This is a genomic window from Variovorax boronicumulans, from assembly GCF_009811375.1.
Taxonomy (GTDB): domain Bacteria; phylum Pseudomonadota; class Gammaproteobacteria; order Burkholderiales; family Burkholderiaceae_C; genus Variovorax; species Variovorax boronicumulans.
In genome coordinates this window covers 53,933-165,167 of sequence record NZ_BKDH01000006.1, presented here as the reverse complement: position 1 = coordinate 165,167, position 111,235 = coordinate 53,933, and the positions used below count along the sequence as shown (strand labels likewise).

General features: G+C 69.3%; 104 protein-coding genes (2 of these 104 cut by a window edge). 59 read left to right on the top strand and 45 right to left on the bottom strand.

Translation table 11 applies throughout. From position 1 onward, the window contains the following. The 5 genes in view from VHAB30_RS29770 to VHAB30_RS29750 are tightly spaced (at most 8 nt apart) and all read right to left on the bottom strand, a layout consistent with a single transcriptional unit that may run on beyond the window. Positions 1–840, bottom strand: the 5' portion of a protein-coding gene (locus VHAB30_RS29770; protein ID WP_159279593.1) for an AMP-binding protein. Its footprint begins 789 nt before the window's first position; 840 of the gene's 1,629 nt are visible here — the first part of the coding sequence; it begins with the start codon at positions 838–840; its stop codon lies beyond the left edge, outside the window. Between the two features lie 4 nt (positions 841–844). Continuing rightward, the gene (locus VHAB30_RS29765) at positions 845–2,038 is read right to left on the bottom strand and encodes an acyl-CoA dehydrogenase family protein (RefSeq protein WP_139700616.1); all 1,194 of its coding nucleotides are present in this window, start codon (positions 2,036–2,038) and stop codon (positions 845–847) included. Between the two features lie 8 nt (positions 2,039–2,046). Beyond that, positions 2,047–2,901, bottom strand: a complete 855-nt coding sequence (locus VHAB30_RS29760; RefSeq protein WP_159279592.1) for an enoyl-CoA hydratase family protein — start codon at positions 2,899–2,901, stop codon at positions 2,047–2,049. Beyond that, positions 2,898–3,377, bottom strand: coding sequence for a MarR family winged helix-turn-helix transcriptional regulator (locus VHAB30_RS29755; protein ID WP_056576953.1), 480 nt, complete (start codon positions 3,375–3,377; stop codon positions 2,898–2,900). Before VHAB30_RS29755 ends, VHAB30_RS29760 begins: the two co-directional genes overlap by 4 nt. Before the next feature lies 1 nt (position 3,378). Further along, positions 3,379–5,763, bottom strand: a complete 2,385-nt coding sequence (locus VHAB30_RS29750; protein WP_159279591.1) for a bifunctional salicylyl-CoA 5-hydroxylase/oxidoreductase — start codon at positions 5,761–5,763, stop codon at positions 3,379–3,381. Positions 5,764–5,882: 119 nt separating this feature from the next. Between VHAB30_RS29750 and VHAB30_RS29745 the strand changes: the two genes are divergently transcribed. Both VHAB30_RS29745 and VHAB30_RS29740 read left to right on the top strand, forming a co-directional pair. Next, complete coding sequence (locus tag VHAB30_RS29745; protein WP_159279590.1) at positions 5,883–7,151, top strand: class I SAM-dependent methyltransferase; 1,269 nt, start codon at positions 5,883–5,885, stop codon at positions 7,149–7,151. Positions 7,152–7,168: 17 nt separating this feature from the next. After that, positions 7,169–7,498, top strand: coding sequence for a DUF1840 domain-containing protein (locus VHAB30_RS29740; RefSeq protein ID WP_159279589.1), 330 nt, complete (start codon positions 7,169–7,171; stop codon positions 7,496–7,498). 125 nt (positions 7,499–7,623) lie between these two features. Here the strand turns inward: VHAB30_RS29740 and VHAB30_RS29735 are convergent, their stop codons facing one another. Together VHAB30_RS29735 and VHAB30_RS29730 are read right to left on the bottom strand one after the other, a co-directional pair. Next, entirely contained in the window at positions 7,624–8,661 is a 1,038-nt protein-coding gene (locus VHAB30_RS29735; RefSeq protein WP_159279588.1) for a Bug family tripartite tricarboxylate transporter substrate binding protein, read from the bottom strand. Positions 8,662–8,732: 71 nt separating this feature from the next. After that, positions 8,733–9,662 (bottom strand): LysR family transcriptional regulator, encoded by a 930-nt coding sequence (locus VHAB30_RS29730; RefSeq protein WP_159279587.1) that lies wholly within the window; start codon positions 9,660–9,662, stop codon positions 8,733–8,735. 123 nt (positions 9,663–9,785) lie between these two features. Here VHAB30_RS29730 and VHAB30_RS29725 point away from each other — a divergent pair, with 123 nt between their 5' ends. Next, a complete protein-coding gene (locus VHAB30_RS29725; protein WP_159279586.1) occupies positions 9,786–10,553 on the top strand; it encodes an SDR family oxidoreductase in 768 nt (255 codons plus the stop codon). On the opposite strand, the gene VHAB30_RS29720 is transcribed toward VHAB30_RS29725, so the two are convergent. The 3 genes from VHAB30_RS29720 to VHAB30_RS29710 are packed head-to-tail and all read right to left on the bottom strand — an operon-like array spanning position 10,541 to position 12,987. Beyond that, positions 10,541–10,990: a MarR family winged helix-turn-helix transcriptional regulator gene (locus VHAB30_RS29720; RefSeq protein WP_070062984.1), complete on the bottom strand. Its 450-nt coding sequence runs from the start codon at positions 10,988–10,990 to the stop codon at positions 10,541–10,543. The genes VHAB30_RS29725 and VHAB30_RS29720 overlap by 13 nt on opposite strands. A 21-nt stretch (positions 10,991–11,011) precedes the next feature. After that, the gene (locus VHAB30_RS29715; protein WP_159279585.1) at positions 11,012–11,974 is read right to left on the bottom strand and encodes an alpha-ketoacid dehydrogenase subunit beta; all 963 of its coding nucleotides are present in this window, start codon (positions 11,972–11,974) and stop codon (positions 11,012–11,014) included. Further along, complete coding sequence (locus tag VHAB30_RS29710) at positions 11,965–12,987, bottom strand: thiamine pyrophosphate-dependent dehydrogenase E1 component subunit alpha (RefSeq protein ID WP_159279584.1); 1,023 nt, start codon at positions 12,985–12,987, stop codon at positions 11,965–11,967. Before VHAB30_RS29710 ends, VHAB30_RS29715 begins: the two co-directional genes overlap by 10 nt. 481 nt (positions 12,988–13,468) lie before the next feature. On the opposite strand from VHAB30_RS29710, the gene xylF reads away from it, so the two are divergent. The 4 genes from xylF (at position 13,469) to VHAB30_RS29690 (ending at position 17,928) form a co-directional block, all read left to right on the top strand. Beyond that, a complete protein-coding gene (xylF, locus tag VHAB30_RS29705) occupies positions 13,469–14,491 on the top strand; it encodes a D-xylose ABC transporter substrate-binding protein (protein ID WP_390904083.1) in 1,023 nt (340 codons plus the stop codon). 139 nt (positions 14,492–14,630) lie between these two features. Further along, positions 14,631–15,821 (top strand): sugar ABC transporter permease, encoded by a 1,191-nt coding sequence (locus VHAB30_RS29700; protein ID WP_159279582.1) that lies wholly within the window; start codon positions 14,631–14,633, stop codon positions 15,819–15,821. Positions 15,822–15,965: 144 nt separating this feature from the next. Further along, the gene (locus VHAB30_RS29695; protein WP_159279581.1) at positions 15,966–16,772 is read left to right on the top strand and encodes an ATP-binding cassette domain-containing protein; all 807 of its coding nucleotides are present in this window, start codon (positions 15,966–15,968) and stop codon (positions 16,770–16,772) included. A gap of 1 nt (position 16,773) precedes the next feature. Continuing rightward, positions 16,774–17,928 carry an ROK family transcriptional regulator gene (locus VHAB30_RS29690; protein WP_159279580.1) on the top strand — a complete coding sequence of 385 codons (1,155 nt, stop codon included), beginning with the start codon at positions 16,774–16,776 and terminating at the stop codon, positions 17,926–17,928. A 4-nt stretch (positions 17,929–17,932) separates the two neighbouring features. Here the strand turns inward: VHAB30_RS29690 and VHAB30_RS29685 are convergent, their stop codons facing one another. Continuing rightward, positions 17,933–19,186 carry a helix-turn-helix domain-containing protein gene (locus VHAB30_RS29685; RefSeq protein ID WP_159279579.1) on the bottom strand — a complete coding sequence of 418 codons (1,254 nt, stop codon included), beginning with the start codon at positions 19,184–19,186 and terminating at the stop codon, positions 17,933–17,935. Positions 19,187–19,329: 143 nt separating this feature from the next. On the opposite strand from VHAB30_RS29685, the gene VHAB30_RS29680 reads away from it, so the two are divergent. Then, positions 19,330–21,459 (top strand): PQQ-dependent dehydrogenase, methanol/ethanol family, encoded by a 2,130-nt coding sequence (locus VHAB30_RS29680; RefSeq protein WP_159279578.1) that lies wholly within the window; start codon positions 19,330–19,332, stop codon positions 21,457–21,459. A gap of 64 nt (positions 21,460–21,523) precedes the next feature. Here VHAB30_RS29680 and VHAB30_RS29675 read toward each other — a convergent pair whose 3' ends face one another. Continuing rightward, positions 21,524–22,507, bottom strand: coding sequence for a helix-turn-helix transcriptional regulator (locus VHAB30_RS29675; RefSeq protein ID WP_062473909.1), 984 nt, complete (start codon positions 22,505–22,507; stop codon positions 21,524–21,526). Positions 22,508–22,688: 181 nt separating this feature from the next. On the opposite strand from VHAB30_RS29675, the gene VHAB30_RS29670 reads away from it, so the two are divergent. Continuing rightward, a complete protein-coding gene (locus tag VHAB30_RS29670; RefSeq protein WP_159279577.1) occupies positions 22,689–24,812 on the top strand; it encodes a carboxypeptidase regulatory-like domain-containing protein in 2,124 nt (707 codons plus the stop codon). An 80-nt stretch (positions 24,813–24,892) separates the two neighbouring features. Here the strand turns inward: VHAB30_RS29670 and VHAB30_RS29665 are convergent, their stop codons facing one another. Next, positions 24,893–25,867 (bottom strand): tripartite tricarboxylate transporter substrate-binding protein, encoded by a 975-nt coding sequence (locus tag VHAB30_RS29665; RefSeq protein ID WP_070062994.1) that lies wholly within the window; start codon positions 25,865–25,867, stop codon positions 24,893–24,895. A gap of 204 nt (positions 25,868–26,071) precedes the next feature. On the opposite strand from VHAB30_RS29665, the gene VHAB30_RS29660 reads away from it, so the two are divergent. Beyond that, the gene (locus VHAB30_RS29660) at positions 26,072–27,256 is read left to right on the top strand and encodes a M48 family metalloprotease (protein ID WP_159279576.1); all 1,185 of its coding nucleotides are present in this window, start codon (positions 26,072–26,074) and stop codon (positions 27,254–27,256) included. Between the two features lie 16 nt (positions 27,257–27,272). Then, positions 27,273–28,223 carry a hypothetical protein gene (locus VHAB30_RS29655; RefSeq protein ID WP_159279575.1) on the top strand — a complete coding sequence of 317 codons (951 nt, stop codon included), beginning with the start codon at positions 27,273–27,275 and terminating at the stop codon, positions 28,221–28,223. On the opposite strand, the gene VHAB30_RS29650 is transcribed toward VHAB30_RS29655, so the two are convergent. The 7 genes from VHAB30_RS29650 to VHAB30_RS29620 form a co-directional block, all read right to left on the bottom strand. Then, complete coding sequence (locus tag VHAB30_RS29650) at positions 28,214–29,461, bottom strand: phenylacetate--CoA ligase family protein (protein WP_095747134.1); 1,248 nt, start codon at positions 29,459–29,461, stop codon at positions 28,214–28,216. The two genes, VHAB30_RS29655 and VHAB30_RS29650, sit on opposite strands and share 10 nt — an antisense overlap. A gap of 46 nt (positions 29,462–29,507) precedes the next feature. Further along, positions 29,508–30,320, bottom strand: a complete 813-nt coding sequence (locus tag VHAB30_RS29645) for an ABC transporter ATP-binding protein (protein ID WP_062473897.1) — start codon at positions 30,318–30,320, stop codon at positions 29,508–29,510. 85 nt (positions 30,321–30,405) lie between these two features. Next, a complete protein-coding gene (locus VHAB30_RS29640; protein ID WP_062473894.1) occupies positions 30,406–31,737 on the bottom strand; it encodes an ABC transporter substrate-binding protein in 1,332 nt (443 codons plus the stop codon). A gap of 68 nt (positions 31,738–31,805) precedes the next feature. Further along, complete coding sequence (locus VHAB30_RS29635) at positions 31,806–32,870, bottom strand: branched-chain amino acid ABC transporter permease (protein WP_062473892.1); 1,065 nt, start codon at positions 32,868–32,870, stop codon at positions 31,806–31,808. 4 nt (positions 32,871–32,874) lie between these two features. Then, positions 32,875–33,804, bottom strand: coding sequence for a branched-chain amino acid ABC transporter permease (locus VHAB30_RS29630; protein ID WP_070062998.1), 930 nt, complete (start codon positions 33,802–33,804; stop codon positions 32,875–32,877). Between the two features lie 2 nt (positions 33,805–33,806). Continuing rightward, on the bottom strand, positions 33,807–34,592 hold the full coding sequence (locus VHAB30_RS29625; protein ID WP_062473888.1) for an ABC transporter ATP-binding protein: 786 nt from the start codon (positions 34,590–34,592) through the stop codon (positions 33,807–33,809). Then, positions 34,589–36,553: an AMP-dependent synthetase/ligase gene (locus tag VHAB30_RS29620; protein WP_062473886.1), complete on the bottom strand. Its 1,965-nt coding sequence runs from the start codon at positions 36,551–36,553 to the stop codon at positions 34,589–34,591. Before VHAB30_RS29620 ends, VHAB30_RS29625 begins: the two co-directional genes overlap by 4 nt. 84 nt (positions 36,554–36,637) lie before the next feature. Here VHAB30_RS29620 and VHAB30_RS29615 point away from each other — a divergent pair, with 84 nt between their 5' ends. From VHAB30_RS29615 to VHAB30_RS29600, 4 genes are read left to right on the top strand one after another with little or no spacing between them, the layout of a single operon-like run. Continuing rightward, a complete protein-coding gene (locus tag VHAB30_RS29615; protein ID WP_062473884.1) occupies positions 36,638–37,402 on the top strand; it encodes a Crp/Fnr family transcriptional regulator in 765 nt (254 codons plus the stop codon). Positions 37,403–37,413: 11 nt separating this feature from the next. Beyond that, positions 37,414–37,893: a hypothetical protein gene (locus VHAB30_RS29610; RefSeq protein WP_062473882.1), complete on the top strand. Its 480-nt coding sequence runs from the start codon at positions 37,414–37,416 to the stop codon at positions 37,891–37,893. Between the two features lie 58 nt (positions 37,894–37,951). Further along, positions 37,952–38,725 carry an SDR family NAD(P)-dependent oxidoreductase gene (locus tag VHAB30_RS29605; protein WP_159279574.1) on the top strand — a complete coding sequence of 258 codons (774 nt, stop codon included), beginning with the start codon at positions 37,952–37,954 and terminating at the stop codon, positions 38,723–38,725. A 16-nt stretch (positions 38,726–38,741) separates the two neighbouring features. Next, positions 38,742–38,999 carry a hypothetical protein gene (locus VHAB30_RS29600; protein WP_062473877.1) on the top strand — a complete coding sequence of 86 codons (258 nt, stop codon included), beginning with the start codon at positions 38,742–38,744 and terminating at the stop codon, positions 38,997–38,999. A gap of 112 nt (positions 39,000–39,111) precedes the next feature. Here VHAB30_RS29600 and VHAB30_RS29595 read toward each other — a convergent pair whose 3' ends face one another. Further along, positions 39,112–40,101: a Bug family tripartite tricarboxylate transporter substrate binding protein gene (locus VHAB30_RS29595; protein WP_390904080.1), complete on the bottom strand. Its 990-nt coding sequence runs from the start codon at positions 40,099–40,101 to the stop codon at positions 39,112–39,114. 244 nt (positions 40,102–40,345) lie between these two features. Between VHAB30_RS29595 and VHAB30_RS29590 the strand changes: the two genes are divergently transcribed. Together VHAB30_RS29590 and VHAB30_RS29585 are read left to right on the top strand one after the other, a co-directional pair. Then, positions 40,346–40,723 carry a VOC family protein gene (locus VHAB30_RS29590; protein ID WP_070063002.1) on the top strand — a complete coding sequence of 126 codons (378 nt, stop codon included), beginning with the start codon at positions 40,346–40,348 and terminating at the stop codon, positions 40,721–40,723. 1,157 nt (positions 40,724–41,880) lie between these two features. Next, positions 41,881–43,410, top strand: coding sequence for a hypothetical protein (locus VHAB30_RS29585; RefSeq protein WP_159279573.1), 1,530 nt, complete (start codon positions 41,881–41,883; stop codon positions 43,408–43,410). Positions 43,411–43,459: 49 nt separating this feature from the next. Here VHAB30_RS29585 and VHAB30_RS29580 read toward each other — a convergent pair whose 3' ends face one another. From VHAB30_RS29580 to VHAB30_RS29560, 5 genes are read right to left on the bottom strand one after another with little or no spacing between them, the layout of a single operon-like run. After that, complete coding sequence (locus VHAB30_RS29580; protein ID WP_159274807.1) at positions 43,460–44,041, bottom strand: superoxide dismutase; 582 nt, start codon at positions 44,039–44,041, stop codon at positions 43,460–43,462. 56 nt (positions 44,042–44,097) lie between these two features. Continuing rightward, entirely contained in the window at positions 44,098–44,763 is a 666-nt protein-coding gene (locus VHAB30_RS29575) for a helix-turn-helix transcriptional regulator (RefSeq protein ID WP_062473930.1), read from the bottom strand. A gap of 35 nt (positions 44,764–44,798) precedes the next feature. Beyond that, a complete protein-coding gene (locus VHAB30_RS29570) occupies positions 44,799–46,241 on the bottom strand; it encodes an efflux transporter outer membrane subunit (RefSeq protein ID WP_390904079.1) in 1,443 nt (480 codons plus the stop codon). 12 nt (positions 46,242–46,253) lie between these two features. Then, positions 46,254–49,364, bottom strand: coding sequence for a MexW/MexI family multidrug efflux RND transporter permease subunit (locus tag VHAB30_RS29565; protein WP_159279571.1), 3,111 nt, complete (start codon positions 49,362–49,364; stop codon positions 46,254–46,256). Continuing rightward, complete coding sequence (locus tag VHAB30_RS29560) at positions 49,361–50,467, bottom strand: efflux RND transporter periplasmic adaptor subunit (RefSeq protein WP_159279570.1); 1,107 nt, start codon at positions 50,465–50,467, stop codon at positions 49,361–49,363. Before VHAB30_RS29560 ends, VHAB30_RS29565 begins: the two co-directional genes overlap by 4 nt. A gap of 287 nt (positions 50,468–50,754) precedes the next feature. Between VHAB30_RS29560 and VHAB30_RS29555 the strand changes: the two genes are divergently transcribed. Next, positions 50,755–51,081 (top strand): ArsR/SmtB family transcription factor, encoded by a 327-nt coding sequence (locus tag VHAB30_RS29555; protein ID WP_062473861.1) that lies wholly within the window; start codon positions 50,755–50,757, stop codon positions 51,079–51,081. Positions 51,082–51,121: 40 nt separating this feature from the next. Here VHAB30_RS29555 and VHAB30_RS29550 read toward each other — a convergent pair whose 3' ends face one another. Next, positions 51,122–51,535, bottom strand: coding sequence for a DsrE family protein (locus VHAB30_RS29550; protein ID WP_070063008.1), 414 nt, complete (start codon positions 51,533–51,535; stop codon positions 51,122–51,124). Positions 51,536–51,646: 111 nt separating this feature from the next. Here VHAB30_RS29550 and VHAB30_RS29545 point away from each other — a divergent pair, with 111 nt between their 5' ends. The 13 genes from VHAB30_RS29545 to VHAB30_RS29485 all read left to right on the top strand — a co-directional run bounded on the left by VHAB30_RS29545 (position 51,647) and on the right by VHAB30_RS29485 (position 62,764). Further along, complete coding sequence (locus VHAB30_RS29545) at positions 51,647–52,606, top strand: MBL fold metallo-hydrolase (RefSeq protein ID WP_159279569.1); 960 nt, start codon at positions 51,647–51,649, stop codon at positions 52,604–52,606. Then, positions 52,603–53,073: a thioredoxin domain-containing protein gene (locus tag VHAB30_RS29540; protein ID WP_159279568.1), complete on the top strand. Its 471-nt coding sequence runs from the start codon at positions 52,603–52,605 to the stop codon at positions 53,071–53,073. Before VHAB30_RS29545 ends, VHAB30_RS29540 begins: the two co-directional genes overlap by 4 nt. A 144-nt stretch (positions 53,074–53,217) precedes the next feature. Further along, a complete protein-coding gene (locus VHAB30_RS29535) occupies positions 53,218–53,535 on the top strand; it encodes a c-type cytochrome (protein ID WP_062473853.1) in 318 nt (105 codons plus the stop codon). A 19-nt stretch (positions 53,536–53,554) separates the two neighbouring features. Next, positions 53,555–54,919, top strand: coding sequence for a sulfite dehydrogenase (gene soxC, locus VHAB30_RS29530; RefSeq protein ID WP_159274800.1), 1,365 nt, complete (start codon positions 53,555–53,557; stop codon positions 54,917–54,919). Next, entirely contained in the window at positions 54,903–55,952 is a 1,050-nt protein-coding gene (locus VHAB30_RS29525) for a c-type cytochrome (protein ID WP_159279567.1), read from the top strand. The genes soxC and VHAB30_RS29525 overlap by 17 nt, the downstream gene beginning before the upstream one ends. A 19-nt stretch (positions 55,953–55,971) precedes the next feature. Then, positions 55,972–56,430 (top strand): thiosulfate oxidation carrier protein SoxY, encoded by a 459-nt coding sequence (gene soxY, locus VHAB30_RS29520; RefSeq protein WP_056576806.1) that lies wholly within the window; start codon positions 55,972–55,974, stop codon positions 56,428–56,430. Positions 56,431–56,476: 46 nt separating this feature from the next. Beyond that, positions 56,477–56,788 (top strand): thiosulfate oxidation carrier complex protein SoxZ, encoded by a 312-nt coding sequence (gene soxZ, locus VHAB30_RS29515; RefSeq protein ID WP_172438442.1) that lies wholly within the window; start codon positions 56,477–56,479, stop codon positions 56,786–56,788. A gap of 67 nt (positions 56,789–56,855) precedes the next feature. Beyond that, positions 56,856–57,659 carry a sulfur oxidation c-type cytochrome SoxA gene (soxA, locus tag VHAB30_RS29510; protein ID WP_159279566.1) on the top strand — a complete coding sequence of 268 codons (804 nt, stop codon included), beginning with the start codon at positions 56,856–56,858 and terminating at the stop codon, positions 57,657–57,659. Positions 57,660–57,672: 13 nt separating this feature from the next. Continuing rightward, positions 57,673–58,326, top strand: coding sequence for a sulfur oxidation c-type cytochrome SoxX (soxX, locus tag VHAB30_RS29505; protein WP_159279565.1), 654 nt, complete (start codon positions 57,673–57,675; stop codon positions 58,324–58,326). Between the two features lie 19 nt (positions 58,327–58,345). Further along, the gene (gene soxB / locus VHAB30_RS29500; RefSeq protein ID WP_159279564.1) at positions 58,346–60,070 is read left to right on the top strand and encodes a thiosulfohydrolase SoxB; all 1,725 of its coding nucleotides are present in this window, start codon (positions 58,346–58,348) and stop codon (positions 60,068–60,070) included. Between the two features lie 42 nt (positions 60,071–60,112). Then, positions 60,113–61,228, top strand: coding sequence for a YeeE/YedE family protein (locus VHAB30_RS29495; protein WP_159279563.1), 1,116 nt, complete (start codon positions 60,113–60,115; stop codon positions 61,226–61,228). Positions 61,229–61,412: 184 nt separating this feature from the next. Beyond that, positions 61,413–62,408, top strand: coding sequence for a DUF3829 domain-containing protein (locus tag VHAB30_RS29490; protein ID WP_159279562.1), 996 nt, complete (start codon positions 61,413–61,415; stop codon positions 62,406–62,408). Between the two features lie 8 nt (positions 62,409–62,416). Beyond that, positions 62,417–62,764 carry a hypothetical protein gene (locus VHAB30_RS29485; protein ID WP_159279561.1) on the top strand — a complete coding sequence of 116 codons (348 nt, stop codon included), beginning with the start codon at positions 62,417–62,419 and terminating at the stop codon, positions 62,762–62,764. Between the two features lie 18 nt (positions 62,765–62,782). On the opposite strand, the gene VHAB30_RS29480 is transcribed toward VHAB30_RS29485, so the two are convergent. Further along, the gene (locus VHAB30_RS29480; protein ID WP_159279560.1) at positions 62,783–63,991 is read right to left on the bottom strand and encodes a hypothetical protein; all 1,209 of its coding nucleotides are present in this window, start codon (positions 63,989–63,991) and stop codon (positions 62,783–62,785) included. A 238-nt stretch (positions 63,992–64,229) separates the two neighbouring features. Between VHAB30_RS29480 and VHAB30_RS29475 the strand changes: the two genes are divergently transcribed. From VHAB30_RS29475 to kdpE, 10 genes are all read left to right on the top strand, one after another. Then, positions 64,230–64,880, top strand: a complete 651-nt coding sequence (locus VHAB30_RS29475; RefSeq protein ID WP_159279559.1) for a hypothetical protein — start codon at positions 64,230–64,232, stop codon at positions 64,878–64,880. Between the two features lie 214 nt (positions 64,881–65,094). After that, entirely contained in the window at positions 65,095–65,235 is a 141-nt protein-coding gene (locus tag VHAB30_RS31015; protein ID WP_172438440.1) for a hypothetical protein, read from the top strand. Then, positions 65,232–65,330, top strand: a complete 99-nt coding sequence (gene kdpF / locus VHAB30_RS29470; protein ID WP_056576794.1) for a K(+)-transporting ATPase subunit F — start codon at positions 65,232–65,234, stop codon at positions 65,328–65,330. Before VHAB30_RS31015 ends, kdpF begins: the two co-directional genes overlap by 4 nt. 1 nt (position 65,331) lies before the next feature. After that, positions 65,332–67,131, top strand: a complete 1,800-nt coding sequence (gene kdpA / locus VHAB30_RS29465) for a potassium-transporting ATPase subunit KdpA (RefSeq protein WP_159279558.1) — start codon at positions 65,332–65,334, stop codon at positions 67,129–67,131. Positions 67,132–67,144: 13 nt separating this feature from the next. Continuing rightward, positions 67,145–69,253, top strand: coding sequence for a potassium-transporting ATPase subunit KdpB (kdpB, locus tag VHAB30_RS29460; protein ID WP_159279557.1), 2,109 nt, complete (start codon positions 67,145–67,147; stop codon positions 69,251–69,253). 13 nt (positions 69,254–69,266) lie between these two features. Further along, positions 69,267–69,860 (top strand): potassium-transporting ATPase subunit KdpC, encoded by a 594-nt coding sequence (gene kdpC, locus VHAB30_RS29455; protein WP_159274790.1) that lies wholly within the window; start codon positions 69,267–69,269, stop codon positions 69,858–69,860. A 13-nt stretch (positions 69,861–69,873) separates the two neighbouring features. Further along, on the top strand, positions 69,874–70,230 hold the full coding sequence (locus VHAB30_RS29450) for a hypothetical protein (RefSeq protein WP_062473825.1): 357 nt from the start codon (positions 69,874–69,876) through the stop codon (positions 70,228–70,230). Then, positions 70,220–70,351 (top strand): hypothetical protein, encoded by a 132-nt coding sequence (locus VHAB30_RS31285; protein WP_255221096.1) that lies wholly within the window; start codon positions 70,220–70,222, stop codon positions 70,349–70,351. The genes VHAB30_RS29450 and VHAB30_RS31285 overlap by 11 nt, the downstream gene beginning before the upstream one ends. A 13-nt stretch (positions 70,352–70,364) precedes the next feature. Further along, the gene (locus tag VHAB30_RS29445; protein ID WP_159279556.1) at positions 70,365–73,109 is read left to right on the top strand and encodes a DUF4118 domain-containing protein; all 2,745 of its coding nucleotides are present in this window, start codon (positions 70,365–70,367) and stop codon (positions 73,107–73,109) included. 8 nt (positions 73,110–73,117) lie between these two features. Continuing rightward, positions 73,118–73,819 (top strand): two-component system response regulator KdpE, encoded by a 702-nt coding sequence (kdpE, locus tag VHAB30_RS29440; RefSeq protein WP_119553599.1) that lies wholly within the window; start codon positions 73,118–73,120, stop codon positions 73,817–73,819. Here kdpE and VHAB30_RS29435 read toward each other — a convergent pair whose 3' ends face one another. From VHAB30_RS29435 to VHAB30_RS29425, 3 genes are read right to left on the bottom strand one after another with little or no spacing between them, the layout of a single operon-like run. Next, positions 73,820–74,986, bottom strand: a complete 1,167-nt coding sequence (locus VHAB30_RS29435) for an acyl-CoA dehydrogenase family protein (RefSeq protein WP_095950305.1) — start codon at positions 74,984–74,986, stop codon at positions 73,820–73,822. A gap of 45 nt (positions 74,987–75,031) precedes the next feature. Continuing rightward, positions 75,032–75,802, bottom strand: a complete 771-nt coding sequence (locus VHAB30_RS29430) for an enoyl-CoA hydratase/isomerase family protein (protein ID WP_159279555.1) — start codon at positions 75,800–75,802, stop codon at positions 75,032–75,034. Beyond that, positions 75,799–76,794, bottom strand: coding sequence for a Bug family tripartite tricarboxylate transporter substrate binding protein (locus VHAB30_RS29425; protein WP_159279554.1), 996 nt, complete (start codon positions 76,792–76,794; stop codon positions 75,799–75,801). Before VHAB30_RS29425 ends, VHAB30_RS29430 begins: the two co-directional genes overlap by 4 nt. A 100-nt stretch (positions 76,795–76,894) precedes the next feature. On the opposite strand from VHAB30_RS29425, the gene VHAB30_RS29420 reads away from it, so the two are divergent. Both VHAB30_RS29420 and VHAB30_RS29415 read left to right on the top strand, forming a co-directional pair. Continuing rightward, positions 76,895–78,130: a CaiB/BaiF CoA transferase family protein gene (locus VHAB30_RS29420; protein ID WP_159279553.1), complete on the top strand. Its 1,236-nt coding sequence runs from the start codon at positions 76,895–76,897 to the stop codon at positions 78,128–78,130. A gap of 11 nt (positions 78,131–78,141) precedes the next feature. After that, positions 78,142–78,828, top strand: coding sequence for a TetR/AcrR family transcriptional regulator (locus VHAB30_RS29415; protein ID WP_159279552.1), 687 nt, complete (start codon positions 78,142–78,144; stop codon positions 78,826–78,828). A 73-nt stretch (positions 78,829–78,901) separates the two neighbouring features. Here the strand turns inward: VHAB30_RS29415 and VHAB30_RS29410 are convergent, their stop codons facing one another. The 4 genes from VHAB30_RS29410 to VHAB30_RS29395 all read right to left on the bottom strand — a co-directional run bounded on the left by VHAB30_RS29410 (position 78,902) and on the right by VHAB30_RS29395 (position 82,297). Continuing rightward, entirely contained in the window at positions 78,902–80,032 is a 1,131-nt protein-coding gene (locus VHAB30_RS29410) for a zinc-binding dehydrogenase (RefSeq protein ID WP_159279551.1), read from the bottom strand. Positions 80,033–80,121: 89 nt separating this feature from the next. Then, complete coding sequence (locus tag VHAB30_RS29405) at positions 80,122–80,661, bottom strand: dual specificity protein phosphatase family protein (RefSeq protein ID WP_095747102.1); 540 nt, start codon at positions 80,659–80,661, stop codon at positions 80,122–80,124. Beyond that, entirely contained in the window at positions 80,658–81,158 is a 501-nt protein-coding gene (locus tag VHAB30_RS29400; protein ID WP_159279550.1) for a hypothetical protein, read from the bottom strand. The genes VHAB30_RS29405 and VHAB30_RS29400 overlap by 4 nt, the downstream gene beginning before the upstream one ends. After that, entirely contained in the window at positions 81,155–82,297 is a 1,143-nt protein-coding gene (locus tag VHAB30_RS29395; RefSeq protein ID WP_159279549.1) for an MGDG synthase family glycosyltransferase, read from the bottom strand. Before VHAB30_RS29395 ends, VHAB30_RS29400 begins: the two co-directional genes overlap by 4 nt. Positions 82,298–82,461: 164 nt before the next feature. On the opposite strand from VHAB30_RS29395, the gene VHAB30_RS29390 reads away from it, so the two are divergent. The 5 genes from VHAB30_RS29390 (at position 82,462) to VHAB30_RS29370 (ending at position 87,000) form a co-directional block, all read left to right on the top strand. Beyond that, positions 82,462–83,286, top strand: a complete 825-nt coding sequence (locus VHAB30_RS29390) for a pseudouridine synthase (RefSeq protein ID WP_159279548.1) — start codon at positions 82,462–82,464, stop codon at positions 83,284–83,286. 10 nt (positions 83,287–83,296) lie between these two features. Beyond that, entirely contained in the window at positions 83,297–84,406 is a 1,110-nt protein-coding gene (locus tag VHAB30_RS29385) for a winged helix DNA-binding domain-containing protein (protein ID WP_159279547.1), read from the top strand. A 98-nt stretch (positions 84,407–84,504) separates the two neighbouring features. Next, the gene (locus tag VHAB30_RS29380) at positions 84,505–85,161 is read left to right on the top strand and encodes a response regulator (RefSeq protein WP_062480678.1); all 657 of its coding nucleotides are present in this window, start codon (positions 84,505–84,507) and stop codon (positions 85,159–85,161) included. Next, positions 85,158–86,519 carry a sensor histidine kinase gene (locus VHAB30_RS29375; RefSeq protein ID WP_159279546.1) on the top strand — a complete coding sequence of 454 codons (1,362 nt, stop codon included), beginning with the start codon at positions 85,158–85,160 and terminating at the stop codon, positions 86,517–86,519. Before VHAB30_RS29380 ends, VHAB30_RS29375 begins: the two co-directional genes overlap by 4 nt. A gap of 142 nt (positions 86,520–86,661) precedes the next feature. Further along, positions 86,662–87,000, top strand: coding sequence for a hypothetical protein (locus VHAB30_RS29370; protein WP_159279545.1), 339 nt, complete (start codon positions 86,662–86,664; stop codon positions 86,998–87,000). Positions 87,001–87,024: 24 nt separating this feature from the next. Here VHAB30_RS29370 and aqpZ read toward each other — a convergent pair whose 3' ends face one another. Further along, a complete protein-coding gene (gene aqpZ, locus VHAB30_RS29365; RefSeq protein WP_159279544.1) occupies positions 87,025–87,729 on the bottom strand; it encodes an aquaporin Z in 705 nt (234 codons plus the stop codon). A 188-nt stretch (positions 87,730–87,917) separates the two neighbouring features. Beyond that, entirely contained in the window at positions 87,918–88,931 is a 1,014-nt protein-coding gene (locus VHAB30_RS29360) for a zinc-dependent alcohol dehydrogenase family protein (protein ID WP_159279543.1), read from the bottom strand. A 100-nt stretch (positions 88,932–89,031) separates the two neighbouring features. Between VHAB30_RS29360 and VHAB30_RS29355 the strand changes: the two genes are divergently transcribed. The 10 genes from VHAB30_RS29355 (at position 89,032) to VHAB30_RS29310 (ending at position 102,417) form a co-directional block, all read left to right on the top strand. Next, positions 89,032–89,940, top strand: a complete 909-nt coding sequence (locus tag VHAB30_RS29355) for a LysR substrate-binding domain-containing protein (RefSeq protein ID WP_159279542.1) — start codon at positions 89,032–89,034, stop codon at positions 89,938–89,940. A gap of 67 nt (positions 89,941–90,007) precedes the next feature. Then, positions 90,008–91,057, top strand: coding sequence for an ABC transporter substrate-binding protein (locus VHAB30_RS29350; RefSeq protein WP_235926965.1), 1,050 nt, complete (start codon positions 90,008–90,010; stop codon positions 91,055–91,057). 158 nt (positions 91,058–91,215) lie between these two features. Beyond that, complete coding sequence (gene htpG, locus VHAB30_RS29345) at positions 91,216–93,252, top strand: molecular chaperone HtpG (RefSeq protein ID WP_159279541.1); 2,037 nt, start codon at positions 91,216–91,218, stop codon at positions 93,250–93,252. After that, positions 93,249–93,821 (top strand): hypothetical protein, encoded by a 573-nt coding sequence (locus VHAB30_RS29340; protein ID WP_159279540.1) that lies wholly within the window; start codon positions 93,249–93,251, stop codon positions 93,819–93,821. The genes htpG and VHAB30_RS29340 overlap by 4 nt, the downstream gene beginning before the upstream one ends. 58 nt (positions 93,822–93,879) lie before the next feature. Continuing rightward, complete coding sequence (locus VHAB30_RS29335) at positions 93,880–95,226, top strand: SWIM zinc finger family protein (RefSeq protein ID WP_159279539.1); 1,347 nt, start codon at positions 93,880–93,882, stop codon at positions 95,224–95,226. Beyond that, positions 95,223–96,782, top strand: a complete 1,560-nt coding sequence (locus tag VHAB30_RS29330) for a DUF5691 domain-containing protein (RefSeq protein ID WP_159279538.1) — start codon at positions 95,223–95,225, stop codon at positions 96,780–96,782. Before VHAB30_RS29335 ends, VHAB30_RS29330 begins: the two co-directional genes overlap by 4 nt. Further along, entirely contained in the window at positions 96,779–97,858 is a 1,080-nt protein-coding gene (locus VHAB30_RS29325; RefSeq protein ID WP_159279537.1) for an AAA family ATPase, read from the top strand. The genes VHAB30_RS29330 and VHAB30_RS29325 overlap by 4 nt, the downstream gene beginning before the upstream one ends. Positions 97,859–97,871: 13 nt before the next feature. Further along, entirely contained in the window at positions 97,872–100,220 is a 2,349-nt protein-coding gene (locus VHAB30_RS29320; RefSeq protein ID WP_159279536.1) for a DUF5682 family protein, read from the top strand. Continuing rightward, positions 100,217–101,431, top strand: a complete 1,215-nt coding sequence (locus tag VHAB30_RS29315) for a VWA domain-containing protein (RefSeq protein ID WP_062482648.1) — start codon at positions 100,217–100,219, stop codon at positions 101,429–101,431. Before VHAB30_RS29320 ends, VHAB30_RS29315 begins: the two co-directional genes overlap by 4 nt. Continuing rightward, positions 101,428–102,417 (top strand): Bug family tripartite tricarboxylate transporter substrate binding protein, encoded by a 990-nt coding sequence (locus tag VHAB30_RS29310; protein ID WP_235926964.1) that lies wholly within the window; start codon positions 101,428–101,430, stop codon positions 102,415–102,417. The genes VHAB30_RS29315 and VHAB30_RS29310 overlap by 4 nt, the downstream gene beginning before the upstream one ends. 5 nt (positions 102,418–102,422) lie before the next feature. On the opposite strand, the gene VHAB30_RS29305 is transcribed toward VHAB30_RS29310, so the two are convergent. From VHAB30_RS29305 to VHAB30_RS29285, 5 genes are read right to left on the bottom strand one after another with little or no spacing between them, the layout of a single operon-like run. Beyond that, positions 102,423–103,571: a CaiB/BaiF CoA transferase family protein gene (locus VHAB30_RS29305; RefSeq protein ID WP_159279535.1), complete on the bottom strand. Its 1,149-nt coding sequence runs from the start codon at positions 103,569–103,571 to the stop codon at positions 102,423–102,425. Then, positions 103,568–104,014, bottom strand: a complete 447-nt coding sequence (locus VHAB30_RS29300) for a PaaI family thioesterase (protein ID WP_159279534.1) — start codon at positions 104,012–104,014, stop codon at positions 103,568–103,570. The genes VHAB30_RS29305 and VHAB30_RS29300 overlap by 4 nt, the downstream gene beginning before the upstream one ends. 16 nt (positions 104,015–104,030) lie before the next feature. Beyond that, positions 104,031–104,999, bottom strand: coding sequence for a tripartite tricarboxylate transporter substrate binding protein (locus VHAB30_RS29295; RefSeq protein ID WP_159279533.1), 969 nt, complete (start codon positions 104,997–104,999; stop codon positions 104,031–104,033). Between the two features lie 37 nt (positions 105,000–105,036). Then, positions 105,037–106,026: a Bug family tripartite tricarboxylate transporter substrate binding protein gene (locus VHAB30_RS29290; RefSeq protein WP_159279532.1), complete on the bottom strand. Its 990-nt coding sequence runs from the start codon at positions 106,024–106,026 to the stop codon at positions 105,037–105,039. Positions 106,027–106,060: 34 nt separating this feature from the next. After that, a complete protein-coding gene (locus VHAB30_RS29285) occupies positions 106,061–107,770 on the bottom strand; it encodes an acyl-CoA dehydrogenase family protein (RefSeq protein ID WP_159279531.1) in 1,710 nt (569 codons plus the stop codon). Positions 107,771–107,860: 90 nt separating this feature from the next. Here VHAB30_RS29285 and VHAB30_RS29280 point away from each other — a divergent pair, with 90 nt between their 5' ends. Next, a complete protein-coding gene (locus VHAB30_RS29280; protein WP_159279530.1) occupies positions 107,861–108,757 on the top strand; it encodes a LysR family transcriptional regulator in 897 nt (298 codons plus the stop codon). Here the strand turns inward: VHAB30_RS29280 and VHAB30_RS29275 are convergent, their stop codons facing one another. From VHAB30_RS29275 to VHAB30_RS29265, 3 genes are all read right to left on the bottom strand, one after another. After that, positions 108,758–109,801, bottom strand: a complete 1,044-nt coding sequence (locus VHAB30_RS29275; RefSeq protein WP_070063054.1) for a serine/threonine protein kinase — start codon at positions 109,799–109,801, stop codon at positions 108,758–108,760. Positions 109,802–109,834: 33 nt separating this feature from the next. Further along, positions 109,835–110,953 (bottom strand): DUF2855 family protein, encoded by a 1,119-nt coding sequence (locus VHAB30_RS29270; RefSeq protein ID WP_159279529.1) that lies wholly within the window; start codon positions 110,951–110,953, stop codon positions 109,835–109,837. A 190-nt stretch (positions 110,954–111,143) separates the two neighbouring features. Next, on the bottom strand, positions 111,144–111,235 hold the end of the coding sequence (locus VHAB30_RS29265; RefSeq protein WP_062481095.1) for an organic hydroperoxide resistance protein. It continues 334 nt past the right edge of the window; only the last 92 of its 426 coding nucleotides appear in the window; its start codon lies beyond the right edge, outside the window; it ends in the stop codon at positions 111,144–111,146.

Sequence of the window (111,235 nt, the reverse complement as noted above, 5' to 3'; positions counted from 1 at the left end):
GATGAGCTTCACGAGCGCTTCGGGCGAGAAGGCGCCCTCGGGAAAGTACACCGACGCACCGGCCCACATCGGGAAGATCAGCAGCCCACCGAGACCGAAGGTGAAGGCCAGTGGCGGCGTGCCGACCACGATGTCGTCGCTGCGCGCACGCAGCACGTGGCGCGGCCAGGTCTGGCACATGGCGACCACGTCGCGGTGCGTGGTGACGGGCGCCTTGGGCTTGCCCGTGGTGCCCGAGGTGAAGGCCAGCAGCGCGATGTCGTCGGCCGCCGTGGGGCAGGCCTGGAATACGCCGCTCTTGCTCGCTGCGCGGGCCGACAGCGAATCGGGCGCGTCCGGCTGGTTGAAGGCAATCACCGTCGCGAGCACCGGGTGCGCCTGCTGCGCGGCCACCAGTTCCTCGAGCAGGCGGCCTTCGCACAGCGCGGCCACGGGCTGCGATTTCTCGATGATCTCGCCGAGCTCCTTGGCGCGCAGCAGCGGCATCGTCGCCACCGCGATCAGCCCGGCCTTGACCACGGCCAGCCACGACAGCGCCATCCACACCGAGTTGCCGCCGCGCAGCAGCACGCGGTTGCCGGGCACGAGTCCGAGATCCTCGACCAGCACCTGGGCGATGCGGTTCACCTCGACGCCCGCCTGGGCGTAGGTGAGCACGCCGGCGGGCGAGCGCAGCATCGGCTTGTCGCCGAAGCCCTTGGCGACCGCCTTGTCCAGCAGCTCCTCGACCAGGTTCAACTGGTCGGGGAACTGCAGCTCGGGCAGGTCGTAGCGAAAGACCGGCAACTGCGCGGCAGGCGGCAGGCGGTCATGAACGAAGCGATCGACTTGGGCAGACACGGTTTCACCCCCGCAAAACGGATTTGCCGATGATCAGTTGCTGGACTTCCGTCGCGCCTTCGTAAATGCGCAGCGAACGGATGTCCCGGTACAGGCTTTCGATCTTGGTGCCGACCTTCACGCCGAGTCCCCCATGCATCTGCAGCGCCATGTCGATCACGCGGCTCGCGTTCTCGGTGGCGCACATCTTGGCCATGGCGGCTGCGGCCGACACGTCGCCGACTGCCGGCGCGCCGCGGCGCTCCGCGTCGTCGCGCATCCAGGCGGCGCGGTAGGTGAGCAGCGCGGCGCTGTCGATCAGCGCGGCCATCTCGCCGAGCTTGGCCTGCGTGAGCTGGAAGTCGGCCAGCGTCTGGCCGAACATGCGGCGGCCCTTGGCGTGCGCGATGGCTTCGGCGAGCGCGCGGCGCCCCATGCCGAGCGCGGCCGCGGCCACCGAGGCGCGGAAGATGTCCAGCGTGCGCATCGCGAGCTTGAAGCCGCCGTTCAGCGTGCCCAGCTGCGCCGTGCGCGGCACGACGCAGTTGTCGAAGCGCAGGGTGGCCAGCGGGTGCGGCGCCATCACGTCGATGTGGGCCGAGGTGTCGAGCCCCGGCGTCGTCGCGTCGACGATGAACACCGTGATGCCGCGCGTGCCGGCCGTCGGGTCGGTCTTGGCGAACACGCAGTAGAAGTCGGCGATGCCGCCGTTGCTGATCCAGGTCTTCTCGCCGTTCAGGCGCCAGCCGTCGGCGGTGGGCTCGGCGCGCATCGCCATCGCTGCGACGTCGGAGCCGGCTTCGGGTTCGCTGAGCGCGAAGGCCGCGATCTTCTTGCCCTGGCCCACGGCCGTCAGGTACTGCGACTGCTGCTCGGGCGTGCCGTCCAGCGTGATCGCGCCGCTGCCCAGGCCCTGCATCGCGAACGCGAAGTCGGCCAGTGGCGAGTGGTAGCCCAGCGTTTCGCGCAGCAGCACGAGCGCGCGCGAGTCGAGGCGCTCGAGCGCGCCGCCAGCACTGCCGGGCACCGCGTAGCGCAGCCAGCCGGCGTCACCGAGGCGGCGCACCCATTCGCGGCAGGCGGCGCGGTCGTCGCGCTCATCGATCTCCTGGGCGGCGCACCAGGGCAGCAGGTCGTTGGCGAGCGCGCGGTGCGCGTCGTCGAAGAACGGCAGCGCGAGGTGCGCGGTCGACGGTGGGGCGGGGATCTTGGTCATCATGATGCGCGTCAGTCTCCGCCGAACACCGGCTTGCGCTTGGCCGCGAAGGCCTCGTAGGCGCGCTTGAAGTCTTCGGTCTGCATGCAGATCGCCTGCGCCTGCGCTTCGGCCTCGATGGCCTGGTCGATGGTCATCGACCACTCTTGCGCGAGCATCGTCTTGGTCATGCCGTGCGCGAAGCTCGGGCCCTCGGCCAGGTCGCGCGCGACCTTGGTGGCGGCGTCGAGCAGCGAGGCGCTGTCGTGCAGTGCGTTGAAGAAGCCCCAGGCCTGGCCTTCGTCGGCGGTCATGGCGCGACCAGTGAACAGCAGCTCCGAGGCGCGGCCCTGGCCGATCACGCGCGGCAGCAGTGCGCAGGCGCCCATGTCGGCGCCCGCCAGACCCACGCGGGTGAAGAGGAAGGCGGTGCGCGTGGCGGGCGTGCCGTAGCGCAGGTCGCAGGCCAGCGCGATCATCGCGCCGGCGCCGGCGCACACGCCGTCGATTGCGCCGATGATCGGCTGCGGGCAGTTGCGGATGGCCTTCACGAGGTCGCCCGTCATGCGCGTGAACTCGAGCAGCTCGGGCATGCGCATGCCGGTCAGCGGGCCGATGATTTCATGCACGTCGCCGCCCGAGCAGAAGTTGCCGCCGGCGCCGGTGACGACGATCACCTTCACGTCGGTTGCGTAGGTCAGCGCGCGGAACAGGTCGCGCAGCTCGGCGTACGAGTCGAAGGTCAGCGGGTTCTTGCGCTCGGGGCGGTTCAGCGTGATGGTGCCGACGCCGGCCTCATAGCGCCAGGCAAAGTGCTCGGCCTTGTAGTCGGCCTTGGGTTCGAATTGCGTGCGCATGGGATTGCTTGCGCCGATGTAGTGCTTCATGCGGTCTCCGCCAATTGGCTGCTGTGGGAATGTTGCTTGACCTTGCCGAGCAGCTTGTGAAGCTGCGCGATCTCCTTGGGGTTGAGGCTCGAGAAAGCCTCGACGATCCAGTCTTCGTGTTGTTGCGCCATCTCGTTGAAGAGCTTGCGTCCGCGCGGCGTGAGGCGCACGCGCCAGGCACGGCGGTCGCCCTCGACGTTGATGCGCTCCACCAGCCCTTCGGTCACGAGCTGGTCGGTGATGCCGGTGACGTTGCCGCCCGTGACCATCATGCGGCGCGAGAGCTCGTTCATCTTCAGGCCATCGGGCGAGCGCTCGAGCTGCGACATGAGATCGAAGCGCGGCAGCGTGGTGGCGAACTGCGCACGCAGCCCGTTGCGCACCTGCTTTTCCACCAGCTGCGTGCAGGTGAGCAGGCGCAGCCACAGGCGCAGCGCCTCGGGGTGCTCGCTGTGGGCGCGTGCTTCGAGGTCCATGTCAGTGCGTCTCTTCGGCGTCGGCCGCGCGGCCCGCGGCAGCGGTGGCCGCGGCGATCTGCTGCTGCTTGGCGATCTCGCGGTACATCTGGTCGCGGCCGCTCAGGTACTGCTTGGGCCAGTCGACGTCGCGGCTTTGCAGCTTGGCCGCTTCGTGCAGCGTCCAGGCCGGGTCGGCCAGATGCGGGCGCGCCACGGCGCACAGGTCGGCGCGGCCGGCCGCGATGATGCTGTTGGCCTGGTCGGCGTCGGTGATGGCGCCCACCGCGATGGTCGAGATGCCGACCTCGTTGCGGATGCGGTCGGCGAACGGCGTCTGGTACATGCGGCCGTACACGGGCTTGGCGGCGCGCGTGGTCTGGCCCGAGGACACGTCGATGAAGTCGGCGCCGGCCTCCTTGAAGAGGCGCGCGACCACCACGGCGTCGGCGTCGGTGTTGCCGCCGGGCGCCCAGTCGTGCGCCGAGATGCGCACGCTCATCGGCTTGTCGGCCGGCCACACGGCGCGCATCGCGCGGAACACTTCGAGCGGGTAGCGGCAGCGCGCTTCGATGTCGCCGCCGTACTCGTCGGTGCGCAGGTTGGTGAGCGGGCTGATGAAGGCCGACAGCAGGTAGCCGTGCGCGCAGTGCAGCTCGAGCCAGTCGAAGCCGCACTCGACCGCGCGGCGCGTGGAATCGACGAATTGGTCGCGCAGCGTGTCCATCTCGGCGCGCGTGATCGCGGCCGGCAGCTGGTTCTGTTCACCGTAGGGCAGGGCGCTCGCGCCGAGCACGGGCCAGTTGCCGCTTTCGAGCGGCTCGTCGGTGCCTTCCCAGCCCACGCGCGTCGAGCCCTTGGGGCCGCTGTGGCCGAGCTGGATCGCGATCTTCGCGCTCGACTGTGTGTGCACGAAGTCGACGATGCGCTTGAACGCGGCCTGCTGCGTGTCGTTGTACAGACCCGTGCAGGCCGGCGTGATGCGGCCTTCGGGCGTCGGGCTCGTCATCTCGACGCACACCATCGCGGCGCCGCCGAGCGCGCGTGCGCCCAGGTGCACCAGCAGGAAATCTTGCGGCACGCCGTCGACCGCGCTGTAGGTCGCCATCGGCGAGACCACGATGCGGTTCTTGAGCTCGAGGCCGCGCACCTTCAGCGGCATCAGCATCGGCGCCACGGCCTTGCCGCCCGCCAGCCACTGCTCGTAGCCGCCGAGCCATTGCGTGTCGCGCACGCGCAGGTTCTCGTGGCTGATGCGCTGCGAGCGCGTGAGCAGCGAGTAGGCGAACTGCTCGATCTCCATGCCCGTGTAGCGCGGCACGTTCTCGAACCATTCGGTGGAGTTGCGCGCGGCGTTCTGGATCTTCAGCACCTCGACGCTGCGACGCGCTTCATAGCCTTCGAGCACATGGTCGACGGTGCCGCCCTGCGCGAATTCGTTGGCCAGGTCGATCGCGTCTTCGAGCGCGAGCTTGGTGCCCGAGCCGATCGAGAAGTGCGCCGTGTGCGCGGCGTCGCCCATGAGCACAACGGGCACCGAGCGGCCTTCGACGTCGATGCGGTGCGTCCAGCGCTCGCACACCACGCGTGGAAAGCGGATCCAGTTGGCCGAGCCGCGCAGGTGTGTGGCGTTGCTGATGAGCGAATGGCCGCCCAGGTACTTGGCGAACAGCTTCTCGCAGAAGGCGATGGCCTCGGGCTGCTCCATCTGGTCCAGGCCGTGGGCCTTCCACACGGCTTCGGGCGTCTCGACGATGAAAGTCGAGGTCTTGTCGTCGAACTGATAGGCATGCGCCTGGAACCAGCCGTGCTCGGTCTGTTCGAAGGCGAAGGTGAAGGCGTCGAAGGTCTGGTGCGTGCCCAGCCACACGAAGCGGCAGTTGCGCAGGTCGATGTCGGGCTTGAACACGTCGGCGTAGCGCTGGCGGATGCGGCTGTTGAGGCCGTCGCTGGCAATGACCAGGTCGGCCTTGTACTGCGCGGCAATGGCCTGGTCGTCCGTGGCGTCGGTTTCGAACACCAGCTCCACGCCGAGTTCGAGGCAGCGTTCCTGCAGGATGTTCAAGAGGCGCTTGCGGCCGATGCCGCAGAAGCCGTGGCCGCCCGAGCGCACCTGGCGGTCCTTGAAGAAGACCTGGATGTCGTCCCAGTGGTGGAACTCGTTGCCGATGAGCGCGGCCGTGGGGCCGTCGGCCGCGCGCAGGTTGCCCAGCGTCTGGTCGCTGAGCACCACGCCCCAGCCGAAGGTGTCGAAGGGGCGGTTGCGTTCGACCACCGTGATCTGCAGCGCCGGGTTGCGGGCCTTCATCAGCAGGGCGAAATACAGGCCGGCTGGACCCCCACCGATGCACAGGATGCGCTGGAGGTCCGAGGCGGGCGCGAGGCGGGGGGAGGTCAAGCTGTTCATGGTTGAATAGTTTAGGCATAAACAATCTGTTGTCAACGAGGGCTTCTCTGCAGAGGCTCCCGGCCCGCGCGGCTGCGCGATGTCATGCAAATCCTTGGAAAAATCAATACCATGGACGCATGCAACACTTGATACCCAAGATCGAGTCGCAGCTGGCCTCGCTGCCCGTGCCCATCGCACTGGAGTTGCCCGACGGGCGCCGGGTCGCCCAGGCGGGTTCACGCGTGACGCTGGCTTTCAAGGAGTGGTCGGTGCTGGCCAAGCTGGCCGGCCGGCAGGTCGGGGCCATCGGCGAGGCCTACGTCGAGGGCAAGGTGCAGATCGAGGGCGCCATGCGCGACCTGATCGACGCCACCGTCGGCCTGTTGCCCGGCAACCCGGCCGAGACCGACACCACCTGGTGGAGCCGCCTGCAGCGCCGCGCCAAGTCGCGCGGCTCGCACTCGCTGCGCAAGGACGCCGCGCAGATCGAGTTCCACTACGACGTCTCCGACGATTTCTACGCGCTGTGGCTGGACCCGCGCCGCGTCTATTCATGCGCCTACTTCCGCACCCCTGAGCTCACGCTGGCGCAGGCGCAGGAGGCCAAGCTCGACCACATCTGCCGCAAGCTCATGCTGCAGCCCGGCGAGCGTTACCTGGACATCGGTTCCGGCTGGGGCGCGCTGCTGCTGTGGGCCGCCGAGCACTACGGCGTGGACGCCACGGGCATCACGCTGTCGAAGAACCAGCATGCGCATGTGCAGCGGCTCATCGAAGAAAAAGGGCTGCAGGGCCGCGTGCGCGTGGAGCTGCGCGACTACCGCGAGCTGCCCGACGACCAGCCCTTCGACAAGATCTCGTCGGTGGGCATGTTCGAGCACGTGGGCGCGGCCAACATGCCGACCTACTTCCACAAGATCCACACGCTGCTCAAGCCGGGCGGGCTGGTGCTCAACCACGGCATCACCTCGGGCGAGCTGAACTACCGCCAGCTCGGCGCGGGCATGGGCGACTTCATCGAGAAATACATCTTCCCCGGCGGCGAGCTGCTGCATGTGACGCACGTGCTGCGCGAGACCGCGGCGGCCGGGCTGGAGATGGTCGACACCGAGAGCCTGCGCCCGCACTACGCGCGCACGCTGTGGGCCTGGTCGGACGCGCTCGAGGCGCAGCTCGATGCCGCGCGCGAAGTGCTGGGCCGCAGCGGCGGGCGCCAGGGCGAGAACGCCGAGCGCATCCTTCGCGCCTACCGCCTGTACCTCGCGGGCTCGGCGATGAGCTTCGAGCAGGGCTGGATCTCGCTGCACCAGATGCTGTCGACCAAGCCCGACGGCAAGGTCGAACAAGGTGCCTTGCGCGGTGCGCAATCGGTGTACCCTTTTGCCCGTGACTACATCTACAAATAAGTGAGGACACCACCACCATGCTCTACCGCTTCAAATCCCGGGCCGCCCCTGATTTCGTGATGCTCGAGGTGCATGCGCGCCAGCTGCTCGACATCGTCGGCAAGCCGGCCGCGCCGCAGGGCATCATCACGGTCGAGCAGATCCCCGGCGCCATCGCCGCCCTCGAAGCCGCACTGGCGCACGAAAGCAGCAAGCCCGCGCCGCACAACCACGACGAACACGTCGTCGAAGGCCACGACGCCGATGCCGAGAAGCAGCATGTCGGGCTGCACCAGCGCGCCGCGCCGCTGCTGCACATGCTCAAGGACTCGCAGGCCGAGAGCAAGGACGTGACCTGGGGAACCTGAGCCCCGACCTCAGCAAGTCACCCTGTCTTTTCGAGGAACACCGCGGAACCGGCTTTGCCGGGCCGCTGGTGTTGCCCCCTGCAAGGGGGTTGGCGTAGCGACACGAAGTGCGCGAAGACTGGGGGTTAGTCCACCTTTGCGCCGGAGTCTTTCACGACCTTCGCCCACTTCACGTGCTCACTCGCAATGAGCTTCGTGAAGTCCGCCGGCGAATTGCCGCTCGGGATCGCGCCCTGGGCCAGCATCTTTTCCTTGATCGCCGGCGTGCCCAGCGACTTGGCCACTTCCTGCTGGATGCGGTTCACGATCTCCGGCGACGTGCCGGCCGGCGCCAGCAGCCCGAACCATGAGCTCGCCTCGTAGCCCTTGAGCGCGGGGCCGCCGGCTTCTTCCACCGTCGGCACGTCGGGCAGTGCGGGCGAGCGCTGCGAGCTGGTCACGGCCAGCGCCGTGAGCTTGCCGCCCTTGATCTGCGCCATCGACGAGGGCAGGTTGTCGAACATCACATCGGCATTGCCGCCCACCATGTCCAGCAATGCCGGGCCCGAGCCCTTGTACGGAATGTGGGCCATGAAGGTGCCCGTCATGCTCTTGAAGAGTTCGCCCGCCAGGTGGATCGAGGTGCCGCTGCCGCTCGATGCCATGTTCAGCTTGCCGGGATTCGCCTTCGCGTACTTGATGAAGTCCTGCACGTTGCGGATGTTCAGCGACTTGGCCTTTTCGGCGTTCATCTCCATCACGTTCGGCACCGCGGCCACCAGGGTGATCGGCGCGAAGTCCTTGATCGGGTCGAAGGGCAGCTTGGGGTACAGCGCGCGGTTGATGCCGTGCGTGCCCACCGTGCCCATCAGCAGCGTGTAGCCGTCGTTGGGCGAGCGCGCGACGATCTCGGCACCCACGTTGCCGCCGGCGCCCGCGCGGTTGTCCACGATGAACTGCTGGCCGAAGGCCTTCGAGAGCTCAGGCGCCACGGCGCGCGCCAGGATGTCGGTGGTGCCGCCGGCTGCGAAGGGCACGACGATGCGCACCGGCTTGGTCGGCCAGGTGGCCTGCGCGTGCGCAGCGCCGCCCAGCAGCGCAAGGGTGGCCGCCGCCGTGGCGACGAGCGCGAAGCGGCGGGTGGAGGAAGTGACGGAAGAAGAAGAGCGGGAGATGGAAGTCATGCGCGCCTTTGTACAGGGGGGCGCCGCAAGCGTCGCGAGTAAAAACCCCGGCCTCTTGGGGCCATCGCCGCTCAGCCCACCTGCATCCGCTGCGCGAACTTCGCCTCGCGAAAGCGCGCCAGCACGAAGTCGACGAACACCCGCGTCTTGGGCGGCAGCAGCTTCTTGCTCGGGTAGTAGATCCACACGGCGCCCGAATCCTGGTACCACCCGGGCAGCAGCCGCACCAGCGCCCCGCTGCGCAGGCCGCGTTCCACGAAGGGCATCGGCAGCATCGCCACGCCGAGCCCCAGCAGCGCCGCCTGCGCGATCGCCTCGGGGTCGTTGAAGATCGCGCGCGGACGCTGCGGCAACTCGACCATGGTTTCCTCGCCGCTCGCATGCCGCAGCGTCCAGGGCCGCAGCCGGCCCGTGGGCGAGGAGCGGCGCAGCAGCACGTCGAAGCGCGCCAGCTCGGACGGGTGCGCGGGCAGCGCACGCCCCGCCAGGTAGGCCGGCGCCGCCACCGCGACCACGTGGATGCGCGCCAGCTCGCGCGCCACCACGCCGGGCGACAGCGCGATGCCGCCGCCGATGGCCGCGTCGAAGCCCTCGCCGACCAGGTCGACCTGCTGGTTGTCGAAATGCCAGTCGGGCACGATGCCCGGGTAGCGCGCCAGGAAGTCGCCCATGAACGGCAGCACGTGCTCGCGCCCGAAGGCCTGGCCCATGCTTACCTTCAGCGTGCCCGAGGGTTGGCCGTCGTCCTGCGCGAGGCTGGCCACCGCGTCCTGCAGCGTGGCCAGCGCGCCGCCGACCTGCGCCAGGAAGCGCTCGCCGGCCTCGGTCAGCGTGAGCCGCCGCGTGCTGCGCTGGAACAGCCGCACGCCCAGCCGCGCCTCGAGCCGCGCCACGTTCTTGCTGACCGCCGCGGGCGTGAGCCCCAGGCGCCGCGCGGCCGCCGAGAAGCTGCCGCCCTCGGCGCTCTGCACGAAGGATTCGAGGTGATTGAGCGGTTCCATGCCGCCATTCTGGCGTTCATCTTCAACTTTGGGTTGAATCTGATCGGGCCGATTGATGGCTACCGCAAAGGGAATGGAATTCCGACACTGAAGGCCTTCCTCCTCCAACTGATCGGAAAAATCATGGCTTCCATCTCTGTGTCTTCTTCCCTCGTCCTGGCCGGCAAGGTCGCCTTCGTCACCGGCGGCTCGCGCGGCATCGGCGCCGCCATCGTGCGCCGGCTGGCCCGCGACGGCGCGGCCGTGGCCTTCACCTACGTCAGCGCGCAGGCCGAGGCCGACAAGCTCGCCGGCGAGATCCAGGCCGCCGGCGGCCGCGCGCTGGCCATCCGTGCCGACGCCGGCGACGCCGCCGCGCTCACTGCCGCCATTGCCCAGGGCGCACGCGCCTTCGAGCGCCTCGACATCCTGGTGAACAACGCCGGCGTGTACCTCGGCGGCGAGCTCGACACCTTCTCGCTCGAAGACTTCGACCGCACCATCGACGTCAACGTGCGCGCCACCTTCGTGGCCGTCCAGGCCGCTGCACGCCACATGGGCGACGGCACGGGCCGCATCGTCAACATCGGCAGCATCAACGCCGAGCGCGTGCTGGACGCGGGCGCCAGCGTCTACGCGATGAGCAAGGCCGCCATCGTCGGCCTCACGCGCGGCCTGGCGCGCGACCTCGGCGCGCGCGGCATCACGGTCAACAACGTGCAGCCCGGCCCGATCGACACCGCCATGAACCCCGCCACCGGCCCGCGCGCCGCCTCGATGCACGACGTGATGGTGCTGCCGCGCCACGGCCGCGCCGAAGAGATCGCCGGCATGGTCGCCTACCTCGTGGGCCCGGACGGCGGCTTCGTCACCGGCGCCAACCTGAGCGTGGACGGCGGCTACACGGTCTGACCGGCAGTGCCTGAGTCGGGCGCGCGCTCCACCGCGCGGATCAGCGTGTCGAGCGTGTCGCTCAGGCGGGCCAGCTCGCTCGCATCGACGCCCGCGAACAGCTCGGCCTCGCGCTGCCGGCCCAGCGCGCCGACGGTGGCGTGCAGCGCCTTGCCGGCGGCCGTGAGGTACAGGCGGCTGCAGCGCTGGTCGGTCGGGTCGCTGCGGCGCTGCACGCGCTGGTGGCGCTTCAGGCCCGCCAGCGCGCGGCTCACGGCCATCTTGTCCAGGCCGGTGAGGTCGGCGACCTGCGTGGCGCTCAGCCCCGGCTGCGCGGCCAGCACGGCCATTGCGCGCCACTCGTTCAGCGTGAGCTGGTGCTCGCGCCCCACGCGCTCATGGAACGGCCGCGCCGTGAGGTTGACGACCCGCACCAGCTTGAAGAAGAGCGGGTCCATGGCCGTTCGTGCTCTTGTGGTTCAGCCGGCCAGCTTCTTCGCCGCCGCCACGATCGCGTCCACGCCGACGCGCGACTGCGCCTCCAGCACCGGCGCGTAGCCGACCGGGATGCGCGGCGCGCCCAGCCGCGCGACGCGGCAGCCCGTGGCCTCGGCCGCGCTCGCGGCGATCTCGGCGCCGAAGCCCGCGGCCTGCACCGCCTCGTGCACCACCAGCAGCCGCCCCGTGCGCGCGCACGACGACAGCACCGTCTCGCGGTCCCAGGGCCACAGCGTGCGCAGGTCGATCAGGTCGACCGCGATGCCCTCGGCCGCCAGCGCGTCGCAGGCCGCGGCGCAAGGCTGCATCTGCTTGCTCCAGCTCACGAGCGTGAGCGCGTTGCCCTCGCGCACGCGCGCCGCCTGGCCCAGCGGCACGGCCAGCGTGTCGTCCACCTCGCCGCGCAGGCCCCACAGCGTCTTGTGCTCGATGTAGACCACCGGGTCGCCGCACTGCAGCGCTGCGCGCAGCAGGCCGTGGTTGTCCTGCGGTGTCGACGGGCTCACCACCACCACGCCCGGCAGGTGCGCGAACCAGGCTTCGAGCGACTGCGAATGCTGCGCTGCCGACGCGTCCCAGATGCCGCCCGGCATGCGCGCCACCAGCGGCACGCGACCCTGGCCGCCGAACATGAAGCGGTTCTTGGCGGCCTGGTTCACCAGCTCGTCCATGCCGCACAGCGCGAAGTCGACCACGCGCATCTCGACCACGGGGCGCAGCCCCGCGAGCGCCATGCCCACGCCGGCGCCCATGATCGCGGCCTCGCTGATCGGCGTGTCGATCACGCGCTCGGCGCCGTACTGCTGCTGCAGCCCCTTGTACTGGCCGAAGATGCCGCCGCGGCCCACGTCCTCGCCGAGCACGACCACGCGCGGGTCGGCGTCCATCTCCTGCTGCAGCGCGCGCACGGCGGCTTCGGAATAGCTCAGTGTCGTCAGAGCCATTGGCCTGCTCCCGTGGTCTGCACGTCGGTGAAGGCGGCGCCGGCTTCGGGCCAGGGCGCCGCGTCGGCCACGGCGAGGGCCGTGTCCACCTCGTCGCGCGCGGCGTTCTCGATGGCGTCCAGCGTTGCGGCGGCCACGCCGGTGTCCAGCAGGTGGCCGCGGGCGCGCGCGATCGGGTCGGTCTCCAGCGCGGCGGCCAGCTCGGCCGGATCGCGGTAGGCCGCGAGGTCGACCGACACATGGCCCTTCACGCGGTAGGTGAGCGCGTGCAGCAGGCGCGGCCCCGCGCCGCTGCGCACCTCGGCCACCAGACGCGCGGCGGCGGCATGCACCGCGAACACGTCGTTGCCGTCGACCTGCGTGGCCGCGATGTCCATCGACGCGGCGCGCGCCGAGGCGCCGTCGCCGGCCGTCATCGGGCCGCTTGCGGTCGTGGCGCTCCAGCGGTTGTCCTCGCAGACGAAGAGCACGGGCAGGTCGTACACGCGGGCCCAGTTCAGCGCTTCGAGGAACGGGCCGCGGTTGATCGCGCCGTCGCCGAAGAAGCAGACCGTGATGTCGTCGCCGTGCTTCAAGAGTTTTTGCGCATGCGCCGCGCCGACCGCGATCGGCAAGCCCGCCGCGACCACGCCGTTGGCGCCCAGCATGCCCACCGAGAAATCCGCGATGTGCATCGAGCCGCCCTTGCCGCCGTTGAAGCCCGTGGCCTTGCCGAACAGCTCGCACATCATCCGCGTGAGGTCCGCGCCCTTGGCCAGCGTGTGGCCGTGGCCGCGGTGCGTGGAGGTGAGGTAGTCGCTCGCGCGCAGGTGGGCGCACACGCCCGCCGGCACCGCTTCCTGCCCGGTCGACAGGTGCAGCGGCCCGCGCACCTTGGCGGCGCCGCCCGCCTGCTGGCCGTAGGCGCTGACCCCGCCTTGGCTGGCGGTTTCGGCGGCGTTCTCGAAGGCGCGGATGCGCACCATGACGCGGTACAGCGCCTCGCCGGCGCCTGAGGGGTTGCTCGGGTCCATCTTGTCTCCAACGCCCTGGGGATCGGCGCTTTGAGAAAAATCGTATCAACCGAGACGGATTCGACCTACCGGGCTAACCCTTCGACCCCTTGCCCGGCCTCTTTTTCGGGCGCGGGCTTCCTGCTCTCTTCTCTATTTATTCTTCTTATTTAAGTTAGTAGTAGTAGATAAGGGTAAACCCGCCCTGTGGACAGGGCGCTTTTTCCCTTGCCTGACAACAACTTGTCACACCCCGGACACTGTGTGCTCCTGTGCTTTCGCGGTGCTATCAAAACAGGAACAACTTGGGCGGGGTCGCTACCGCTGTGGATAACAGGGGGCTTGTCCGGAAACTGTCCCCAGAGTTTTCCATTTGTATCTGGAGCGGCCGTCGCCGTCCGGGAATTCCCGGGTGCCCGGAACTCCCCGCCGATGGGATAGTTAGTTCGTCACTCAAACTAACTACCCCGGCACACCGTTCTGAGGAGAGACACCGATGCAACTGACAACGAAACACACCCTGGCCGCCCTGGCGTTCGGTCTCACGGCCGTGGGCGCGATGGCGCAGACCGTGGTCGGCGTGAGCTGGTCCAACTTCCAGGAAGAACGCTGGAAGACCGACGAGGCCGCGATCAAGGCGCAGCTGGAAAAACTCGGTGCGAAGTACATCAGTGCCGACGCGGGCGGCTCGCCCGAGAAGCAGCTGGGCGACATCGAGGGGCTGATGTCCAAGGGCGCGAAGGCGCTCATCGTGCTGGCGATGGACAAGGACGCGATCCTGCCCGCCGTCACCAAGGCCACGCGGCAGAAGGTGCCGGTGGTGGCGTACGACCGGCTGATCGAGGCGCCGGGCGTGTTCTACATCACCTTCGACAACGTCGAGGTCGGGCGCATGGAGGCGCGCGAGGTGCTCAAGGTCAAGCCCAAGGGCAACTACGTGATCATCAAGGGCTCGCCGAGCGACCCGAACGCCGACTTCCTGCGCGCCGGCCAGCAGGAAGTGCTCGACGCCTCTATCAAGAAGGGCGACATCAAGATCGTCGGCGACGAGTACACCGAAGGCTGGAAGCCCGAGGTGGCGCAGAAGAACATGGAGCAGATCCTCACCAAGAACGGCAACAAGGTCGACGCGGTGGTGGCGGCCAACGACGGTACCGCCGGCGGTGCGGTGGCAGCGCTCACGGCCAAGGGCCTGCGCGGCATTCCGGTGTCGGGCCAGGACGCCGACTTCGCCGCGCTGAACCGCGTGGCGCTGGGCACGCAGACCGCGACCATCTGGAAGGACTCGCGCGAGCTCGGCCGCGAAGCCGCCACGGCGGCGGTCTCGCTGGCGGCCGGCAAGCCGGTCGACAAGGCCGCGCCCTGGGCCGGCGGCGCCAAGAAGCTCTCGCTGTCCTCGCGCCTGCTGACGCCGGTGCCGATCACGCGCGACAACCTCGACGTGATCGTCAAGGCCGGCTGGATCAAGAAGGACGAGCTGTGCAAGGGCGTCTCGGGCGCGAACGCGCCCGCGGCCTGCAAGTAACGCAGCAACCACCGGCGCGTTCAGCTTCTCGCTGAACGCGCTCTCCATCTCTTCGCAACATGGCTTCCGGCCGACCCGCAAGGGCCTGCCGGCGGGACGGTTGCGCACCTGTAGTCCGTCCTGAGGGGGCTTGAAAAAAATGAGCGATCCAACACCCGGCTGGTGGCGCCGCACCGGCATCGACCTGCGCCTGATCCTGATGTGCGTGCTGCTGGCCGTGATGGCGGTGGCGTTCAGCATCATGTCGGGCGGCGTGTTCCTCTCGCCCGAGAACCTCTACAACGTCGCGCAGCAGACGGCGGTGGTCGGCATCGTCTCCACGGTGATGGTGCTGATCATCGTGGCGCGCCACATCGACCTGTCGGTGGGCTCGGTGATGGGCTTCGTCGGCGTGCTCATCGCCTACCTGCAGTACACCTCGGGCTGGTCGTGGCCCACGGCCTGCCTCGCGGGGCTCGCGGTGGCGCTGCTGGTGTCGATCTACCAGGGCTGGCTCACGGCGGTGCTGGGCGTGCCCTCGTTCGTGGTCACGCTGGGCGGGCTGATGTCGTTTCGCGGCGCGGCCTTCCTGGTGGCGGACGGCAAGACGCAGCCGGTGAACGACGAGTTCTTCCAGCGCCTGGGTGGCGGCTACGACGGTGGCATCGGCGTCACGGCCAGCTGGGTGCTCGCGGGGCTGGTGGCGCTGGTGCTGTTCGGGCGCATGGTGCAAAAGCGCCGCGCGCGCCAGCGCTACGACATGCCGACCGAGGCGCTGTGGCTCGACGTGCTGCTCACGGCGGTGCCGGTGGCGGTGGTGGTCGGCTTCGCCTGGGTGATGAACAGCTACCAGATCTCGTCCAAGAGCGAGCCGCAGGGCATTCCGATTCCGGTGCTGATCTGGGCGGCGGTGGCGATCGTGCTGTCGTTCATCGTGCACCGCACGCGCTTCGGGCGCTATGTGTTCGCGATGGGCGGCAACCCCGACGCGGCGGCGCTGGTGGGCATTCCGGTGCAGCGCGTCACGCTGATGCTGTTCGCGCTGCTGGCGGTGCTGGTGACGGTGGCGGCCATCGTGTCGATCGCGCGGCTCAACGCGGGCACCAACTCGCTGGGCACGGGCATGGAGCTGTACGTGATCGCGGCGGCCGTCATCGGCGGCACGGCGCTGGCGGGCGGCAGCGGCTCGATCTTCGGCTCGGTGCTGGGCGCGCTGATCATGCAATCGCTGGACAGCGGCATGCTGCTGCTCGACGTGCCCATCGGCAAGCGCATGGTGATCATCGGCCAGGTGCTGATCGTGGCCGTGGTGTTCGACGTGCTCTACCGCCGCAAGTTCGGGGAGAACTGAAGTGAAGCCCACCCCCGTTTCTTGCTCACTTCGTGTAGCCGCATCCCCCCTCAAGGGGGCGCACCCGGCGGCCCGGCAAAGCCGGTTCCGCGGGTGCCCCCGAACAGGCCTCGCTGCGCGGGCCAACCGCAGGAAGGAGTCGCAATGAGCACGCTCCCGGATATGACGAAGCCACTCGTCGAGCTGCGCGAGATCCGCAAGGCCTTCGGCGGCGTGAAGGCCGTGGACGGCGTGAGCATCAACCTCTACCCCGGCGAAGTGGTCGCGCTCCTGGGCCACAACGGCGCGGGCAAGTCCACGCTGATGAAGATGCTCGCGGGCGCCTACCCGATCGATTCGGGCGACACGCTCATTGCGGGCGAGAAGGTCCACATCCGCACGCCCGCCGAGGCGCAGGCCCAGGGCATCGAGACCATCTACCAGACGCTCGCGCTGGCCGACAACCTCGACTCGGTGGCCAACCTCTTTCTGGGCCGCGAGAAGATGACGGCGTGGAACACGCTGGACGACCACTTCATGGAAGTGCAGGCGCGCAAGGTGTTCCAGCGCCTGAACAAGAACTTCACCAACATCCGCATCCCGGTGCGGCGCCTGTCGGGCGGGCAGCGGCAGGTGGTGGCGATCTCGCGCGCGCTGTACTTCAACGCGCGCATCCTCATCATGGACGAGCCCTGCGCCGCGCTCGGCCCCGAAGAGACGGCGATGGTCGGGCGCCTGGTCAAGCAGCTGAAGGACGACGGCGTTGGCATCTTCCTGATCACGCACGACATGCCCGATGTGTTCTCACTGAGCGACCGGCTCGCGGTGATGAAGAACGGCAAGCTCGTGGGCACCTACCGCACGGCCGATGTCACCGAGGACGAGGTGCTCGGGATGATCATTGCCGGCAAGCGGCCCGAGGGACGCGAACAGGCGCACCACGCAGCAACCGCGGCCACCGCAGCGGCATGACATGAAGACCATCGGCGACCAGCAGCTGCTCAAGCGCCTGAACCGCAGCGTGCTGCTGCGGTTGCTGCGCGCGCAGCCGGGCTTGTCGCGTGCGCGGCTCGCGAGCGAAAGCGGGCTCACCAAGTCGACCGTGAGCCTGCTGGTGCGCGAGCTGCTCGACGAAGGCTGGCTCAGCGAATCGGGCGCCGCCGTGGCCGACGGGCTCGGGCGGCCGTCCACGCCGCTGCGGATCAACGTCGGCGTGCGCGCGCTGATGGGCGTGGAGATCGCCGTCGAAACGCTGCGCCTCGTGTGCGTCTCGCTGCAGGGCGAGGTGCTGCATGCGGAAGCCCAGCCGCTGGACGACGGCGAGCCCGGCCGCGTGTGCGCACAGCTCGCGCGCATGGCCGCGGCCGCGCACGCGCACCTCGACCAGCGCGGCCTGCGCCTGTCGAGCATCGGCGTGTGCGTGCCCGGCGCGGTGGACGACTGCACGGGCGTCGTGCGCTTCGCGCCCAACCTCGGCTGGCGCAACGTGAACCTGCTGCCTGCGCTCGAAAAGGCGCTGGCCGCGGCCGGCCTGCCGGGCGTCACCGTGCAGCTGCAGAACGACGCCGATGCCGCCGCGCTCGGCGAGTACGAGTTCGCCGCGGGCGAGGGCGAAGACCCGCTGATCTTCGTCAACAGCGACGTCGGCGTGGGCGCGGGCGTGGTGCTGAACGACCGCCTCTTCACCGGCGCGCAAGGCATGGCCGGCGAGATCGGCCACACCATCCTGCAGCTGGACGGGCCACTGTGCTCGTGCGGCCGGCGCGGCTGCGCCGAGGCCTTCTTCGGTTCGCGCGTGCTGGCGCGCGAGGGCGCGGACATGGCGCGCGCCGCCGCGTTCTTCGGCGTGCTGCTGCAGAACCTGTGGGTCACCTTCAACCCGCGCGCGATCGTGCTCGGGGGCAAGGTCTGCGCGGAGCATCCGGAATTCGCGCAAGCCGCGTTCGAAGGCGTGAAGGGCCATGCGGAGCGCGCCGGCATGCCCGCACCGGAACTGCGCACCGCGCGCTACGAAGAACTCGCGCCCGCGGTGGGAGCAGCGGCGCTCGCGCTGCACGACTACCTGCGGCCGCTGCAGCCCGATGCGAAGGCGCGCCGCGCGCGGGCACTGGCGCGCGCCGGCGCCTGAGCCGTCAGTCCACTGCCGCGCTGCTGTCGTCGTCGCGCCAGCCGCGCAGCCGCCGGTACAGCGTGCCGCGCGACACGCGCAGCTGCCGCGCCGCCTGCGACACGTTGCCGCCGTGCGCCGCGAGCGTGTCCTCGATCAGCTTGCGGCTGTGCTCGCGCAGGGTTTCGGTGGGCGGCGTCTCACTAGTGGGAGCAAGCGCCACGGGCGGCTGCGCCTGCACGTCGATCGCCACGGGCGCATCGACCTGTGCGCTCGCCATCTCCGGCATCGCCACCGCGTGGCGGAAGTCCGCGCCGTCCGCGCCCTTGAGTTGCGCCTGCATCCACACGCCGAGCCCGCTGGCCAGCCGCAGCGGCTGCGCGGCCTCGCGCCGGCCCAGCCGCAGCAGGCTCGCAAGGTCGTGGCCCAGCAGGCATTCCACGTCGCGGTCGTCGGGTGCCTCGGGCAGTCGCCCCAGCAGCCGCGCGCCGGCGTTGTTGAGCCACGCGATGGTGCCGTCGGGCGCGATGCCCGCGAGCGCCTCGAGCGGCGTGCCCAGCAGCGTGGGGCTGGCCTGGAAGCGCAGGATGAGGTGGTCGCGCGACTGCGCCTGCAGCAGCCGGTTCTCGATGATGGTGGCGTGCAGCGCCACCATCGAGGCCGCGTCGAAGCCGAAGCGCCGCGCCTCCACCGTGAGGTCGAGCACACCCGCGAGCCGGCCGCTCACGTCGCGGATCGGCGCCGCGGCGCATTGCATGTGGCACAGCACGTCGTAGTAGTGCTCGGCGCCGTCCACGGTGCAGGCCTGCCCGGTGCTGGCCACGATGCCCGGTGCCGTGGTGCCCACGACGCGCTCGGAGATGTTCACGCCCAGGCGCGCGGTCTGGCGCAGCACGGGCTGGTGCGTGCCGGCGGGCTGGCTCGTGACATGCACCACCACGCCGTCGCGGTCGGTCAGGATCACCCGGCAGTCGGTGCCCGCGAGCATGTGCTCCATCTGCGCGAGTTCGTGCCGCGCCACGTCCAGCAGCTCGCGGTTGCGCGCGAGCGTGGTGTGCAGCCGGCTGGGCGTGACCGCGTCGAACGACACCACGCGCTGCCGGTCGGCGTGGGTGCGGCTGCAGCGCATCCACGACTGGATGACCGCCTCGCCGACCAGCCCCGAGGGGCGCACGCCTTCTTCGAAGAACTGCTGCCGCGCCAGCGCCACGCGCTGCGCCGGCGTGCTGGCAAAGAGTTGGCGCGGCGCATCCGCCGTGCCGAGCCTGTCGAGCGCCATGGGTTCGCTGCCTCTTCTGGATTCAGGGACCGTCTCGAATGTGTTCCGCAATGGAACAAGGCTGGACTGGGGAAATCCCGGGGGTGAAGGCTGGCGCCGTGCGAACGATCCTTGGGGCGGAACGAAGAAGGAGACAGACCCCGATGAAGACGACAACACAGCCTCTTTCCGGGCGGCGCCTGCTTGCGGGCGCCTTGCTGTGCCTGGGCCTGGCGGCCCCGGCGCTGGCCCAGACGGCCGCCAGCCCGCAGGACCGCGCCGGCGCGGCCGCCAAGCGCGTCGACGGCAACTTCGTGCGCGCCAACGCGGCGAAGAAGACGCCCGACTGGCCCAGCTACGGGCTGGACTACGCCGAGTCGCGCTTCAGCAAACTCGACCAGGTCAACACCGGCAACGTGAAGCAGCTCGGGCTGGTCTGGTCGTACAACCTCGAATCGACGCGCGGGGTGGAAGCCACGCCGCTGGTGGTCGACGGCATCATGTACGTCACGGCCTCGTGGAGCATCGTGCATGCGATCGACACGCGCACCGGGCAGAAGATCTGGACCTTCGATCCGCAGGTCGACCGCACGAAAGGCTTCAGGGGCTGCTGCGACGTGGTCAACCGCGGCGTGGCGCTGTACGAAGGCCGCGTCTACGTGGCCGCCTACGACGGCCGCCTGATCGCGCTCGACGCCGCCACCGGCCAGAAGGTGTGGGAGAAGAACACCATCGAGGGCCAGAAGGGCAGCTACACCATCACCGGCGCGCCCCGCGTGTTCAAGGGCAAGGTCATCATCGGCAACGGCGGCGCCGAGTACGGCGTGCGCGGCTACGTCACCGCTTACGACGCGAAGACCGGCGATCAGAAGTGGCGCTGGTTCGTGGTGCCCGGCGACCCGAGCAAGCCCTTCGAGGACGAGTCGATGGCGCGCGCCGCCAAGACCTGGGACCCGAGCGGCAAGTACTGGGAAGCCGGCGGCGGCGGCACGGCCTGGGACAGCTTCGCCTTCGACCCCGAGCTCAACCTGATGTACGTGGGCACCGGCAACGGCTCGCCCTGGGCGGCCAAGGCGCGCAGCCCCAAGGGCGGCGACAACCTGTACCTGGGCTCGGTGGTCGCGCTCGACCCCGACACCGGCAAGTACAAGTGGCACTACCAGGAGACGCCCGGCGACAACTGGGACTACACCTCCACGCAGTCGATGATCCTGGCCGACGTCAAGCTGAACGGCAAGGCGCGCAAGGTGCTGCTGCACGCGCCCAAGAACGGCTTCTTCTTCGTCATCGACCGCACCAACGGCAAGTTCATCTCGGCGAAGAACTTCGTCGCGGTCAACTGGGCCACGGGCTACGACAAGAACGGCCGGCCGATCGAGGTCCCCGCCGCGCGGCAGAACGAGAAGCCGGGCGACAGCATCCCGGGCCCGTTCGGCGCGCACAACTGGCACCCGATGTCCTACAACCCGCAGACCGGCCTGGCCTACCTGCCGGCCCAGCACGTGCCGATCAACCTGATGGACGACAAGGCCTGGAAGTTCGACGAGAACGCGCCCGGCCGGCCGCACGCGGCGCTGGGCTGGAACCTGGGCAAGTTCGCCAACGTCGAGCCGCCCACGAGCAAGCCCTTCGGCCGCCTCGTGGCCTGGGACCCCATCAAGCAGAAGGAAGCCTGGGGCGTGGACTACGCCTCGCCGTGGAACGGCGGCACGCTGACCACCGCCGGCGACCTCGTGTTCCAGGGCACGGCCGACGGGCGCCTCGTGGCCTACCACGCCAAGACCGGCGAGAAGCTCTGGGAAACACCCACCGGCACCGGCGTGGTGGCGGCGCCCGCGACCTACATGGTGGACGGCAAGCAGTACGTGTCGGTGGCCGTGGGCTGGGGCGGCGTGTACGGCCTGGCGCAGCGCGCCACGGAGCGCCAGGGCCCGGGCACGGTCTACACCTTCGCGGTCGGCGGCACGGCCAAGATGCCCGCGTTCGTCGAGTACCGCATGGCCAAGCTGGTGCAGGGCGTGAAGTACGACCCCGCCAAGGTCCAGGCCGGCACCATGCTGTACGTGAGCAACTGCGTGTTCTGCCACGGCGTGCCGGGCGTGGACCGCGGCGGCAACATCCCGAACCTGGGCTACCTCGACCCGGCCTACATCGAGAACCTCGACAAGTTCGTGCTCAAGGGCCCGGCCATGTCGCGCGGCATGCCCGACTTCACGGGCAAGCTCTCGGGCGACGACATCGAGAGCATCAAGGCCTTCATCCAGGGCACGGCGGACGCGATCCGGCCGAAGTAGAGGTATCGCGGACTCAAACAGAAAAGGCGCCATCGGCGCCTTTTCTTTTGGGGGCGGGCGCTCGTCAGCCCGCCAGCCGCAGCTCGTGGATCAGCCCCGCCACGTTGCCCACCTGCAGCTTGTCGTAGATCGACTGGATGTGGTTGCGCACCGTGGCCGGCGAGCGGTTCAGGATGGCGGCCACTTCCTTGTGGGTGTCGCCGCGCGCCAGCAGTTCGGCGATGGTGTGCTCGCGCGGCGTGAGGCTGTCGGCGCGGCAGCGATGGCGGCATTTGAGGAACAGCAGGCGCTGCTCGACGCGGTGCGTGACCACGATCTCGCGCCCGTTGAATCGCGCGTGGCCCTGCAGGAAGTGCTGCAGCAGCGCATCGGGCAGCGTGCGGCCGTGCCAGGCCGGCCACTCGGCCTTCAGCATGGCCTCGAACAGCCGGTCGGCGTGGTACAGCACGCCGCGCAGGTCGCCGATGGCCGAGCCGCCGGGCGACGCGCTGCCCGCCTCGAGGCGGTCCAGGTGCATCACGCGGTTCAGCGCCAGCGCCTGCATCACGTGCGGCGCGAGGCTGGCGAGCAGTTGCCGCTCTTCCTCCGTGCCGTGGGCTTCCGGGTCGGCGCGGAACAGACTGAGCCAGTGGACGAAGCTCGTCTGCGGGTTCGAATCCGAGGTGATGAAGAAGTTGGCCTGCTCGAAGCGGCGGCCGTAGTCGCGCAGCTCGGCCTGGTCGTCGCGGCAGAACCACGCCTGCGCATTGAAGGCGAGCGTGGCGTTCGACTGCTTGGCCACCTCGCCGGCGGCCGTGTCCATGTGCTTGACCTGCTCGTAGGCCGTGACCATCTCGAGCGGCTGGTTGTGCAGGTGGATCGTGTGGATGTCGATGCCGTGGTCGGTGCGGGTGGCGGTACCCCACATCGACGAGTCGAAGGGCAGCACGGGCTTGAGGAGGTCGAGCGCGGCGTCCTGGAAGGCGTCGATGGGTAGCTCGTGCGAGAGGCGGTACAGCCGCAACAGGAGGTCGCTGAAGTCGCGCGGGACACCGGCCGTGAAGGTCATGCGGGGAGTCTTCCAGTCCCGCCGCTGCATGCCCATCCCATGTTCCGGTGACGCGCGCGGGGCTCGGCCGTGCGGTTTCAAGAATGGTGCATTTGCATCATTTGATTTCCAAAAGCGAAAGCTATTGTTTGCAGCGCCCTCGGTTGCTGCCCAGGCCCTTTCCCTTTTCGAGAGACCCACGATGCCCCACCCCACCTCCAGAATCCCCCACGCCCTGTCCCTTGCCACCCTGTTGATCCTCGGCGCCTGCGGCGGCGGTGGGGGTGGCGGAGGCGGCGGTGGCTTTGCATTCCCCGTCGGCACGGGCAACGGCGGCACGCCGCCCGCCGCCGAGTCGCCCGGCACGTTGAGCGGCACCGTGGCCACCGGCGCGGCCTTTGCCGGCGCCGCGCTCACCGTGTTCGACCAGACCGGCGCCAAGGTCTGCGAAGTGACCGTGCCGGCCGAAGGCACCTACAGCTGCGTGCTGCCCGCGGGCACCAAGGCGCCGCTGGTGATCCAGGCCGTGCGCGACGACCTCACGCTCTACAGCACCACCGCCAGCACCGCCAGCGGCACCACCAACGTCACGCCGCTGACCACCGTGGTGGTGGCGCAGCTGTCGCCCAACGGCGATCCGTCGAAACTCGCCGCCGCGGTGCAGGCCGACGCCGGCGCCGTCACACCGGGCGCCATCAGTGACCAGGTGGCCAAGCTCGTGGCCGCGCTCAAGCCGCTGCTGGACGCGCTCAACACCAGCATCGACCCGATGAGCGGCACCTTCCAGGCCAACGGCACGGGACAGGACCGCGTGCTCGACACGCTGAACGTGTCGGTGCGCCCCGACGGCACGGCCGCCAACATCGAGATCACCGTCAAGGCGCAGCCCGCGAGCGAAGAGAGCGCGCCGGTGTCCATCGTGTTTCGCACCGGCGAGAGCAGCATCGCGCCGCTGCCCGCGGTCGATGCCGCGGCCCTCGTGCAGCCGCCCACGCCGGCGATGGTCAAGGACCTGCTGGACCGCCTCAACGCCTGCTACGCGCTGCCGCTGAACGAGCGCGTGGACAGCACCATCGGCTCCGATGGCAACGCCTTCGGCGAGGCCGCCAACGTGGTCGCGCCGGCCTGCCGCACGCTGTTCGTGGGCGACGACCCGGCCAGCTTCGTCGCGGCCGGCCTGCACATCGGCCGCGCGTCGAGCGGCCCGCGCCGGCCTTTCGAAAGCCTGTTCCGCTTCGGCCCCACCAACCTGAAGCACGACCGCGGCAACTTCGAATACTTCCACCCGGGCGGCGACATCGCGCTCACCTACCGCTGGACCGACAGCGTGGGCAACACCGACAACGACGTGTTCAACGCCAGGATCGTGAATGGCGCGCTCAAGCTCACCGGCAACAGCAACGCCTACCGCGCCGCCGTGCGCCCGCAGCAGGAGCTGAAGGACTTCCTCAAGCACGCGAACCTGAAGTACCACGCCGCGGGCTACAACGTGTCGGTGGACAACGTGCTCGACGGCAATGGCGACTCGATCTTCACGAAGGTGGTGGCCACCTCGTCCGCGCTGCCGGGCCGCGAGCTGGTCCTCGTGCCCCGGCCCGGGCTGACCACCCTGGTGCTCACCACCGACGGCACCGCCAACGGCGCGCTGAACTCCTCGCTGTGGCGCATGGCCGCGCGCTACGTGGACCCGGCGCAAGGCGGCAACCCGAGCAGCGTCGAGCCCGGCAATCTCTTCGCAGCGCCGCAGTTCGACGACACGCAGCTGAGCGCCATTCCCGATCAGGCGGTCTGGAAGCTTGAGTTCTTCCTGGCGGCCGGCGGGACCAACCCGGTGCAGTACGTGCGCACCTTCTCGCGCGCGCCGACCCTCGCCGAGGCCGTGCAACTGCCGACCGTGGAAATGACGCCGGCCCTGCGCGCCGAGCTGATGCAGGAAATCGACGGTGTCCCGCGCGGCATCGTGTTCGGCGCGCCGGTGCCGTCCGACCCCACCGCCAACAACATCGACTTCAGCGCCGAGGGCAACCTCGACGGCTGGGCCGTGCCCAGCGGCGCCTACGCCCCGACCACCTTCCTGGTGGCCGGCCGTGGCCCGAACAACAACCGCTTCACCGACTCGATCACCGTGCGCACCTCGGCGCGCAAGGCCGTCATCTACTGCCAGCCGGTGAACTCGCCGAGCGACAACCACTGCGTGAGCGTCGGCAACAACGCTTACCAATACGCGCAGGGCTCGTCGGTCAGCAGCTTCATCTTCACGGCACGCACCGCGCGCCAGGTCGATGTGCGCAAGAACTTCGAGGCGTGGACCTACTCGCCTCCCTGATTCTTTTCCTGCTGTCACCGCATGAAAAAAGCCGCCGGCCCTTTCGGGTCGGCGGCTTTTTCGATGGGAGATCGAAAGGATCAGTCCGCGTACACGCCGGCGGCCTTGATGATCGGACCCCACTTGGCGATTTCAGCCGAGACGAACTTCTTGTGCTCGGCCGGCTCGACGCGCTTGTCGGTGGTGATCACGGCGCCCAGGCCTTCCTGGCGCTTGATGAAGGCCGGGTCCTTCATGGCGGCCTTGATGGCCTCGTTGACCTTCTTCAGCACCGGTGCGGGCGTGCCCTTGGGGGCGTACACGCCGTGCCAGATCGACACTTCGAAGCCCTTCAGGCCCGACTCGTCGAGCGTGGGCAGGTCTTTCAGCGCGGGCGTGCTCAGGCGCTTGCTGGTGGTCACGGCGTAGGCCTTGACCTTCTTGGCCTCGATCTGCGACGTGGTGTTGGTGGTCTGGTCGCACAGCAGGTCGATCTGGCCGCCCAGCAGGTCGGCGATGGCCGGCGCGGTGCCCTTGTACGGCACGGGCGTCATCTCGATCTTCAGTGCGCTCTGGAACAGCAGGCCGCACAGGTGCGAGGCGGCGCCCAGGCCGGCGTTGCCCAGGTTGATCTTGCCCTTGTTGGCATTGATCCAGGTCGTCAGTTCCTTGTAGTTGTTGGCGGGCAGGCCGGGCTTGCCGATGAGCGTCATCGGCACTTCATTGACCATGCCGAGGTATTCGAAGTCGTTCTCGACGTTGAACGGCAGCTTGCGGTACAGCGCCGGCATCGTCGACATGCCGATGTGGTTCAGCAGCAGCGTGTAGCCGTCGGGGTTGGCACGGGCCACCTTGGCGGTGCCGATCGAGCTGCCGGCGCCGGCGGTGTTGTCCACGATGATCGTCGTGCCCAGCGTCTTCTGCAGCGATTCGGCCAGGTCGCGGGCCACGCGGTCGGTCGGGCCGCCGGCCGAGAAAGGCACCACCAGCGTCACGGGCTTGCCTGCGGGGAAATCCTGGGCGTGTGCGCCGACGGCGGCCGCGGCAATCGCCGCGAGGGCAAACAGTTTCTTCATGATGTCTCCGACGGAGTTTTTAAATGGAAAGGGTCGCGATCTTATCGGCTGACCGGGGGCTGACCCATACCGAATAGCCCTTAGGAATGTCACCGTTTTCGCCCCATGCTGGGGCATGATCACGCCCGTCCCGCGCACCCGCGCCGGGGTGACCACAACCACAAACAGGCCAGCCCGACGGGCGGCATCGAGGAGAAGAAACCAATGGATCCCTGGGTCTATCCGCGCGAGCGCTGGCTCGGCAAACTCACGCTCGTGCTGGGCCTGCTGGCCTGGACGCTGATCGTCGTCGGCACGCTGGGCATTGCGCTGCTGTACGTGCTGCTGGGCTTCATCGGCTACGTGTTCGCGCAGTCGGCGGTCATCGCCTGGATCAAGGGCACGGGCGTGAAGCTGTCGCCCCAGCAGCTGCCCGAGCTGCACGCGCGCTTTGTCGACTGCTGTACCCGCCTGGGCATCGCGCAGCCGCCCGAGGCCTACCTGCTGCACGGCGACGGCATGTTCAACGCCTTTGCCACGCGCTTCTTCGGCCGCAACTTCGTGGTGCTGCTGTCCGACGTGGTCGACGCCATGGAGGCGCAGCCCGACGGCATCCACTTCTACATGGGCCACGAGCTGGGCCACATCCGCCGCGGCCACCTCACGGGCCACATCTGGCGCGCGCCGGTGCTCTGGCTGCCGCTCCTGGGCGCGGCCTATGCGCGCGCCAAGGAATACACCTGCGACCTGCACGGCGCCGCCTGCTGCCGCGAGGTCGACTCCGCACCGCGCGCGCTGGTCGCGCTGGCCGCCGGCGCGCAGCAGTGGCGCAACGTGAACCTGCAGCGCTACGCCGCCCAGTCGGCCGGCAACCGCGGCTTCTGGGGCTCGTTCCACGAACTCATCGGCGGCTACCCCTGGCTCACCAAGCGCGTCGCCCGAGCCATCGACCCGGGCGCCAAGCTGCCCGAACGCAACCCGGTGGCGTACCTGCTCGCGCTCTTCGTGCCCTACGCCGGGCGCGCGGGTGGCGGCGCGGCGGGTGTGCTGATCGTGGTGGCTGTCATCGGCGTCATGGCGGCTGCAGCCATCCCCGCCTACCAGGAGTACCAGACCCGTGCCGTCGTCGCGCAGGCCTGGTCCGAGGGCGCGCCGGTGCGCGCAGCGCTCACGCGCCACTACGAAGAAAAGGCCGAGATCCCCGACACCCTGGCCGCCGTCGGCCTGCCGGAAAACCTGCCCAACGGCGCGACCCTCACGCTCGACCCGGACAGCATGGTGGTGGAAGTGGCCACGCCCAAGGGCACGCTGCGCATGGAGCCGTCGTCGACCGACCGGGGCATCGCGTGGCATTGCAGCGCGGGGGAGGGGTTGAAGGACAAGGCGTTGCCGGCGAGCTGCAAGAAGTAGCCGGGCATTGGCCCTGATGACGTCCCCCGCTTCCATCGCACACGCGTGGCGCCTGCCGCGCGACTTCGCGCTCATCACCGTGGCGGTCGAAGCGGCCATTGTGTGGGTCCACTTCGGCAGGCTGCTGTGGCCTGGCTCGGGGCACGAAGGCTATGACCTGGACGTGTGGGCAGGCATGGCGGCCAACCTCGCGATGGCCTGGGTGCTGGCAGCGTCGCTGGCCTGGAGTCATGCCCGCCAGGCACTGGAAGTGCGCGGCGCCGCGCGCCTGGCGCAGTTGCGCGGCCCGCGTGTGCGCCACGCCGGCGCTTATCTCATCGTGCGGGTGCTGGACTACTTCGTGCTGAGCCCGTGGCTCTACGGGCTGGAGCTGCTCTACATGCCCGGCGGCCGGCTGGTGCAACTGGCGATGCTGGTGCTGGGTGTGTGGCTGGCGACCTGGTTCGCGCTGAGGCAGGGCGCCCGGGCACCGGCCGCGTCGTCGTTCGATGCCGACGCCGAGGCGCCCCCGGGCGCATCGCCGGGCCGGGCCACGGTGGCGCTGTTGATCGCTACCGTGTCTGCGTCGATCCAGGTGTGGTGCGTGATGGCCGTGGACCCGTGGAACGAGGTCGAAAGGATCTTGAATCGCGTGCTGCCCTTCCTGGGCTGGATCGCGCCGCCGCTGGTGCTCTTTGCGCTGGCGTTCTGGGGCGGGTGGCTGGGCCTCGGCCCCGGACCCGTTCCCGCACGCATCCGGCCCTTCCGGGCCGTGGCGGCGTCGGTGCTCGCCCTGGTGCTGGTGGTGGCGAACTGCGCGGCCATCTTCCTGGTGGGGCTGGCGCTGGTGCTCGTGCCGTCGTCGAGCAGCATGGCCGGCCTCGGCGCCCTGATCGTGCTGGCCGCCGCGCTCGTGCCGACCTACTTCGCACTGACCGTGCTGCTCACACGCACCGTCACGCGCCGCCTGTACCGCCCCTACTTGTAGCTGCGCGCGTCCTCGATCACCTTGCCGTCGTTCGGCAGGGTGCCCGGCGCCACCAGCTCGATGGTGCCGCGCAGCTTGGTCACTTCGCGCACCGCGTCGGCAATGCGTGCGTCGAGCCCGGCCGGGGCGCCGGCGCATTCGAGCTTGAAGGTCATCTGGTCGTCGCCCATCTCGCCCGACACCACGAGCCGCGCGCGCACGATCTCGGGAAAGCGCCGCACGACCTCGGCGACCTGCGAGGGGTGCACGAACATGCCGCGCACCTTGGTGGTCTGGTCGGCGCGGCCGAGCCAGCCCTTGATGCGCTTGTTGGTGCGGCCCGTGGGGCAGGTGCCCGCGAGCACGGCCGAGAGATCGCCGGTGCCGAAGCGCACCAGCGGGTAGTCGGGGTTGAAGGTGGTGACGACGATCTCGCCCACCTCGCCGTCGGGCACGGGGTCGCCGGTGCCGGGGCGCACGATCTCGACCAGCACGCCCTCGTCGATCACCAGGCCCTGGCGCGCGCTGGTTTCATACGCGATGAGGCCCAGGTCGGCGGTCGCATAGCACTGGATGCCCTGCACGCCGTGCGCGGCGATCCAGTCGTGCAGGCTGGGCGGAAAGGCCTCGCCGGACACCAGCGCCTTGGTGAACCACGGCAGCTTCTGGCCTTTTTCTTCGGCCTTCTCCAGCAGGATCTTCAGGAAGCTCGGCGTGCCCGCATAGCCGTCGGGCTTGAGGTCGACGATGGCTTCGAGCTGCTGCTCGGTCTGGCCCGTGCCGCCCGCGAAGATGGTGCAGCCCATGGCATGCGCGCCGCTTTCCATGATCGAGCCGGCCGGCGTCATGTGGTAGCTGAAGCTGTTGTGGATCAGCTCGCCGCTGCGAAAGCCCGCCGCATGCAGTGCCCGCGCGGTGCGCCAGTAGTCGCGCGCCTCGCCCTCGGGTTCGTAGATGGTGCCGGGGCTCGCGAAGATGCGCGGCATGCGCGGCCCGCGCACGATCGACGCAAAGCCGCCGAAGGGGTCGTCGGCGCGGCGCGCCTTTTGCAGCTCGAGCAGTTCCGACTTGCGGGTGACGGGCAGCTTCGCGAGGGCTTCGCGCGAGGTGACGTCGCCGGGCTTCACGCCGTCGAGGATCTTCGTGAAGGCGGACGTTGCAGTCTGTGCCTGCGCGATCTGCCGGGGCAGCGCGGCCAGCAGGTCACGTTCGCGTTCGGCAGGGTCGCGGATTTCCAGTTGGTCGTAGTGGTCGTTCATGTCCGTACCCTTCGTCTATCGATTCGGTCGCTCTGGGGTGGGTACTTCAGGCCAGCCAACGCTTGCGGCGCTTGTAGCTCTTGACGTCACGGAAGCTCTTGCGGTCCGCGCCGCCTACGCCGAGGTAGAACTCCTTCACGTCCTCGTTCTCGCGCAGGCTCTTGGCCTCGCCGTCCATCACGATGCGGCCGTTCTCCAGGATGTAGCCGTAGTCGGCGTAGCGCAGCGCCATGTTGGTGTTCTGCTCGGCCAGCAGGAAGGTCACTTTTTCCTTGGTGTTCAGGTCTTTCACGATCTCGAACACCTCTTCCACGATCTGCGGCGCCAGGCCCATCGAGGGCTCGTCGAGCAGCACCATGGTCGGGTTGGCCATCAGCGCGCGGCCGATGGCGCACATCTGCTGCTCGCCGCCCGAGGTGTAGGCCGCCTGCGAGGTGCGGCGCGTCTTCAGGCGCGGGAAATACGCGTAGACCTTCTCCAGCGTCTCCTGCACCGAGGCCTTGCCGTCGGTGCGCGTGTAGGCGCCGGTCATCAGGTTCTCTTCGATCGTCAGGTGGGCGAAGCAGTGGCGGCCTTCCATCACCTGGATCAGCCCGCGCTTGACCAGCTCGGCCGGCGACAGCGCCTCGATGCGCTCGCCGCGCAGCTCGATGGTGCCCTTGGTCACGGCGCCGCGTTCGCCCGCGAGCAGGTTGCTCACGGCGCGCAGCGTGGTCGTCTTGCCGGCGCCGTTGCCGCCGAGCAGCGCGACGATGCCGCTTTCGGGCACGGTCAGCGACACGCCCTTGAGCACGAGGATCACGTGGTTGTAGATGACCTCGATGCCGTTGACGTTGAGAAGGATCTTGGGTTCGCTCATGGTGTGGTCCGAAGCATTCGCAAGAACGGCACATCGCCGTCCTTGCGAATGGCGGCTCTTGCGAGCCGCCACGGCACTCAGTGCATCAGGATTGGCAGTCGGCCGCTTCGCGGCGGGTGAGCTTCTTTTCGCCCGCGTACTTGTCGGCGGCTGCCTTCACCATCGGCTTGATGATCTGGCTGTCGGCCTCGTACCAGTCGGACATGCCGCCCCACTTCGCACCGTCCCAGGTGTGCACGCGCGCCCAGGTCGAACCCATGTGGTCCTGGCACGAGGTGCTCACCGGGCGCATCACGCCCGAGAAGCCCAGTGCGTCCAGCTTCTTCTGGTCGAGTGCGAGGTTCTCCATGCCCCAGCGCACCTGCTCGCCGGTCATGACCTTGCCCTTGCCGAAGCGCTCCTGCGCACGACGCACGGCCTCGATGGTCAGCATCTGGATGATCACGCCGCGCGTGTAGAGCACCGAGCCCACTTCGTCCTTCGGACCCGTGCCCTGGCCCTTGTCGTGCACCTGCTTGAGGATGTCCTGGATCACCTTGGGCTGCGTGCCCGAGGTGTTCAGCGCCAGCGCGTTGTAGCCCTTGGCGTTGGCGCCCACGTCCTTCACGTCGGGTTCGGCGCCGGCCCACCACACGCCGTACATCTTCTCGCGCGGGTAGCCCGTGGCCACGGCTTCCTTCAGGGCGGTGGAGTTCATCACGCCCCAGCCCCACAGCAGCACGAAGTCCGGACGCGACTGGCGCACCTGCAGCCAGGCCGACTTCTGTTCCACGCCCGGTGCGGTCACGGGAATGAGCGACAGCTCGAAGCCGTTCTGCTTGGCGCGCTCCTGCAGCAGCGGGATCGGCTCCTTGCCGAACGGCGAGTCGTGGTACACGAGGGCGATCTTCTTGCCCTTGAGCTTGTCCATGCCGCCTTCTTTTTTGCCGATGTGCTGGATCAGGATGTCGGCCGCGGTCCAGTAGGAGCCCATGAGCGGGAAGTTCCACTTGAACACGCCGCCGTCCTGCGAGGCCGACAGGCCGTAGCCCAGCGTGATGAGCGGGATCTTGTCGGTGGGCACCTTGTCGGTCAGCGCGAAGGTGATGCCGGTGGCCTGCGGGTCGAACAGCGTCACGCCCGGGCGGCCCTTCAGGCGCTCGTAGCATTCCACGCCCTTGTCGGTGGCGTAGCCGGTTTCGCATTCCTCGTACGTGATCTTCACGCCGTTGATGCCGCCGGTGGCGTTGATGTACTTGATGTAGTCCTGCTTGCCGTTGGCCCAGGGTGTGCCGTTGGGCGCGTAGGGACCGGTGCGGTACACCAGCAGCGGGAAGAACTGTTCCTTGGCCTGGGCCTGCGCGAGCGAAGGCGCGAAGGCCGCGCCGAGGGTGCTGGCCACCAGGGCGGCGGTCAGAGCGAGCGATTTCAGTGTCATGCCTGTCTCCTTTTGTGGGCACCTCGGTGCCGGGTTTTTACGAACGAACAACAACAAACAAGAACCTGTCAGTGCGGGAACGGCCACAGCCGCAGCTTTTCCTTGGCCGTGGACCACAGCCGCGCCAGGCCGTGGGGCTCCACGATCAGGAAGAACACGATCAGCGCGCCGAAGATCATGGTCTCCAGGTGCGAGGCCAATGCGGTCGAGATCGAGAAGCCCAGCCACCCCGGCAACTGGTTCAGAAAGAGCGGCAGCAGCACGATGAAGGCGGCGCCGAAGAAGCTGCCCATGATCGAGCCCAGCCCGCCGATGATCACCATGAACAGCAGCTGGAACGAGCGGTCGATGCTGAACGCCGCCGGCTCCCACGCCCCCAGGTGAATGAAGCCCCACAGCGCACCGGCCACGCCGACGATGAAGCTGCTCACCGCGAAGGCCGTGAGCTTGGCGTACACCGGGCGGATGCCGATCACCGCGGCGGCCACGTCCATGTCGCGCATCGCCATCCACTCGCGGCCGATGGCGCTGCGCACGAGGTTCTTGGCGAGCAGTGCGAACACCACCACGAAGATCAGGCAGAACAGGTACTTCTGCACCGGCGACTCGATCGGCACGCCGAACACGTTCAGCCCTGCCACGCTCACCGAGCCCGACGACGAGTTGTTGGTGAACCACTGGATGCGCAGGAACGCCCAGTCGGTGAAGAACTGCGCGGCCAGCGTGGCCACCGCCAGGTACAGGCCCTTGATGCGCAGGCTCGGAATGCCGAACAGCACGCCGATCACCGTGGCGCACAGCCCGCCCAGCAGCAGCGAGGCGATGAGCGGCATGCCGTCGATGCGCACCTGGAAGTTGTAGGCCGCATACGCGCCCACCGCCATGAAGGCGCCGGTGCCCAGCGAGATCTGGCCGCAGTAGCCGACCAGGATGTTCAGGCCCAGCGCCGCCAGCGACAGGATCAGGAAGGGCGTGAGGATGGCGCGCATCCAGTAGTCGGACACGCCCATCGGCACCACGACGAACGCCACGAGCAGCAGCACCAGGATCGCCAGGCGGTCCTGCGCGATCGGAAAGATCTGTTGGTCGGCGCGGTAGCTCGACTTGAACTGGCCGTTTTCTCTGTAGAACATGTGCTCAGACCCGATCGATGATTTTTTCGCCGAACAGGCCTTGCGGGCGAACCAGCAAGAAGACCAATGCCAGCACGTAGGCAAACCAGATCTCGATACCGCCACCGAGCATGGGGCCGAGATAGATTTCAGACAGCTTCTCGCCGACACCGATCAACAGGCCGCCGATGATGGCGCCGGGGATCGAGGTCAGCCCGCCGAGGATCACCACCGGCAGAGCTTTGAGTGCCACCAGCGAGAGCGAGAACTGCACGCCGAGCTTGGAGCCCCAGATGATCCCGGCCACCAGTGCCGAGAAACCGGCCACCGACCACACGATCACCCAGATGCGCGACAGCGGAATGCCGATCGATTGCGCGGCCTGGTGGTCGTCGGCCACCGCGCGCAGCGCCCGGCCCGTGGCCGTCTTCTGGAAGAAGATGGCCAGCACCACCACCAGCGCGGCGGACACCAGTGCGGCGATCAGGTCTTCCTGGCTCAGCAGCAGGCCGCCCTGGAAGGTGCCTTCGAGCACCATCAGCGGTTCCTTGGGCATGCCCACGTCGATCTTGTAGATGTCGTTGCCGAAGATCGTCTGGCCCACGCCGTCGAGAAAGTAGGCGATGCCCAGCGTGGCCATCAGCAGCGTGATGCCTTCCTGGTTCACCAGCTTGCTCAGCGCCAGCCGTTCGATGAGCCAGGCCACCACGATCATCACGGCCATGGCCGCGATGAAGGCCAGGATGTTCGCGAGGATCTGGCTCTGGAAGCCGAACCACTGCGGGAACCACTCGGCGAAGCGCGCCATGGCCAGCGCCGCGAACAGCACCATCGCGCCCTGCGCGAAGTTGAAGACGCCCGAGGCCTTGTAGATCAGCACGAAGCCGATCGCGATCAGCGAATACAGCATGCCGACCATGAGGCCGCCGAAAAGGGTTTCGAGGAAAAATCCCATGGTCAATGCTCCACGCCGAGGTACGCCCGGATCACGTCTTCGTTGTTCCGAACTTCATCCGGCGTGCCGTCGCCGATCTTCTTGCCGTAGTCCAGCACCACCACGCGGTCGGAGATGTCCATCACCACGCCCATGTCGTGCTCGATGAGCACGATGGTCGCGCCGAACTCGTCGTTCACGTCGAGGATGAAGCGGCTCATGTCCTGCTTCTCTTCGACGTTCATGCCGGCCATGGGCTCGTCCAGCAGCAGCACCTGCGGCTCCATCGCCAGCGCGCGGCCGAGGTCGACGCGCTTTTGCAGGCCGTAGGGCAGGCGGCCCACCGGCGTCTTGCGGTGCGCCTGGATTTCCAGGAAGTCGATGATGTGCTCGACGAACTCGCGGTGCTGCAGCTCTTCGCGTTCGGCCGGGCCCCAGCGCAGCGCCTGTGCGAACAGGCCGCTCTTCATCTTGAGGTTGCGCCCGGTCATGATGTTGTCGAGCACGCTCATGCCCTTGAACAGCGCCAGGTTCTGGAAGGTGCGCGCCACGCCCATCTCGGCCACCTGGCGCGAGTTCATGTGCTTGAAGGTCTGGCCGCGGAAGGTGATGGAGCCCTGCTGCGGCCAGTACACGCCGTTGATGCAGTTCAGCATCGAGCTCTTGCCCGCGCCGTTGGGGCCGATGATGGCCCGCACCTCGTGCTCGCGCACGTTGAAGCTGATGTCGGTCAGCGCTTTCACGCCGCCGAAGCTCAGCGAGATGTTCTGGACGTCGAGGATGACGTCGCCAATTTTCCGATTGCTCATGCGGCGGCCTTCACGATGGGGAAGGTCTTGGCGTCGTTGATCTTCAGCGTGGCGCTGACAACCCCCGTGCGTCCGTCCTCGAACTTGACCTGGGTCTCGATGTACTGCGCGGTCTTGCCGCCGTACAGCGCATCGACCAGCACGGCGTATTTCTCGGCGATGAAGCCGCGGCGCACCTTGCGCGTGCGGGTCAGCTCGTCGTCGTCGGGGTCGAGCTCCTTGTGCAGCACGAGGAAGCGCGCGATCTGCGTCTCGCCCATACCGTCCTCGGCCGCGAGGTCGGCGTTGACTTTGGCGATGCACTCGGCCACCAGCGTCAGCACCTCGGGCTTGCCGGCCAGGTCCACATAGCCGCCGTAGGCCAGGCCGCGGCGCTCGGCCCAGTTGCCGACCGCCTCGAAGTCGATGTTGACGAAGGCGCAGACCTCGTCGCGGCCGTTGCCGAAGCACACGGCCTCCTTGATCTGCGGGAAGAACTTGAGCTTGTTCTCGATGTAGTTGGGCGCAAAGATCGCGCCGCCCACGAGCCGGCCCACGTCCTTGGCGCGGTCGATGATGCGCAGATGGCCTTCGCTGTCGAGCACGCCGGCGTCGCCGGTGTGGAAGTAGCCGTTGGCGTCGAGCACCTCGGCCGTGGCGTCGGGGCGCTTGTAGTACTCCTTGAGCACCGACACGCCGCGCACCAGCACCTCGCCGTCGTCGGCGATCTTCAGTTCGATGCCCGGCGCCGCCGTGCCCACGGTCTGCAGCTTGACCTTGCCGTCCTGCTGCAGGCACACGTAGGCGCACGTCTCGGTCTGGCCGTAGAACTGCTTGAGGTTCACACCGATGGAGCGGTAGAAGCGGAACAGGTCGGGCCCGATGGCCGCGCCGGCCGTGTAGGCCACGCGGATGCGGCTCATGCCCAGCACGTTGCGCAGCGGGCCGTAGATGAGCAGGTTGCCCAGGCTGTACATGAAGCGGTCGCCGGTGCTCACCGGTGCGCCGTTCAGGATGTCGGCGCCCACGCGCTGCGCCAGCGCCATGAACTTCGCATACAGCCAGCGCTTGGGCGCGGCCGCGTCTTCCATGCGGATCGACACGGCCGTGAGCAGGCCTTCGAAGGTGCGCGGCGGGCCGAAGTAGTAGCTCGGGCCGATCTCGCGCATGTCGTTCATCACCGTCTCGGCCGACTCGGGACAGTTGAGCGTGAAGCCGCCCACCAGCCACTGCGCCACCGAGAACAGGTGGTCGCCCACCCACGCCATCGGCAGGTAGCTCATGATGTTGTCGCCGGGGCCGAGCTTGTCGGTCTCCACGCCGCCGCGCCCTGCCGCGATGAAGCTGGCGTGCGTCTGGCACACGCCCTTGGGGCGGCCGGTGGTGCCCGAGGTGTAGAGGATCACGCCGACGTCGCTGGCCTCGCCGCTGGCCACGGCGCGGTCGTAGTAGCCGGCGTTGGCCTTGTCGAAGGCCCGGCCCAGCTCGCGCAGCTGCTCGTAGCTCATGAGCCCCGGCTGCTCGTAGTGGCGCAGGCCCTTGGGGTCGTCGTAGATGATGTGGCGGATGCCCTGCTGCTGGCCCTCCTGGCCTTGCTGCAGCTCGCGGCATTCGAGCAGCTTGTCGACCTGCTCCTGGTCTTCGACGATGACGAACTCGATGCTCGCGTCGTTCAGCATGAAGACCATCTCGCTGGCGACCGCGTCCTGGTACAGCGGCACGGGCACGCCGCGCAGGCTTTGCGCGGCGAGCACCGCCATGTACAGGTGCGGCCGGTTGGCGCCGACGATCGCGAGGTTGTCGAAGGCCTTGAAGCCAAGGCTTGCCAGACCGCAGGCCATCTCGCGCACTTCCTGCGCCACGGCGTTCCAGGTCCAGGTTTGCCAGATGCCAAGGTCTTTTTCGCGCACGGCGGGAGCCTCGGGACGGGCCTCGGCATGCGCGAGCAGCAGACGGGGGAAGGTGGGGGCGGTGGTTTGCACAGTGGCCGGATCGTAGGTCCCACTTTGACGCCCGGTTGTCGTTCCAACGACAATCCTAGGGACACTACTCCCCGGAGTTTCCCGATGCCTCCTGGCAACCTCAACCCACAGAACGTGCTCGGCGGTTCCATCAAGGACCGCGTGCGCCCTGCCAATGCCGCTGAACTCGACGGCATTCCGTGGCTGCCCACGCTCACGCCCGCCGAGCGCCGCCGTGCCGAGGCCACGCTCGTGGTGGGCGAGGCCGAGCCCGGCGACCTGGTGTGCCGCGTCGGGCGTTCGCCCACCTACTGGTTCGGCGTGGTCGAGGGCTTGCTGAAGATGAGCAACGACAACGCCGACGGCGGCTCGGTCACCTACACCGGCGTGCCGCCCGGCGGCTGGTTCGGCGAGGGCACGGTGATGAAGCGCGAGCCCTACCGCTACAACATCCAGGCGCTGCGCCGCAGCCTCGTGGCGGGGCTGCCGATCGAGAGCTTCCACTGGCTGCTGGACCACTCCATCGGCTTCAACCGCTTCGTGATGAACCAGCTCAACGAGCGGCTGGGCCAGTTCATCGCGGCGCTGGAGATCGACCGCCTGAACAACCCCGACGCGCGCGTGGCGCGCAACCTGGTGTCGCTGTTCAACCCGGTGCTGTACCCCGGCGTGGGCGAGGTCTTGCGCATCACGCAGCAGGAACTGGCGTACCTTGTCGGCCTGTCGCGCCAGCGCGTGAACGAGGCGCTCAATGCGCTGTCGGCGCAGGGGTTGATCCGCGTGGAGTACGGTGGCCTGCGCGTGCTCGACCTGCCCGGCCTGCGCGCCACCGCGATGTCCAGCCGCAAGAACAACAGCACTTCGAACTGAAAGAAAAAAACATGGCCCTCTCCGACCACCTGCAGATCGTGCCCGCCGACGCACAGGCGAGCTTTCTGCCGCCGCAGCAGCAACAGGCCACGCAGGCCCGCAACGAGGAAGACGACGGCCCGACGCTGGAAGAAGCGATCGACCGCGCCGAGGCCTTGGGCGAACAGATCGACGCGCTCAACGAGATCCTGGCGCGCCCGCTGAAAGACATCCTCGCCGACCGAGAAAAGTCGGAAGAAGCCGCGCTGGCCTGGGACCGTTTCGGCGCGATGTGGATGCTGTCGCAGCGCGCCATGCGCCGTGTCGCGCTCGACCTGGCGGCGCAGCTCGGCGTGAGCGAGGAAGAGGTCGTGGCGCGCGCCATGGCGAACGCCAATGCGGTGCTCAACGGTGCGGACGAAGTCGATCTCGGCGGCTCCATCGCGCCCGCGCAGCTGCAGCACATCGCCCGCCACCGCAACTTCCTGCGCGCCCAGTTCCGTACCGGCTGACGCGCGCGGCTTTTCGATATCCCTTAGCCTTGCGGCCTTCTCCTGCCTCCACACCACCATGACCACCTCCGCCTCTTCCCACCTCACCGTCATCACCGGCGCCTCGCGCGGCCTGGGCCGTGCCATGGCCGAACAGCTGCTGCAGGCCGGCCACACGGTGCTCGGCATCGCGCGCAAGTCCTCGCCCGAACTGGCCGAAGCCCCCAAGGCGACCGGCGCCGAACTGACGCAATGGGAGCAGGACCTGTCCGACCCGGTGGCCGCCGCGGCGCGCCTGTCGGACTGGCTGCGCACGCTGGACGGCCAGCGCTTCGACAGCGTCACGCTCATCAACAACGCCGGCACCGTCGGCAACCCTGCGCCGCTGTCGCGCGCCGTGTCGGCCGAACTGGCCCAGGCGCTGCGCATCGGGCTCGAGGCGCCGATGCTGCTCACGGCCGCCTTCCTCGGCGGCACGCGCGAATGGCGCGGCGCGCGCAAGGTGCTGAACATCTCGTCGGGCCTGGGCCGCAACGCCCTGGGCAGCCAGGCGCCGTACTGCGCGGCCAAGGCCGGCATGGACCATTTCTCGCGCGCCGTGGCGCTCGAAGAGGTGCATGCGCCGAACGGCGCGCGCATCGTGTCGCTGGCGCCCGGCATCATCGACACCGACATGCAGGTGCAGCTGCGCGGCGCTTCGGCCGAACAGTTCCCAGACCGCACGCGTTTCGTGAGCATGAAGGAAGAAGGCCGGCTCGACAGCCCCCAGAGCGCCGCGGCCAAGGTGCTCGCCTACCTGGCGCGCGCGGACTTCGGCAGCAACCCCGTGGCCGACGTGCGCGACCCGGCCTGAGCACGGCGACCACATCATGGCCACCGCAAAGTCCATCGACACCGTCGAATACAAGCTCTTCCCGTCGCCGAGGAACGTGCACCGCATCGTCTTCGAGCACCAGGTGTTCGTGCCCTACCCGTACGCGCTGATCGTGATGGACGAGTTCTATTTCAAGGGCCGCTACAGCCTGTTCTCGGCCTGCCGCATGAGCGACGGGAAGATGGGGCAGGTGGCGACGTTCGAGGATGCGGCGGACGTCGAGATCTTCAACGCCAAGTTCGTGCCTGATTGAGCTCGCCCCCAGGCTTCGCGCACTTCGTGTCGCTTCGCCAACCCCCTACCGGGGGCAACACCAGCGGCCCGGCAAAGCCGGTTCCGCGGTGTTCCTGGTATGAAAACCCCTCTTACTCGATCGTCGCGCCCGAGGCCTGCACGATCCCCTTCCACTTCTCGTAGTCGGTCTTCAGCAGCGCGCCGAACTGCTCCGGCGTCATGCTCTGCGGCTCGGCGCCCTGGGCAATGATGGCCGCCTTCATCTCGGGCGTGGCCAGCAGCTTGTTGATCGCCGCGTTCAGCGTGGCGACGACGTCCTTGGGCGTGCCGGCCGGCACGAACACGCCGTACCAGGTGCTCACGTCGAAGTCCTTGTAGCCCAGCTCGGCCACGGTGGGCGTGTCGGGCAGCGAGGTGCTGCGCTTGGCGGAGGTGACCGCCAGCGGGCGCAGCTTGCCGGCCTTGATCTGCGCCATGGCCGAGGGCACCGACGACACCATCAGGTCGACGTTGCCCGCGAGCACGTCCATCATGGCCGCGTTGGAGCCCTTGTAGGGCACGTGGCGCATCTTGATCTTGGCGGCGCCGTTGAAGATCTCGCCGGCCAGGTGGATGGTGGTGCCGTTGCCCGGCGAGCCGTAGGTGATGGTGTCGGGCGCGGCGCGCGCGGCCTTCACCACGTCGTCCAGCGTCTTGAACTTGGAATTGGCCTGCGTGACGATCACCACGGGCGTGTAGGCCACGTGGGCCACGGCCGTGAGGTCCTTCACCGGGTTGTAGCTCAGGCTCTTGTAGAGCCAGGGCGCGACGACCATGTTGTCCTTCTGGCCCATCACGATGTCGTAGCCCGTGGGCGTGGCGCGCGCGGCCTCGGCGATGCCGATGGTGCCGCCGGCGCCCGCGCGGTTGTCGGGCACCACGGTCCAGTGGTTGGCCTCGGTGAGCTTCTGCGCGACCAGGCGCGCCAGGATGTCGGTGCCGCCGCCGGGCGGGAAGGGCACGACCATGCGGATGGGCTTGGCGGGGTAGGCGGCGGTCTGGGCGTGGGCCGGGGCGGTGGCCGCCATGGCGGTGAAGGCCAGCGCGAAGGCCAGCGGACGGAGGAAGTTCGATGGGGTCATGGGGGCATTGTCTCGTTCTGGGGGCAGGGGGGATGCAGTCTGCCGGAAGTGCCGGCGCGGGGTTTTCGCGGTTCGCGATGCCCCTCGTCTCGGCTGGCGGGGGCAGAACACGGGGCGGTGCGTACTTTCGGACGCCTTGACACCGCCCATCGTGCGTCGAATACTCCACCAAATGGTTGAGTATTTCTGGCTCGCCCGGCGCTCGGCGGCTTCCGGGCGCCCTTCCTCTTTGCGGGAGGCTCCCATGCTCGGACACATCAATGCAGTGGCCAACCTGGCGGTGAAAGACCTCGCCGTGGCCCGACGCTTCTACGAAGACACGCTCGGCCTCGCGCAGGTCGATGCCGAAGGCGACGAGGTCATCGTCTACCGCAGCGGCAACACGCGGCTCAACGTCTACCGCTCGGCCTTCGCGGGCACCAACCAGGCCACGGCCGTGACCTGGTCGGTCGACGGCGACATCGAGCGCCTCGTGGCCGCGCTCAAGGCCAAGGGCGTGCGCTTCGAGCACTACGACATGCCCGACACCACGCTCGCGGGCGACATCCACGTCATGGGCGACATGAAGGTCGCGTGGTTCAAGGACCCGGACGGGAACATCCTGAACCTCATCAACGTCTGAGCAGCCCCTGTCCATCCGGCATCCCCCGTTTGGGGGAAGCCAAGGGCGACGCGCTGCGGACAATTCCTCCTGCCATGCACCGGCCTGGCATGGAGGAGTTCCCACATGAGCGCACCGTCGCCCGAGCAGTCAACGTTTGAGCCATCCGCGCGCCCCGAGCGCGTCGCGGTCATCGCCATCCATGGCGTGGCCGACCAGAAGGCGGGCGACACGGCCCGCGCCATCGCTTCGCTGATGCTCAACCACCCCGGCGAGGGCGCCACCTACCGCCGGGCCGACTGCGACAGCCACCTCCTGCCGGTGCCGCCGCTGACGTCGATGGTGCAGCAGCGCACGGGGCATCAGGACAAGAACGAGAAGGCCGCCACCGAAGGCGCCGCCGCGCAGAAGGCCTACGTGCCGCCCGTGCGCAAGGCGATGCGGCAGTCGAAGACCTCGGACTTCAGCGCCGACGACTGGATCTCGACCGCCGAGGCCGACGACGCGGGCGTGGTGCGCGCCGCCAAGGGGCGCGGGCCGCTCACGCCGCGCGAGCTGAAGCGGAGCAACCCCGACATCGCCTTCAGCGACTACCTGCTGTTCAAGTCGCAGCGCGCCGAGCCCGACCACGAGGCCTACGAGGCCACGCGCGTGCGCATGACGCGCGACGCCACCGATGCCCACGGGCAGCCGGTGCAGCAGCGCATCGATGTGCACGAGATGTACTGGGCCGACCTGTCGCGCCTGCCGGGCTCGGTGGCGCGCATCGTCGCCGAGCTCTTCACCATCGTGTTCCGCCTCTCGCAGCTGGGCCGCGATGCGGTGGACCGCGCCGCCGAGGCGGCTGGTGTGAACAAGAAGCCCCGGCCGCCGGGCGCGCGGCGCTGGGCCTGCCTGGCCTCGCTGCAGACCGCGCTCGACTGGGCCTTTGCCAACCTGCTGGCCAACCTCTTCCTGCAGCTGCTGCTGGTCGGGCTGGTGATCGCGGGGCTCGGCGGACTGGCGCGGGTCGAGCCCGCGCCCCATGCGTTGTCGCTCACCGAACTGCTGCGCCGAGTGCTGGCCGTCGCGGTGCCGGTGCTGGCGATCTGGTGGTACTGCTACCAGGCGCGCACAAAGGCCTCCTCGCGGATCGTGGTGGGCCCGCGCTGCTGGCGGGCTGGTTCCTGTGGGCGCTGGTGCCCGCGCACTGGGTGGTCGGGGTGGCCTGGCTGGCGCTGCTCGCCGCGTTGGCCGACCGCGCCCTGCGCATCGCGCGCGACCGCTTTCCGGCGGCGCGCACCTGGGGGCTGGGGCTGATGGCGCTGACCGCGGCGGCGCTGCTGGTGCACGTGGCGATCAACGCCTCGGCCGCCGGCGCCACGGACGACCTGCGCCACTGGGTGCGCGCCGGCATGCGGGTGGTCGAGTACCTGCTGCTGGGCGTCGTGGCCTGGTGGGGCGTGGCCGGCGTGCTGCTCATCGCCTGGCTGCTCGCCGGGGAGACGGTGCCCGACCGCGACGCGGCCGCGCGCGCCAGCATCGCCACGGGGCGGCTCGGGCTGTTCGTGTCGCTGGCGGCGTTCGTGGCACTGACGATGGTGGCCTGGGCCGTGCTGACCAATCTGGTGGAGTTGGGTGCACGGGGCGTTTCTTATGCGCCGTTCTGGTTTTCCAAGGATATGTGCTGGGGCGACGGTGCGAACTTTCTGCACGACCGCTATGAACGGAGCACGCAGGCCTTCGCCTTGACGGCCGGCCTCACGCTGTCGCTGCTGGCCTACCTGGTGGCGGTGCTGGTGCCCAGCCTGTTCGCCGAGCTCAAGGTGGCCTTCGGCACGTCGCAGGGCCTGGGCCGCTGGCTCGGCGCGGGCTACCGGCGGCTGGACCGATTCGTCGCCGTGCTGACCAGCGCCAGCGTGGTGGTCGCCTTCGCGGTGGCCCTGTTGCTGGTGCTCAAGCAGTGCAATGTCTCGGTCGGCGGATGGATCGACGATGCGGTGATCTGGGTGTCGGCGCTGTCGCAAAGCGGCCTCAAGCCGCTGATCTTCACCGCCGCCACGCTGGCCGCCTCCGTCTCGCTGCTCGGCGGTTTTCTCACGCGCACCGTGCCGGGCCTGCGCATGCCGCTCGACGTGGCGCTGGACGTCGACGGCCACTTCCGCGAGTTTCCGCGTCGCGCCATTCCGCGCGCGCGCATCTTCTCGCGCTACGTGTCGCTGCTGGAGCACGTGGCGGCGCAGGGCTACGACCGCATCGTGATCGTGGCGCACAGCCAGGGCACGGTGATCTCGACCGAGCTGCTGCGCTACCTGCAGTTCCGCGCCGCGCAGCAGGTCGATGCGCGGGTGACCGACCTCTGGGCGGCGCTCAACAAGAGCCGCCTCCTGCTGCTCACTGCTGGCTGCCCGCTGCGCCAGCTGTATGCGGCGCGCTTTCCGCACCTCTACGGCTGGGTGACGGCGGAAGACGCGAACGGCGGCGGGCCGAGCGCGGCCCAGGTCGGCGTGGCCCGCTGGGTCAACCTCTACACGGCGGGTGACTACGTCGGGCGCTGGCTCTGGGGCGAGGACGACAAGCCCTACGAGCAGGTGACGACGCCGCCGGCCTGGTGCGTCGCGGCCGAGCACGAGGCCTGCCTCGGCCTGGGCGCCCACACCCATTACTTCGACCTCGACCAGGCGCACGTGGCGCGCTGGATCGACTGGATGGTGACGGCGCGCCCATGAAAAAGCCGGCCCGCAGGCCGGCTTTTTCATCATGCCGACAGCGCGGGTTTCAGCCGAAGTTCTTCGCTGCGAAGTCCCAGTTCACCAGCTTGGCCAGGAAGGTCTCGACGAACTTCGGGCGCAGGTTGCGGTAGTCGATGTAGTACGCGTGTTCCCACACGTCCACCGTCAGCAGCGCGGTGTCGGCGGTGGTCAGCGGCGTGCCGGCGGCGCCGGTGTTCACGATGTCCACCGAACCGTCGGCCTTCTTCACGAGCCACGTCCAGCCCGAGCCGAAGTTGCCCACGGCCGACTTCACGAAGGCTTCCTTGAAGGCGTCGTAGCTGCCCCACTTGGCGTCGATGGCCTTGGCCAGCGCGCCGGTGGGTGCGCCGCCGCCTTGGGGCTTCATGCAGTTCCAGAAGAAGGTGTGGTTCCAGATCTGGGCGGCGTTGTTGTAGATGCCGCCGCTGGACTTCTTGACGATCTCTTCGAGCGTCATCGCTTCGAACTCGGTGCCCTTTTGCAGGTTGTTCAGGTTCACCACATAGGCGTTGTGGTGCTTGCCGTGGTGGTACTCGAGCGTTTCCTTCGAATACTCGGGGGCCAGTGCGTCGATGGCGTACGGCAGCGGGGGAAGGGTGTGTTCCATGGTGGAGTCTTTCTTTCTAGTTGGTGGAAGGGGAAAACAAAAAACGGTTCGGTGCCTCAGGCGCGCGCCTTGGGCACGATGCGGTAGGCACAGCGCCGCGCGCCCGCGAGCACGTGCTCGACACGGCTCACGTCGGCCTCGGGCCCCAGCACCTCGTCGAAGAGCTGCAGCTCGCTTCGGCAAAAGCCGGTGCAGGCCTGCGCCGCGGTGCAGATGGGGCAGTGGTTCTCGATGAAGAGAAAGCCGTCGCCCTCGGCCCGGTACTCGGCCATGTAGCCCTCGCGGCTGCGGATGTCCGCGAGCCGTTCGAGCCGCGCCTCGAGGTTGCGCGCGCCGCGCATGGCCTCGGTGTAGGTGGCGCGCATGGTGGCTTCGCGCGCGCCGATGAGCTGGTCCATGCCCTTTTCGCCGAACACGCTGATCACGGCGCTGATCATCTGCACCGTCATCTCGGCGTGCGTGTCGGGAAAGCGCTTGTGGCCCTCGCCGGTGAGCCGCCAGATCTGGGTGGGGCGGCCGCGGCCGCTGGAGCGGCTCTCGGCGTCCACCAGCCCTTCGGTCTCGAGCTTGGACATCTGCTGGCGCACCGCCTCGACCGTCACGTGCAGCACCTTGGCGATGTCGGGGATGCCGAGCGCGCCACGGGTCTTCAGCGTAGAGAGGATGCGGTCTGCCGGCTGGTGCGGCATCCAGGTGGGCTTGGTGGCATCGGGGGCGGACATGGCAGCTTCGGTCGTGGGGGAAAACAGCGTCATTGTCAGGTGGTTGGCCCTCCCTTCGCATCCGTGGGCGCTTGCCACCCTCCGCCCAGTGCTTTGTAAAGCGCGACGAGGCTGGTGAACGAGGCCGTTTCGGCCTCGGCCACGGCATCCTGCGCGCGCAGCAGGGTGCGCTGCGCGTCGAGCACGCTCAGGTAGGGCGCGGCGCCTTCGCGGTAGCGCACTTCGGCCAGCTCGGCGGCGCGGCCGCTGCGGGTCGAGGCCTCCAGCAGCCGCTGCAGGCGCAGCTGGTTCTGGCCGTATCCGGTGAGGGCGCTTTCGACGTCCTCGATGGCGCGCAGCACGGTCTGTTCGTAGACGGCGCGCTCGCCCTCGGCGCGGGCCTCGGCGCCGCGCAGGCGGGCCTTGACCGAGCCCAGCCGCAGCGCAGGCCAGCTCACGCCGGGCGTGACGCTGAAGGCGCGGCTCGACGAACTGCCCAGGTCGGCACCGCGCAGCGCGATGAAGCCCAGGAAGCCGCCGATGTCGACGCGCGGGTACAGCTCGGCCGTGGCCGCGCCCACGTCGGCGGTGCTGGCGGCCAGGCCGCGCTCGGCGCGCAGCACGTCGGGCCGGCGGCGCAGCAGATCGCCCAGGTCGCCGATGGGCAGGCGCTTGTCGAGCACGCGCAGCGGGTGCGGCTGCAGCATCGGCGTCAGCTCGGCCGGGCGCAGGCCCGCCAGCACGGCGACGCGGTGCGCGGCCTGGCGGCGCGTGGTCTCGAGCGCGGGCAGCTGGCTCTCGGTGCTGGCCAGGTTGGCCTGCGCGCTCGCCAGGTCGCCTTCGAGGCCGCGCCCGGTGCGCACCTGCGCCTCGGTCACGCGCAGGCTCTGGCGCAGGCTGTCGAGGGTGCGCTGCGTCACGGCCAGGCGCTGCTCGGCGCCGCGCATCTCGTAGTAGTTGCGCGCCAGTTCGGCCACGGCCACGATGCGCACCTGCTCGAGGTCGGCCGCGCTGGCCTGGGCGCGCGCGGTGGCGGCTTCGTCCAGGCGCTGCAGCCGGCCGAAGAGGTCGATCTCCCAGCCGGCGTCGAAGCCGGCGCGGCTGCTTTGCGCCAGCGTGCGCGCGTCGGCCGGCACGCCGTTGCCTTGCGCGATGCTGCGCGTCTTGCTGGCGCCCAGCGTCACCACGGGCAGGCGGTCGAGCTCGGCCTCGGTCTGCATCGCACGCGCTTCCAGCAGCCGCGCGTGGGCGATGCGGATGTCGTGGTTGCCGGCCAGTGCGCGTTCGATGAGCGCGTCGAGCTGCGGGTCGTCGAGCTGGCGCCACCAGTCGCGCTGCACCGCGTCGGGCGCGAACAGCGCGCGCTCGGGGGCGGCGATGGCCACCGGCGCATCGTTCGGCGCGGCGTACTTCGGCCCGACCGCACAGCCGGCCAGCACCAGCAGGCTGAGGGCGAAGGGTGCGGCGTAGGAGAAGGGTCTTCTTGTCGTCATGGTCATGTTCCCGGTGTCTCAGACGGTGTCGCCGGCAGGCTCGCGCGCCACGAGCGCCTCGAGTTCGGCGGCACGCTGCGAGCGGCCCACCGTGCGGTGGTCGCGTGCCAGCAGCGTGTACATGGTGGGCAGCACGAACAGCGTGAACAGCGTGCCCACCAGCATGCCGACCACGATCACCAGGCCGATGCTGAAGCGGCTGTTGGCACCTGCGCCGCTCGCGAACAGCAGCGGCACCAGGCCCACCACCATCGCGGCCGTGGTCATCAAAATCGGGCGCAGCCGGATGCGCGCGGCCTGCTCGATGGCGGCGCGGCGCTCCAGGTTCAGGCGCTCCTGGATCTCGTTGGCGAACTCCACCATCAGGATGCCGTGCTTGCTGATGAGCCCGATGAGCGTCACCAGCCCGATCTGCGTGTAGATGTTGATGGTGGCAAAGCCCAGCGCCAGTGGCACCAGCGCGCCGCAGATCGACATCGGCACGCTGACCAGGATGATCAGCGGGTCGCGCAGGCTCTCGTACTGCGCGGCCAGCACCAGGTAGATCACCACGATCGCGAACACGAAGGCCATCACCAGCGCCGAGCCTTCCTGCGTGAACTGGCGCGCGTCCGACTGCCAGTCGTAGCTGAAGCCGGCCGGCAGCTTCTTCGCCTCTTCGCTCAGGAACGCCACGGCGTCGCCCATGGTCACGCCCGGCATCGGAATGGCCTGGAAGGTCGCGGCGTTGAGCTGGTTGAACTGCGTGAGCTTGTTGGGGCCCACGCTGGTCGACAGCTGCACCAGGTTGGCCAGCGGCACGGGCTGGCCGCTCGCGCTCTTCACGAAGTAGCGAGCGAGCGCCTCGGCCGTGAGCCGCTGGTCGCGCGGCGACTGCGGAATCACGTCGTACGAGCGCCCGTCCATGCCGAAGCGGTTGACGTAGTTCTCGCCTACCAGCACCGCCAGCGTGTCGCCGATGGCCTTCATGGTCACGCCCATGCTGTTGGCCTTGGCGCGGTCCACGCGCACCTCGGTCACGGGGTTGTTGAACTCCAGGTCGCTGTCGACCACGGCGAACTTGCCGCTCTCGCGCGCCGCCTTCTTCAGTGTTTCCATCGCCTCGAACACGCTGCGGTGGTCGCCCGCACTGCGGATCACCATCTGCACCGGAAGCCCACCGGTCGAACCGGGAAGCGACGGCAGCTGAAAGGCGAACACGCTGCTGCCCTCGACCTCGTTCATGCCGCCCTGCACGTCGCCCTGGATCTGGTCGGCGTTGCGCTGGCGATCCTTCCAGTCGGACAGCTGCACGCCGCCGATGCTGTTGGAGACGCCGTCCGAGCCGTTGATGAGCCAGCGACCGGTGTTTTCGGGCAACTTGGCCAGCACCTCGTCCCACTTCTGGCCGAACTTTTCGACGTAGTCGATGTTGGCGTGCTGCGGCGACTTGATGACGGTCATCACCATCGCCTGGTCTTCGCCGGGCGCCAGCTCGCGCTGCGCCGCGTTGTACAGAAAAGGCAGACTCACGAGCACGGCCGCGGCCAGCAGGCCCGTGACCCAGCGATGGTGCAGCGACACGTCGAGCAGCCGCCCGTAGGCCGTGGCCAGCTTGTGGAAGAAGGCCTCGGCATAACGCGCCATGCGGCCCGCCGTGGCATCTTGCGGCAACAGGAACGAGCTCATCACCGGCGACAGCGTGAGCGCGATCACGCCCGACACCACCACCGCGCCGGCCAGCGTGAAGGCGAACTCCTTGAACAGCGAGCCCGTGAGCCCGCCCATGAGGCCGATGGGCGCGTACACCGCGGCCAGCGTGAGCGTCATCGCGATCACCGGGCCGGCCACTTCGCGTGCGCCAATCAATGCGGCCTGCACGCGCGACTTGCCTTCCTCGATGTGGCGGTGCACGTTCTCCACCACCACGATGGCGTCGTCCACCACCAGGCCGATGGCCAGCACCATCGCCAGCAGCGTGAGCAGGTTGATGCTGAAGCCGAACAGCAGCATCAGCGCCGCCGCGCCCAGCATCGACAGCGGAATGGTCACCACCGGAATGAGCACCGCGCGCAGCGAGCCCAGGCACAGGAAGATCACCAGCACCACGATGGCGATGGCTTCGAGCAGTGTCTTCTGCACCTCGTCGATCGAGGCCTCGATGAAGCGCGCGAGCTCGAAGGGCAGTTGCACCTCCACGCCCGGCGGCAGGTTCTGCTTGATGCCGGGCAGCAGGTCGCGGATGCGCTTCACGATCACCAGCGGGTTGCCGTTGGGCGCGGCCTGCAGGCCGAGGTAGATGGCCTTGTCGCCGTCCATCGTCGCGCTGCTGTCGGCGCTCGCCGCGCCGAGCTCCACCGTGGCCACGTCGCCCAGGCGCACGATGGCGTCGCTTCCACCGTCGGTCTGGCGCTTGATGACCATGTCGCGGAACTCCGCCACGTTCACCAGGTCGGTGTTCACGCGGATGTTCGACACCACGTACAGGCCCTTCACCTGCCCGGGGGCGGCCTGCACGTTGTTCTGGCGCAGCGCGTCGGCCAGCTCGCCGGCCGAGATGCCGCGCGCGGCCATGCGGTTGGCGTCCAGCCACACGCGCATCGCCAGCGTCTGCCCGCCCGACACCTCGACGCCCGAGACGCCCTCGATCGACGCGAACTGCGGCTGCACCACGCGCGAGAGGTAGTCGGTGAGCTGCGGCACGGGCATCGTCTTGCTCGAGAAGCCCACGTAGGCGACGGCCGTGGCCTCGCCCGACGACTTGAGGATCACCGGGTCGAAGGCCTCGGCCGGCAGCCGGTACTTCACCTGACTGACCTGCGCCATGGCCTGCGTGAGCGCCTGGTTGGCGTCGGCGTTGAGCTTCATGCGCACGCTGATCACGCTGCGGCCCAGCGTGGACGACGACGAGAGGTAGTCGACGTTCTCGATCGTCGCCACCGCCTGCGCGATGGGCTGCGTGACGAAGCCCTGCATCAGCTCCGGCGAGGCGCCGGGGTACTGCGTGGTGATGGTGAGCGTGGTGCTCTCGGTGAGCGGGTACTGGCGCACCGGCAGGTCGACCAGCGCACGCGCGCCGAGCAACAGGATGAGCGTGCTCACCACCAGCGCCAGCACGGGCCGGCGCACGAAGAGGTCGGTGAACTTCATGACTTCGCGTCCTGCAGGGCCAGCGTGTCCTTCGCGGCCGGGGCCACGGCGGCGCCGTTGTACAGACGCAGCTGGCCCGAGGTGACGACCTGCTCGCCGGCCTTCAGGCCCTGCTCGACGACGACCAGGCCGTCTTGTCGTTCGCCGGTCTTCACGAACACCTGCTGCACCGAGAAGCCGTCGCCCTTGTCGCCGGCGCGCACCACGAACACCGAGTCGCCGTGCGTGCTGTAGGTGATGGCGGTTTCAGGCACCGCGATGGCGTCGGCGCGCGTGGGCAGTGCGACCTTGGCGTTGACGTACATGCCGGGCGTGAGCGCGCCGTCGGCGTTGTCGACCGTGGCCTGCAGCCGCACGGTGCGCGTGTCGCTGCCGATCATGGGTTCGATGGCGCTGAGCTTGGCGGGGAAGACGCGGCCCGGGTAGGCATCGACCGCGAGCGCCACCGCCTGGTTGCGCCGCAGCGCTGGCAGCGCGTTCTCGGGCAGCGTGAGGTTGGCGAACAGCGTGCGCGCATCGGTGAGCGACACCAGCGCATCGCCGGCGCGCACGAACTGGCCGAGGTTGACCTTGCGGATGCCCAGCACGCCGTCGAACGGCGCCCGGATGTGCTTCTGCTCGATGAGCGCCTGCACGCGCCGCAGCTCGCCGCTGGCCTGGTCGAAGGCGGCTTGCGCCTGCTCCATTTGCTCCTGCGTGGCGGCCTGCTGCGGCAGCAGGCGGCGCGTGCGTTCGAGCAGGGCCCTGGCATTGGCCTGCTGGGCGCGCAGCCGTTCGAGGTCGCCCTGCTCGGGCGCGTCGTTCAGCTGCACCAGCAGCTGGCCGGCACGCACCTGCGCGCCCGGCGTGAAGAGGATCTTCGCGACCCGGCCCTCCACCTCGGCCGGCACCTCGACCTGCCGGTTGGCCTCCAGCGTGCCGATGCCGCCGAGAAAGCGCGCCATCTCGGTCTGCCGCGCGGGGGCCACCGCCACCTTGGCCGGCGGCATGGCGCCGCCCTGTGCATGGGCCGGCTGGAATTTCGCCACGAGCCCGTAGCCCGCCGCGCCCAGCACCGCGACCGTGAGACTGGCGCCGAGCCAGGTCCTGGATTGTTTGTTCATACGCAACCTGCTTTTTTATCAAAGAAAGTGCTTTGATTATTAGATCGTGTCCGAACGCTGTCGAGAAAGACGTGGCAATGGCCCCAATAGGGCAGGGCTATCTTTGGCGTGGCGTGCATGCGGGGTGCTCCGGGTGGTTGCGCGGGGACATCCCCGCACCCCGAAGACGGGCGGCGCGTCGCTTTTGTGACGCGGCGGCCGCGCGCAATCGCCGTACGGCCGCCGGGACATCGCTCGCGCCGCCAGACGCCGATGTACATTGCGACCTGCGCATGAACCTATTCAGCATGGCCACCAAACCCCGTAAGAAGTCCGCGGCTGTCACCGAGGACGAGGTCTTCGACATGGCCGCCGACCTGTTCCGGGCCATGGCCGCGCCCATGCGGCTGAAGATCGTGAGCCTGCTGTGCAATGGCGAGAAGAACGTGAGCGAGCTGCTCGCGCAGATCGACACCACGCAGCCCAACATGTCGCAGCACCTGAACACGCTCTACCAGGCGGGCGTGCTCGCGCGACGCCGCGACGGCGTGAGCATCTACTACAGCATCGCGAACGAAACCGTGGTGGCGCTGTGCCGCAGCATCTGCGTGCAGATCGCCATCGAGCAGGAATAAGAAGAAGAGAAGAAGGCCGGCATCAGCCGGCTTCTGAACTTCAGGGCTTCAGGTAGACGTAGCCTTCCTTCGCCTGCAGCCGCGCCACCTCGGCCACGCCCGAGGGCACCACCTTGGTTTCCATCAGCAGCTTGCCCGCGTCGATGTTGCGCGTGGTCAGCGTGTTGTTGCACACCTTGAACTCCACGCCGCGCCCCGCCAGCGCGCTCACCGGGCCGCTGAACTCGCGGCCCCGGCTGTCCTTGGCGTCGCTCAGCAGGAAGTCGATGCCGGGGCCGTGCGTGACCACGACGATCTTCGCCTTCGGGTCCGCGTTCAGGTGGTTCGTGATGTTCGCCAGGATGGCGGCGCTGCTCTCCACGCCGGTGTTGACGTGGTAGACCACCTTGGTCTCCTGCGCGCCCGCGAACGTGGCGACCATGGCGAGCAGGAAAGCGATGAATGCGTGTCTCATGGGGAAACCCTCTGGCTGTTGTCGTTGCCCGCAAAATATCATCTTCTGCTTATATTTACAGCCGGGCAAGCCCGCGGCCCTCGCCGCCCAGCCCGCAGGAGACGACCCACGATGTTCCCGTGCCGGCCCACCGCCGTTCGCGCGAAGGCGCTGCTGATGTGCGCTGCGCTCTGGCTGAGCGCCAGTGCCGCGTTCGCCGCGCCCGAGATCCGCCCGCTGCCGGTGGCGCCCGACATCTACTACGTGCAGGGCATCCCCGCGCTGGGCTCGAAGGAGAACCAGAACTTCATCTCCAACGCCGGCTTCGTCGTCACGCGCGACAGCGTCGTGATGATCGACGCGCTCGGCTCGCCCGCCGTTGCCGAGCGCATGGTGGAAGAGATCCGCAAGCTCACGCCCAAGCCGATCAGCCACGTCATCCTCACGCACTACCACGCCGACCACATCTACGGCCTGCAGGTGTTCAAGGCGCTGGGCGCGCAGATCGTGGCGCACGCGCGGGGTAAGACCTACCTCACGTCCGACACCGCGCGGCTGCGGCTCGAGGCCTCGCGCCAGGAGCTCGCGCCGTGGATCGACGAGCGCACGCGCCTGGTGCCGGCCGATGTGTGGATCGACGGGCGCACCGAACTGACGATTGGCGGCACGCGCTTCGTGATCCAGCCCGCCGGCCCCGCGCACACGCCCGAAGACCTCGCCATCTTCCTGCCGCAGCAGAAGGTGCTGTTCACCGGCGACATCGTGTTCCGCAACCGCACGCCCTACGTGGGCTCGGCCGACAGCCGGCACTGGATCGCGTCGCTCGACGCGCTGCTCGCACTCGACGCACGCACCATCGTGCCGGGCCACGGCCCCGTGTCGGACGACCCGGCGCAAGACCTGCGGCAGACGCGCGACTACCTCGTCTTCCTGCGCGGCGCGATGCAGAAGGCCGCCACCGAGATGACACCCTTCGACGAGGCCTACGCCGCCACCGACTGGTCGCGCTTCGAGGCCTGGCCGCTGTTCAAGGTGGCCAACCGGATGAACGCCTACAACACCTACCTGCTGCTGGAGCAGGAGGCGCGATGAGCGGCGACCGCACGCGCCGGCAGCTCGTTGCGGGCCTCGCCGCGTGGTGCGTGGCGCCGATGGCCGTGCATGCGGCCGATGTGCAATTGCCCGCGCCTGCCTCGCTGGCCGGTGCGCTCGCGGCGGCGCTGGCCCGCGCGCAACCGCTGGTCGTCATGGCCAGCCTGCAGGGCTGCCCCTTCTGCAAGATCGCGCGCGAGCACTACCTCATGCCCGAACTCGCCGCGGGCTTGCCCGTGGTGCAGATCGACTTTCGTGATCAACGCACCGTGCGCGACTTCGACGGCGCCACGCGCACGCACGACGCGCTCATCAAGGCGTGGCACGTCAGCGTCGCGCCGACCGTGCTCTTCTTCGGCCGCAACGGCCGCGAGGTCGCCGAGCGCCTGACCGGCGGCGACTCGGACTTCTACGGCGCCTACCTCGAAGCACGCCTGCAGCAAGCGCGCACCGCCGTCCGAAGCTGACGTTATGCATGGCGAAACCGAACGGGTTTCCCCCAAGAGCAAAGCCCTTCCCTTGTTCACGATCGTCCCTAAAATCAATACATAACGATTTACTTATTTAACGATGAAACCGGCCGCTTCGGGGCGCGTTTCGAGGAGACCGAATTGAAGTTGCTGCTGCCGTCGCTCGCCGTCGCTGTCACCGCCTTGCTGCTGTCGACACCGGCCCTTGCCAACAAGGAACTGGCCCAGAAGAACGCCTGCCTCGCCTGCCACGCGGTCGACAAGAAGCTGGTCGGCCCCGCCTACCTCGACGTCGCGAAGAAGTACACCGGCCAGGCCGACGCGCTGGCCGCGCTCACCGCGAGCATCCAGAAGGGCAGCACCGGCAAGTGGGGCGCCGTGCCCATGCCCGCGCAGCCCGCGATGAGCGAGGCCGATGCCAAGGCGCTGGCCGCCTGGGTGTTGGGCGGCGCCAAGTAAGGCCCACGGACGCGACGCGATGAGCGGCAGCATCCAGCAGACCGGGCAGGTGCGCAAGGCACCCGAGAACTTTCTCGACGCGCAAGGCGTGCGCGCCGTCTTCGCCGAAGCCGGCAAGGGGCGACGCGACTTCATCCGCAACGCCTTCGCCGCGGCCGTCGCAGGCACGGCGGCCACGTCGTCCGCGCTCGCGCAAACGCGCACCGCAGCGGGCGACGGCGACCCCGCCATCCTGAACCTGCCCGCGCACAGCACGGGCCTCGGCCAGCCGGTGGTCACCGACGGCTACGGCAAGCCTTCCAAGTACGAAGCCAACGTGCAGCGCCGCCAGAGCCCGGGGCTCACGCCGACCGCGCAGGCCTCGGTGTCGTTCGCGCCGCTGCAGTCGCTGTTCGGCATCGTCACGCCCAGCGGCCTGCACTTCGAGCGGCACCACCAGGGCTGGTGGGACATCGATCCGTCCAAGCACCGGCTGATGGTCAACGGCATGGTGAAGACGCCGAAGGTCTTCACGCTCGACGAGCTGATGCGCCTGCCTTCGGTGTCGCGCTTTCACTTCATCGAGTGCGGCGCCAACACCGGCATGGAGTGGGGCAACGTTGCCGTGCCCACGGCCCAGTACACGCACGGCATGCTGTCGTGCAGCGAGTTCACCGGCGTGCCGCTGATCACGCTGCTCGAGATGGCGGGCGCCGACCTCAAGGGCGAGCGCTTCGTGCTCGCCGAAGGCGCCGACGGCTCGTCGATGACGCGCACCATTCCCATGAGCCTCATCCGCTCCGGCGAGGTGCTCGTGGCCTACGGCCAGAACGGCGAGATGCTGCGGCCCGAGCAGGGCTACCCGCTGCGGCTCGTGGTGCCCGGCGTGCAGGGCGTGAGCTGGGTCAAGTACCTGCGCCGCATCGAACTCGGCGACCAGCCCTACGGCGCCAAGGACGAGACCGTGCACTACGTCGACCTGATGCCCGACGGCCAGCACCGCCAGTACACCAGCATCCAGGAATGCAAGAGCGTCGTGACCACGCCCTCGGGCGGGCAGATGCTGCTCGACAAGGGCTTCTACAACATCACCGGCCTCGCATGGTCGGGCCGCGGCAAGGTGAAGCGCGTGGACGTGAGCGTGGACGGCGGGCGCAACTGGCGCACCGCGCGGCTCGAATCGCCCGTGCTCTCGAAGTGCCTCACGCGCTTCAACATCGACTGGGTGTGGGACGGCACGCCCGCCATCATCCAGAGCCGCGCGATCGACGACACCGGCTACGTGCAGCCCAGCTACAAGCAGCTGCGCGCGGTGCGCGGCACGCGCTCGATCTATCACAACAACGCCATCCAGTCGTGGCAGGTGCAGGCGAACGGGGAGGTGGCGAATGTCCAGCTTTCCTAAGCGCGCACTGCTGTTGCTGGTTCTCGCATGCGGCGCTGCGGCATGGGCGCAACCGAAGACGGCAGGCTACGCCGGCATCGGCCGCGACGCCACGCCCAAGGAAGTGGCCGCGTGGGACATCGACGTGCGCCCCGACTTCAAGGGCCTGCCGCCCGGCTCGGGCTCGGTCACGCGCGGGCAGGACCTGTGGGAAGGCAAGTGCGCCTCGTGCCACGGCGTGTTCGGCGAGTCGAACCAGGTGTTCAGCCCGATCGTCGGCGGCACCACGGCCGAGGACATCAAGAGCGGCCACGTCGCGCGCCTGAAAGACCCGGCCTTCCCGGGCCGCACCACGCTGATGAAGGTCACGAGCCTGTCGACCGTGTGGGACTACGTGTACCGCGCCATGCCGTGGAACCAGCCCAAGTCGCTGACACCCGACGACGTGTACGCCGTCACCGCCTACATGCTGAACCTCGGCGGCATCGTGCCCGACGACTTCACGCTGTCCGACAAGAACATCCGCGAGGTGCAGGCCCGCATGCCCAACCGCAACGGCGGCACCACCGCGCACGCGATGTGGCCCGGCAGCGAGTTCGGCCGCGCGACGAAGCCCGACGTGTCGGCCGTGGCCTGCATGCGCGACTGCGTGCCGGCGGCGTCGTCCGTCGCGCAACTGCCGCCGCATGCGCGCGGCAGCCACGGCAACCTCGCCGACCAGAACCGGCTGGTGGGTGCACAGCGCGGCATCGCCACCGCGGCGCCTGTGGCTGCTGCCGTGAAGACCAGCGCACCAGCCGCGGCCCCGAAGGTGCCCGTGGCGCTGCTCGAGAAGAACAGCTGCACCGCCTGCCACGGCATGACGCAGAAGCTCGTCGGCCCCGCCTTCTCGGACATCGCGAAAAAGTACCCCGGCCAGGCTGACCATCTGCTGCAGAAGATCAAGGCGGGCAGCACCGGCGTCTGGGGGGCGATCCCGATGCCGCCGCAGACCCTCGGCGACGATGATGCCAAGGCCATCGCCCGCTGGCTCGCCGACAGCGCCGGACCATGATTCGACAGGAGACAACCCCATGAAAAACCGCAGACAGATGCTCACGCAGTCCGCCGCCCTCGCAGGCCTGGCGGCCACCGCCGGCTGGCTCCCCGCCACCGCCCTCGCGTATTCGAAAGACGCCTTCGACGCCAAGAGCGTGGCCGACGCGCTCAAGGCCGTCGGCGTCACCGGCGCGCCCACCGAGAGCAAGGACGTCACCATCACCGGCCCCGACATCGCCGAGAACGGCGCCGTGGTGCCGCTCAGCGTGGCCACCGCCCTGCCCGGCGTGAAGCAGCTCATGCTGCTGGTCGAGAAGAACCCCAACGCCGTGGTCGCGATCTTCAACACCTCGGAGTTCGTCGAGTCGAACTTCACCACGCGCGCCAAGCTGGGCCAGTCGTCCGACGTGTACGCGATCGCGGTCATGAACGACGGCAAGGCGCTCTTCGCCAAGAAGGAAGTCAAGGTCACGCTCGGCGGCTGCGGCGGCTGAGCGACGGGCTTCACACACAGAACACGACGAGAAGAAGGAGACCACCATGGCAGATCCCATGCGCATCCGCGCCCAGGCCGCGGGCGACAAGACGACCGTGCGCATCCTCATGGCGCACGAAATGGAAACCGGCCAGCGCAAGGACGCCGCCGGCAAGACCATCCCCGCCTGGTTCATCCAGGAGGTCACGGCCTCGCTCAACGGCAAGACCGTGCTCACGGCCGACTGGGGCCCGGCGGTGTCGAAGAACCCTTTCATGCAGTTCACGCTGAAGGGCGCGAAGGCCGGCGACAAGATCGCCGTGACCTGGAAGGACAACCGCGGCGACACCCGCACCGACGAAGCCACCGTCAGCTGACGCTTTCTTCGCCCACGCGGGCGCTCGCTCGCGTGTTGTGTTCCCCACGAGAAAAAAAGGCGGCCCCATGAGGACAACCACATGCCTGAGCCTGCTGGTGCTGGCCGGCAGCATCGCACTGCCCGCCGCGGCGCAGAAGACCACGGCCGAAGGCATCGCCGAGTACCGCGCGCTGCTGCAGGACGGCAACCCCGCCGAACTGTTCGAGGCCAAGGGCGAAGACCTCTGGAAACAGAAGCGCGGGCCCAAGGTCGCGTCGATGGAGAAGTGCGACCTCGGCAAGGGCCCGGGCGTGGTGAAGGGCGCGTTCGCCGAACTGCCGCGCTACTTTCCCGACACCGGCCGCGTGCAGGACATGGAGTCGCGCCTGCTCACCTGCATGGAAACCTTGCAGGGCTTCGACGCCGCCGTCATCGCCAAGACGCCGTTCGGCCAGGGCGAGCAGAAGAACCTCGAGGGGCTGGTGGCGTGGATCTCGGCCGAATCGAAAGGCCTGCCGCTGAACCTGCCGCAGTCGCATGCGAGCGAGCGCCGTGCGTACGAAGTGGGCAAGCGCCTGTTCTTCCTGCGCGCCGGCCCGCACGACTTTGCCTGCGCCACCTGCCACGGCGCCGACGGCAAGCGCATCCGCCTGCAAGACCTGCCCAACCTCACGAAGAACCCCGGCGCCGGTGAAGGCTTCGGTGCCTGGCCGGCGTACCGCGTGTCGTCGGGCGAGCTGTGGGGCATGCAGCGCCGTCTCAACGACTGCTTCCGCCAGCAGCGCTTTCCGTACCCGGGCTATGCCAGCGACGTGACCGTGGCGCTGGCCGTGTACATGGGCGTCAACGGCAAGGGCGGCAAGACCACCGCACCGGCCATCAAGCGCTGAAGGAGCCACGCCCATGAAGTCTGATCATTTCCTCGGCCTGGCCGCCGTGGCCTGCGCGCTCACCGTGTTCGGTTGCGCGTCCGTCGACAGCGCCGCCGAGCTCGACAAGCTCACCGCCGACGCGCTGCAGCGCTCCTTCCGCGACCAGGGCATCGCCAAGGTCGACCGCCTCGTGCAAGACCCGGCCAACCTCGCGTGCAGCGAAGCCGAGGCCAGCGGCAAGCCGCTGGACGAGCAGCGCACCAAGGAGATCGAGGCCGCGAACATGAAGACCGTGCGCTGGCCTTCCGATGGCAAGTTCGTCGGCGACTGGCGCGAGGGCGAGAAGATCGCGCAGAACGGCCGTGGCCTCACCTGGACCGACGCGGCCAATGCCGCCAACGGCGGCAATTGCTACAACTGCCACCAGATGTCGAAGGAAGAAATCTCCTTCGGCACGCTCGGCCCGAGCCTGTACCACTACGGAAAGTTGCGCGGCGTGAGCGACCCGGCCAGCGCTGCGTCCAAGCCCATCGTCGAATACACCTGGGGCAAGCTGTGGAACGCGCGCGCCTACAACGCCTGCTCGAACATGCCGCGCGTCGGCCATTCCGGCATCCTCAACGAGAAGCAGATCCGCGACGTGATGGGCTTGCTGCTCGACCCCCAGTCCCCCGTCAACCGCTGAACGCCCGGCTTCTCTCTTCATGAACCTTTCCAAGCGCGAGTTCGTCCAGATGCTCGGTGCCGGCGCTGTCGCCGGCCTGGGCCTGGGCCGCCACGGCAGCAGCATGGCCGCCGGCCTCGACGGCATGTACACCGTGCCGGCCTTCGGCAACGTGTCGATGCTGCACATGACCGACTGCCACGCGCAGCTCAAGCCGCTGTACTTCCGCGAACCGGGCGTCAACATCGGCGTGGGCCACATGCGCGGCAAGGTGCCGCACCTCGTGGGCGAGCATTTGCTCAAGGCCGCCGGCGTGAAGCCCGGCACGCGCATGGCGCATGCGCTCACCTACCTTGACTTCGACAAGGCCGCGCAGCGCTACGGCAAGGTCGGCGGCTTCGCGCACCTGGCCACGCTGGTGAAACAGCTCAAGGCCAGCCGCCCCGGCGCGCTGCTGCTCGACGGCGGCGACACCTGGCAGGGCTCGGCCACGTCGCTGTGGACCGACGCACAGGACATGGTCGACGCCTGCAAGCTGCTCGGCGTCGACGTGATGACCGGGCACTGGGAGTTCACCTACGGCATGGCGCGGGTGCAGCAGATCATCGAAAAAGACTTTGCGGGCAAGGTCGAGTTCGTGGCGCAGAACGTCAAGACCGCCGACTTCGGCGACCCGGTGTTCAAGCCCTACGTGATGCGCGAGATCAACGGCGTGCCCTGCGCCATCATCGGCCAGGCCTTTCCGTACACGCCCATCGCCAACCCACGCTACATGGTGGCCGACTGGACCTTCGGCATCCAGGACGACAACCTGCAGCGCGTGGTGAACGAGGCGCGCGGCAAGGGCGCGCAGGTGGTGGTGGTGCTGTCGCACAATGGCATGGACGTCGACCTCAAGATGGCCAGCCGCGTCACCGGCGTCGACGCCATCCTGGGCGGCCACACGCACGACGGCACGCCCATGCCCACGCTGGTGAGCAACGCGGGCGGCAAGACCATCGTGGTCAACGGCGGCTCCAACGGCAAGTTCCTCGGCGTGATCGACTTCGACGTCAAGGGCAAGAAGGTGAGCGACTTCCGCTACCGCCTGCTGCCCGTGTTCTCCGACCTCATTCCGGCCGACAAGGAGATGGACGCGCTCATCACCCGCGTGCGCGCGCCCTACGAAGCCAAGCTGGCCGAAACCCTGGCTCACACCGACGGCGCGCTGTACCGGCGCGGCAACTTCAACGGCACCGGCGACCAGCTGCTGCTCGATGCGCTCATGGAAGTGCAGGACGCGCCCATCGCCTTCTCGCCCGGCTTCCGCTGGGGCACCTCGCTGCTGCCCGGCCAGGCGATCACGCGCGAGTGGCTGATGGACATGACGGCCACCACGTACTCGTACGCGACGGTGACGCAGATGACCGGCGAGACGCTCAAGACCGTGCTCGAAGACGTGTGCGACAACCTCTTCAATCCCGACCCCTACTACCAGCAGGGCGGCGACATGGTGCGCGTGGGCGGGCTGCAGTACACCTGCGACCCGACGGCCGCGATGGGCCAGCGCATTCAGGACATGCGCCTGGGTGGCAAGCCCATCGACGCCAATCGCAGCTACAAGGTCGCGGGCTGGGCGCCCGTGAGCGAAGAGGCGCGCACCGCCGGCAGCAAGCCGGTGTGGGAGGTCATCGAGCCGTGGCTGAAGTCGCGCAAGGTGGTGACCACGCGCCGGCTCGACGAACCCGTGCTGAAGAACATCGCGCCGAACCCCGGCCTGGGCTGAATGGGCCCCCGCACGCGCGGGGTCGCTCCCTAGAATCGGGGCATGTCCATCGCGCAGCTTTCCCTTCTCACCACGCTCGCGCTCGTGGCGGCCTTCGTGCTGTCGGCGGTGTTCGGCGCCGTCGCGCGCGCCACGCGCTTTTGCACCATGGGCGCGATCAGCGACGTGGTGGCGCTGGGCGACTGGACCCGCGTGAAGCAGTGGGCCGCGGCCGGCGGCGTCGCGCTCATCGGCTTCTCGGCGCTCGTGTTCACGGGGCTCGTCGATGCCGACCGCACGCTCTACGCCTCGCACCAGATCCTCTGGCTCGCCGCGCTGGTCGGCGGCCTGCTGTTCGGCGTGGGCATGGTGCTGTCCTCGGGCTGCGGCAACAAGACGCTGGTGCGCCTGGGCGGCGGCAACCTCAAGGCGCTGGTGGTGCTGGTGCTCATGGGCGTGTCGGCCTTCGCCACGCTGAAGGGCATCACCGCGGTGCTGCGCGTCGCGACCGTCGATGCGGTGCACATCGACCTGGCGATGAATGCGTCGTTGCCCGATGTGCTGGCCGCGTCTTTCCAACTGAAGGCGTCTTCGCTGCGCCTCGCGCTCGGCCTCGTGCTGGGCGGCGCGTTGCTCGTGTGGGCCGCATGGGGCCGCGAGACGCGCGACGTGCGCAGCCTCGTCGGCGGCATGCTGATCGGCGCGCTGGTCGTCGGTGCGTGGTGGCTCAGCGGCCACTGGGCGGTGGTCGAAGAGCATCCGCTCACGCTCGAGCACGTGTTCCTAGCCACCAACTCCGGCCGCGCCGAAGCGCTGAGCTTCGTCACGCCGGTGGCCTACGCGCTCGACTGGCTCATGTTCTACAGCGACGCCAACAAGCGGCTCACGCTGGGCATCGTGTCGGTGGCCGGTGTGGTGGCGGGCGCCGCGCTGCATGCACTGTGGTCGCGCGAATTCCGCTGGGAAGGCTTCGCCGGCACCGGCGACCTCGCGCACCACGCGACGGGCGCCGTGCTCATGGGCATCGGCGGCGTCACGGCCATGGGCTGCACCATCGGGCAGGGCCTGAGCGCGCTGTCGACGCTGAGCATCGCGAGCCTGCCGGCCATCGCGGGCATCGTCATCGGTGCGGTGGTAAGCCTGAAGTACCAAGCCTGGCAGCTCGAACGCACGCTCTGACTTTCCAGGGCACGCCTTGAAGCGAATCCTCACAATTTAGTTCGGTGCGCGGGGCGTTTTTCGCGCGTTCGCGACGATCGGACGCGGTGGCGCTGGCTATCATTTTTCGCACCTGTTGCCGCTGCGAACGATGGCCTTCATCGACGGGCGCGGCACCGAACAACCACAACCGAGGGAGAGTGCCATGACTGCGCACAACAACCGATCGGCGCGCACGCGCCTGTTTGCCTTGAGCCTTTGTGTCTGCGCCGTGCTCGCGGCCTGCAAGGAAGACAACAAGCCGACACCGGCGGCAGCCTCGCCATCGCCGTCCGCATCGGGCAAGACCCAGCCCGCCAAGGACCCGGCCCGCGTGCAGGCCGCGGCCCGCACCACCTACAGCCAGGGCTACAACCGGCTCATCGACGACAACCGCAGCGTGGGTGCCAAGTACAAGAGCTACGTGCAGATGAACGTGAACGGCAAGTCGCCGAGCGGGAACTCGTTCTATGGCAGCCCTTCCGATGTGCAGTCCATCGTGGACGACCTGAAGAAGGCCCGCGCCGACGGCTCGGGCGACGCGGCGCTCGACGCGGCCGTCGACGGCGTGGTGGCCACGGGCGAGAAGCTCGTCGCCGTCTGGACGCCGATGGACCCGTACTACCGGTCCAAGAGCTTTCTCGAAGACAAGTGGGTCAAGGGCCGCGCGGCCGACGCCGACATGAACGCCGCCTTCAAGGGCCTGCTGGCCAGCATCGACACGCTGGGCGGCGAGCTGGACCGCGTGCAGGAGGCGTCGCGCACCGAACGCATGGCCAAGCTCAAGGCCGAGGGCGACATGCTCAACTACCACACGCTGGCCTCGATGGCGGTGGCCAAGAAGTTCGTCAACGGCCTCGACCAGATCGACGGCCTGAAGAACAAGGACGCCGTCGCCAAGGTCGATGCGGCGGCCAGCGAGTTGCAGGCCTCGCTGGAAGAACTCTCCAAAGCGCTGGAAGAAGCCAAGGCCGCAGCCAAGGCCAAGGGGGAAGCAGGCAAGGCGCCCAACTACAACTACGAGTCGCTGCACGGCAGCCTGCTGAACATGATCGGCCAATGGCGCACGTTCAAGGACAGCAAGTTCCCGTCGACGTACAAGAACATCGTGAGCTACTACAACTCCGCCGTGGGTTCGTACAACCGCGGCTTCGGCCGCTGACCTGGGCCATGGGCACCGCGCGGGTTCTTTCGCGCGCCCGCGTCGCGGCCCTGGCGGTCGCGGCGCTTCTCGTTGCGACGGGGTTGGCGGGATGCGGCAGCGCCCGCGAGACGCAGCAGATTCCCGTCACCGCGTTCCGCAACTACGGCGCGTCGCCGCTGCAGCACACCTTCTACATCGGCTCCGACGCGCGCTTCCACCGCTTCCAATGGTCCAACGGCAAGCAGGGCGGCACCTGGCTGATCGCGCGCGCCGAGATGGACATCGTCAACGAGAAATCAATTGACGACCCGGGCGTCGGCCGCGCCGGCTACTTCCTCAGCCGGCGTGACGACGGGCGGTGGATGGCGCACTGAGCCTGTCACTCGCCCGAATCAGGGCACCACGTCCATGACCACCGGGTAGTAGATGTCATAGACAGGGCCTCCGTCCGGGGTGTAGCGGAACTGAACCTGTGCGCTGTAGTGTCCGGGCGGCAGGCATCGGTCGTTGTAGCAGGCCTGCACCTGCGTACTCCAGCTGTAGCTCTTCGTCGCGTACCTGGGCAAGCCCGCTTCGTTGTAGAAGTAGTCATAGAGCCACAGGTTCGGCCCTGGGTACATGCTGGTGTCCACGCCGGGCGGTGTGTTCATCACCATGCCCATGTAGCGCATCTTGTCGCTGGTGTTGCCCGGGAAGAAGACCGCGTTGTCCTGTGCGGGCGCCAAGGTGGGCGTCCCTTGCTTGACCACGAAGTGCGCCTCCGGTTTGGCCAGGACGTAGGGCGCGCTGGAGGGGTTGGTCAGCACGCTCACCTCCAGCAGCCTGGACAGTTTCTGCCCCTCCGAGGTGACGGCGCTCACGCTGAAGCTGGCCTTGTACGACGTGGCGCTCGGCAGCAGCGCCGGCAGTGAGACCACGAGGTTCGGCGAGCCGTCGCCTGCCTTCTCGACCTTGAAGGTATCGGTCGACCCGATCGCCGGCGCGACGGCCCAGGAGGCGGCGCCCTCGGGCAGCGTGACCGGAACCGTCACAGGCGCCACGGCGGCGCCGAAGGGGGTGACGAAGTCGACGTTCTTGCTGCCCAGGACCAGTCCGGTCTTGACGGTGATCGCATACGGAATCTGCGGATTCTCGACCCGGATCTCCGACTGGCATGCCGTGTCCAGGCAGGCCTTGATCGTCATGTTGCCCTTGTAGGTCTTGGGGCCGTCGGGTGCGATCTTGCCGGTCATGTTCAGCGAAGCCGACTGTGCCGCGGCATTGATGGCGATGGCGGGCTTCTCTTCGAACAGCGGATCGGGCATCACGACAAGGAGCACCAGCACCTTGCCGCTGAGCAGATTCACGTCGCCCGACAGCGTGCCCGACACCAGGACGCTCGGGATCATCTGCCCTTCGTAGACCGTCTTGTCGATGCTGGCCGGCTGGTTGATGCGGATGGACAGGCCGTTGACATAGTTCACAGGGGGGGCGACGGGCGCGATGCCGATCGGAAAACCGCCACCACCGCCTCCTCCCCCACCACCGCCGCCGCCACAAGCGGCGATCACCAGGGACGCAAGGCCGGCCGCAGCCGCCTGAAAGACACGCTTCAGTTTCATCTCTTCCTCTCAGTGGATTGCACTTTTTTGCGGGCCCGATCGATCGCTCTTTCGGTCCGCACCCTCTTTGGTTTGCGCTGGCTTCCTGCGCGCTTGTTTTGAGAGATTGTTGTCGATTCCACCTGGCGGCGGCAAACAACCTGACAGGCATCACCGATCGCTCTGTCTTGGCAGACATGCGCCCGACCCGATCGGCAGATAGCATGCGCGTTCATTCCCCACCAACTTCGCCCCTCACATGACCCTCTCGACAAGGAACCTGAAGGCGCTTCCAGACATTCCGACGTTGAAGCGACTGACCCAGTCTCTTGCAATGCTCGACGCCATGCTCTCACCGGAGTGGGAGTACCGGTACTACTCGTTCAACGCCGCGTGGTCGGATGAGGCGGCGATGGCATCGATGCGCAATGGTTCGGGCGATCATTGGTTTGCCATCTTCTGCCAGGCCGGCGTCGCGCTCCACGGGCTTGCGCACGAGGCTCCGGCATTCCGGCCGGGGACGCCATGGCCCGGAATCTTCGAACGGCTGCCGGCGGAGTTCCGCACCAACCTGCTGGAAGAGCCGGCGTTCACGACCAGCGACAGCACCTTCTGTCTCTGGCGCCTGAGCAATGAAGAACGCTGGACTTGCGGACCGGTCGAGCTTCCGCCGGGTGAGGATCCGGATGGCTCCGCCGAGTTGCTTGGCATCCTCGCCGGCCGGCCCGAGCAGTACGTCGAATTCGCGGCTGACTACTACGAACGCGACCTCGACCTGGGCGATGTCGAGGCGATCTATCGGCACCAACCGCTCAGCGATGCGCTCGTCCGGCGATTCAATCCCGACCTCGACATGGCGTTGCTCGGAAATGACATCGCCGAGATCGGGTATCCCCGGCAGGTGGACTGACAGGGCCGCGCCATCGGCAACAGCCTTGGCTGTTTGAACGGCCCCGGCTCCCTTGCTGGAGCTCGCCGAGACATTCGACGCGACGCACCAGGCGGGCCTCATCCTCTGCGTTGCCCGCGTTTTTACGCTTTCTTTACGCCCCCCCACTCACTCTTTCCCCCGGTTTTACGCACGCCTGCCGAGACTCCTTTCATCTTGTTTGCAGGAGTGATGAATGGACATCGTCTGGATGGGCGCCTTGCTGGCGCTGTGGGTCGTGGTGGCGGCCATGGTCGTCGGGCTGAACCGGCTCGAAGGGCCGCAAAAGCCGCACGCGGGCGTTGATACGACACGCACGCCGGGGGATGCATCGTGATCGGCCTCGAAGTGCTGTACGGCTTCGGCGCGCTGGTCGCCGTGGTCCTGTTCGCGTACCTGGTGTTCGCGCTGATCTGCGCCGAGGAGTTCTGACATGGAAACCTCGGCCTGGGTCTTGCTGGCCCTTTTTCTCGGCGCGCTGCTCGTGCTGGCCTGGCCGCTGGGCAAGCTGCTGGCCGCGCTGTGCGCCGAGCGCGTGCCGCGCTGGATGCAGCGCGTCGAAGCGCCGCTGTACCGCCTCGCGGGCACGCAGCCCGAGCAGTCGATGCACTGGCTGCGCTACGCGCTGGCGTTGCTGGCGTTCAACGCCATCGGCGCGATCTTTCTCTATGCCCTGCAACGCCTGCAGGGCGGGCTGCCGTTCAACCCGGCCGGCATGGGCGCGGTGTCGCCCGACTCGGCCTTCAACACGGCGGTGAGCTTCGTCGCCAACACCAACTGGCAGGGCTATGCCGGCGAGTCGACCATGAGCTACCTCACGCAGATGCTCGGCCTGGCGGTGCAGAACTTCCTGTCCGCCGCCACCGGCATCGCGGTCGCCTTCGCACTGGTGCGCGGCTTTGCGCGCCGCGGTGACGGCAAGGGCCTGGTCGGCAACTTCTGGGCCGACGTGACGCGCGTCACGCTGTGGGTGCTGCTGCCGATCTCGTTCGTGCTCGCGCTGTGCCTCGCAGGGCAGGGCGTGATCCAGAACTTCGACGCCTACAAGAGCGTGCACACGGTGGAGGCCACGGCCTTCCAGCAACCGAAGAACGGCCCCGACGGCCAGCCGCTGAAGGACGACAAGGGCGCCCCCGTGATGGAAGACGCCACCACCCAAACGCAGACGCTGGCCATGGGCCCGGTCGCTTCGCAGGAAGCGATCAAGATGCTCGGCACCAACGGCGGCGGCTTCTTCAACGCCAACTCGGCGCATCCCTACGAGAACCCGACGGCGTTCAGCAACCTGCTGGAGATGCTGGCGATCTTCCTGATCCCGGCGGCGCTGTGCTTCGCCTTCGGCCGCGTGGTCGGCGACCTGCGCCAGGGCTGGGCCGTGCTCGCGGCGATGACGGTGCTGTTCGTGGTGGCGGTGCTGGCCGTCACGCCCGCCGAGCAAGCCGGCAACCCGCTGCTGGGCCCGCTGGGCGTGGACCAGATGGCCAGCGCGCTGCAAAGCGGCGGCAACATGGAAGGCAAGGAAGTGCGCTTCGGCATCGACGCCTCGGCCCTCTTCGCCGCCGTGACCACCGCCGCCTCGTGCGGCGCGGTGAACGCCATGCACGACTCGCTCACGCCCATCGGCGGCATGGTCCCCATGGTGCTGATGCAGCTGGGCGAGGTCGTCTTCGGCGGCGTCGGCAGCGGCCTGTACGGCATGCTGGTGTTCGCCATGCTCGCGGTGTTCATCGCGGGCCTGATGATCGGTCGCACGCCCGAGTACCTCGGCAAGAAGATCGAGGTGCGCGAGATGAAGCTGATCTCCATCGCCATCCTGGTCACGCCGGTGCTGGTACTGGCGGGCACGGCGCTGGCGGTGAGCGCGGGCGCGGGCAAGGTCGGCATTGCCAACCCCGGCGCGCATGGCTTCTCGGAGGTGCTGTACGCGCTGACATCGGCCGCCAACAACAACGGCAGCGCCTTCGCGGGCCTGTCGGCCAACACACCGTTCTACAACGGCCTGCTCGGCCTGGCGATGTGGCTCGGGCGCTTCGCGATGATCGTGCCGGTGCTCGCCATTGCCGGCGCGCTGGCCGCCAAGAAGCGCCTGCCCGTCACCAGCGGCACGCTGCCCACGCACGGCCCGCTGTTCGTCTTCCTGTTGATCGGCACCGTGCTGCTGGTCGGCCTGCTCAACTACGTGCCGGCGCTGGCCTTGGGCCCGATCGTCGAACACCTCGTGCTCTGGAAATAAGAAGGAGCGCACCATGACTGTCAAAACCAAAACCTCCCTCTCGCTGTTCGACGCAGCACTGGTCAAGCCCGCGCTCTGGGGCGCCTTCGCCAAGCTGAACCCGCGCACCCAGTGGCGCAACCCGGTGATGTTCATCGTCTACATCGGGAGCATCCTCACGACGCTGCTGTGGGTGCATGCGCTGAGCTTTCCGGGCGACACCGGCATGCAACCCGCCTTCGTGCTGGCCGTGACCATCTGGCTGTGGTTCACCGTGTTGTTCGCCAACTTCGCTGAAGCATTGGCCGAAGGCCGCAGCAAGGCACAGGCGGCCTCGTTGCGCGGCCTGCGCAAGGACACCTGGGCCAAGAAGCTGAAGGACCAGCAGCAGCCGCACCATGGCGCGGCGTGGCTGCCGGAGCAAGCGCCCAACCTGCGCAAGGGCGACGTCGTGCTGGTCGAGGCCGGCGACGTGATCCCGCTCGACGGCGAAGTCATCGAAGGCGTGGCCTCGGTCGACGAAAGCGCCATCACTGGCGAATCGGCACCTGTGGTGCGCGAATCGGGCGGCGACTTCTCGGCCGTCACCGGCGGCACGCGCGTGCTGTCCGACTGGCTGGTGGTGCGCATCTCGGTGAACCCGGGCGAGTCCTTCCTGGACCGCATGATCGGCATGGTCGAGGCGGCCAAGCGCCACAAGACGCCGAACGAGATCGCGCTGACCATCCTGCTGGTGGCGCTGACGATCGTGTTCCTCATGGTCACCGTCACGCTGCTGCCGTTCTCGGTGTTCAGCGTGGAAGCCGCGGGCGCGGGCACCGTGGTGTCGCTCACCGCACTGGTCGCGCTGCTCGTGTGCCTGATCCCGACCACCATCGGCGGCCTGCTCTCGGCCGTGGGCGTGGCCGGCATGAGCCGCATGATGCAGGCCAACGTGATCGCCACCTCGGGCCGCGCGGTCGAAGCCGCGGGCGACGTCGACGTGCTGCTGCTGGACAAGACCGGCACCATCACGCACGGCAACCGCCAGGCCAGCGCCTTCCTGCCTGCGCCCGGCGTGCCGAAGGGCCGCCTTGCACGCGCCGCCATGCTGGCTTCGCTGGCCGACGAGACGCCCGAGGGCCGCAGCATCGTCGAGCTGGCGCGCCGCGACGGCCTCGAAGCGGCGTCGGTCGAAGGCGCGCGCTTCGTGCCCTTCACCGCGCAGACCCGCATGAGCGGCGTCGACCTGCCGGCTGCTCCGAACAGCCTGGACGTCGACGCCATCGTGCTGCGCAAAGGCGCAGTCGATGCGGTGCGCCGCCATGTCGAATCGCTGGGCGGCAGCGTGCCGGCCGAGATGCTGCGCGCCGCCGAAGAAACGGCACGCCGCGGCAGCACGCCGCTGGCCGTGGCCGAAGGCAACCGCGTGCTCGGCGTGGTCGAACTCAAGGACATCGTCAAGACCGGCATCCGCGACCGTTTTGCCGAGCTGCGCCGCATGGGCATCAAGACCGTGATGATCACGGGCGACAACAAGCTCACGGCCGCTGCCATCGCGGCCGAGGCCGGCGTGGACGACTTCCTGGCCGAGGCCACGCCCGAGGACAAGCTCGCGCTCATCCGCAAGTACCAGGCCGAAGGCCGGCTGGTCGCGATGACCGGCGACGGCACCAACGACGCCCCCGCGCTCGCGCAGGCCGACGTGGCCGTGGCCATGGGCAGCGGCACGCAGGCCGCGAAGGAGGCCGGCAACATGGTCGACCTCGACTCCAACCCGACCAAGCTGCTCGAGGTGGTGGAGACCGGCAAGGCGCTGCTCATGACGCGCGGCTCGCTCACCACCTTCTCGATCGCGAACGACGTGGCGAAGTACTTCGCGATCATTCCGGCGATCTTCGTGTCGACCTACCCGCAGCTCGGCGCGCTCAACGTGATGCGCCTGGCCAGCCCGTCGTCGGCCATCTTGTCGGCGGTGATCTTCAACGCGCTCGTCATCGTGTTCCTGATTCCGCTGGCGCTCAAGGGCGTGCGCTACCGGCCGGTGGGCGCCGCCGCGCTGCTGCGTCGCAACCTCGCCATCTACGGCCTGGGCGGGTTGCTCGTTCCCTTCATCGGCATCAAGTTGATCGACTGGCTGCTGGTCGCAGTCCATCTGGTCTGAGGAGTTCTTCATCATGAAAAACAACAACGGCAGCATCGTCCGCCCCGCGCTCGTGCTCTTCGCACTGCTGAGCGCATTCACCGGCCTGCTCTACCCGGCGGCCGTCACCGGCGCCGCGCAGGCGCTGTTCCCCGCGCAGGCGGCGGGCAGCCTGGTGATGCGCGACGGCAAGCCCGTCGGCTCCGCGCTCATCGGCCAGAACTTCAGCGACCCGAAGCACTTCTGGGGCCGCCCGTCGGCCACCGCGCCGCAGCCCTACAACGCCAGTGCTTCGGGCGGCTCCAACCAGGGCCCGCTGAACCCCGCGCTGGCCGATGCGGTGAAGGCGCGCGTCGAGGCGCTGCGCGCGGCCGATCCGGGCAACACCGCGCCGGTGCCGGTGGACCTCGTCACGGCCTCGGCCAGCGGGCTCGACCCCGACATCAGCCCCGCCGCCGCCCACTACCAGGCCGCCCGCGTGGCGCGCGAACGCGGCGTGCCGATCGATCAGGTGAACGCGTTGATCGCGAAGAACACCCAGTCGCCGCTGTGGGGCGTGCTGGGTGAATCGCGCGTCAACGTGCTGGCGCTGAACCTGGCGCTCGATGCTTCTTCGACGGTGCGTTGAGGAGAAAACAACCATGGCCTATGCCGCCTACCGTGAACATCCTGTCGCCGTCGTGCGAAGTCCGATCGCGCCGCGCACGACGCAGTTCCATGTGCTCGACGTCACCGTCTGCTGCGCCGACGCGCTGCGCGTGCGCCGCAGCATCGCTGCCTGCGCCGAGGCCGGCGTGGTGCGCTGCGAGCCGCTGCTGCATGCCTGCAGCTCGCAGGAAAGCGACGCGCCCTGCGTGCGCCTGATGATCCGTTTTCCGACCGCGCGCTATGCCGAAGTGCTGCACCGCCTCATCGAATGCGTGCCTTCGGGCGAGATCGGCCGGCTCATGAGCTGGCGCGATCACCTCGCGCGCTGCGGCCTGCGCCATGGTCACTGACCTGTTGCACGCGCTGCTGGCCATGGCCGCGCTGTTCGTGCCGCTGGGCTTCGCCTGGTGGGTGCTGTCGCGCACCGCGCGCCGGCATGAACGGCGGCGCAAGAACGGGCCGATGCGCTAATCTGCACCCCCTCATGCCCGAGACCCGCCCCGACCCCGACGCCCTGCTCGCGCAACTGCGCAGCGACGAGGCGCGCGCGCTGCGCGGCAAGCTGCGCATCTACTTCGGTGCCAGCGCCGGCGTGGGCAAGACCTGGGCCATGCTCAGCGCCGCCCGGCGCGAGCGCGAGGCGGGGCGCGACGTGCTCATCGGCGTGGTCGAAACGCACGGCCGCAGCGAGACCGCCGCGCTGCTCGCGGGACTCGACACGCTGCCGCTGCGCGAGGTGCCCTACCGCGGCCGCACGCTCGCCGAGTTCGACCTCGACGCCGCCCTGGCGCGCAGGCCCGCCGTGCTGCTGGTCGACGAACTGGCCCACACCAACGCGCCGGGATCGCGCCACGCCAAGCGCTGGCAGGACGTGCAGGAGCTGCTGGCCGCGGGCATCGAGGTGTGGTCGGCGCTCAACGTGCAGCACCTCGAAAGCCTCAACGGCACCGTCGGCGCCATCACCGGCGTGCGCGTGCACGAGACCGTGCCCGACACCGTGCTCGACGAGGCCGACGAGGTGGTGCTGGTCGACGTCACGCCCGACGAACTCACGGCGCGGCTCGCGGCCGGCAAGGTCTACCTGCCGCAGCAGGCCGAGCGCGCCGCGCAGAACTTCTTCCGCAAGGGCAACCTGATCGCGCTGCGCGAGATCGCCCTGCGCCGCACCGCCGAGCATGTCGAGGACGACGTGCGCGGTTGGCGCGTCGAGCAGTCGGGCCCTGGCGGCAACGGGCACGGCGGCGCCGCGCTGCAGGCCTGGAACACCTCGGGCGCGATCCTCGCCTGCGTCGGCCCGCACGAGGGCGCGGCGCAGACCGTGCGCACCGCCGCGCGGCTCGCGGGCCAGCTCAACGTGCGCTGGCATGCCGCGTACGTCGAGACGCCACGGCTGCAGCGCCTCGATGCCGCGCAGCGCGACCGCATCCTCGCCGTGCTCAAGCTGGCCGAAGAACTGGGCGCGGCCACGGCCGTGCTCACCGGCGCCGATGTGGCGGAGCAACTGTCCGAGCAGGCGCGGCGCCTCAACTGCGCGACGCTGGTCATCGGGCGCGCGGAGCCCGTGCGCGGCTGGCGGCGTTGGTGGGGCGCGTCGGCCGTGCCGCTGGCGCGCGCGCTGGCGCAGCGGGCGCCGGCGCTCGACATCCTCGAAGTGGGCCGCGCCGACAGCGCGCGCCGCCTGTCGCAGGCGACGCTGGTCGCCACGCAGGCCGGCGACGACGACGAGCGCGCGCAGTCGCGCTGGCCCGGCTACGCCTGGGCCGCGGCCACCAGCATCGCGCTCACGCTGCTGTGCACGCCGCTCACGGGCGTGCTGGAGCTGTCCAACATCGTCATGCTGTTTTTGCTCGGCGTGGTGGGTGTGGCGATGCGTTTCGGGCGCGGGCCTTCGGCGCTCGCGGCCATGCTCAACGTGGCGGCCTTCGACTACTTCTTTGTCGCGCCGCGCCTGTCCTTCGCGGTCAGCGACGTGCAGTACCTGCTGACCTTCGCGGTGATGCTCGGTGTGGGCCTGCTGGTGGGCCAGCTCACGGCCGGGCTGCGCTTCGCGGCCGGCGTGTCGACCAGCCGCGAGCGCCGCGCGCGCTCGCTGTTCGAGCTCACGCGCGAACTCTCGGCCGCGCTCGAAAGCACCCAGGTCGTCGCGCTCGGCGCCGCCGCCGTGCAGGCCCATTTCGGCGGCCATGCGCGCGTGCTGGTCACCGACGCGGCCGACCAGCTCGTGCCCCCCGCCGACCCGCCGCCCGGTTTCGATGCGCAGGTGGCCGACTGGGCCTTCCGCCACAGCCAGCCCGCCGGCCTGGCCACCGCCACGCTCGCCGCGCAGCCCTGGCACTACGTGCCGCTGCGCGCGCCCATGCGCGTGCGCGGCGTCCTCGCGCTGTGCCCGGCCCGCCCGCGCTGGCTGCTGATTCCCGAACAGGCGCAGCAGCTGGACACGTTGGCGCGCCAGATCGCCATCGCGCTGGAGCGCGTGCACTACGTCGAGGTCGCGCAGCGCGCTGTGGTCGAGATGGAATCGGAGCGCCTGCGCAACGCGCTGCTCGGTGCCATCTCGCACGACGTGCGCACGCCGCTCACCGCGCTCATCGCGCTGGCCGAATCGCTGCAGACCCTGCCGGCCGAAGAACACGGCGAGGCCGCGCGCGCCATCGTCGCGCAGGCCCACGCGCTGCATGCGCTCGTCAGCAACCTGCTCGACATGGCGCGCCTCGAAAGCGGCGTGGCCGGCGGCGCGGTCAACCTGCGGCGCGACTGGCAGTCGGTCGAAGAGGTGGTGGGCGCCGCCATCCGCGCCGCGCGCCCCGCGCTGCGCGGCATGACCGTGCAGACCGCGTGGGACCCTGAGCTGCCGCTGGTCGAGTTCGACGCCGTGCTCATCGAGCGCGTGCTCGTCAACCTGCTGGAGAACGCCGCCAAGTACGGCGCCGCACCCATCGAGGTGGGGGCGCGCGCGGAGGCCGGCACGCTGGTACTCACGGTGCGCGACCACGGCCCCGGCCTGCCCGCCGCGCTGCAGGGCCGCGAGCAGACGCTGTTCGACAAGTTCACGCGCGGCGAGGCCGAATCCGCCACGCCCGGCGTCGGCCTCGGCCTGGCCATCTGCCGCGCCGTGGTGAGCGCGCACGGCGGCGAGATCAGCGCGGCGAATGCGCGCGATGGCGGTGCAGAATTCACCGTCACCTTGCCGCGCCGCGAGCCACCCGAACCCGCTGAAGCCCAGCTCTGAAACCCGCCATGCCATCCCCCACCGCCATCGTGATCGAAGACGAGCCGCAGATCCGCCGCTTCGTGCGCGGCGCGCTCGAGGCCGAAGGCTGGCAGGTGCACGAGGCCGGCACCCTGCGCGACGGCCTGGCGGCCGCCGGCACGCGCCAACCCGACCTGCTGGTGCTCGACCTGGGCCTGCCCGACGGCGACGGCGTGTCGCTGATCCGCGATGTGCGCGGCTGGTCGCAGGTGCCGATCATCGTGCTCTCGGCCCGCACCGACGAAGCCGACAAGATCGCCGCGCTCGACGCCGGTGCCGACGACTACCTCACCAAGCCCTTCGGCACCGGCGAACTGCTCGCTCGCGTGCGCGCCAACCTGCGCCGTCCACGCGCCGCGAGCGGCAACGGCGACGAACCTGCCGCCGAGGCCGTGTTCCGCTTCGGCGAGATCGAACTGGACCGCGCCGCACGCATCGTGCGCCGCGCCGGCGCCGAGGTGCACCTCACGCCGACCGAGTACCGGCTGCTGTCGGTGCTGGTGGCCAACGCCGGCCGCGTGCTGACGCAGCGGCAACTGCTGCGCGAGGTGTGGGGCCCGTCGCACACGGACCAGAGCCACTACCTGCGCATCTACATGGGGCATCTGCGACAGAAGCTGGAAGCCGATCCGGCGCAACCGAAGCATCTGCTGACGGAGACGGCGGTGGGGTACCGGCTGGTCGTCTAGTCAGCGTTTCAAGCCGAGCAGTTCGCGCGCCACGACCCAGCGGTGCACTTCGCTCGGACCTTCGTAGATCCGCATCAGGCGCGCTTCGTTGGCCATCTGATGCAGTGGCATTTCCTTGGTCATGCCCATGGCGCCGAACATCTGCATCGCGTGGTCGATCACTTTCCCCGCCATCTCCGTGGCGAACACCTTGACCATGGAGACCTGGCTGCGCGCCTCGTCGCCACGATCGATGCGTGCGGCTGCTTCGTAGGTCATGAGTCGACAGGCGTGAATGCGCGTGGCCGCGTCGGCAATCCACCATTGCACCGTCTGGCGTTCGGCGAGCGAGGCGCCGAAGGTGCTGCGCTGCGGTGCGTACTCGCACATCATGTCGAGCGCGCGCTGGGCGCGGCCCACGCACCACGCGGCCATCTGCAGGCGCCGGCTCGACAGGCGCGCCTGCATCGGCGCGAACCCCTGGCCTTCCTGGCCGAGCAGGCGTGCATGCGGCACGCGACAGTCTTCGAGCAGCACCTCGTAGGTCGAGACGCCGCCGATCATGGGGATGCGACGCTCGACGCGAAAGCCCGGGGTGTTGCGGTCGACGATGAACGCCGAGATGGCTGGGCGCCCCACCTTGGTCTTGTCCGTGACGGCCATGACGATGGTCCAGTCCGCGCGTGCGGCGCGGCTGATCCAGATCTTGCGGCCATTGAGAACCCAGTCGTCGCCGTCGCGCACGGCGCGCGTCGACATGGCCGAAGGGTCGGCGCCTGCGCCGGGCTCCGAAATGGCGATGGCCGAAACCGTCTCTCCGCGTGCGTAAGGGGCCAGGTAGGCGGCGCGCTGCGCGTCGTTGGCGGCGGTCAGCAGCATCCGCAGGTTGGGCGAGTCGGGGGGCAGCTCGTAGGGCGTGATGGTCTTGCCGAATTCTTCGTTCACCCCGACCATCGCCACCACCGGCAGGTCGAGGCCCTCCATTTCGGCGGGTGCATCGAGGCCCCACAGGCCCCGGGCCTTCGACACGGTGTCCAGCCGCGCGTGCTCATCGGCCGACAGCTCCCAGGGCTCACCGGCGGCCTCCCGCTTCAGCAGGGCCGGTTCCAGCGGCAGCAGGTCTTCGCGCACGAAGCTGGCGACAAGCTCCTTGAGCGTCTGGTGTTCGGGGTCGAGTTCGAAATTCATTCAGGTACTCCGTCGTTGTCTGTGCAAAGCTGATCGAGTGGTCGCTCAGCGACCGGTGAAGCGCGGTGTGCGGCGCTCGGCCATGGCCTGGACGCCTTCACGGAAGTCTTCGCTCAGGAATTGCACCTGTTGCTCGACCAGCTCCCGTTGGTTGACCGCGCGCACGTCCTGCGCGCAGCCGGCGCGCAAGGTGGCGCGCGTGCTCTGTACCGCGAGCGGCGCCGACCCGGCGATCTCCTGGGCGAGCGCCTGCGCGCGGGCCAGCACCTCGTCGGCCGTCACCAGTTCGTCGACCAGGCCGATGGCCAGCGCTTCGGTGCCGTCGATGCGGCGGCCCGTGTAGAACAGCATCGAGGCCTGCTGCATGCCGATCAGGCGAGGCAATGTGTGGCTCAGACCGAAGCCGGGGTGAAAGCCGAGCCGGTTGAAGTTGACGCTGAACCGCGCCTCGGCGCAGGCCACGCGAAAGTCGGCCACCAGCGCGAGCCCGACGCCCGCGCCCACCGCCGCGCCCTGCACCGCCGCGACCAACGGCTTTCGAGCGTCGAAGAGCCGCATGGCATGGGTGTAGAAGTCGGCGGGGTCGACGGCCTGGCCGCCCGAGGGAACGCCCGAGAAGTCGGCGCCGGCACAGAACGACTTGCCTTCGGCCGCGAGCACGACGGCGCGGCAGTCCGCATCGTCGTCGAGCGCGGCCAGGCGATCGGCCAGGTCGCGCATCGTGGTGGCGTCGACGAAGTTGTGAGGCGCGCGCCGCAGGGTCAGCGTGACGACATGGGCGTCGCGGCTTTGGGAAATGGAGGGCGAATCGGTCATTGGAGTTCGATCCTTGCGGCCGCCGCGATGCGCTTCCAGACGGCGATCTGTTCGCGCTGGAAGTCGCGCAGCTCGTCCTGGCCGCCTTTCATCGTGATCACGTTCTGCTTGGCGTAGAACTCTCGCGTCTCGGGCATGGCGAGGATCTTCACGAACATGTCCGACAGCTTGTCGACCACCGGCTTCGGCGTGTTGGCCGCCACGGCGACGCCCGTCCACGTGTCGGCGCTGAAGCCGCCGATGCCCTGTTCCTGCGCGGTGGGCACATCGGGCAGGCCGGCAAGGCGCTGGTCGGCCGCAATGGCGAGTGCGCGGATCTTGCCGCCGCGCAGCAACTCCATGGTGGCGGTGATGTCGGAGAGGCCCAGGTCGGTCTGCCCGGAGAGCGTGGCGTTGACTGCATCGGGCGCGCCCTTGTAGGGCACGTTGAGCAGCTGGATGCCGGCCTTGTCGGCGAACAGTTCGCCCATGAGCTGGTAGGCGGCCGACCCCGATGCATAGGTGCGCTGCCCGGGCTTGGCGCGCGCCGCATCGATCAGGTCCTTGAGTGTCTTGTAGGGCGAGTTGGCCGGCACGATGAGCACGATGGGGGAGCGCATGAGCGTCGAGACCGGGGCCAGGTCCTTCACCGGGTCGTACGGCAGTTGCTTGAACAGCGCCACGTTGGTGGCCAGCGTCGAGTTGCTGCCCATCAGCAGGGTGTAGCCGTCGGCAGGCGCGGAGGTCACGGCCTTCACGGCGATGAAACCGTTGGCGCCCGCGCGGTTCTCGACGATCACCGGCTGTCCTGCCAGCTCGCCCAGCTTTCGCGCGAAGAAGCGTGCGCCGACGTCGGTGCCGGAGCCGGGCGGAAAAGGCACGACGAAATGGATCGGCTTGGACGGATAGGTCGCGGCGGCCTGTTGTGGCTGGGCCTGCGCGAACGGTGCCGCGGCGGATGCCAGCGCGGCCGTGCATGCCACGGCGCGCAGCATCTTCGACAAAGGGTTCATGAACGTGTCTCCTGTGGTGGAGGCCGGATTCTATGAAGTTACTTGTTGATCGACAAGCAAGTTGATAAGATGACCTTCACCACATCAGCAGAGAACCTTCATGGAAAAACGGCCCCCCACGACACCAGCGGCGAGCGGACCGCTCAAGGGCGTTCGCGTGCTCGACCTGACCTCGGTCGTGCTCGGACCCGTTGCCACGCAGATCCTGGGCGACTATGGCGCCGACGTCATCAAGGTCGAGCCGATCGAAGGCGATCTGATGCGCGCCAACGGTGTGTCGCGCCACGCCGGCATGAGTTCGATCTTCCTGGCCATCAATCGCAACAAGCGCTCCCTGGCGGTCGACCTCAAGAGCGCCGAAGGCCGGCAGATCCTGCTCGAACTCGCGGCGGACGCCGATGTCTTCGTGCACAACATGCGTGTTCCCGCCATTGAACGCCTGGGCCTGGGCTACGACGCGCTGCGTGCGGTACGCCCGGACATCGTCTACTGCGCGGCCACCGGCTTCGGCCAGGACGGCCCGGACCGTGCCAAGCCGGCGTTCGACGACATCATTCAGGCCGCCAGCGGTGTCGCGGGGCTGATGTGGCAGTCCACGGGAACGGCCGACTACGTGCCCACGCTGATGGCCGACAAGACCACCGGCATCGTGGTCGTCAATGCGGTGCTTGCGGCGCTGTTCCATCGCGAGCGCACCGGAAACGGCCAGTACGTCGAAGTGCCCATGCTCGAGACGATGGTCGAGTTCACCATGGTGGAGCACATGGGCGGGCTCGCCTTCGATCCGCCGACCGCCCCCGCGGGCTATGGGCGCGTGGTGAGCGGCGGGCGCAAGCCGGCGCCGACGTCGGACGGCTACATCGCCATGCTGCCGTACAGCCCGTCGCAGTGGCTCGCGCTGTTCCGCCGCGTGGGACGGGAAGACCTGGCGGGTGCCTACGACCTGTCGGACCGGCACAAGCTCAACGCGAGCGTCCGCGAGCTCTATCGCGAGCTCCACAGCCTGACACCGACGCGCAGCACCGCCCAGTGGGTCGCGATCTGCGAAGAGCTCGACATTCCCGCCACGCAGATCTGGCGCATCGACGACCTGCCCGAGCACCCGCACCTGAAAGCGGTCGGCATGTTTCAGCCGATGGACCATCCCTCGGAAGGCGCCCTGCAGACCACGCGGCCGGCCACGCTGTTCGGCGCCACGCCGGCGCAGATCCGCAGCGGTGCGCCGCTGCTCGGGCAGCACTCGAACGAGATCCTCGGGGAACTGGGCTATGCCGGCGACCGGATCGACCGGCTGCTCAGCGCCGGCGTGGTCAAGGATGCCGCATCGCGTCGTTAGACTTCGGGCCCATGAGGACCGCCGCCAAATCGCCGAACACCACGCTCCCTCGCCGAACGCAGATGGAGCGCCGCGCAGCTGCTGAAGCACGCCTGCTGGAAGCGGCCCGCGAGATCGTGTCGCGCAAGGGGTGGGTCGGGATGACGCTGGCCGAAGTGGGCGAGGCGGCCGGCTACAGCCGGGGCCTGGCGGCGCATCATTTCGGAAGCAAGCCTGCGCTGCTGCGTGCGCTGGCTGCCTACATCAACCAGAACTTCATGCACGAGCTCGAGCGCAGCCCACCGGCCGACGAGGGCATGGCATCGTTGCTTTCCTTCGTGGACGTGTACCTGGGACGCGCCGATGGCGGATGGACCAACACCCGCGCCTTGCTGGTGCTGATGGCCGAGGCCACCACCGACGATTCCGAAACCGGCGAAAGCCTGGGGCGCTACAACCAGAGCGTGATCGACTTCCTGGCGTTGCACTTCCGGGCCGCCATCGCTGCAGGCGAAATGCGAAAGGGCGTCGATCCCGCCACAGCTGCCGTCATCGTGCTGGGGGCGCTGCGTGGAGTGATGCTGCAGGCGCTGCTGAAAGAATCGACGGTCGACTTGCGCGCGGTGCAAAAAGAGCTGTCGACGATGATTGTTCAAAGCTTCGCGCAAGACCCCGACGCATGGCAGGGGGCCCGCAGCCGCAATTCGCGGCCGAGGTGAGGGGCCACGCCGGCTGAGTCGAGTCGAACGCCGGGTTGCGGGCCGGGCCGCTGGCCTTGCGCCAGGGCAGGTGTCAGCCCGCCAGCCCCTTGTTCGGATTCAGCAGGAATTTCTCCCCCGTCGCCTGCTTCCCATACACCCCGATCGCATCCAGCTGCAGCGCCTCGACCAGCGACACCTCCCGCGTGTAGTGGCTCGCAAACGTCGTCTTCAACTCCGCGATCACGCGCGAACGCAGCCGCTGCGTGCCTTCATCGCCCAGCTTCTGCAGGAACGGGAACAGCAGCCAGCCGCCCATGCCCCAGGCCATGCCGAAGTTGCGCACGAACTCGGTCGGGCTGCGGTCCAGGCCGCCGTAGATGTAGACCTGCTTGTGCGTGGTCGAGCCGTAGCGGCTGTATTCCTTGGCGGTGCGGTTCAGCGCCGCTTCCATGCAGCCGAGGATCTGGCCGGCCAGCTTGCCGCCGCCGGTGGCGTCGAAGGCCAGCGTGGCGCCGGTGGCGACCAGGGCGTCGGTCAGTTGTTCGAGGAAGTCGGGCGAGCTGGCGTTGCACACGTACTTCGCGCCGATGCCGCGCAGCAGCGCTTCCTGCTCGGGCTTGCGCACGATGTTGACGAGGTCGATGCCGTCCTTCTGGCAGATCTTGTTGAGCATCTGGCCCAGGTTGGACGCGGCCGCCGTGTGCACCAGCGCCTTGTGGCCTTCGCGCTTCATGGTCTCGACCATGCCCAGCGAGGTCAGCGGGTTCACGAAGCACGACGCGCCCTCGGCCGGCGTGGTGCCCGCCGGCAGCTCGAGGCACATCGCCACGGGCACCGCGCGGTACTGCGAGTACATCGCGCCGCCGATGGCCGCCACGGTCTTGCCCAGCAGCGCCTGTGCAGCCGGCGACGAACCGGCCTTGACCACCACGCCCGCGCCTTCGTTGCCCACCGGCATCGACTGGTCGAGCCGCGCCGCCATCGAGGCGCGCGCGCGTTCGGGCACCGTGGCCGTGACGACGGGGCGGTCGGCGGTGCCGGAGGCCACGGCCGTGCTCATGTCGGCGGCGCCGAAGAGCAGGCCCAGGTCCGACGGGTTCATCGGCGAGGCCTCGACGCGGATCACCACCTCGTGGGCCTGCGGTTCGGGCATCGGGTCGTCGTGCAGGGAGAGTTCGAGTTCGCCGTTGGAACGGACGAGGGAGCGCAGTTGGAGTGCCATGGGAAAGCCCCTGTGAAAGGTCGTTCAGAGATGGCCATCGGCCACGGGGCGGCCAGTATAGGAGCGGGTGCGCGCGCCTGCTGGCGCCTTCAAGACACCATGGGGATCACCGGGGCATGGGCCAGCGCATGGCGCATCCGCAGCGGATCGAGCCGCTCGATGTAGCGCGGGATGTTGCGCCACAGCGTGTGGTACCCATAGCCGCCGCGCAGCATCTCCTGGCGCGCGCTGTCCTTGTCCCAGTCCTGCACGGCCATGCGGTAGACGGCCGCCACCACGCCCGTGCGGTCGGCGCCGTGCATGCAGTGGATGAGCACCGGCCCCTGCTTTTCGGCCTCGCGCATGGCGACCAGCGCGCGCAGCACCTTGGCATCGTCGATCGACCAGGTGTTGATCGGCACGCGCACCAGCCGGATGCCGCTGCCCGCAAACACCTTCCGGTCGTCGTTGAAGGAACGCAGGCTCACGACGGTGCGGATGCCCAGCGACTGCAGCGCCGCCACGTTGGCGCGGCGCGGCTGCGCGCTGCGGTACAGCGTGGGCGTGATGCGGTGCAGGTTCTCGACCTGCAGGGCGTCGAGCGGATCGGCCCAGTGGTCGGGGCGCAGGTCGGCGGTGTCTTGCTTCATCGTGCGCGGCGCGGCCAGTGGCGACGCACCAGGATCAGCAGCGCCACCGCGAGCCCGCCCCAGTAGTCGACCGGCGCGCCCCACAGCCAGTGCTTGTGCCAGAAGGCCTTCACGGGATTGAAGTTCTCGAAGCCGAAGGCCGGGTTGATGAGAAACCACAGGAAGTCTTCGCAGACCCAGAACACGATCAGCCCCGCGAGCGCCAGCCCCCAGTCGCGCAGCGTCCAGCGTCCCTGGAAGGCCAGCGGCGAGAAGAACACGAGCATCATGAAGGTGAACACCCAGGCGTGGTACCCCGTCATCGCGCGCCCGCCCCAGAACAGGTCGAGCCAGATGTTGTTCTCGATGCGCCAGGTGGGCAGCGAGGTGGCCCAGCCGGCGCCGCCTTCGATCTGGATCTCGGCGTTGGCGAAGAAGAACGCCATCGTCACGACCCACGCGAGGTAGACCAGCGTGCGGCCGATGCCGGGCCGCGGCTCTGCGACGGCGGTGCTCATTCGGTGAGGCCGAGCACGCGCTGCAGCACCGCACGCGCGGCCTGCGACTTGCCCAGGGCGCGGCTGCGCGCGGCCATGGCCGCGAGCTTGGCGGGGTCGGCCATGAGGCGCGCCACCTTGTAGTCCAGGCCGATGGCGTCGTAGGCCAGCCAGGCGGCGCTTTCTTCCATGAGGAAGCCGGCGTTGTGTTCTTCCTGTCCCGGAATCGGCGAGATCAGCAGCATCGGCTTGCCCAGCGCCAGGCACTCCGACACCGTGAGGCCGCCAGGCTTGGTCACGACCAGATCGGCCGCGGCCATCATCTTGTGCATCTCGTTCGTGAAGCCGACGGCCACCACGCGGCCCGGATGGCGCTGCGACAGCGCCTCGAGACGTGCATGGGCCTCGGCGTTACGGCCGGCCACGGCGATCACCTGGAACGGCGTATCGCCGCCGAGCGCCAGCACGCGCTCGACCATGCTGGGCAGATCGCCCACACCGGCGCCGCCCGAGGCCATCAGCAGCACCGGCCGTGCGGGGTCCAGGCCCAGCGCGCTCGCGCAGGCCGCGTGCGCGAGTTCGGGCGCATCGGGCTCCGAAAAGGCCGGCATCACCGGAATGCCCGTGACATGCACGCGCTCGGACGGAATGCCGCGCGCGCGCAGCCGGAAGGCGACTTCTTCCGTCGCCGCGAGGTAGCCCGTCATGCCCGGCACCAGCCACATGTTGTGCAGGTCGTAGTCGGTGATCTGCAGCCACACGGGGCACTCGATGCGGCCCCGGTTGCGCTCGCGCATCAGCAGCTCGGCCGGCAGGAAGTGGGTGCAGATCACGGCGTCGGGCTTGGCGCGGCGGATCTCGCGCACCAGCGCGCCGGTGCTCAGGCGCTCGATGCCGCGGCGCAGCCGCTGCGAGGGCGCGTGGTGCGGTGTGACGTCGGTGCGCTGGTGCAGGTACGACCACAGCTCGGGCGCGCGGTTCACCAGCTGCAGGTACCAGTCGGTGTACACCTTGCGAAAGCCCGCCGGCACATGGGCCATGGCGTCGACATGCACCGCGGTATGCGGCGCGAACGACTGGGCGAGGGTGGCTTCAAGCGCCTGGGCGGCGCGCACATGGCCGTTGCCGGCGCTCACACTGAGGATCAGGAGGTGGGTCATGCAGTAGGGGTGCCGGCGGCGTGCCGATTGGCGCGCATTATCGCCACGCATTGCGACACATCGGCCCCGGGCATGGCGCGGCGCCCGCCATCGGCGAAAATGTCACGGGACGCCCCGTCCCGCGGGCTGTGCATCGCCACCCGCCAGCCGCAACCATTGCTCCCATGACCGACACCGCTCCCGCCCCGATCCGCCTCAACAAACGCATGGCCGAACTCGGCCTGTGCTCGCGCCGCGAGGCGGACGACTGGATCGCGCAGGGCTGGGTGCGCGTCAACGGCAAGCCCGCCGAGATGGGTGTGAAGGTCACGCCCAATGACCGCATCGAGGTCGACAAGGCCGCCAGGGGACAGCAGGCGAACCAGGTCACCATCCTCATCAACAAGCCCATCGGCTACGTGAGCGGGCAGGCCGAAGACGGCCACGAGCCGGCGGTCATGCTGTTCACGCCGCAGAACCGCTGGGTGGAAGACAACGCGCGTTTCTTCTTCGGCCCGCAGCAGCTGCGCGGCCTGGCGCCGTGCGGGCGGCTGGACATCGATTCCACCGGCCTGCTCGTGATGACGCAGGACGGCCGCATCGCGCGCCAGCTCATCGGCGAAGACTCGACGATGGACAAGGAATACCTGGTGCGCGTGGCCTACCACGGCCTGGACCAGCCCGCGCCCACCGGCCAGCTGGTGCGCCTGGACGACGACGACCCGGTCACCACCAACGTGCAGGCGGTGTTTCCGCCCGCCATGCTGGCCCGGCTGCGGCACGGCCTGAGCCTGGACGGCCAGGCGCTCAAGCCGGCGCGCGTGGAGTGGCAGAACCCCGAGCAGCTGCGCTTCGTGCTCACCGAAGGCAAGAAGCGCCAGATCCGCCGCATGTGCGAGCTGGTCGGCCTCAAGGTGGTGGGCCTGAAGCGTGTGCGCATCGGCAAGGTGATGCTCGGCAACCTGCCGGTGGGCCAGTGGCGCTACCTGGCGCCGCACGAGAAATTCTGACGACCTGCCCATGGCCGCGGTGCTGAGCCGTCGCGCGCTGAACCGGGCCACGCTCGCGCGGCAGATGCTGCTGGCGCGGCGCAAGGCGAGCGTCGTGCAGGCCATCGAGAAGCTGGCCGGGCTGCAGGCGCAGGCCCCCAACCCGCCCTACATCGGCCTGTGGAGCCGGCTCGAAGGCTTTCATCGCGCGCAGCTGACCGACGCGCTGAGGAACCGCCGCATCGTGCGCATGTCGACGCTGCGCGCCACCCTGCACCTGATGACCGCTGCGGACGCGTGGGCCTGGCGGCCGTTGCTCGAACCCGTGCACCAGCGCGGCCTGTCGGGCCTGCATGCGCGGGCCCTCGAAGGCGTCGACCGCGCGGCCGTGGTGAAGGCGGGCCGTGCACTGCTCGGCGACGGGCCGCTCACCGGCACCGCCCTCGGCCAGGCGCTCGCGGCGCGCTGGAAAGACCACGCGCCGGCCTCGCTCGCCGCGCTCATCCGCAACAACGTGCCGCTGGTCCACCTGCCGCCCGCGGGCAGCTGGAACTCGCACCAGAACGCGCTGCTGCAGCCGCTCGGCGAATGGCTCGGTGAGCCCGCCACCCGCATCGCCACCGCCACGCAAGACGATCTGCTGCTGCGCTACCTCGCCGCCTTCGGCCCCGCGACGCTGGCCGATGCCGGCGCGTGGTCGGGCCTCACCGGCTGGAAGGCCGTGGCCGATCGATTGAGGCCGCAGCTGCGCGTGTTCACCGGCGACGAGGGCCAGGAGCTTTTCGACCTGCCGCGCGCGCCGCGCCCCGACCCCGACACCCCCGCGCCGCCGCGCCTGGTCGCCGAATGGGACAACCTGCTGCTCTCGCACGCCGACCGCCGCCGCGTGCTCGACGAGGCGCACCGCGCCCGCGTCTTCACCATCAACGGCATCGTGCGCGGCACGGTGCTGCTCGACGGCTTTGTGGCGGGCACCTGGAAGATCGAGCGCGCGGCGCAGGCGGCCACCGTGGTGCTGGAACCCTTCACGCGCTGGTCCGTGGCCGACCGGCGCGGCGTGGAGGAAGAAGCGCTGCGCCTGCTGGCCTTCGCCGCGGACTACGACGCCGAGCGGCACGCCGTCCGCGTCCTGCGGCCCTAAGCCCCGCCTAAGTCTTCGCGCCTACGCTGCGCCGAGGCGCAGGGCCCCTGACGATCATCCCGGTCGCGTGCTACCTTGCGCGCAAAGGAGTCGCCGCGATGCGCGTGCTGCTGGTGGAAGACGACGAAATGATCGGGCGCAGCCTGAAGCAGGCGCTCGAGGGCGCGGGCTGGTCGGCCGACTGGGTGCGCGACGGCGAGCTGGCGCACAGCGCGCTCGGCGACGGCGGCTACACCTGCGTGCTGCTCGACCTGGGCCTGCCCCGCCAGGACGGCACCGAGGTGCTGCGCCGCGCGCGCGAACGCGGCGACGCCACGCCCGTGCTGGTGCTCACCGCGCGCGACGGCCTGGACGACCGCATCCACAGCCTCGACCTGGGCGCCGACGACTACCTGCTCAAGCCCTTCGAGTTCCGCGAGCTGCTCGCGCGCATGCGCGCCGTGGTGCGCCGCCGCGACGGTGCCGCGCATTCGCTGATCGGCACCGCCGCGCTGCAGCTGGACCTCACGACGCGGGAGGTGGCGGTCAACGGCGTGCGCGAGGCGCTCACCGCGCGCGAGTTCGCATTGCTGCATGCGCTGCTGGAGCGGCCCGGCGCCATCCTCTCGCGCGAGCAGCTCGAGAACCGCATCTACGGCTGGGGCGACGAAGTGACCAGCAACGCCATCGACGTGCTGATCCACGGCATGCGCCGCAAGCTCGGCGCCGACGCGATCCGCAACGTGCGCGGGCTGGGCTGGCGAGTGGCGGCATGACCGATGCGGCCCGCCGCTGGTGGCGCCCGCGTTCGCTGCGCACCCAGCTGTTGCTGTGGCTGGTCACGCTCCATGTGGTGGCGGCGGTGCTCACGGCGTGGTTCTCTTTTCTGGCCTACGGCAATCTCGTGCACAACGCGCTGGACGACCAGATGCGGCTGGTGGCCGAGTCGTACGCGGGCAACGACCCGCCCAAGACCCCGCGCGCGATGGACGGCGAGGCAGCCTTCTCGCGCGGTGCCTTCGTGGTGCAGATCTGGAGCGCCGACGGCGCTGCCTTGCGCGCGAGCTCGTGGCCCGCGCTGTCGGTGCCGCTGCAGCCCGGCAGCGGCTTCAGTGACGTGCGCGCCGAGGGGCCCGCGCATTCGCGCTGGCGCGTGTTCACGGCCGAGCCCGCGCTGCACGCCGACGCGCCACGCGTGCAGGTGCTGCAGAACGAGGACTACCGCCATCGCCGCGCGCTGCGCCGCGCCCTGCTCGAAGGCCTGCCGATCGCGCTGCTGCTGCCGGCGGCGCTGCTGGTGCTGTGGCTCATCGTGTCGGCAGCCTCGCGCTCGCTGCGCGGCGTGGCGCGCGACGTGGCCTCGCAGGACGAGCGCCGCCCCACCGAGCTGTCGCTGGCGCGCGTGCCCGACGAGATCACGCCGCTGGTGGGCGCCTTCAACCATCTGCTGTCGCGCGTGCGCAGCGCCTTCGCCACGCAGCGGCGCTTCGTGCAGGACGCGGCGCACGAGCTGCGCACGCCGATGGCCGCCATCGGCCTGCAGATCGAGAACCTGCGCGCGCACGTGCCGGCCGGCGAAGCCACCGAGCGCTTCAACCAGCTGGAGGCCGGCGTGACGCGCGCGCAGCACCTGATCGAGCAGCTGCTGCAGCTGTCGCGGCAGGACGCGCCGCCCTCGGATGCGCCGGGCGAGCGGGTCGACATCGAGGCGCTGCTGCGCGAAAGCCTGGGCCAGCGCATGGTGCTGGCCGACGCGCGGCGCATCGACGTGGGCTTCGAAGGTTTGACCGGTGCGGTGGTGACCGCGCCTGCGATCGAGCTGCGCAGCGTGTTCGACAACCTCATCGACAACGCACTGCGCTACGCGCCCGAAGGCGGCGTGGTCGATGTGCGGTTGCATCGGGTCGACGGGCAGGCGGTGGTCGACGTGCTCGACAACGGGCCGGGCATTCCGCCGGCCGAACTGGAGCGCGTGTTCGACCGCTTCTTCCGCGTGCCCGGCGCGGCGGCGGGCGGCAGCGGTCTGGGTCTGGCGATCGCGCGCACGGCGGCCGAGCGGCATGGCCTGCGCATCGAGCTGCGCAACAGGGACGACGGGCCGGGGCTGAGGGCGCGGGTGCTGCTGCCGACGTAGTCATCGCGTGGTGCTCACTCCGGGCTCATTCTTCGCTCACGCTGGCCTCAGTCAGGCTGCCTAGAGTGGCTGCAGGTCCTGCTGCGCGCGGTCCGCGCGACGGCACCGGACCGGAGACAACCTGCCCTCAGGAGAACACACCATGCGCACTTCGTTCCAGCTTCTTGCCGTTGCTTCCTTCGCCGCGTTCGCGGCCCTGGGCACGGTCAATGCCTCCGCCGAAACCACCGACGGTTCGGACTTCCATCCGCTGCAGTTGAATTCGCCGGAGAACCCGGACGTGCAGGCCGGCGCGATGGCGGCGGCACGTCCGACCGGCACGGAGCCCATCGGGCAGTCGACGTCGGCGCCGGCAGTCAATGCGATGACCCCGGTGTCCGACATCCAGGCCGGCGCCTATGCGGCCTCGCATCCGACGGGCACCGAGCCCATCGGGCAATCGACTTCACTGCCGATGGTGAAGTCGGGCAGCGGAAGCTGATTCCGCTGCCGAGGACCTACCAGCTCAGTCGTCGTTGCTGCTGAGCAGTGCGCGGTAGATCACCGCGCCGATGATCGCGCCCACGATCGGGGCGACCCAGAACAGCCACAGCTCCGACACCGCATACGACGGGCCGAACAGGGCCGGGCCGGTGCTGCGCGCCGGGTTCACCGAGGTGTTGGTCACGGGGATCGACACCAGGTGGATCAGCGTCAGGCACAGGCCGATGGCCATGCCCGCGAAGCCTGCGGCCGCGCGCTTGGCGGTGGCACCCAGGATCACGATCAGGAACACGGCGGTCATCACCACTTCGCTGATGAGCGCGGCCGTCATGCTGTACTTGCCGGGCGAATGCTCGCCGTAGCCGTTGGTGGCAAAGCCGCCGATGTCCGCGCCCGGCTTGCCGGTGGCGATCAGGTACAGCACGCCGGCCGCCGCGATGGCGCCCAGCACCTGCGACACGATGTAGCCCGGCAGCTGCCCGGCCTTGAAGCGGCCCGCGGCGGCGAGGCCGATCGACACGGCCGGGTTGAAGTGGCCGCCCGAGATCGGACCGAGCGCATAGGCGCCCGTGACCACGGTCAAACCGAAGGCCAGCGAGACGCCGAGCAGGCCGATGCCGACGCCCGGAAAGGCCGCGGCCAGAACTGCGCTTCCGCAGCCTCCGAGCGTGAGCCAGAAAGTACCAATGAATTCTGCAGACCACTTTTTGTAGGTACTGTGTTCCATAACGCTCCATCCTGAAGTTGAGAAAGCACGCACGGCGGGAGCCGAACGCGGGCCGCATTCTAGGAACGGGAAATGGAGGCGTCGAGCAAACCGGCGCGCTTAGCGGCAACTGTTCACGAATGCTGTGGATTTGTGCAGTGCGTCATTTGCAAATGGTCGGGCGAGGGCGGGGCCGCGTCACATCGCCGTCATGCCATCGTCACGACGACCTTGCCGAACGCGCCGCGTTCCAGGTGGTCGAGCGCGGCGGGCAGTGCGTCGAAGCCGTAGCGCGCGGCGATCACCGGCTTGAGCGCGTTCGCATCGACCGCGCGCACCAGCTCTTCGAGCGCACGCCGGTGGCCGACGCCGATGCCTTGCACCGTCACGCGGCCGAGCACCATCGCGTAGAACGACGCGCTCAGCGTGTCGCCGCCGAGCATGCCGATGATCGACACGCGCCCGCCCTGCTTCACGGCCTGCAGCGAGCGGTCGAGGTCGGGGCCGCTGGAGAGTTCGAGCACGTGGTCGGCGCCGCGCCCGTGCGTGAGACGGCGCACTTCGGCGGGCCAGTCGCTGTCGCGCGCGAGCACGTGCGTGGCGCCGAGCGCGCGCGCCGCGGCCTGCTTGTCGGCGCTGCCCGTCACCACGATGGCCTGCGCGCCGTGCAGCCGCGCGAGCTGCAGGCCGAACAGCGCGACACCGCCGGTGCCGTGGACCAGCACCGTCTCGCCCGCGCGCAGGGCGCCGGTTTCCACCAGCGCGAACCACGCCGTGAGGCCGGCGCAGGGCAACGTGCTGGCTTCCTCGAGGCTCAGCGTGGCGGGCGCGGCCACGGCCCAGTTCGCATCGATGCACACGTGCGAGGCCAGCATGCCCGGCCCGGGGCCGCCGAGCAGCGTGGTGTCGGCGTGCCAGTGGCTGTCGATCCAGCCGCCCCAGAAGGTGTTGATCACGCGGTCGCCCACGGCGAAGCGGCGCACGCCCGGGCCCACGGCCACCACGGTGCCCGCCATGTCCGAGCCGGGCGTGAAGGGCAACTCGAGCGCCATGCCCATGCCGTCGCGCACCATGAGCAGGTCGCGGTAGTTGAGCGCCACCGCGCCCACGCGCACGAGGATCTGGCCTGCGCCCGGCGAGGGCATCGGCGCTTCGGCCTGTGCGAGGTGGGCGCGGCCCAGTCGGGGAAGCTGCCAGCGGCGCAGCACGTCGGGTTCTTGCATCGGAAAGGCTCCATCGGAAAAGATCGGCCTCGATGCTATTGACGATGAAAACGATCCGGTGGTGGATAATTTTCCGAAGAATGGTGCTTGAAAGTATCCAATGAGCCAACGCCTGCAAGGCATCGAGGAGTTCGTCGCGGCGGTGGAGGCGGGCAGCTTCGCGCTCGCCGCGCAGCGCCTGCACGTCACCCGTTCGGCCGTCGCCAAGAGCATCGCGCGGCTTGAGGCGCGGCTGGACACGCGCCTGTTCTTGCGCACCACGCGCAGCCAGAGCCTCACCGAGGAAGGGCACGGCTACTACGAGCGCTGCCGCCGCGCGCTGGCCGAGCTGGAGGCGGCCGAGGCGCTCACCGACGCCGCGCGCCACACGGCCACCGGCCTCGTGCGCCTGAGCATGCCGGCGATGCTCGGGCGGCTCAAGGTCGGGCCGCTGCTGCTGGCATTGGCGCGCCAGCATCCGCAGCTGTCGCTGGAGCTGGCCTTCAACGACCGGCGTGTCGACCTCGTGGAAGAAGGGCTCGACCTGGCCATCCGCAGCGGCGAGCTCGACGACAGCGCCGGCCTCGTGGCGCGGCCCGTCGGCGTGCAGTGGATGCTGCTGTGCGCCGCGCCTGCGTACCTGGCCGAACGAGGCCATCCGCGCGACCTGCGCGCACTGGTCGCGCCGCACGAGGCCGTGTACTACGCCCGCGACGGGCAGGTCTCGCCCTGGCGCTTTCGCGAGGGCGACGCGGAGGTGGAGGCCGCGCTGCCGTCGCGGCTGCGCTGCGACAGCGCCGAGGTGCTGCTGGAAGCCGCCATCGGCGGCATGGGCCTGGCGCGGTTGCCGGCCTGGCTGGCGGCCGACGCGCTCGCTGCCGGCACGCTGGTGCGCGTGTTCGACGAGCCCGAGCCTTTCGGTTTTCCGCTGCACGTGATCCGCACGCCGAGCCGCTACCTGCCGCTGAAGACGCGCGTGGTGATCGACTGGCTGGTGGCGCATCTGCCGCCGTTGCTGGCGGCGCGCTGACCTCAAGCACCCAAGCCGGCGCTATCCTGCGCCTTCATACAACGTCGAACAACGAGGAGACCCGCCCATGCCTTCATACGCCCCCCGGCACACCGTGCGTGCCCTGGCCACCGCCTGCCTGGGCACGACTCTCCTGCTCGGGGCGTCGCAGGCCGCCGCGCAGGGCACCGTCAACGCGCTGTGCAGCACCGACGCGGGCTGGTGCGAAGCGGCCGCCACGGCCTTCACGCGCGAGACCGGCATCAAGGTGCAGCAGGCCCACAAGGGCACCGGCGAAATCGGTGCGCAGCTGCGCGCCGAAGCCGCCAACCCCAAGACCGACCTCTGGTGGGGCGGCACTGGCGACCCGTTCCTGCAGGCCGCTGAGCAGGGCCTGCTCGAGCCCTACCGGCCGGCCTACATCAACGACCTGCACGACTGGTCGGTGCGCCAGTACGCCATGTCGCAGAACATGGTGGGCGGCTTCTACACGAGCGCCATGGGCTTCGGCTTCAACACCGAACTGCTGAAGAAAAAGAAGCTCGCCGAACCGAAGTGCTGGGCCGACCTCATCAAGCCCGAGTACAAGGGCGAGATCGAAATCTCGCACCCCGCCACCAGCGGCACGGCCTACACCGTCATCGCGGGCCTGGTGCAGCAGATGGGCGAGGAGCCCGCGTTCGACTACCTGAAGAAGCTGCACAGGAACGTCACCAGCTACACGCGCAGCGGCCAGGCCCAGGCGCCCAACGTGGCCAAGGGCGAGGTGGCGATCGGCGTGAGCTTCATCTTCGGCTTCGAGCGCTGGCGCCACGACAAATTTCCGGTGAAGACCGCCGCGCCCTGCGAAGGCACGGGCTTCGAGATCGGCGGCATCGCGCTCGTGAAGGGCGCGCGCAACAAGGAGAACGCCAAGCGCTACTACGACTGGCTCATGAGCCCCGCGGGCCAGTCCATCGGCGCCAAGGCCGGCAGCCTGCAGTCGCCGGCCAACAAGACCTTCAAGCCCGATCCGCGCATTCCGTCGATGGAGAGCGTGAAGCTCATCAAGTACGACTTCGAGAAGTACGGCAAGGCGGCCGAGCGCAAGCGGCTCATCGACCGCTGGACGCGCGAGGTGGAATCCCAACCGCGCTGAAAGCGCGGCGCCGAGCCGACACCCGTGTGACAAAGTTCGCGCGGCCTTGCGCTCGTTGTTTTTTGGCGCGACAACCCCAGTTCATAAAGTTGGCAAGGCCGCCGCCCGCCACGGGCGGCTCGCCTTAGAATTTTTTGGCTTCGATCCCTTTCTTTCCCATGGCTGATTCCTCCAATACCAAACTCCCGTTCCAGGCTGAAGTCGCGCAACTGCTGCACCTCGTCACGCATGCGCTGTACTCCAACAAGGAAATCTTCCTGCGCGAGCTGATCTCGAACGCGTCCGACGCGTGCGACAAGCTGCGCTTCGAGGCGCTCGACCACCCCGCGCTGTACGAAGACCAGCCCGACCTGGACGTGCGCCTGACCTTCGACAAGGCCGCGCGCACCCTCACCATCACCGACAAGGGCATCGGCCTGTCGCGCCAGGAAGCCATCGACAACCTGGGCACCATCGCCAAGAGTGGTACCAAAGACTTCATGAGCCGCCTGAGCGGCGACCAGAAGGCCGACGCACAGCTCATCGGCCAGTTCGGCGTGGGCTTTTACTCGGGCTTCATCGTGGCCGACAAGATCACGGTCGAGTCGCGCCGCGCGGGCCTGCCCGCCGACCAGGGCGTGCGCTGGGTGAGCGGCGGCGCCGGCGACTTCGAAGTGGCCGACATCACGCGCGCCGCGCGCGGCACCAGCATCACGCTGCACCTGCGCGACGACGCCGACGAATACCTCAACGCCTGGAAGCTCAAGCAGATCGTCGGCAAGTACTCCGACCACATCTCCCTGCCCATCCTGATGGAAAAGGAAGAGTGGAAAGACGGCGAGAACGACCAGCCCGGCGACATGGTGAAAACGGGCGAGTGGGAAACGGTGAACAAGGCCAACGCCCTGTGGAGCCGCCCCAAGAAGGACATCACCGCCGAGCAGTACGAAGAGTTCTACAAGAGCATCAGCCACGACTTCGAGGCGCCGCTGGCCTGGAGCCACAACCGCGTCGAAGGCAGCACCGAGTACACGCAGCTGCTGTACATCCCGTCCAAGGCTCCGTTCGACCTGTGGAACCGCGACAAGAGCGCGGGCGTCAAGCTGTACGTCAAGCGCGTCTTCATCATGGACGACGCCGAGGCGCTGCTGCCCAACTACCTGCGTTTCGTGAAGGGCGTGATCGACTCGGCCGACCTGCCGCTGAACGTGAGCCGCGAGCTGCTGCAGGAAAGCCGCGACGTGAAGGCCATCCGCGAAGGCAGCACCAAGCGCGTGCTGTCGATGCTCGAAGACCTGGCCAAGAAGCAGAAGACCGCGCCCGAGAGCGGTGAAGGCAAGGTCGACGTGGGCTCGGGCGAATCGGTGCCGGCCCCCGAGCCGACCGAAGGCGTGACCGATGTGGTCGACAAGAACACCACCCCCGCCGCCGAAGCCGCCGCCGAGTACGCCGACGAATCGGGCAAGTTCGCCAGGTTCTACGCCGAGTTCGGCGCGGTGCTGAAGGAAGGCCTGGGCGAGGACATGGGCAACCGCGACCGCATCGCCAAGCTGCTGCGCTTTGCCTCCACCACGAGCGACGTCGCGAGCGTGAGCTTCGCCGACTACAAGGCGCGCATGAAGGAGGGCCAGGACGCCATCTACTACATCACGGCCGACAACCTCGCCGCCGCCAAGAACAGCCCGCAGCTCGAAGTCTTCAAGAAGAAGGGCATCGAGGTGCTGCTCATGACCGACCGTGTCGACGAGTGGGCGCTGAACTACCTGAACGAGTTCGACGGCACGCCGCTGCAGAGCGTGGCCAAGGGCGCGGTCGACCTGGGCAAGCTGCAGGACGAGGCCGAGAAGAAGGCCGCCGAGGAAGCCGCCGAGTCGTTCAAGCCGCTGCTCGAGAAGCTGAAAGAGGCGCTCAAGGACAAGGCCGAAGACGTGCGCGTGACCACGCGCCTGGTCGATTCGCCCGCCTGCCTCGTGGTGGAAGACGGCGGCATGAGCACGCAGCTCGCGCGCATGCTCAAGCAGGCCGGCCAGCCCGCGCCCGACCTCAAGCCCGTGCTCGAAGTCAACGCCGAGCACCCGCTGGTGAAGAAGCTCGAAGGCTCCGCGCACTTCGACGACCTCGCGAACATCCTGTTCGACCAGGCCCTGCTGGCCGAAGGCGGTCTGCCGGCCGACCCGGCGGCCTACGTGAGGCGCGTCAACGCGCTGCTGGTGTGAACGCCCGGCCGCGCATCGTTCGTCGCGCAGCGGCTGCCACCTCGGCGCTGCTGCTGTTGCTTCTGGTGGGCGGCTGTTCGCACTATCACATCGGCATTCCGCTGGTGCCCGGGCTCTCGCTCGGGCTCGGTGCCACGAAGGACGGCAATTTCTCCGTCGGCCTGAACACCGGCTGGGGCCCGCTCGGCGCGGGCGTGGCGCTGCACGACAACGGCGCCGTCACCGGCTCGGCCAGCGTCGGTGTGGGCGTGGGTGTCGGCCCGATCGGCACCGGCGTAGGTGTCGGCAAGAGCGTGGTGCTGCACAACCCGTACGAGACGGCGGCGCCAGCGCCCGGGCAGGCGACGCCGGCCGTGGTGGTGCCTGCCGGCACACCGGCCGCCACGCCCGTCACCGTCACCAAGGCCGGCGTCACGCGGCCCATGGCTTCGTCGCCGTCGCCGCAGCCATCGCCACCGATCGCCGCCGCACCCGTGCCGGCGGCCCGCGTGTCCTACCGCGCCCCTGCTGCGAAAACAGCGGTCGTGGCCGGCGAAGCAGGCACGCCCGGCAACCCCATCGCGCCCTGATGGTCGCGCCCCTCCCACCCCTGACCGCGCCGCGGCCCGGCGCGAGGCTGCCCTTTCCATGAGTCTCAGTACCGAAGCCGTCCTCGCGCTCGCGCCGGACGACGCCTCCGCGAAGGCCGCCAAAGGCCTGCTCGCGCCCGCCAAGTGGCCCACGCTCGGGCATTCCGACGACGCCGTCTGGGGTGAATGCCAGGGCAGCGGCAGCAAGCCGTACCAGACGCAGGTCGACCTGTCTGGGCCCGTGTTCCGCTGCTCCTGCCCGAGCCGCAAGTTCCCCTGCAAGCACGGCCTGGCGCTGATGCTGCTGCGCGCGCAGAGCGAAGCCAGCTTCACCGCCGCCGCGCCGCCGCCCTGGGTGGCCGACTGGCTCGCCTCGCGCCGCGAGAAGGCCGAGAAGAAAGAAGCCCGCGCCGCCGAACCGGCCGCCGCACCCGATCCCGCCGCGGCCGCCAAGCGCGACGCGCAGCGCTGGAAGCGCATCGAGGCCGGCGTGCAGGAGCTCGCGCGCTGGCTCGACGACCAGACCCAGCGTGGCCTGGCCGCGCTCGGCAGCGAGCAGGCCGAGGGCTGGGCCGCCATGGCCGCGCGCATGGTCGACGCGCAGGCACCGGGGCTCGGCCAGCGCATCACGCAGGCGGCCGAGCTGATCGGCGCCGGCGAAGGCTGGCCCGCGCGCCTGCTCGACCGGCTGGGCCGGCTGCAACTGATCGTCGATGCGGTGCCGCGCCGCGACAGCCTCTCGCCCGCCACGCGCGCCGACCTGCGCGCCGCCCTCGGCTGGCCGCAGGACCGCGAGGCGCTGCTGGCCGACGGCGAACGCGTGAGCGACCACTGGCTCGTGCTGGGCCAGTGCCTGGACGAGCGCGACACCAAGCTGGTCGAACGCCATGTGTGGCTGCAGGGCCGCGCGAGCGGACGCCGCGCGCTGCTGCTCGACTACTCGCACGGCGGACGCGGCTTCGAGACCGGCTGGGTCAGCGGCAGCGAACGCGCGGCCGTGCTGTGCTTCTATCCCGGCCACGCCTCGCAGCGCGCGGTGGTGGCCGAACTGCCGGCCGAGGCCGCGTCGACCGCCGCGCCGGTCGCCACTGACGACGAAGCCGGCGAATGGCAACGCATGGCGCAGCAGATCGCGGCCAACCCGTGGCAGCCGCTGCTGCCCCTGGTGTGGGCCGATGCCGTGCCCGCGCGGCATGGCGACCAGTGGTGGCTGCGCCTGGGCACCGCGTCGCAGGCCCTGCCGATGCAGCTGGCCGCGGCCGAAGCCTGGCAGCTGCTGGCGCATTCGGGCGGCGCGCCGCTGCGCGTCTTCGGCGAATGGGACGGCGAGCAGTTCGCGCCGCTCACGGCGTGGGCGGCTGAGGGTGGAACACCCGTCTGGACCTTGAGCGGAGCACGCGCATGAGCCATTGGAATACCTTGCTGCAGACGGCCCTCGTCGGCACCGCACGCCAACCCGTGCCGGCCGCCGACGGCATGGCCGGCGATTTCGGCGCGCTGCTTCAAGCACTGCAACAACCCACCGATAGCGCGCAGGGCGTGCTGCTGCGCGTCGCGGGCGCCGTGGCCGTGGGTCGCCGCGCGGGCTTCGTCGCGCCGGGCCTGCCGGCCGACGACGCACCGCCCGCCGCCAACGACACCAGCCCCGCGCTCGGCGACCCCGCCTTGCTCGCCGTGATCGCCGACGCGCTCGCCAGCGGCCCGCAGCGTCTGCAGCACGAAGTGCTGGCCGTGCTCGCTGCTGCCGGCTGGCGCCTGCCGCCCAGCCTGCTGCCCGCCGCACTCGATGCCGGCCGCCGCGACACCGCATTGCGGCCCGCCGTCGTGCTCGCACTCGGCGAGCGTGGGCGCTGGCTGGCCGCGCGCAACGACGACTGGCGCTACGCCGTCGGCGCCAGCGCGCAGGCCGATGCACAGACCCGCTGGGACGAAGGCAGCATCGACCAGCGCCGCGCCGTGCTGGCCGAGCAACGCCGCGACGACCCGTCCGGTGCGCGCGACCGCCTCGCCGCCGAGCTGCCGCAACTGCCCGCCAAGGAGCGCGCCGAGCTGCTCGGCGCACTGGCCGAGAACCTCGGCCCCGACGACGAAGCGCTGCTCGAAGCCCAGCTGAAGGACCGCGCGCGCGACGTGCGCCAGACCGTGGTCGAGCTGCTGCAGCGCCTGCCGGCCAGCGCGCACGTGCGGCGCGTCGAAGCCTTCCTCGCACCGCTGCTGTCGTCGCAAGGCGCGACGTGGCAAATGAACGCCCCCGAGGCCGCCGACCCGCGCTGGAAGGACGACGCCATCGACGCCGCGCGCCCCACGCACGACAGCCTCGGCGAGCGCGCCTGGTGGCTCTACCAGCTCGTGCGCCAGATGCCGCTCGCGTGGTGGACCGCGCGCACCGGCCTGACGCCCGCAGCGTTGCTCGACTGGGCCGCCAAGGGCGACTGGCACGACGCGCTGCTGCGCGGCTGGAATGAGGCCGTGCTGGCCGCGCCCGATTTCGACTGGTGCGACGCGCTGCTCGATCGCCCGCGCGCCCACCGCGGCGGCGTGGGCCCGCTGCTGGCGCTGCTGCCGCGCGAGCGCCGCGAGCGCCACTGGGCGACGCAACTCGGCGATGCCGGGCAGGGCGTGCAGGACGTCGTCGCGTTTGCCGACCAGGCCTGCGCACCCGGCGACACGCCGTCGGCCGCGCTGTCGCTGCGCATCGCCCAGGCGCTGCGCATGCGCGTCGAGCGCGGCGACCTCGTCAACGACTACGTGCTGCGCCAGGTGCTCGGCACCGCCGCCGCGCTGCTGCACCTCGATGCACTGGCGCTGCTGGCCGACCTGCCGCGCGCGGCCGAGGAAAGCCCCGGCCTCGCCAACGCACTGGCCGACACCGCGCGCATCGTGCGCGCGCGCCGGCTGGTCGCCACGCTTCCTTCTTCCTCTTCTTCCTCACTTTCAACCTCTTCCCAAGGCCGTCCATGAGCAATGTCCTGCGCCAGCATGCCGAACAGCAATTCGCCGAAGAACTCGAAGCGCTCCAGAAGGTCGACGACCGCCAGCGCCCGGCCAACTGGAAGCTCTCGCCCTGGGCCGTGCTCACCTACCTGATGGGCGGCAAGCTGGCCAACGGCTTCGAGATCAGTCCCAAGTACATCGGCAATTCGCGCCTGATGGAAATCGCCGTGTCCACGCTTGCCACCGACCGCGCGCTGCTGCTGTACGGCGTGCCGGGCACCGCCAAGTCATGGGTGTCGGAGCATCTGGCCGCCGCCGTGAGCGGCGACTCGACCATGCTGATCCAGGGCACCGCCGGCACCAGCGAAGAGCAGCTGCGCTACGGCTGGAACTACGCCGAGCTGCTGGCCCATGGCCCGTCGGAAAAGGCGCTGGTGCCGAGCCCGCTGGTGCACGCCATGCGCCTGGGCAAGATCGCGCGCGTCGAAGAACTCACGCGCATCCCGGCCGACGTGCAAGATTCGCTGATCACCGTGCTGTCGGAAAAGACGCTGCCCGTGCCCGAGCTCGGCACCGAGGTGCAGGCCACGCGCGGCTTCTCGGTGATTGCCACCGCCAACAACCGCGACAAGGGCGTGAACGAACTGTCGAGCGCACTCAAGCGCCGCTTCAACACCGTGGTGCTGCCGGTGCCGTCGAGCGAGGCCGAGGAAGTGCAGATCGTCGTCAAGCGCGTCGGCGAGCTGGGCCGCGCGCTCGCGCTGCCGGCCGAGCCGCCCGCGCTGCAGGAAGTGCGCCGCGTGGTGCAGATCTTCCGCGAGCTGCGCAACGGCCAGACCGAAGACGGCAAGACGCGCATCAAGTCACCCACCTCCACGCTCTCGACCGCCGAGGCCATCTCGGTCATCAACAGCGGCATGGCGCTGGCCGGCCATTTCGGCGATGGCGTGCTGCGCTCGGCCGACGTGGCCTCGGGCCTGATCGGCGCGGTCATCAAGGACCCGGTGCAGGACCAGGTGGTGTGGAAGGAATACCTGGAGACCGTGGTGAAGGAACGGGCCGACTGGAAGGACCTGTACCGCGCCTGCCGAGAACAACTCTGACGCGAGCCGGCGCATGAGCACGAGCGCGGCGCCTTCGCCGCTGCACTACTTCGGCATCCGCCACCACGGCCCCGGCTGTGCGCGCAGCCTGCTGCGCGCCTTCGAGTCGCTGCAGCCCGACTGCATCCTCGTCGAGGGCCCGCCCGAGGCCGAGCCGCTGCTGTCCTTTCTCGCACATGCCGATCTGCAACCGCCGGTGGCGGTGCTGATCCACGCGAGCGAGGACACCGGCCTGGCCGCTTTCTATCCCTTCGCCACCTTCTCGCCCGAATGGCAGGCGCTGCAGTGGGGTGCTGCGCGCGGCGTGCCCACGCGCTTCATCGACCTGCCGCAGGCGCACCGCATGGCCATCGAGCAGGCCGCGCGTGTGGCCGACGAGGCCAAGGCGCAAGCGCCTGAAGAAACGCCACTCGACGATGACGAGACCGACACGGTGCCCGTCGCCGAAACCGTTGATGCGCCCGAGGAAGAACAGGCCGCCAACACGCTGCCCGACGACCCCTTCGACTGGCTCGCCCATGCCGCCGGCTATGCCGACGGCGAGAGCTGGTGGAACCACATGGTCGAGGAACGCGGCGACGGCGAAGACCTGTTCGGCGCCATCGCCGAGGCCATGACGGCCGTGCGCGCCGAAACGCCCGAAGACCGGCGCGGCGTGCGCGCGATGGAACGCGAGCAGCGGCGCGAAGCCTTCATGCGGCAATCGATCCGCGAGGCCGTCAAGGCCGGTCACCAGCGCATCGCCGTCGTGTGCGGTGCGTGGCACGTGCCCGCGCTGCAGGGCGCGGCCACCGCCAAGGCCGATGCGGCGCTGCTCAAGGGCCTGCCCAAGCTCAAGGTGCTCGCGACCTGGGTGCCGTGGACGTACCGGCACCTCACGAGCGCCAGCGGCTACGGCGCCGGCATCGATTCGCCGGGCTGGTACGAGCACCTGTGGCAGCAGGGGCACGAGGTGGCGGGGCGCAGCACCGGCTGGCTCGCCCGCGTCGCGCGGCTGCTGCGCGAGCACGACCTCGACTGCTCCTCCGCCCACCTCATCGAAGCCACGCGCCTGGCCGACACGCTGGCCGCGCTGCGCGAGCGCCCCGCGCCCGGCCTGCCCGAACTCGACGAGGCCGTGCGCAGCGTGATCTGCATGGGCGAGCAGGCGCCGCTCACGCTCATCCGCGAGCGCCTCACGGTCGGCGACCGCATGGGCCAGGTGCCGGCCGACGTGCCCACCGTGCCGCTGCAGCGCGACCTCGAACAGGCGCAGAAGAGCCTGCGCCTCAAGCCCGAGGCCACCGCGAAGACGCTCGACCTCGACCTGCGCCAGCCCAACGACCTGGCGCGCAGCCACCTGCTGCACCGCCTGCGCCTGCTCGACCTGCCGTGGGGCGAGGTCACCGCCGGCCAGCGCGCGAGCCGCGGCACCTTCCACGAGGTGTGGCAGCTGCAGTGGCAGCCCGAGTTCGCGCTGCGCGTCATCGAGGCCAGCCGCTTCGGTTCCACGGTGGCGCATGCCGCCAGCGCGCGCGTGATGGAAGGGCTCGCGGCCGAGACCTCGCTCACCGCACTGGCCGAGCAGGTCGACACCGTGCTGCTGGCCGACCTGCCCGTGGCCGTGCAGGCCGTGACCCGCGCGCTCGAAGACCGCGCCGCGCTCACCGGCGACGCCGTGCAGCTCATCGGCGCCGTGCCGCCGCTGGCCAACGTGTTCCGCTACGGCAGCGTGCGCCAGACCGACAGCGCGCTGCTCTCGCACGTGCTCGACAGCCTCATCGTGCGCGGCGCCATCGGCCTGCCGATCGCCTGCGGCGCGCTCGACGCCGAAGCCGCCGAGTCGCTGCGCACCCGTCTCATCGGCGCGCACGACGCGGTGCGCCTGCGCGACGGCGAAGAAACGACCACCGCCTGGCGCAACGCGCTGCGCGCCATCGCCTTCGGCGAAACCGGCGCGCCGCTGCTGCGCGGCGTGAGCTGCCGGCTGCTGCTCGACGATGCGCAGATCGACAGCGACGGCGCCTCGCAGCAACTGGCGCGCAACCTCTCGGCCGGCGCGCCGCCCACCGATGCGGCGGCCTGGCTCGAAGGCTTTCTCAACCGCAACGCGATGGTGCTGCTGCACGACGATGCCGTGTGGTCGCTGGTCGACGGCTGGCTCGCGGGGCTCGGCGAAGAGCACTTCGTGCAGGTGCTGCCGCTGGTGCGGCGCAGCTTCGCGGACTTCTCGGGCGCCGACCGGCGCGCGCTCGGCGAGCGCGCCAAGCGCGGCGACGTCGGCGGCACCTTGCCGTCTGCCGTGGCCGCCACCGACTGGGACGAATCACGCGCGGTGCTCGCGCTGCCGCTGCTGCGGGAACTGCTGGGAGTGAAGGCATGAGCGCGAATCCAACACCCATCGACGAAGAAGAAACCCTGCCGCCCACCGACCGCCTGCAGCGCTGGCGCCTCGTGCTCGGCAGCGAAGCCAATGCGAGCTGCGGCGCCATCGAAGGCCGCGTGCGCGAGATCGACCAGGCGCTGGCCGCGCTCTACGAGGCTGACGGCCGGCGCGGCCTGGGCCAGGGCGGGCAGCGCGGCGGCCGGGGCGATTCGGCGCCCAGCGTGGCGCGCTGGCTCGGCGACATCCGCAAGTACTTTCCGAGCCAGGTGGTGCAGGTCATGCAGCGCGACGCGATGGAGCGCCTGAACCTGCGCCAGATGCTGCTGCAGCCCGAGATGTTGGAGAACGCGCAGCCCGACGTGCACCTGGTGGCCAACCTCGTGGCGCTCGCGAGCGTGATCCCGGCCGGCACCAAGGACACGGCGCGCGCCGTGGTGCGCAAGGTGGTCGACGAGCTCATGAAGAAGCTCGAGGAGCCGATGCGCAGCGCCGTGAGCGGCGCGCTCAACCGCAGCCAGCGCAACCGCCGTCCGCGCCATTCGGAGATCGACTGGCACCGCACCATCCGCGCCAACCTGCGCCACTGGCAGCCCGAGTACCGCACCGTGGTGCCGCAGACGCTGGTGGGCTACGGGCGCAAGGCGCGCCAGCCGCAGCGCGAAGTGATCCTGTGCATCGACCAGAGCGGATCGATGGCCGCGTCGGTCGTCTACTCGAGCATCTTCGGCGCGGTGATGGCGAGCCTGCCGGCGGTGTCGACCAAGCTCGTGGTGTTCGACACCGCCGTGGTCGACATGACCGAGCAGCTGCAGGACCCGGTCGACCTGCTGTTCGGCGTGCAGCTGGGCGGCGGCACCGACATCAACGGCGCCGTGGGCTACTGCCAGACGCTGGTGCGCGAGCCGCGCAACACCATCCTGATCCTGATCTCCGACCTGTACGAAGGCGGCGTGGAAGACGGCCTGCTGCGCCGCGCCCACCAGCTGGTGGAGGCCGGCGTGCAGTTCATCGCGCTGCTGGCGCTCAGCGACGAGGGCGCGCCCTCGTACGACCGCGACCTGGCCGCCAAGCTCGCGGCGCTGGGCGTGCCCTCGTTCGCCTGCACGCCCGATGCGTTCCCGGGCCTCATGGCCGCGGCCATCAAGCGCGAGGACGTGTCGACCTGGGCCGCGGGGCAGGGCCTGAAGACCAGCCGGGCCGCCCCGTGACGCCGCGCCGCCTGCCCGACCTGAAGCGACGGCGGCTGGCCGCGCTGCTGGGTCTGGTGGCGGGCACGGCCTGGGCGCAGCAGCCCGACGACACCGCGCGCCCGATCCGCTGGATCGTGCCGTTCCCGACGGGCGCGATCGCCGACGTCGTCGCGCGCGCCATCGGCGCCCAGCTCACCATCGACACCGGCCAGCCGGTGCAGATCGAGAACCGCCCCGGCGGCAACACCGCGCTCGCCGCCCTCGAGGCGGCCCGCGCGCCGGCCGACGGCCACACCGTGCTGTCGGCCGACAACGGCATGTGGGTGTTCAACCCGGCGCTGTACCGCAATCTGAGCTACAGCCCGTCGCGCGATTTCACGCCCGTCACGCAGCTGGTGCGGCTGCCGATGGTGCTGCTGGTGGGCCCGGCCAGCGGCGTGCGCGATGCGCGTGCCTTCATCGAGGACGCGCGCGCCTTTCCGGGCTGCTTCAGTTTTGCGTCGGCCGGCAACGGCAGCGCGCAGCACCTCGCGATGGAATTGCTCGCGCGCGAGGCCGGGCTGGAGATGGTGCACGTGCCGTACCGCAGCGCCGGGCCGGCGCTGGTCGAGGTGGCGGGCGGCCAGTTGCCGTTCGCGATGGGCGAGCTCGCCACGGCGCGCCGCTTCATCCAGGGCGGCCGGCTGCGCGTGCTTGCGGTGGCGAACCCCGCGCGCCTGGCGCAATGGCCGGGCGTGCCGACCTTCGCGGAACTGGGCCTGCCGAAGGTCGAGGCCGCGATCTTCCACGGCCTCGTGGCACCGGCCGGCACGCCGCCCGAGGTGGTGGCGCGGCTGCAGCGCGCGGTGGCCAGCGCTTTGCACAACCCGGTGGTGCAGCGCCGCCTGGCCGAGGCCGGCGTCGAGCCGGTGGGCGGCACGCCGGCCGAGTTCGAGACGCTGCTGGCGCGCGAGTCGGCGCGCTGGCATCCGCTGATCCGCGCGCTCAAACTCTCGCTGGATTGAACAGGTCAGCGCGCTGCGCTGTCGTCGCTCGGCAGGAAGGAATCGCCCGGCGTCAGCGGCGCATGGCGGTAGCTGGCCGGCGTGCGGCTGAGCTTCACGGGCGCGCCGATGCCGCGGTAGCCGCCTTCCATCTCCACCACCATCTCGCGGTGCAGCGTGTGCGGGTGCTGCAGCGCGGCCGCCACCGGCAGCACCGGCGCGGCGGGCACGCCGGCGGCCATCAGCTGGTCGACCAGCGTGCGGCCGTCGAAGGCGGCGAGCGCGGCTTCGAGCTGCTGCTTGAGACCGTCGCGGTTCACCGAGCGCGCGCCGGCGGTGCGGTACAGCGGGTCGTCGGCCAGCGCGGGCAGGCCGATGCAGCGGCAGAAGCTCGCGAACTGGCGGTCGTTGCCCACGGCCACGAAGATCGGGTCGGTGCCCGTGGCCAGTGCGTCGTAGGGGTAGATGTTGGGGTGCGCGTTGCCCGTGCGGCGCGGCGCCGTGCCGTCCATGAACCAGTTGGCCGCGTGCGGGTGCAGCAGCGACAGGCCGCTGTCGTACAGCGCCGCCTCCACGAACTGGCCGCGTCCGCTGCGGTGGCGCTCTTGCAGCGCGAGCAGCACGCCGATCACCGCATTGAGCCCCGTCACCATGTCGACCACCGGCAGGCCCACGCGCAGCGGGCCGCCGTCGGCCTCGCCGTTGATGCTCATGATGCCGGTCATGGCCTGCACGGCGGCGTCGTAGCCCGGCAGCGCGCCCAGCGGGCCGTCGGCGCCGAAGCCCGACACGCGGCACCACACGAGGCGCGGAAAGCGCTGCGACAGCGTCTCGTAGCCGATGCCCCAGCGCTCCATCGTGCCGGTCTTGAAGTTCTCGATCAGCACGTCGGCCTCGGCCACGAGCGCCAGCAGCGCCTCGCGGCCTTCCTCGGTCGAGAAGTCCAGGTGCTGCACGCGCTTGTTGCGGTTCAGGCCGTGGTAGTACGAGGCCACGCCTTCCTTGAAGGGCGGGCCCCAGGTGCGCGTGTCGTCGCCCTGCGGCGGCTCCACCTTGAGCACGTCGGCGCCGTGGTCGCCGAGGATCTGGCCGCAGTAGGGGCCGCCGAGGATGCGCGAGATGTCGAGCACGCGGATGCCCGCGAGGGCGCCGGTCGAAGAAGGGGCGGTGGTCATGGGATGGACTCGGAAGAAGAGGGAGCGGTGCGCGGCACCAGCTTGAAGGTGCCGGTGGCCAGCGCGAGCAGCTCGCCGTCGGCGTTGCGCGCCTCGCCGCGCGCGAAGCACATCGCACGGCCGCGCCGCTCGCACACGGCGGTGGCGATCACGTCGCCGGCGCAGGGCGCGGTGTAGTGCACCGTGATGTCGACGGTGACCACGCCGAAGGCCGTGGGCGCATGCGAGCGCACGGCGCTGGAGAGCGCGCAATCGAACAGCACGGCGATCGCGCCGCCGTGCACGTCGCCGCGGCTGTTGGTGTGGTCGGCGCTGTAGGGCATGCGCACGCGCGCGCGCTCGTCGCCAATGGCCTCGCCGCGCAGCGCGAAGGCGCGTGCCATCGGCATGGGCAGGCCGAACAGCACGCCGGCCGGCTCGTCGATGAAAGCGGGGTCCTGCATGCGGCGCACCTTGTGGTCAGTCAAGCAGGCCGCGCTGGCGCAGGCGCGCCACGCGCTCCTTCTCGCGCGCGGTGGTGGCCAGCGCGTAGCGGCGGTACTGCTCGGGGTCCATCGCGTTGGCCTGCTGGTTCAGCTGCTCCAGCACACGCAGGCCGGCGGGCGATGCCAGCGCCTTGCGGAAGGCGTCGTGCACGGTCTTCACGCGCGCCGGGTCCATGCCGGCGGGGCCGGCAATGCCGTAGGGCGAATCGATGACCGCGTCCACGCCCTGCTCGCGCAGCGTGGACACCTGCGGGTAGCGCTTGACGCGCTGCGGCGTGAGCATCACGAGGTAGCGCATCTTGCCGGCATCGATGTGCGGCACGGCCACGCCCGAGAGCGGCGCGGCGTCGATGTGGCCGCCGAGGATGGCGTTGGTCACTTCGGCGTCGCCCTTGAAGGGCACCATGTTGAGCTGGACCTTCGCCATCTCGGCGGCCTCGTCCATCACGATGCGCGGCGTGCCGACTGCACCGGTGGCGCCCACGTTGAGCTTGCCGGGGCGGCGCGCGGCATCGGCCGCGAAGTCCTGCCAGGTCTTCCACGGTGCGTCGGCCTTCACCGCGAGGCCGAAGGTGTAGTCGGACAGCATCACCACGTACGAGAAGCTGCGCGCGGGGTCGAAGGCCACCTTGTTGATGAAGGGCTCGCGGTACACCGAGGCCGGCAGCACGGCCAGCGTGTAGCCGTCGGGCGCGGCGCGCACCAGCGCGGCGGCGCCGTTGGTGCCGCTCGCGCCGGGGCGGTTGTCCAGCACCACGGGCTGGCCGAGGGCCTTGCCGGCCTCTTCTGCCACGGCGCGCAGGTGCTGGTCGGTGGGTCCGCCCGCGGCGTACGGAACGATCAGCGTGACGGGGCGTTGCGGGTAGGTCTCTGCGGTGGCGGTGCCGGCTGCGGCGAACAGCGCGGCCACGGCGATCAGGCGTGACAGCCGTTGCGTTTTCATCTTCTTGTCTCCTTGTTTTTCTTGTGCGTCGTGGCGGTCAGTCGAGCTGCGCGCCGGACTTCTTCACCACGTCCTTCCACTTGGCCGTTTCGCTGCCGATGAACTGCGCGAGCTTCTGCGGCGAGGTGTCCGCCGTGGCTTCCAGGCCCTGCGCGGCGAACATCTGCTTGACCTTCGGCGAGTTGAGCACCTCGGCGAACGCGTGATTGAGTTTGGTCACGCGGTCGGCCGGCGTGCCGGCCGGCGCGACGATGCCGAAGAACACGCTCACGTCGTAGGGCTTGTGCAGCTGCTCGGTGAGGGTGGGCACCTCGGGCAGCGCCTGCGAACGGGCCGAGGTGGCCACGCCGAGTGCGCGCAGCTTGCCGGCCTTGACGTAGGGCAGCGCGGTGAGGATGTCGGTGAAGGTCATGCTGACCTGGTTGCCCAGCAGGTCGTTGAGCGCCGGACCCGTGCCCTTGTAGGGCACGTGCAGCAGGTCGGTGCCGGCCACCGAGTTGAACAGCACGCCCGCCAGGTGCGACGACGCGCCGTTGCCCGACGAGGCGTAGCTGAGCTTGCCCGGGTTGGCCTTGGCGTAGGCGACCAGCTCGGCCACGTTCTTCACCGGCAGCGCCGGATTCACCACCAGGATGTTCGGCAGGTAGCCGACCTGGATCACGGGCGCGAAGCTCTTCGTCGGGTCGTAGCTGATCTTGCGGTACAGGCTCACGTTGATGGCCAGCGGGCCCGAGGTGCCGAACAGCAGCGTGTGGCCGTCGGCCTCGGCGCGTGCCACGTAGTCGGCACCGATGTTGCCGCCCGCGCCCGCGCGGTTCTCCACGATCATGGGCTGGCCGAGCTTGTCGCGCAGCTCGGCGGCCAGCGTGCGTGCCATCGCGTCGGTCGGGCCGCCGGGCGGGAAGGGCACGACCAGCGTCATGGGCTTGGTCGGGAAGGCGCCGGGCTGGGCCTGCGCGGTGGGCGTGGCCGCCAGCAGCAGTGCGGCGCAGGCGGTGCCGAGGATGAGGCTGAGTCGTTGTCGCATGGGGTCTTGTCTCCGTTGTTCTCGAAAAGGGGGCTCAGGCGGCCGTGCGCACGAGCGCGGCGTGCCAGTCGGCGGGCAGCGCATCGGGTGCCAGCGGGTCGCGCGGCAGCACGCGGTGCAGCAGCACCAGCTGGGCCCAGCGCAGGCGCGCGGCGGAGCCGCCGGCCGAGGCCTCCCAGGCCATCGCGGCGGCGCTGGTGCAGTGGTACAGCGCCGAGGCGGCCTGGCGCGCGAGCACGTCGCCGCCTTCGCGGGCGGCGGTCTCGGCCAGGGCGCAGGCGCGCGCCATGGTGTCGCGCAGCGCGGCGGCGAAGGCCGGCGTGAGCGTGGTGGCGTCGCCGATCAGTTTGTCGACGTGCGCGCGCAGCACGGGCAGCGAGCCTTCGCGCTTCACGGCGCGGATCACGTCGAGTGCCACGATGTTGCTGGTGCCTTCCCAGATCGAACCCAGGTGCGCATCGCGCACGAGGCGCGGATCGCTCCATTCTTCGATGTAGCCGCAGCCGCCGCGCACTTCCATCGCGTCGCCCGTGACCTGGCGCGCGTCGCGGCAGGCGCGGAACTTGATGAGCGGCGTGAGGATGCGCAACAGCGCATACGCATCGGGCTCGCCGGCGTCGGAGCGCGCGAGTGCCTGCGCGGTCTGGCAGACCATGGTGCGGGCCTGTTCGGACGGCACGCGCAGCTTGTCGAGCTGGCGCTGCATCAGCGGCATCTGCTCGAGCGCGCGGCCGAAGGCGCGGCGCTCGGAGGCGATGTACTCGGCCTCGGCCACCGCGCGGCGCATCAGGCCGGCGGAACGCACGCCGTTGGACAGGCGCGAGTTGTTGACCATGTCGGCCATCTGCTGGAAGCCGCGGCCTTCCTCGCCCACGAGGTAGGCCACGGCGCCTTCGAGGCGGATCTCGCCGCTGGCCATCGAGCGCGTGCCCAGCTTGTCCTTGAGGCGGATGATGCGGTAGTGGTTGAGGCTGCCGTCGTCGAGCTCGCGCGGCAGCAGGAACAGCGACACGCCCTTCATGCCCGCGGGCGCGTCGTCGGCGCGCGCCAGCACCATCGCAAAGCCGGCGTCGGGGTTGGAGCAGAACCACTTGTCGCCGGCCAGGCGCCAGCTGCCGTCGGCCTGGCGCTGCGCGGTGGTGGCGGTGGCGGCGATGTCGGAGCCGGCGGCCTGCTCGGTCATGAACATCGCGCCCTGCGCGAGCTCGTCGAAGTCCAGCGAGGTCAGGCGCGGCAGGTACTTGGCGACCAGCTCGGGCGCGCCGAACTTCTTCAGCGTGCGCGTGAGCGAGTCGGTCATCGAGACCGGGCAGCACAGGCCGAACTCGGCCTGCACGAACAGGTAGGTCAGCACGTACTTGACCAGCGGCGGCATCTTGCCGGCCCAGCCCAACGTCTCGTCGCGGTGCGAGATGGCGGCCAGGCCGAACTCGCTGAGCGCCAGGCGCTCCATCTCGACATAGGCCGGGTGCTTGATGACCTTCTGCTCGTCGATGCCGGTGCGCGTGCGCTGCTTCAGCGTGGGCGGGTTGCGGTCGGCGGTGCCGGCCAGGTCGTCCAGCAAGCCGCCCGCCAGGCCGCCCAGGCGCTCGAAGTGCGGGCGCATGTGCGTGCGCAGGGCCTCGGGCAGGTACAGCGCGAGCAGCATGTGCAGCTCGGTGTCGGTGGTGAAGAGGTTCTGGCCGTGGCGATCGGGGATCGGGTGCGCGGCGGCTGTGGCAGCGGAAGCAGCGGGTGTGGGCATGCGGGCGTCTCCTGGTTCGCCGCATTGTTGAGTTGGCAATGATCCGTGTCTAATATTGATTTGGTCTTGTACGATTTGATTTGACTATTCATGGAACTGCGGCACCTGCGCTACTTCTCCGTGCTCGCCGAAGAGCTGCACTTCGGGCGTGCCGCGCGGCGGCTGGCGATTTCGCAGCCGCCGCTGTCGGTGGCGATCCGCCAGCTCGAAGACTCGGTGGGCGCGCGCCTGTTCGAGCGCAACAGCAAGGAAGTGCGGCTCACGCCCGCGGGCGAGGCGCTGCGCGTGTCGGCGCGGCGCGTGCTGCTGCAGGCCGAGGAGGCCGCGCTGGAGGCGCGCGACGTGGCCACCGGCTCGGCGGGCCGGCTGCGCATCGGCTTCGTGGGCGCCATGCTCTACCGCGGCCTGCCGCCCGCGCTGCGCGCGTTCCAGGCGCGGCATCCGGCGGTGCGCATCACGCTCAGCGAACTCAACTCCGGCGTGCAGATCGCCGAGCTGCTGCACGACCGGCTCGACCTGGGCTTTGTCCACACCAGCCGCATGCCGGCCGAGCTGCGGCACCGGCTGCTGCTGTCGGAGCCCTTCGTGGCCTGCCTGCCCGCGGGCCATGCGCTGGCGCGCAAGCGCGTGCTGGCGCCGGCCGACCTGCGCGATCAGCCCTTCGTGCTGTTCTCGCGCGAAGCCTCACCCGACTACCACGAGCGCATCCTGTCGATCTGCGCCGACGCGGGCTTCCTGCCCGAGGTGCGCCACGAGGTGCGGCACTGGCTGGCCGTGGTGTCGCTGGTGTCGCAGGGCATGGGCGTGGCGCTGGTGCCGCAGGCGATGCGGCACTCGGCGCTGCGCGGCGCGGTGTTCCGCCCGCTCGACCGCGCAGTGGCGCAGTCGGAGGCCTACGGCGTGTGGCGCACCGGGCCGGTCAATGTGCTGGTCGAGCGGCTGCTCGAAGGCGTGGCGCAGAGTCTGGCCGCGAACGCCGCTCAGTGATCACGCGTAGAGCGGCTCTTCGGCCATCTGCTCGCACTGGTCTTCCAGCACGAGGATCTGGCCCTTCCAGTAGTCGCTGGAGCCGAACCACGGGAAGTTGATCGGGAAGATCGGGTCTTCCCAGCGGCGCGCCAGCCAGGCGCTGTAGTGGATGAGCCGCAGCGTGCGCAGCGGCTCGATGAGCGCCAGCTCGCGGCGGTCGAATTCGCGGAACTGCTCGTAGCCGTCGAGCAGGCCCGACAGCTGCGCCGTGCGCTGCGCGCGGTCGCCCGACAGCAGCATCCACAGGTCTTGCACCGCGAAGCCCGTGCGCGCGTCGTCCAGGTCGACGAAGTGCGGGCCGCCGCCGGGGCGGTCGGTGGGCGTCCACAGGATGTTGCCGGGGTGCACGTCGCCGTGCAGGCGCAGCTTGCGGGGCTTGAAGTCGGAGGCCGGCGGCTGCAGCGCCAGGGCGGTGGCGCGGACCATGTCCAGCGCCTCGTTGCAGATCTTTTCCCAGTCGCGCTGCATGTCGAGCGGGATCTTGTCGTTCTCCAGCAGCCAGTCGCGCGAGTCCAGCCCGAAGGTCTGCAGGTCGAGCGCGGGGCGGGCTTCGAAGGGCTTGGCGCTGCCCACCGTGTGGATGCGCGCCAGGAAGCGGCCCACCCATTCAAGCACCTCGAAGTTGTCCAGCTCGGGCGCACGGCCGCCGCGGTAGGGGCTCACGCTGAAGGCAAAGCCCGCGTGGTGGTGCAGCGTCTTGCCGTCGAAGGCCAGCGGCGGCACGGCTGGCACCTCGCCGGCGGCCAGTTCGAGCGAGAAGGCGTGCTCTTCGAGGATCTCGGCCTCGCTCCAGCGGCCGGGGCGGTAGAACTTGAGCACCACCGCGGGATGGGGATTCGGGTCTTCCAGGTAGACCTGGTAGACCCGGTTTTCATAGGAGTTCAGGCCGGTGAGGCGGCCGTCGCCGTGCAGGCCGAGTGTCGCGAGCGCGTCGAGCACCACGTCAGGCGTGAGGCTCTCGTAAGGATGGGTGTTCGCGGGCGCGACAGAAGAAGGGGTCATGCGGCGATTGTCGCCACATGGGCCCCGTGCGGGTCAGCGAGCGCCCGCTTGTTTGTAAAGCGAAAGGATATGGCCGGTGCGCGGGTCGCCCTTGCCCGCCAGCACCTGCGCGTAGGCGGCCTGCACCGCCTCGCCGCCGTGGTGGTGCTCGGTGTGCAGCCAGGGGTTGCTGGCGTCGGTCACCGTGGCCAGGAAGCGGTGCCAGGCGGCCACCATGCGCCGGCCGAACTCGTCGGCGCCCCATTCGGTGGTGCGCTTCTTGATCTGCGCCGGCGCGAAGAACAGCGTGGCGCGCGGGCCGGTCAGGCTCTTGCCCGCGCCCTTGGCGGCGAGCTGCTCCACGTGCGTGCCGCCGATCGAGCTGCTGTACTTGAGGTTGGTGAAGCGCTCGTGGATCGCGGTGCGCAGCTCGCCGTTGCCGGCGAAGTCGATGTACACGCACGGCGTGTCGGCGGCGATGGTGTCGAGCGCGTCGTAGGTCACCACGCGGTCGTAGCAGCCCAGGCTCTGGCAGAAGGCCACGTTGGCGGGCGAGGTGAGGCCGACCACCTCGATGCCGTCGCGCTGGTGCAGCTGGAAGGCCGTGCCGTAGGCCGTCTTGCTCGAGGCGCTCGACAGCAGCATGGTGGTGGCGCCGAAGAAGTCGTTGTCGGCCATGAAGTCGTCGATGAGCCACGAGGTGATGAACAGCGGGCGCAGCAGCGCCTGCAGGTCTTCGGTGTCGGTGGTGTACAGCGGATCGGCGTTGCAGCGGAAGTACTGGTTGTAGACCGCGGGCAGCTCGGCGCGGTGCGCCGCCGCGTCGGTGAAGCGCGAGGGCGAGAGCCGGTCGGGGCTGAGCACTGCGCTCGTGGACATCGGCCAGTAGCCGTAGATCCGTTCGCCCACGGCCACGCCCGGGTGCTGCGACTGCACCACGCTGGCAAAGCCCCACACCGGGATGCTGCCCCAGCCTTCTTCCTCGGAGGGAAAGAACTGCCAGTAGCTCATCGCATCGCCGAAGGCGGCGTAGGTGATGTTGTTGGAGGTGAGCGCAAAGCTGTCGATGCGCACGCGCACCTGGCCGTCGGCCAGTGGCCGTTCGGTGGTGTCGGTGTGCAGGCGCGCGGTGGCCAGCTGGTCTTTGCGGATCAGGAGGTGGGTGGTGCTCATGGGGTCGATCTCCACGGGTGTGTGTTGAAGACGGGTGGGCGGGACGGGCGAGACGTGCGGCCACATTAGCCAAGCTTGGTGAAAGGCGCTATCTCGGCGTGCGTTTCGGCGTCACCCGTGAGACAGACATAAAAAAAGCGCCCGGGCTTGGGGCCGGGGCGCTTTGTTTCACGAAACCGTCAGAGCGGAATCAGACGATGGTCAGTTCCACGTCGATGTTGCCGCGGGTGGCGTTCGAGTACGGGCAGACCTGGTGGGCGGTGTCGACCAGCAGCTTCTTCT

Bases quoted from the DNA above. Each gene is read 5' to 3' on its own strand.
- VHAB30_RS29765 (WP_139700616.1), bottom strand. From the start codon at position 2,038: ATGATGACCAAGATCCCCGCCCCACCGTCGACCGCGCACCTCGCGCTG.
- VHAB30_RS29760 (WP_159279592.1), bottom strand. From the start codon at position 2,901: ATGAAGCACTACATCGGCGCAAGCAATCCCATGCGCACGCAATTCGAA.
- VHAB30_RS29755 (WP_056576953.1), bottom strand. From the start codon at position 3,377: ATGGACCTCGAAGCACGCGCCCACAGCGAGCACCCCGAGGCGCTGCGC.
- VHAB30_RS29750 (WP_159279591.1), bottom strand. From the start codon at position 5,763: ATGAACAGCTTGACCTCCCCCCGCCTCGCGCCCGCCTCGGACCTCCAG.
- VHAB30_RS29745 (WP_159279590.1), top strand. From the start codon at position 5,883: ATGCAACACTTGATACCCAAGATCGAGTCGCAGCTGGCCTCGCTGCCC.
- VHAB30_RS29740 (WP_159279589.1), top strand. From the start codon at position 7,169: ATGCTCTACCGCTTCAAATCCCGGGCCGCCCCTGATTTCGTGATGCTC.
- VHAB30_RS29735 (WP_159279588.1), bottom strand. From the start codon at position 8,661: ATGACTTCCATCTCCCGCTCTTCTTCTTCCGTCACTTCCTCCACCCGC.
- VHAB30_RS29730 (WP_159279587.1), bottom strand. From the start codon at position 9,662: ATGGAACCGCTCAATCACCTCGAATCCTTCGTGCAGAGCGCCGAGGGC.
- VHAB30_RS29725 (WP_159279586.1), top strand. From the start codon at position 9,786: ATGGCTTCCATCTCTGTGTCTTCTTCCCTCGTCCTGGCCGGCAAGGTC.
- VHAB30_RS29720 (WP_070062984.1), bottom strand. From the start codon at position 10,990: ATGGACCCGCTCTTCTTCAAGCTGGTGCGGGTCGTCAACCTCACGGCG.
- VHAB30_RS29715 (WP_159279585.1), bottom strand. From the start codon at position 11,974: ATGGCTCTGACGACACTGAGCTATTCCGAAGCCGCCGTGCGCGCGCTG.
- VHAB30_RS29710 (WP_159279584.1), bottom strand. From the start codon at position 12,987: ATGGACCCGAGCAACCCCTCAGGCGCCGGCGAGGCGCTGTACCGCGTC.
- VHAB30_RS29700 (WP_159279582.1), top strand. From the start codon at position 14,631: ATGAGCGATCCAACACCCGGCTGGTGGCGCCGCACCGGCATCGACCTG.
- VHAB30_RS29695 (WP_159279581.1), top strand. From the start codon at position 15,966: ATGAGCACGCTCCCGGATATGACGAAGCCACTCGTCGAGCTGCGCGAG.
- VHAB30_RS29690 (WP_159279580.1), top strand. From the start codon at position 16,774: ATGAAGACCATCGGCGACCAGCAGCTGCTCAAGCGCCTGAACCGCAGC.
- VHAB30_RS29685 (WP_159279579.1), bottom strand. From the start codon at position 19,186: ATGGCGCTCGACAGGCTCGGCACGGCGGATGCGCCGCGCCAACTCTTT.
- VHAB30_RS29680 (WP_159279578.1), top strand. From the start codon at position 19,330: ATGAAGACGACAACACAGCCTCTTTCCGGGCGGCGCCTGCTTGCGGGC.
- VHAB30_RS29675 (WP_062473909.1), bottom strand. From the start codon at position 22,507: ATGACCTTCACGGCCGGTGTCCCGCGCGACTTCAGCGACCTCCTGTTG.
- VHAB30_RS29670 (WP_159279577.1), top strand. From the start codon at position 22,689: ATGCCCCACCCCACCTCCAGAATCCCCCACGCCCTGTCCCTTGCCACC.
- VHAB30_RS29665 (WP_070062994.1), bottom strand. From the start codon at position 25,867: ATGAAGAAACTGTTTGCCCTCGCGGCGATTGCCGCGGCCGCCGTCGGC.
- VHAB30_RS29660 (WP_159279576.1), top strand. From the start codon at position 26,072: ATGGATCCCTGGGTCTATCCGCGCGAGCGCTGGCTCGGCAAACTCACG.
- VHAB30_RS29655 (WP_159279575.1), top strand. From the start codon at position 27,273: ATGACGTCCCCCGCTTCCATCGCACACGCGTGGCGCCTGCCGCGCGAC.
- VHAB30_RS29650 (WP_095747134.1), bottom strand. From the start codon at position 29,461: ATGAACGACCACTACGACCAACTGGAAATCCGCGACCCTGCCGAACGC.
- VHAB30_RS29645 (WP_062473897.1), bottom strand. From the start codon at position 30,320: ATGAGCGAACCCAAGATCCTTCTCAACGTCAACGGCATCGAGGTCATC.
- VHAB30_RS29640 (WP_062473894.1), bottom strand. From the start codon at position 31,737: ATGACACTGAAATCGCTCGCTCTGACCGCCGCCCTGGTGGCCAGCACC.
- VHAB30_RS29635 (WP_062473892.1), bottom strand. From the start codon at position 32,870: ATGTTCTACAGAGAAAACGGCCAGTTCAAGTCGAGCTACCGCGCCGAC.
- VHAB30_RS29630 (WP_070062998.1), bottom strand. From the start codon at position 33,804: ATGGGATTTTTCCTCGAAACCCTTTTCGGCGGCCTCATGGTCGGCATG.
- VHAB30_RS29625 (WP_062473888.1), bottom strand. From the start codon at position 34,592: ATGAGCAATCGGAAAATTGGCGACGTCATCCTCGACGTCCAGAACATC.
- VHAB30_RS29615 (WP_062473884.1), top strand. From the start codon at position 36,638: ATGCCTCCTGGCAACCTCAACCCACAGAACGTGCTCGGCGGTTCCATC.
- VHAB30_RS29610 (WP_062473882.1), top strand. From the start codon at position 37,414: ATGGCCCTCTCCGACCACCTGCAGATCGTGCCCGCCGACGCACAGGCG.
- VHAB30_RS29605 (WP_159279574.1), top strand. From the start codon at position 37,952: ATGACCACCTCCGCCTCTTCCCACCTCACCGTCATCACCGGCGCCTCG.
- VHAB30_RS29600 (WP_062473877.1), top strand. From the start codon at position 38,742: ATGGCCACCGCAAAGTCCATCGACACCGTCGAATACAAGCTCTTCCCG.
- VHAB30_RS29595 (WP_390904080.1), bottom strand. From the start codon at position 40,101: ATGACCCCATCGAACTTCCTCCGTCCGCTGGCCTTCGCGCTGGCCTTC.
- VHAB30_RS29590 (WP_070063002.1), top strand. From the start codon at position 40,346: ATGCTCGGACACATCAATGCAGTGGCCAACCTGGCGGTGAAAGACCTC.
- VHAB30_RS29580 (WP_159274807.1), bottom strand. From the start codon at position 44,041: ATGGAACACACCCTTCCCCCGCTGCCGTACGCCATCGACGCACTGGCC.
- VHAB30_RS29575 (WP_062473930.1), bottom strand. From the start codon at position 44,763: ATGTCCGCCCCCGATGCCACCAAGCCCACCTGGATGCCGCACCAGCCG.
- VHAB30_RS29570 (WP_390904079.1), bottom strand. From the start codon at position 46,241: ATGACCATGACGACAAGAAGACCCTTCTCCTACGCCGCACCCTTCGCC.
- VHAB30_RS29565 (WP_159279571.1), bottom strand. From the start codon at position 49,364: ATGAAGTTCACCGACCTCTTCGTGCGCCGGCCCGTGCTGGCGCTGGTG.
- VHAB30_RS29560 (WP_159279570.1), bottom strand. From the start codon at position 50,467: ATGAACAAACAATCCAGGACCTGGCTCGGCGCCAGTCTCACGGTCGCG.
- VHAB30_RS29555 (WP_062473861.1), top strand. From the start codon at position 50,755: ATGGCCACCAAACCCCGTAAGAAGTCCGCGGCTGTCACCGAGGACGAG.
- VHAB30_RS29550 (WP_070063008.1), bottom strand. From the start codon at position 51,535: ATGAGACACGCATTCATCGCTTTCCTGCTCGCCATGGTCGCCACGTTC.
- VHAB30_RS29545 (WP_159279569.1), top strand. From the start codon at position 51,647: ATGTTCCCGTGCCGGCCCACCGCCGTTCGCGCGAAGGCGCTGCTGATG.
- VHAB30_RS29540 (WP_159279568.1), top strand. From the start codon at position 52,603: ATGAGCGGCGACCGCACGCGCCGGCAGCTCGTTGCGGGCCTCGCCGCG.
- soxC (WP_159274800.1), top strand. From the start codon at position 53,555: ATGAGCGGCAGCATCCAGCAGACCGGGCAGGTGCGCAAGGCACCCGAG.
- VHAB30_RS29525 (WP_159279567.1), top strand. From the start codon at position 54,903: ATGTCCAGCTTTCCTAAGCGCGCACTGCTGTTGCTGGTTCTCGCATGC.
- soxY (WP_056576806.1), top strand. From the start codon at position 55,972: ATGAAAAACCGCAGACAGATGCTCACGCAGTCCGCCGCCCTCGCAGGC.
- soxZ (WP_172438442.1), top strand. From the start codon at position 56,477: ATGGCAGATCCCATGCGCATCCGCGCCCAGGCCGCGGGCGACAAGACG.
- soxA (WP_159279566.1), top strand. From the start codon at position 56,856: ATGAGGACAACCACATGCCTGAGCCTGCTGGTGCTGGCCGGCAGCATC.
- soxX (WP_159279565.1), top strand. From the start codon at position 57,673: ATGAAGTCTGATCATTTCCTCGGCCTGGCCGCCGTGGCCTGCGCGCTC.
- soxB (WP_159279564.1), top strand. From the start codon at position 58,346: ATGAACCTTTCCAAGCGCGAGTTCGTCCAGATGCTCGGTGCCGGCGCT.
- VHAB30_RS29495 (WP_159279563.1), top strand. From the start codon at position 60,113: ATGTCCATCGCGCAGCTTTCCCTTCTCACCACGCTCGCGCTCGTGGCG.
- VHAB30_RS29490 (WP_159279562.1), top strand. From the start codon at position 61,413: ATGACTGCGCACAACAACCGATCGGCGCGCACGCGCCTGTTTGCCTTG.
- VHAB30_RS29485 (WP_159279561.1), top strand. From the start codon at position 62,417: ATGGGCACCGCGCGGGTTCTTTCGCGCGCCCGCGTCGCGGCCCTGGCG.
- VHAB30_RS29480 (WP_159279560.1), bottom strand. From the start codon at position 63,991: ATGAAACTGAAGCGTGTCTTTCAGGCGGCTGCGGCCGGCCTTGCGTCC.
- VHAB30_RS29475 (WP_159279559.1), top strand. From the start codon at position 64,230: ATGACCCTCTCGACAAGGAACCTGAAGGCGCTTCCAGACATTCCGACG.
- VHAB30_RS31015 (WP_172438440.1), top strand. From the start codon at position 65,095: ATGGACATCGTCTGGATGGGCGCCTTGCTGGCGCTGTGGGTCGTGGTG.
- kdpA (WP_159279558.1), top strand. From the start codon at position 65,332: ATGGAAACCTCGGCCTGGGTCTTGCTGGCCCTTTTTCTCGGCGCGCTG.
- kdpB (WP_159279557.1), top strand. From the start codon at position 67,145: ATGACTGTCAAAACCAAAACCTCCCTCTCGCTGTTCGACGCAGCACTG.
- kdpC (WP_159274790.1), top strand. From the start codon at position 69,267: ATGAAAAACAACAACGGCAGCATCGTCCGCCCCGCGCTCGTGCTCTTC.
- VHAB30_RS29450 (WP_062473825.1), top strand. From the start codon at position 69,874: ATGGCCTATGCCGCCTACCGTGAACATCCTGTCGCCGTCGTGCGAAGT.
- VHAB30_RS31285 (WP_255221096.1), top strand. From the start codon at position 70,220: ATGGTCACTGACCTGTTGCACGCGCTGCTGGCCATGGCCGCGCTGTTC.
- VHAB30_RS29445 (WP_159279556.1), top strand. From the start codon at position 70,365: ATGCCCGAGACCCGCCCCGACCCCGACGCCCTGCTCGCGCAACTGCGC.
- kdpE (WP_119553599.1), top strand. From the start codon at position 73,118: ATGCCATCCCCCACCGCCATCGTGATCGAAGACGAGCCGCAGATCCGC.
- VHAB30_RS29435 (WP_095950305.1), bottom strand. From the start codon at position 74,986: ATGAATTTCGAACTCGACCCCGAACACCAGACGCTCAAGGAGCTTGTC.
- VHAB30_RS29430 (WP_159279555.1), bottom strand. From the start codon at position 75,802: ATGACCGATTCGCCCTCCATTTCCCAAAGCCGCGACGCCCATGTCGTC.
- VHAB30_RS29425 (WP_159279554.1), bottom strand. From the start codon at position 76,794: ATGAACCCTTTGTCGAAGATGCTGCGCGCCGTGGCATGCACGGCCGCG.
- VHAB30_RS29420 (WP_159279553.1), top strand. From the start codon at position 76,895: ATGGAAAAACGGCCCCCCACGACACCAGCGGCGAGCGGACCGCTCAAG.
- VHAB30_RS29415 (WP_159279552.1), top strand. From the start codon at position 78,142: ATGAGGACCGCCGCCAAATCGCCGAACACCACGCTCCCTCGCCGAACG.
- VHAB30_RS29410 (WP_159279551.1), bottom strand. From the start codon at position 80,032: ATGGCACTCCAACTGCGCTCCCTCGTCCGTTCCAACGGCGAACTCGAA.
- VHAB30_RS29405 (WP_095747102.1), bottom strand. From the start codon at position 80,661: ATGAAGCAAGACACCGCCGACCTGCGCCCCGACCACTGGGCCGATCCG.
- VHAB30_RS29400 (WP_159279550.1), bottom strand. From the start codon at position 81,158: ATGAGCACCGCCGTCGCAGAGCCGCGGCCCGGCATCGGCCGCACGCTG.
- VHAB30_RS29395 (WP_159279549.1), bottom strand. From the start codon at position 82,297: ATGACCCACCTCCTGATCCTCAGTGTGAGCGCCGGCAACGGCCATGTG.
- VHAB30_RS29390 (WP_159279548.1), top strand. From the start codon at position 82,462: ATGACCGACACCGCTCCCGCCCCGATCCGCCTCAACAAACGCATGGCC.
- VHAB30_RS29385 (WP_159279547.1), top strand. From the start codon at position 83,297: ATGGCCGCGGTGCTGAGCCGTCGCGCGCTGAACCGGGCCACGCTCGCG.
- VHAB30_RS29380 (WP_062480678.1), top strand. From the start codon at position 84,505: ATGCGCGTGCTGCTGGTGGAAGACGACGAAATGATCGGGCGCAGCCTG.
- VHAB30_RS29375 (WP_159279546.1), top strand. From the start codon at position 85,158: ATGACCGATGCGGCCCGCCGCTGGTGGCGCCCGCGTTCGCTGCGCACC.
- VHAB30_RS29370 (WP_159279545.1), top strand. From the start codon at position 86,662: ATGCGCACTTCGTTCCAGCTTCTTGCCGTTGCTTCCTTCGCCGCGTTC.
- aqpZ (WP_159279544.1), bottom strand. From the start codon at position 87,729: ATGGAACACAGTACCTACAAAAAGTGGTCTGCAGAATTCATTGGTACT.
- VHAB30_RS29360 (WP_159279543.1), bottom strand. From the start codon at position 88,931: ATGCAAGAACCCGACGTGCTGCGCCGCTGGCAGCTTCCCCGACTGGGC.
- VHAB30_RS29355 (WP_159279542.1), top strand. From the start codon at position 89,032: ATGAGCCAACGCCTGCAAGGCATCGAGGAGTTCGTCGCGGCGGTGGAG.
- VHAB30_RS29350 (WP_235926965.1), top strand. From the start codon at position 90,008: ATGCCTTCATACGCCCCCCGGCACACCGTGCGTGCCCTGGCCACCGCC.
- htpG (WP_159279541.1), top strand. From the start codon at position 91,216: ATGGCTGATTCCTCCAATACCAAACTCCCGTTCCAGGCTGAAGTCGCG.
- VHAB30_RS29335 (WP_159279539.1), top strand. From the start codon at position 93,880: ATGAGTCTCAGTACCGAAGCCGTCCTCGCGCTCGCGCCGGACGACGCC.
- VHAB30_RS29330 (WP_159279538.1), top strand. From the start codon at position 95,223: ATGAGCCATTGGAATACCTTGCTGCAGACGGCCCTCGTCGGCACCGCA.
- VHAB30_RS29325 (WP_159279537.1), top strand. From the start codon at position 96,779: ATGAGCAATGTCCTGCGCCAGCATGCCGAACAGCAATTCGCCGAAGAA.
- VHAB30_RS29320 (WP_159279536.1), top strand. From the start codon at position 97,872: ATGAGCACGAGCGCGGCGCCTTCGCCGCTGCACTACTTCGGCATCCGC.
- VHAB30_RS29315 (WP_062482648.1), top strand. From the start codon at position 100,217: ATGAGCGCGAATCCAACACCCATCGACGAAGAAGAAACCCTGCCGCCC.
- VHAB30_RS29305 (WP_159279535.1), bottom strand. From the start codon at position 103,571: ATGACCACCGCCCCTTCTTCGACCGGCGCCCTCGCGGGCATCCGCGTG.
- VHAB30_RS29300 (WP_159279534.1), bottom strand. From the start codon at position 104,014: ATGCAGGACCCCGCTTTCATCGACGAGCCGGCCGGCGTGCTGTTCGGC.
- VHAB30_RS29295 (WP_159279533.1), bottom strand. From the start codon at position 104,999: ATGAAAACGCAACGGCTGTCACGCCTGATCGCCGTGGCCGCGCTGTTC.
- VHAB30_RS29290 (WP_159279532.1), bottom strand. From the start codon at position 106,026: ATGCGACAACGACTCAGCCTCATCCTCGGCACCGCCTGCGCCGCACTG.
- VHAB30_RS29285 (WP_159279531.1), bottom strand. From the start codon at position 107,770: ATGCCCACACCCGCTGCTTCCGCTGCCACAGCCGCCGCGCACCCGATC.
- VHAB30_RS29280 (WP_159279530.1), top strand. From the start codon at position 107,861: ATGGAACTGCGGCACCTGCGCTACTTCTCCGTGCTCGCCGAAGAGCTG.
- VHAB30_RS29275 (WP_070063054.1), bottom strand. From the start codon at position 109,801: ATGACCCCTTCTTCTGTCGCGCCCGCGAACACCCATCCTTACGAGAGC.
- VHAB30_RS29270 (WP_159279529.1), bottom strand. From the start codon at position 110,953: ATGAGCACCACCCACCTCCTGATCCGCAAAGACCAGCTGGCCACCGCG.